This window comes from Polynucleobacter bastaniensis, from assembly GCF_018882205.1.
GTDB lineage: Bacteria > Pseudomonadota > Gammaproteobacteria > Burkholderiales > Burkholderiaceae > Polynucleobacter > Polynucleobacter bastaniensis.
In genome coordinates, this window is the sequence record NZ_JACVOU010000001.1 from 224,675 (window position 1) to 339,257 (window position 114,583).

A 114,583-nucleotide genomic window follows, 5' to 3' on the forward strand; every position below is an offset into this window, starting at 1 on the left:
AGTTCAGTATTAAGAAATGGATTTATAGGACTATTTAATGTAGCTCGAACAATCCTAAGGGATTGACGCATTGGTCGAATACTTGAAGCAATCGTGTTTTGCAAAAGGTATAGCATACCCACCCCTTAACCAAGAGTTTGAACCTTAATACTTATCCTGAGATATGACAACTTGATTACAAGTTGTTAAATGTCGTTTAAAACGACATCACCAACACCGACCATGGATTAGCGTCACTTAAATAGACGGTTAACCAACGCAAGAATAACAATCATCTGATTTGCCTTTAGAGACCCTACTCATGTGACCACTCATAGTCAATATCGATAATCTCTAAAACATAGCCATATTTGTCTAGGCAAAGCTGATTCCAAGCAATCACGAAGTCTTTGATATTGATATCACAATGGTAACGATTTAACAAATGAATCAAGCTATGGTCCTTTATTTCCACTTGTCCGTTAGTGGTCTTTACGGTCACTGCTTTGGCATGCTTAAAACTCATCCTGACCTCCGATAGATTTATATTGTCAATACCTAGAGGGAGAAGTGGGTGCCATCACATAGCGGCGCATTAGCTGATTGCTTGCAACCACAAAAATACACCGTCATATTTTCTGTAGCAACAAATTCCAAAGGCATCATTTCGGTTCTTTGATGCGAGCCATCACAAAACGGTTGGCTTTCACTTAAGCCACAGGTGCACCAATAATAAGTCTGGTCTTTGATAACTTCTACAGGATATGGCTCGTTCTTGGCAGTTTTTATTTCCATAGCAATCCCTCCGGCATTTAACTCACCTAGATTTAATTTAATCTCTATCGCCCCTATTAGCAATTGTTAACAATAAATTCATTTAAAAAGTGAGCAATTACTCATTACATTGAATTCTTTGGATGCAATGCAATAGATTTTCACCAGATAAAAAACTTAAAAATTTATTAGACAGCTCCTTCATTTTGGAGCAGACTAAATTTCTGCTGATGAGTTGTTTGGTCACCCCATGGTCCTGTTTCGATACAGCGTGACCTAAGCAATTTATTGGCAACCAAATTAAGTTTTTGAATTGGAGAGCGCAATGAATACAAGGCAACTAGAGATCGAAGAAGACAGTCTTCCAGAGAAGTTTTTTGAACTCCAAAGCAATGAATTGGTGCAAGAGCGATTAATCTGGCAACACTTAACCAAGCGAAAAATTAATGAAATGAACCATATTCCAGATGAAGACTATGCAGACTGGGGTGATGATTAAATCGTTTGATATGAAGCTATTGGTCTATCGTTATCGGTATGGGAGTGATCAAGCGGCTAACCACGCTCATATGCCCCCTTACTATGCAACTTTAGAATATATCGAGCATTTAATAGGTGCTAACGCTATTAAAGATCAAAGTATAGAAGTCGATGAGTCAGACTTAGATAGCCTAGGTCGAATCGCCATTGACGAAAAAGTTAATAGCCGACCGCATACAGATTAATGCGGCTAAAAATCCTACTTAAGCGGCAAAAAGTACCAGTCTAATTTGCCTGTATCGCTAGAGCAAAACAGCACAGTATTAAAAATAGCCATAAAGAATCGGTATTTGACATAAGCGCTCCTCTAAAAGATTGACTCATTTATTACTGTGCATAATCTGTGCCATTTTGAATCCTAAAACTCGCCACTGTTACAGGCCATTTTTATCCCGATAGTCTTTGACCATTTTGTTGGTGACATTAGAGGGATAGCAAAGAAGAGCGAGCCTGCCGGTTTTTGAATAGGCACTATTAAGGCCGCACTGACCACCGCTGGGCGATTTACTGTAGGGGCATGGGCAGGACTTTCCATAATCTTGGATCGACTGTTGGATCAAGGTCGTTTTGATTTCTCTATCTGAGATCCTGTCATCAGCCATAGACCATGTTGCGCCCAATATAAAGGTCATAAATATCAGAAATTTCATAGGATCCTCCTGAGTTTTTACTCTTCTGTGAATTAAGCTATATAAACATTTAAATTGGTCGTTTTAAACGACACGCCAAGCACTGACCCTAGGTAAGCGTCGCTTAAATGGACGCAGGACCAGCACAAAGATGTTTAATTGTTCCGTCCTTTTAAAGGACAGTTCTTGAAATATTTAATTCATTGGAAGTGATTATCTAGCCAACTTTTTAGTAAGCCCAAAGTCGATTACATCCGAACTGTTGATTTGAGCCTCATCTAAACCCTCACAAGACAACAATCCATTAACCCTAGCATCCGGATGAATATCTAAAGTTTTATAGCGAATATTTCCCTCAATGACTGCGGTGGGATAAACCGTCATTTTTTCGGTAACAGTGATTGATCCTTTTACTGTGCCAGCAACAATTAAATTGGTGTAGTTCAGATCACCTGTTAATACTCCAAGCTTATCGATATAAAGCGTAGCATGACTATCAACTGCTTCAGCAATATCTCCAATTAGGCGACCAGCTAAACAGACATTGCCATTGCCCTCAAGGTTGCCATGAACCTTAGAGCCCACACCGATCTCATTGGTAAAGGTAAGGTGATGATTGGTTGATTTATAAGATTCAAACATCTATGTCTCCTGCTTACGATCACAATCTAAATGCAACTATATGCCAGATTGAAGACTATTTAAAATATATGGGGGGGTTGTTTTGGTGCAGAAAATAGTAAAGTAAGCGAACACTTAGCTTGGTAAGGTCTTTGTTTCTAGATAGTCAGACTCTTCTAAATTTAAATACTTCCCAACTCTTTTGGCCGCGTGTATCTTAATTACCATTGTGTAGAAGGTAAAAAAGGTGTCTGACTCTTCTAACTCTTTGATATGCCACTTTCTGAGACAGACAACCTCTGCAAGTTCTTCATAGCTTAAGCCCCGCTCCTCACGGGCAGTTCTTAATACCCCTCCTATGATGCGTTGATCTATATTCAGTTTTTTCTTTCGCATTATTTATTACTAAGGCTGTAATTTACTTATGCTATGTTCTTTTTGTGAATCATTTATTACCTAGGAACAAATTTAGTGTTTTTTAAAGACTCCTCCCCCATTCAACCAACAGAAACAGAAAATAAGCTGTTACAAAACATCCCTATGGCTACATCACCAATCACTCAAAATCAAGCCTCCTTTAACAGCAATGACTTAGCCGTTGGAGAAGGCGTGGTGCTAAACGGCACCCTGGAAGTTCCGAATATGGCTTTGGTCTCAGGAGTCATTAATGGAGATTTAAAAGTTCGATCATTAATTGTCGGAAGCACAGGCAAAATTGAGGGCAAGATCGATTGCCAGATAGCGGATATTGCCGGTCATGTAAAGGATGATCTTCGCGTTCATGAATTACTCGTTGTTAGAGCAAGCTCGACCATTTCTGGCAATATCTTTTATAAAGATATTGATATTGAAAGAGGCGCCAAAATTACTGGTCAACTATCTATGTTGTAAGTTTTGTCGTTTTAAACGACACGCCAAGCGCAGAGCCTAGATCAGCGTCGCTTAAATCGACACTTGACCAACGTAGGGATGACAAATCCCCAATAGATAAAGCGTCTTTTTAAAGAACGCTTCTAGTCGAGGGGGAAGTTGGAAGACTTGGGGAAATGGTGCCAGATCGCGGCCTACACTAGAGATTCTATGAGCCACTTCCGGTGTTCGGAGAATTCTTGGTGGCCCGGGGCGGAATCGAACCACCGACACAAGGATTTTCAACCCGTTCAGCTAGACCGATTTCGCTTTTCAATCATCTGGTTCTCCCACCATGTGAAAACTTTGTTCACAAAATCAACATGCCCTTTCTATGGGATTGATTTGAAAGAAGTATTTGACCGACACAAGGAGTGCGGCAGTTAATGCGTCAGTCATGAGGCTTGACTGGCGCGGGGATGGAACATCCTTGGAGTGCTCGCCACCGCTACATGAAGTGTCTTTTTAATAGACCAGCAAAGAAAATACTTGATCCTAGAATCTCCAACCTAATGAGATGCCATAACTGTTGATATTGACCTTATCACTAGAGCCATCACCCCAGTCAACGCTTTTATAGTTTTGCTGAGAAACCTCAACCCTTGTAAACAGATTCTTAGTAATCAAGTATTCAGCGCCAATACCGTAGCTCGGTCCATTCATCCACTGGTAGTAGCCAGGCGAAGAATATTTTGACCATGACCATCCTAGCTTGGCATATGCCATGAGTTTTTCAGTTATCGCATAGCCCACTTTTCCACCCGCCTCTATTGGTCTATGAGCATCAGGGTCTGTGCCAGTAGTATCAGTTGTGCCTAAGTCGTAATTACCATAAACACCTACTAACCAACTATCTGAAATTGCTTTGTTAGCATCAGCAGTTATAGAGGGTATACCACTTCTAGAGGTAATAGAGCCACCAGGAGTGGACTTATCAGTAATTGAATTTAAAGCGTAGTCAATAGATAAGCCAAATCCTTCAAAATTTTGTGATTGCGCAAAGGCCGCAGGACTCAGTAATACCAATAATAAAATAACTATTTTTTTCAAAACCACTCCTTAAATTCTTTTTTAAATATTACTTGTAATCGAACTTCATTTGCTCAGAAATCAAAATATCTTTACTGGTAAGCTCACAAAGTCCCGCGTACTTTGCTAATGGAGTGGACTCACTCATTCCCTCTTCAATCAATCTTTGATTATCAAAAGCAAGTTCAAGGGTTGAAAAGTTTCCATAAGTTTTAATTGCTTTAGCCACAAGGCGTCGATTACATTCGCCAAGAAGTGTTTTAAATTGATTCTTCATGAGAAGTATCTGCTCATATGATTTTTGTTTATAACCCTCTATCTTTGACCTGCCTGTAGCTTTAGCAATATCTTCATCAATTTCAGCAAAACTAGAAGAGCATTTCTCCCCAGCTGAGATATGGTACGAGTCATATTTTAGCTTTGGTTTAGTTAAAAGCAAATAAAGGGCATCGGCACAATAATCTACTGGAACTACATCAATCCTTTGTTCTAAGGTGCAAGGGAATGCTTTTAGTGCCAACGCCATTCTAAAAACCCAAAAGATACTTCCCGATGGCTTACAACCTAACTTGGTGTGCCCAACAACAATTGACGGTCTCGCTATTATCAAAGGCAAGTTTGGCAACTCTTCCTTTAGGCGTTGCTCAACTTCATATTTGCTATGCGTGTACTCTAAAAAATGCTGTGTGTTTTTACCGCGGTTATAGCCCTCGGGAACGGGATTTGGTGAATCCAAGCCACAAGCCATTGCGGTACCAATGTGAAGAAATCTTTTTAACTTACACCGATGACTTAGGCCATGGGCCATATTTAAAACCCCATCTACATTCGTAGGCCAAATAGAGGGGTTGTTACCAAAAGATGCCACTGCGGCAGAGCTCACCACATTTTCAATGTAGCTCAGGCGTGGGTCATCAATCCAGCGATTCACAACATTTAAATCACCGCACAGAATCTGCTCTAGCCTAAGTTTTAATAACTGATCCGTTTTAATGCCATGATTTCTGAGTGTATCAACCAACCTCACCAAGCCCTCTTCAGGTTTTGATGAGCGAATTAAAAAAATTACGTCTTCAACTTCACCACAAGCAAGGAGCTTGGCTACCAAAGCTCCGCCAATAAATCCATTTGCTCCTGTAATCAGTATTTTGGGTTGGAAAATCATTAGTGCGACCATCTAGTAGAGTCGATTGATTATAATGAGTAACTCAAAAATTGTTTTAAACGACATGACCGACACAGGGATGACAAATCCCCAATAGATAAAGTGTCCTTTTAAAGGACGATTCAATATGGGGATATCCAGAGGAAATGGTGCCAGACCGCGGCTAACACTAGAGATTCTATGGACCAACTCTAATGTTTTGAGAATTCTTGGTGGCCCGGGGCGGAATCGACCAGCACCTGAGGATATCTAGACATAAAAACTGTCGTTTAAATAGATATTTTTAATATTAGGGGCTTGTGATTGCATTTTATACAACCTTGGATTCTAGAAAACAATTATCCTAAGACCATGAAAAAATATTTGTCCTCCTTAAGCATATCCTTGATCTGGTTTGGAATTCCTATGGTAGGCCATGCCCAACCTGATGGAGTCGCACAAAATGATGCTATTAAGGCTACGGTTAGTGTTACGGGAATAAACCAATTTAATACCAGCCTAAATACGGGTGGGAATTTTGGGTTGTCTAGTGCTGGCGCCTCGCTCAATTTGCTGAAACCCATTTCAGCGGCAACTTCAATTGGTGTCTCTGTTCGCTATGACAGCCAGTTTTGGAACTGGAGCAATATGAATAGCTACGGCTATAGTGGGAAGAGTCCATGGACGACGATTAGCACTCCAGCACTGGGCCTCAGCTATTCTCACAAACTCGACTCTGATTGGAGGCTAAACTTTATTCCCACAATAGAGTCTTCTGCGGAGACTGGCGCCAATCTAAATAACTCCCTTACTTATGGCGCTATTTTTAATGGCTCAAAAGAACTCTCGCCCACCTTAAATCTTGGCCTGGGTACTGGCGTCTATCGCCAGATTGATGCGAACCGACTATTTCCATTTATTGTGATTGATTGGAAGATCTCTGATCGCTGGAATCTAAATAATCCATTCCCAGGTGGTCCAGCGGGTGGCGCAGGTCTGGAGCTAACCTATAAGGTTACTAGTGACTTTAAAGTGTCGGGCGGTGCAGCCTATAGAAGCTATCGCTTTCGCCTAAATGACTCAGGCCCTTACGCTGGTGGCGTTGGTCAAAACAAGTTCATTCCCGTATTTGCCAAGTTTTCCTATGCGATTGATAGAACCACAGCCCTAGATCTTTACGCCCTTGCAAATATGGGAGGAAGTGTGACTGCCACTAACACCAATGGCAATACTGCCTTTAGCACCAATTACAGAACCGCTCCCGCAGTCGCTTTAAACCTCGTTAAGCGTTTTTGATTTCAGCGCCAAAGTTGTCGTTTTAAACGACATCGACTGACGCAGGGATGTTTAATTGATTCGTCCCTTTAAAGGACAGTTCATGATGGGGATATCCGAGACTAATGGCGCCTAATCCTGCGAGCCCACAAAAGAAAATAGCCCAACAAGTGGGCTATTGAGATTCTTGGTGGCCCGGGGCGGAATCGAACCACCGACACAAGGATTTTCAATCCTCTGCTCTACCGACTGAGCTACCAGGCCAAGAGTTGGGAATTATAAATGAAAGTGTGTTCCCGCCGGAAAATCGGGCTAATTCCACTTAAGTCTTGGATAAATACTAATATTACGCGGCCGGGAGCTCTTGCTTCAAGGCCTAGCTGGTAGTGACTGTCAACTTAGCTCTAGCGGCATGTATTTTTCTATAGCTGTCGATCAAGCGGTGATGCCTATCAAGGCCCTCCAGCTTCATGCTTGTAGGGGTCAAGCCATAGAAGCGGGTAGTTCCATCTACGGACCCCACTACAGCATCCATTCTCTCGTTACCAAACATTCTTCGTAAATTGACTATGTAATTATCAAGCTCTAAGTCATCATCTAGCGCTATCTCTAATACTGCATTTAAAGCCTGATAAAACAATTTACGCTCGACTGTATTGTCGTTGTACTGAAGGAAAGCGCCAACGAGCTCATGAGCCTCATCAATTTGCCTCAAAGCAAGATGAATAAGTAGCTTTAACTCCAACACTGTGAGCTGACCCGAGGGTGTATTTTCATCAAACTCGATACCGATTAGCGTGGCGATGTCACCGTGCTCATCTAGCTCATTATTTTCTAAACGCTCAAGTAGTGAGCTTAGACTTTCGTCATCTAAATTCGATATATTTAAAATATCGGGGCGAAATAGCAATGCTTTATTCGTGTTGTTCCAAACTAAATCCTCAATTGGGTAAACCTCGGAGTAGCCTGGCACTAAGATTCGACATGCTATTGCCCCTAGCTGGTCATACACCGCAAGGTAAGCTTCTTTGCCAATAGATTTAAGAATGCCGAACAAGGTTTCTGCCTCTTCTTCATTCGAGTTTTCACCTTTGCCGGAGAAGTCCCATTCAACAAACTCATAGTCTGATCTTTTACTAAAGAAACGCCAAGAGACGATGCCGCTTGAATCAATAAAATGCTCAACAAAATTATTTGGCTCAGCAACTGCTTCACTTATAAAAGTAGGCGGGGGTAAATCATTGAGGCCCTCTAGGCTACGCCCCTGAAGTAGCTCAGTCAAACTCCGCTCCAATGCCACCTCTAAACTGGGATGTGCGCCGAACGAAGCAAATACGCCACCTGTTCTTGGGTTCATCAAGGTAACGCACATGACTGGATATACGCCACCCAGTGAAGCGTCCTTTACCAATACTGGAAAGCCCTGCTCCTCAAGGCCCTGAATGCCTGCCAAGATACCGGGGTACTTTGCAAGCACCTCCTGCGGAACATCCGGCAAGGAAATCTCACGCTCAAGGATTTCACGTTTAACTGCTCGCTCAAATATCTCAGATAAGCACTGCACTTGGGCTTCAGCCAGCGTATTGCCAGCGCTCATACCATTACTGACATAGAGGTTTTCAATCAGGTTCGATGGAAAATACACAGTCTCACCATCTGACTGGCGTATAAAAGGCAAGGAACAAATCCCGCGCTCGCCATTACCAGAATTGGTATCAATTAAATGTGAGCCACGTAACTCGCCATCAGCGTTAAAAATTCCGAGGCAATACTCATCCAGTATTTCTTTGGGTAAGGCATCTTTAGGGCCCTGCTTAAACCAGCGCTCATTCGGGTAGTGAACAAAAGCACTATTAGCGATCTCTTCGCCCCAGAATGCACCTGCATAGAAATGGTTATTGCTCAGTCGCTCGATATACTCGCCTAAGGCTGAAGCAAGGGCGCTTTCTTTTGTAGAGCCTTTGCCATTGGTAAAGCACATTGGTGAGTGAGCATCGCGAATATGCAAAGACCATACATTCGGAATTAAATTGCGCCATGAGGCGATTTCAATCTTCATTCCCAGATTGGCCAACACGCCAGACATATTGGCAATAGTTTGTTCTAGCGGTAAATCCTTGCCGGCAATATAAGTGCTCAAGTTTGGATCTGGCTTTAAAGCCAATAAAGTTTGCGCATCTGCACCTAGGTTTTTAACTACTTCAATGACAAACTCTGGGCCTGCTTGCACTACCTTCTTCACGGTGCAGCGCTCGATGGAGCGCACAATGCCCTGACGATCGTTGGCAGAAATATCTTCTGGCAGTTCAACCTGAATTTTGAAAATCTGTTGGTAACGATTTTCTGGGTCGACAATATTATTTTGAGAAAGACGAATGTGCTCAGTTGAGATATTGCGCGTATCGCAATACAGCTTTACAAAATAAGCGGCACACAAGGCTGACGAAGCTAAGAAATAATCAAAAGGCCCCGGAGCTGAACCGTCACCTTTGTAACGGATGGGCTGATCAGCAATTACCGTAAAGTCATCGAACTTGGCTTCAAGGCGTAGCTTATCGAGAAAATTAACCTTTATTTCCATGGGAATAATTCCGAAATGATATGGGCGCTATTATCCGTCGCAACGCTGATGCCGTGTGCTGTATCAACAGCCTCTAGATCATTCGCGGCAATGATGGGTAAAGCGCCTTATTGTTCAGTTTTATTGCGCGAGGTGTCGATTCCCAAAGCTTTTAGCTTGCGATATAGGTGGGTACGCTCTAGGCCAGTGTATTCAGAAATTTTGGTCATGCTGCCACCCATGATGATCATTTGATGCTCGAAGTACGCTTTTTCGAATAAGTCCCTGGCTTCGCGAAGCGGCAAATCAAAATAGGTTTTTGCAATCCCGCTGATGTACTCACCACTCTGAACTTGAGAGGCCTGTTCGCTGACCACTGCTTTTGTACTTGGGCTTGATGAAAGCGCCACTGACACTTTTTCTTCGGCGGACTCAACATACTTAGGCGAGCTTTCTAAGGCCTTGCTAACCGTCTTAAGTAACTTTTGGAGTGCAATTGGCTTTTCTAAGAAATTGAGTGCGCCTATACGAGTGGCTTCAACAGCTGTATCAATCGTGGCATGTCCTGACATCATCACTACAGGCATAGTGAGCTGCCCAGTCTTAGACCACTCTTTCAATAAACTAATTCCATCGACATCTGGCATCCAAATATCAAGCAAGACAAGGTCTGGGCGCATTTGTTCACGAATTTTACGAGCCTGCATAGCGCTCTCAGCCGCATACACGGTGTGGCCCTCATCCGTCAGAATCTCATTGAGAAGCTCACGAATCCCCATCTCATCGTCGACTACCAGAATACTTGCCATTCTTATGCTGCCTCTTTTGCCAGATTCATAAACAATATTGATACTTTTGCACCGATTACCTCATCCGCCTGCATGCGGTTGCGGATTTCGATTTTGGCTCCGTGATCATCTACTATTTTCTTCACTACCGCCAATCCCAATCCAGTGCCCTTACTCTTCGTTGTTACATAGGGCTCAAAGGCTCTTGCCAATATCTTAGCTGGAAAACCTGAGCCGCTATCACTTATTGTTAAACGCACTGCATTTTGTGGCACACCATTCAATTCGCCATAAGGCACTAATTCTGTTTTTACTTCAACCGGCTCAGATTGATGAGCGCCCTCAAGAGTAGCATCTTGGGCATTTTGCAAAAGATTATGAATAATTTGTCTGAGTTGCGTTGGGTCGCCCATAATATTTGGGGTGCGTGGGTCCAGCTGGGTCTTTATGGGGCTTCCTTCATACAAACCCAGAATCTCTTGTGTCAAAGTGTTGATCGAAACAGGCTTCAGTTGCGGGCTTGGCGTCTTGGCAAAGTCCCTGAAATCATTCACCATTTGTTTCATGGCCTGTACCTGCCCAATGATGGTTTCCGTACTGCGATTCATCATCTCCTCCTGCTCAGGGCTCAACTTGCCGGCCAACTTATGCTGCAACCTCTCTGCTGAGAGCTGTATTGGGGTTAATGGATTCTTAATCTCATGGGCTAAACGTCTAGCCACCTCACTCCAAGCAATCGAGCGCTGTGCACTCACTACGTCAGTGATGTCATCAAACACCACCATACGCAGATCTGGGGTCAATTCAGTGCCACGAATAAACAAAGTAACGCCAAGTTCGTTTTCAAACTCGTTCGTACTATGAAGCTGAATCTGCTTTTGCCATACTGGCGCTGATGTATCTTTATCTTTTGCTGTTTGATCACCTTCTACGCCGACAGCCAGCTTCATGGTGGCAAACCCCTCTTTAATGGCTTGATCAAACTCGATAAGGCTGGGGCTATCACTCAATGGGCGCCCATCCATTTGTGTTAAATCTTGTCCAAAGATACGATCAGCTCCAGCATTACTAGAAACCATATTGAAATTCTTATCGAAGATGCAAACGCCGGCAGTTAAGTTACCCAATACTGTTTCCAAAAATGATTTAGACTCTTGTAGGGAAGTTCTGGTGTCGGCAAGCTGACGGGTCATCACATTAAATTGGCGCGTCAACATTCCTAGCTCGTCACCCGTATCTAACTCGGGCTTGGGTGATAAATCGCCCTGAGCCACAGCCTGCGTTCCTTTTAAAAGCATCAGTAGGGGCCGAGCCAGCTGACGACCCAGAATTAAGGCCAAAGTAACAGCAACAAATAAGGCAAAGAACAGGGTTAAGGTCAAGGTACCCACAAACATTTTTCGCAAACCGGTCCGGCCCAATGACTTCTCTTGATAGTCGCTATAGGCTGACTCAACCGCAACAATATTCTTAGCTAACGGCCCAGGAATGAATCGCACTAACTGCAAAAAATATTTATCTTCTATATCTTTGCCAGAGGCCTGTTTTTTACGAATAATCGGCACAATCGCTCTGACTCGATAACCGCGCTGGCCACCATCCACCTCAATTTGATCTATAAAAGTGGCACCCTTCTTTTTAAAAGCGTCTGCAATCACCTCGGAGCCGGGTGCAGGAAAATATTTATTAGGCCGTGACTCGCTTGTCAATATTAGACTACGCCCAATGTTAAATAGGCTTACCTCTTGAATACCAAATTGGTTGCGAGCCCTCATCACTATAGCTGCAACCTGCTCTGAGCTAGTGCCTGAGGGAACTGCGACGATTTGCTCGGCAATATAGTTTCCCTCGGCCAGAATTTCTTCTTGGGCAACCCGTAAGGTAACGCGCCCTAATTCAAGGCCGGCATCCAGTGCGGACTCTACTTGAACATCGAACCAGGTTTCAATACTGCGGGATACGAACTGAAGAGAAACTCCATACAAAATTAATCCCGGGACAACACCAACTAATGCAAAAATCATTGCCAACTTTGCGACTAAGCGGGTTCCAAAGCGACCCTTACGCCAACGAATCGCAATCACAATCACCAGGGTCAAAATGACCAATGTCAGACAGATTCCAACCACCACATTGGCTGCATAAAGCCAAATAAAGTAATTATCGAAAAACTCGGTATTGGACGTTGCAATTGATAAAAGTGCCAACAATAAAAGCGCAAAGGCGCCAATCAACACCATGGCCATGGGCAACGCACGCCTTTTCCAGTCATCTTTCTCAAACGCATTTGACCCAATGAAGTCTAAAGATATCTTCATCGTTTAATCAAGTTAGGGCCATTTGGTGAAAACGGAAAGCGCACCCAGTCGCTTGAGATATTCCAATCGCGATTGTTGAGCGCATTTACCTGAAATGGCTTGGGCAGCTTACTTAAGTCTAAGCTCATTCTTAACGCTGCAGTGTAAGACTTACTCGAATCAATTTGACTGCCATCAATTACACGCCAACCCCCAATACTTCCCACGGCTTGCAAAGCCTCAAATATCGTGTTCGCGGAAAAGGTAAAGCCTTCGGAAGCAATGCGGTATTGCTGAGTCATTGGCTGATAAGAGAGGCGTATTGATCGCTGAGCAAGCGCAGGCCTTTCATCAAACCAATACCAACGCGACCGCGTTAAATCAAACTCAGTTTGGAAATACAAAACAATGCCTTTTTGAACAGCATCTTCTAAGCCCGGGGTTAGCTCAATCTTAAATGTGGCACTCAGAAGCCAATCGTTATCCACCCGCTCCAGATCGGCGGTTTTAAGCTTAATTCCCTCTGCACTTGCCGCGACAGAAAATAGGCTCAGAGCCATCAAAACACAAAGGGTGAATTGTTTAATGCCTTGGCTCATGGCCCATTTTTCTTAAACAAAGCATAGTAAAAACCGTCATTTAGCTCAGCAGGCAAAATTTGCCCAGGTGCGCCTAATCGTAATGCATCAGCATGCTCTGCAGCAAACCACGTCGCCTGCTCCTCACCCTCCTCTGGGAAGACAGAGCAAGTTACATATAAAAGTGTGCCGCCGATCTTCAGGATCTTCCAGGCTTGCTCCAAAATAGCGCGCTGCCTCAGTTGCAAGGCCTTAATATCAGCCTCACGCCGCAAAAACGGAATATCCGGGTGCCTTGCAACAATGCCCGAGGCAGAGCAAGGCGCGTCCAAAAGAATTTTGTCAAATAACTTGCCATCCCACCATGCTGCCTTTGAGGCATCGCCACGCACCACGCGAACGGCATCAGACTGCAGGCGCAAGCGGTCTAAGTTACCGCCGATTTTTCCGAGGCGCTCACCGTCCAACTCCAAAGCAGTCATATCGCATTGTGCCAACTCTAGTAAGTGGGCAGTTTTTCCACCAGGTGCAGCACAGGCATCCAATATATGCTCACCCGGTTTAGGATCCAGCAATACAGCCGCAATTTGTGCGCCCGCATCTTGAACAGAGACCGCGCCACTATAAAAGCCCGGTAAGTCTGAAACTGGTACCGCCTCATGTAATAACAAAGCAGAATCTAATATGACTCCAGCAACACTATCAATTGGTTCGGCTGCGATACCAGCCTCATGCAATATCTCTTGATATCCCTTGCGCGTATGTTGTTGAGCATTTACCCGCAAAACCAAGGGGGCTCGTTGAGCCTGCTGAATCAGCATGGCTTGCCAGGCTTTTGAATAGTTTCTCTTCAAGCTAGCTCGCCACCAGGGCGGGAAAAACATGGGAATGGGGTCTGGTGGGTAAGGCTTATCATTCTCAGCCTGCACCGCGAGGCTCACCTTGCGAAGTACTGCATTCACCAGACCCTTGGCATACATCGTTGGCTCATATTCACTACAAGCTTTTACAGCTTGATCAACGATCGTATGCGCTGCATAACCCTTGCCATCAGACCCACTTTGCAAAAATAAAGCAATCGCAACACTTAATAAGTGCTCCACCTCTGGTGGAGGCGTCTTTGGAATAAATTGCTGAATGAACTCATGTGATCTCACCCACTTGCGTAAGGCATCAAATGTGAGACTTTGAACAATCGGCCGCTCATGGGCCTCGAGCTGATCCAACACTTCGGTAAGCGATCGACCCACCATCACTTCACCAATTGCTTGCGCAGAAATAGTGATTGCCTCTGATAGCGGAAGACTGCGTGGTGTTTTTTGATCGGTCAAATTACTCTTTCTTGAACTGCATTATTTTTTCCTGCGTACGATAGCCCTGCAAACAAGTACTCGCGCTATTTTTTTTTCCGCCAGGCTTTTGCATCTCTAAGATTTCAATCACGCCATCGCCGCACTGAACATACACACCATCTTCACTAAAGCCCGAGATCTGTCCTGGGGTGGCATCTTGGTATATTTCCGCCTTACTAGGCAAACAAGAATTCCAAAATTTCATTTGCTCACCATTCAAACTGCTGGTGGATCCAGGAAATGGATTGAATGCTCGAATACGTCGATCGATTTCTATAGCGCTTAAATGCCAGTCAATTTCAGCTTCACTCTTTAATATTTTTTCTGCATAAGTAACTCCTTCTATAGGCTGCGGAGTTCTTGAGATCGCAATGCCTTCGCTTAAGTCATTCAGAGTATTAACCATCAACTCGGCACCCAAGGCTGCTAAACGGTCATGTAGTGATGCGCTAGTTTCTTGAGGTGTGATTTTTAGATCGCCCACAAGAACGGTATCGCCAGTATCGAGGCCCGCATCCATTTGCATGATGCTCACACCCGTGAGGGCATCACCGCTCTCAATTGCGCGCTGTATTGGTGCTGCACCACGCCACCTTGGTAGCAGAGAGGCATGAATATTAAAGCAACCATGCCTCCCATTCTGAGAAGCAAGATCAAGAATGACTTGAGGAAGAATTAGTCCGTAAGCAACAACTACCATTGCATCAAAATCAATGTCGAATAAATATTGAAACGCCTCTTGAGCTGTCGTTCTTTTCTGCAAGTCTGCATGATTCTGCTTGAGCGTTTCGGGCTGTAACACCGGAATATTTTTCTCTTGTGCAAATACTTTTACAGGGCTCGCTTGAAGATGCATGCCGCGACCTGCACGACGATCTGGCTGCGTTAGCGCTAGCACAATTTGATGGCCAGATTTTTCTATTGCACGCATTGCTTGTGCAGCAAACTCCGGAGTGCCAGCAAAAACAATTTTCATTGGGCGCTTAGCGCTCGCCTACTAATTCTTTTGCGCGCTTTTTCATCTTGAGAGAAATACGATTGCGCTTCAACATCGAGAGGTACTCAACAAATACCTTGCCTTGCAAGTGATCCATCTCATGCTGCAAACAAACTGCTAACAAGCCGTCTGCCTCGACTTCAAATTCTTCGCCGTTGATATCTAGCGCCTTAACTCGGACGACTGCTGGGCGATCTACTTCATCATAATATTCAGGCACAGAGAGGCAGCCCTCGCGCCAAGATTTTTTTTCTGTGCTTGCCCAAACTAACTCTGGATTAATAAACACCATGAGTTGATCTTGGTTGTCAGAAATATCAATTACGACTATGCGCTCATGAACGTCTACCTGGGTTGCAGCTAAACCAACACCGGGAGCCTCGTACATTGTCTCGGCCATATCGGCCACAATTTTTTTGATGCGCGCATCTACCATCGCTACAGGTTTGGCAACCTTATGTAGGCGTGGATCTGGATAACAAAGGACGGTTAATAAAGCCATATCGGAATTATCCAACAGAGTAATCAGACTGTCCCGATAGTTCTCTGTAGCCCCATGCTGAAAATTGCCATATGCGCACACCTAAAAATCCAAACATCATCCAAATTCATCGAAATACCCCCGACTACCCAGCTCGTCTCTTGGATTTATCTGATCCGCCCAATTCACTCTATATATATGGGGATATACGCCTATTAGATTTACCCATGATTGCCATTGTGGGGTCACGCGCTGCTAGCCCGGAAGGAATCAAGAATGCTTACTATTTTGCGCAAGCCCTATCTGCCGAGGGCTTTCTCATTATTTCCGGACTGGCCAGAGGTGTTGATGGGGCGGCTCACCGAGGCGCACTTGGGCAAAATCAAGTGCATCGAACCATAGCGGTGTGCGGTAGTGGGCTAGATATTGTGTATCCACGAGAGCATTTAGTTCTGGCCCAAGCCATCGCCAACAGTGGGCTCTTGGTGTCTGAGCTAGCTCCAGGTCTGGGGCCAAAAGCTTGGCACTTCCCGCGCAGGAACCGCATCATTGCGGCCTTGTCTCTTGGAATACTCGTGATTGAGGCGGCCGAGCGCTCTGGTTCGCTCATTACAGCCAGGCTGGGTTGTGAGCTTGGTCGTGAGATTTTTGCGATTCCTGGGTCAATACACAGCCCACTTTCTAAGGGCTGCCATCAACTACTGCAGCAAGGCGCCAAGCTAGTTCAATCCCCACAAGATATCCTCGAGGATCTGCCAAAATGGTCAAAAACCTCATTTAAAGACATTTAAAATGCTATTTTAAGAAAAAATTGGGGCTTTAATAGGGTCTCGCCAAAGCCCCAAAAATGAGGTTTTTGGACTTTTGTCAATTTATCGGTTAATAATAAAAAAGGGCGTGGAAAAGGTCTAGCCAGGATCTGGTTTAAATTGGTCACCCTTTTTCATCCATAAAAACATCATTTCAAGCTCAAATTTAGGCAAAACGCGTGGCAACTAAAGCATCTACCAAAAAAACCAGCTCCAAGACTTCAAGCGTTGATCAACCTAAAACCCTGATCATTGCGGAGAAACCCTCCGTCGCGAATGACATCGCCAAGGCCTTGGGCGGCTTCACTAAATATGAGGACTATTTCGAGAGCGATGACTTTGTTGTCTCCTCTGCAGTTGGCCATCTACTGGAAATTGCCGCACCTGAAGAATTTGATGTCAAGCGTGGCAAATGGTCGTTTGCAAATCTTCCAGTTGTTCCGCCCTATTTTGACTTACGCCCAATTGCTAAAACTGAATCGCGACTAAAGGTATTACAAAAGCTCATTAAGCGCAAAGACATCAATCAACTCATTAATGCATGTGACGCAGGTCGCGAAGGCGAGTTGATCTTCCGCTTAATTGCACAGCATGCAAAAGCACCGCAGGCTATTAAACGACTCTGGCTGCAATCTATGACGCCAGCAGCTATTCGAGATGGCTTTGCTTCCCTACGCAGCGATACTGATATGCAACCCCTCGCAGACGCGGCACGCTGCCGCTCAGAAGCGGATTGGTTAGTTGGCATCAATGGCACTCGCGCCATGACAGCATTCAACAGCAAGAGTGGTGGATTCTTTCTAACGACAGTAGGTCGAGTACAGACGCCCACACTATCAATCGTAGTTGAGCGTGAAGAACTCATTCGTAAATTTATCTCCAAAGACTATTGGGAAGTGAAGGCAGAGTTTGTTGCTGCGGCTGGCGTATATGAAGGACGCTGGTTTGATCCTAAATTTAAGAAAGATACTGCGGCTCCAGATGCACGCGAGAATCGTCTCTGGAGTGAAGCTGCCGCACAAAGTATTGTGGCTGCGTGTCGCGATAAAAAAGCGAGCGTTAAAGAAGAAGCCAAGCCAGCAACTCAATTAGCGCCTCAACTGTTTGATTTAACGAGCCTGCAACGTGAAGCAAATGCGCGCTTTGGGTTCTCTGCTAAAAATACTTTGGGCTTGGCCCAAGCGCTTTATGAGCGCCATAAAGTGCTGACTTATCCACGTACTGATGCTAAGGCCTTGCCTGAAGATTATTTAGATACCGTGAAACAGACCATGGAAAACTTGGCTGAAAACTCACAAGAATATCGCTCTTTCGCTAAACAAATCTTACAAGGTGATCCCAAGGATCCAAAAGCTAAGGCAGGATATGGCTGGATCAAACCGAACAAACGCATTTTTGATAATTCAAAAATATCCGACCACTTTGCGATCATTCCTACCCTAGAGTCCCCAAAAACCCTCAGCGAACCAGAACAAAAACTATATGACTTGGTTGTCCGTCGCTTCTTAGCGGTCTTTTATCCAGCAGCCGAATTCCGCGTCACCACTCGTATCACTGAAGCGTCGGGACATCACTTTAAAACTGAAGGTCGCGTACTGGTCACGCCGGGTTGGCTAACGGTATATGGCAGATCCAATCAAGCGGATGATGAGCTAGTAGCTGTGCAAGAAGGCGAAACCGTCCAAAATGAATCTATTGCGGCGATCCCATTAAAAACCAAGCCACCAGCGCGCTATACCGAAGCAACTTTGTTATCGGCAATGGAGAGTGCTGGCAAATGGGTAGATGATGATGACATGCGCGAAGCCATGGCAGAAAAAGGCTTAGGTACACCTGCAACCCGTGCCGCCATTATTGAAGGTCTGCTGGCAGAGCGGTATATGGTGCGCGAAGCACGTGAGCTAATACCAACTGCTAAAGCATTCCAATTGATGACGCTCTTGCGCGGCTTAGATGTTGAAGAATTAACCAGGCCCGATCTCACAGGCAGCTGGGAAAATAAACTCTCCCTGATTGAGCGTGGTGAGATGAATCGCGATACCTTCATGCAAGAAATTGCGCAGATGACGCAACGCATCGTCAAGCGCGCTAAAGAGTATGACAGCGACACCATTCCCGGTGACTATGCAACCATGTCTACGCCGTGTCCTCACTGCAAAGGCGCTGTTAAAGAAAACTATCGCCGCTTTGCATGCGAGAAGTGTGGATTTACGATTAGCAAAACTCCGGGTGGCCGTGCATTTGAATATCCCGAGGTAGAAGAGCTGCTGCGTGAAAAAACCATTGGGCCATTGCAGGGATTCCGCAGCAAGATAGGTAGGCCATTTGCAGCAATTATAAAGTTAAGCGAAATTCCTGAAGATGATGCTGATTATCCAAATGCAGGCTTTAAGCTTGAATTTGATTTTGGCAATACTCAAGAAGATGAATCTGAGGCAATCGACTTTACTGGCCGACAGGCTTTAGGCGTATGTCCCAAGTGTTCTGGTGCTGTATACGAAGATGGCATGCGCTACTTGTGCGAAAGAAACACCGGCCCAGATAAGTCATGTGATTTCAAAACCGGTAAGGTTGTTTTACAACAGGAAATTTCTGCTGAGCAAGTTCAAAAATTGCTTACCGAGGGCAAAACCGATCTGCTAACGAACTTCAAATCTAACCGAACTGGCCGTGGCTTTAAGGCTTATCTTGCCTTGGGCGCTGATGGCAAAATTGGTTTTGAGTTTGAGGCAAAAGCACCTAAAGCAGGTTCTGATGCTAAAGCGCCAGCAAAGAAACGTGCAGGCGCCAGTGCTGCCACCAAGTCTGTAGCAAAACCTAAGCGAGCCAGCAAAGCGAAATCGTCTTCGAGCACTTGAGCTGTAACCAGCTTAGCCGCTAAGGCTGACCAAAGTGCGCCTCTCGACCCCAGGGCTGTTGCTAAAAATATTCCTGGGCGTTGAGTTAGCGCGCCAATGATTGGCAAACGATCGCCCGCAACACAGCGAATGCCCACAAAGCTTCCCGCCTTTTGAAGTTCCTCTGCATCGCTCTCTAGATAATTTAATAACCCTTTTGCTTGCTCGCGATTAAAGTCATCGCTTGAATTCCAATCTCGAAGATCCGATTTGTCCTCATCAAAACTAGAGCCCACTATCCACTCGTAACTTCCATCGGGCAATTTTTTTGCGGGCAAGCAGTAGCCGTCGCCAGATATCGCGACGAGAGGCAGTTTTGGTGCCCACGTACTATTTTGATCAACAGAAAAAATACTGAGTTGTCCACGTACTGGCCTCAAAGGGAGTCGCACATCGATGCTTTCAACCAAGCTTTTGGTTTCTAATGCTGCCGCTATCACGACTTTGCTAGCGGTCATGATGGGCTGATCTTGAGAGTTAATTAACTGCCAGCCCGCATCGACTTTCTCTAGTCGAGCTACAGGGGTATTCCAGTGACATGTCAACTTTGGGTGGGGCCTTAGGACCTCCTGCGTTGCCTCAGATAAATTGAGTGACGCGCCTCGTGGAAGCCAAATGCCGTCTTGATTAATACCGCAGATTTGTAATGCCTCATTTGCATAAAGTGCTTGAGCCATGTCCTCATCGTGATCCAGTGATTTCAGATAAGTAGCGATATCGTCACGACTGAAATCTCTGTCTCTCTTGTTTGGTTGAAAGATGCCATGCTGTTTCCAGACCTTTCCCCAGCGAGCCTCTGCCATCAAAAATGCAATGCGGGTTAAGCGTAATAAGCGAGGGGCGCCTCGTCCAACATGAGGATGAGCAATGGCGTATGCGTGACTTGAACATGCAGATGCAGGGCGGGGAGCAGAGTCAACAATGCAAACTGATTGGCCGCGCTCGAGTAACTCACTGGCAATGCACGCACCCGCAATGCCTGCCCCAATCACCACAATGTCATGGTGTTGGGGTGAGGTCATTCAATAATGATGTTGTTGAAAAAGCTTCTTAAATTTCTAGGGGCGCCTAGGCGTTTAAGCGCTTCTCGATTTTGCTACGGGCTTCGATCAGCTCTTTTGGCAAGCGCTCGCCTAAATGCGCAAATAACTCTGAATGAAGTTCGAGCTCATTTTTCCAGTCGCCTGTAGCAACGGCAATGGCTTTCTCAAACTTCTCTACTGAGTAATCGAGACCATCCCAATGCATATCAGCGTGTTCTGGGCAGATACCAAATGCGGTCTCTGTACCCTTAGCCGTACCTTCAGCACGGTCCAAAATCCAAGAAAGTACGCGCATATTTTCACCAAAGCCAGGCCAAATAAATTTGCCATTTTCATCCTTGCGGAACCAGTTCACGCAATAGATCTTTGGCAATACAGCGCCATCGGCTGCAAGCTTGCTACCGATATTCAACCAATGTTGGAAGTAGTCGCTCATGTTGTAACCAGCAAATGCAATCATTGCAAATGGATCGCGACGTACAACACCTACTTGGCCAGTAATCGCGGCAGTGGTTTCAGAGCCCATTGTTGCGGCCATGTAAACACCTTCCACCCAATCACGCGCTTCGCTCACCAATGGGACTGTGTTTGAGCGACGACCGCCAAACAAGAACGCATCAATTGCTACGCCTTCCGGATTATCCCAATTAGGATCAACCGCAGGGTTATTTGTAGCGGCTACAGTAAAGCGTGAGTTTGGGTGGGCAGCTTTACGACCAGCGGCGCCATCAGCAGGAGTCCAGTCTTTACCTTGCCAGTCAATTAAGTGTGCTGGAGGTGTCTCAGTCAAACCTTCCCACCACACATCACCATCATCAGTTAAACCGACGTTAGTGAAGATCACATCTTGGTTTAATGAATCTAAGCAGTTTGGATTGGTTTGACGGTTTGTTCCTGGAGCAACGCCAAAGTAACCAGACTCTGGGTTGATAGCAAATAAACGCGTCTTACCCGTTACGGCATCTTTGCGCGGCTTGATCCATGCAATGTCGTCACCGACTGTGGTGACTTTCCAGCCCTCAAATCCCTTTGGGGGAATCATCATGGAGAAGTTGGTTTTTCCGCAGGCTGATGGGAATGCCGCGGCAATGTGATACTTCTTGCCCTCGGGGGACGTTACACCCAAAATCAACATATGCTCAGCGAGCCAGCCTTGGTCGCGTCCCATGTTAGATGCAATGCGCAATGCGAAACATTTTTTACCCAACAAAGCGTTGCCACCATAACCAGATCCGAAAGACCAAATTTCGCGTGTCTCTGGATAGTGCACGATGTACTTGGTTTTGTTATTAGGCCAAGCAACGTCTTTTTCACCGGCGGCCAATGGCTTACCAACAGTGTGAATGCAAGGAACAAATTCGCCGGTAGCGCCAAGCTGATCAATGACCGCCTTGCCCATGCGGGTCATCAAGCGCATATTGATAGCAACATATGGGCTATCAGAAAGCTCAACACCGATGTGCGCAATTGGAGAACCAATTGGGCCCATAGAGAATGGCACTACATACATTGTTCTACCGCGCATGCAACCATCAAATAATGGTTCGAGGGTTGCGCGCATTTCGCTTGGCTCAACCCAGTTGTTAGTTGGGCCCGCATCCTCTTTATTTGCAGAGCAGATAAAGGTGCGGTCTTCTACGCGAGCTACATCATCAGGATCTGACAATGCTAAGAAAGCATTTTTGCGTTTAGCAGGGTTAAGGCGCTTGAACACGCCTGCGCTTACCAACAATTCACAAAATTCATCATATTCAGATTGGGAGCCGTCGCACCAGCGAATTTTGTCTGGCTTGGTTAAGGCGGCTACATCTGCAACCCATTGAATCAGCTTTTGGTTTTTTACGTACTCAGGCGTATTGCTATTGACGGTCATGTGAATCCTATGAAATGTAATATTTTTGATCACACTATTTTAACATTTCGGGCGTCTTTTTTATGGACTAAGCTGCCAAGAGCAAGTCTTTTATTTGCCAATACAAAATTGACTAAATATCTTGCCCAAAAGATCGTCTGGGAGTAGCTTCCCAGTAATTTGTCCGAGTTGATCTTGTGCCAAACGGAGCTCTTCTGCAAATAACTCCAGCGATACATTGCCATTAGCGGCAAATTGCTGAGATTGCTCTAGGTGGGTAGTAGCCCTATCTAAGCAATCTAAGTGCCGCCTGCGCGCCACAATCACGCCCTCCTGAGAGCCACCCCAGCCTACCAACTCTAAAATTTTCTGTTTTAGAACCTCGATGCCCTCGCCCGTCTTAGCTGAAATGAACAAAGCTTGCTTTCCATCTTGATTAAGAATGGTGTCACCCAATAGATCTGATTTATTGTTGACCTCCAGCACAGGGCACTTAGGCGGGAGCGCTTTCAGTATTTGCGCTTTTAGCTCCAAAATTTCGGCGCTATCGCTTGTTTCCGTAGAGTTTGGATCTATCAGAAAAATAACTAGGTCTGCGGCCCCAATGGCCTCCCATGATCTTTCGATCCCCTTGGCCTCAACTAGATCGCTGGTTTCACGCAAGCCTGCGGTATCAATGATGTGCATAGGAACATCGCCGATGGTAATGCTCTCCTTAACGCGGTCTCTTGTGGTTCCTGCGATAGGCGTAACAATTGCCACCTCCTCGCCAGCTAGGAGATTCAGAAGAGAGCTTTTCCCAACGTTAGGCGCGCCAGCCAAAACCAGCTGGATGCCGTCTCGCAAAATTTTGCCTTGTTTCGCCCCCTCCCTCAGCGCATGCAACTTTTTCATAACAGCGCTCACGCGTTCGCGGGCTTGAGCATTCTCTAAGAACTCAATCTCCTCCTCGGGGAAGTCTAGGGTTGACTCCACCAAAATGCGCAGCTGAGTGATCTCTTCAATCAGACTGTTGATGTCACTTGAGAAGGCGCCTTGCAAGGAGCGTGCTGCGCCACGTACCGCTGCCGCACTTTGAGCGTCGATTAAATCTGCAATCGCCTCCGCTTGGGCTAAATCAATTTTGTTGTTCAGGTAGGCTCGTAAAGAAAATTCGCCGGGCTCGGCAATTACCAAGCCTTGATCTTTTCCCAACTCAAGACATCGCTTCATTACTAACTCTAAAAGCTGCGGTCCACCATGGCATTGCAGCTCGAGGACATCTTCACCCGTAAAAGAGGCGGGTGCTGCAAAGTAAATAGCGAGGAGTTGGTCGATGGACTCGCCCTGCGCATCTCTAAGTGTCAGCAAGTTGACCTGCCGAGGCTTAAGCGCCTTATTAAACAAGGCCATGGCCATAGGCAAAAGCTGAGGTCCGCTAATGCGAATGACGCCGACACCTGCTTTGCCAGGTGCGGTGGCAAGTGCAATGATGGGCAGCTTTCTCGTCATCATTGCGGGCACTCCGTATATATTTTTCAGCAGCTAAAAATTTATTTAGCCAACCTCTTTCCAAACATTTGATTGATCTGCCATTGTTGAGCGATCGACAGTAGGTTGTTTACTACCCAATATAGAACCAAGCCCGCAGGGAAGAAGAAGAACATGATCGAAAACACGATGGGCATGTACAGCATTACCTTGGCCTGAATAGGATCTGGAGGGGTTGGGTTTAGTTTGGTTTGGACAAACATCGACAAAGCCATGACGATTGGCAAAATTCCGATGGGGAAAAGTTGTGTAATGCCTAAGAGGTCGCTAATTGAAGTGTCTGGGAGTGATAGGTCGTGCACCCATAAAATCCAAGGTGCGCCTCGCAACTCAACAGATGACAACAACACCCAGTACAACGCGATAAATACTGGAATCTGAATCACCACCGGCAAACAGCCGCCCAAGGGATTAATCTTTTCTTTACGATACATCTCCATCATGGCCTGATTCATTTTTTGTGGCTCACCCTTGAACTGCTCTTTCATGGCGACCAAACGGGGTTGTACCTCCTTCATGCGCGCCATCGATTTATAGCTCGCGGCCGACAGTGGGAAGAACACCAACTTAATCAAGATAGTCAATAAAATAATTGACCAGCCCCAGTTACCAACATAAGAATGGATATTGTCCAAAAGCCAAAAAATAGGTTTTGCCAAAATGGTTAAGTAGCCATAGTCTTTGAGCAACTCAAAACCTGGAGCAATTGTTTCTAATACGCGCTCTTCTTGTGGGCCGACAAATAATCTGGCCTTTTCCACAACAGTAGAGCCTGCAGAAACTACTCCTAGCGGAGTTTGCATACCAATTCGGTATAGATTGTTATCAATTTTGTTGGCGTAGATATCACGTACAGCCTTATCACTCGGAATCCATGCGCTAGCAAAATAGTGCTGAACCATGGCAATCCATGCGGGCTCGCCTGCAGCTACCTGAGAAGGAAGGGTGATTTTGTTTTTATCTATTGCCGTGAATTCAAGCTTATTAAACTTTTCTTTATCTGTATAGGCCGCCAGCCCAGTGAATGTACTTGCTGAAAATGCGCCGTCAAAAGGGCCAATTTTTTGCTCTTGGGAAGCATCACGAACAATCTCGGTATATAGAACGAGTGGGTTGGGGTTGTTGGCGGTTTGTGTAATACGGTGCCCAATATCTACAACATAACTTCCTGGGTTAAGGATGAAAGTTTTTTCAAGCTTAACGCCATTGCGCTCGCTAACCAAAATAATAAATGGGCGGCCTGATTCATCTTTTCCAGACTGAGCCAACTTGAAGTTGCTGGTGTGGTTTGGAAGGTCGCTGTTTAAAGAAATCAAACCAGAGCGCGCAAAGTATTTGTGTGTGGGCGTGTACTGAAATAACTCAACAGGTTTGTTTTCTGGCGTGAAAGACTTTAGTAATCTTGCATCCACGACATTTGCACCGCTTGAGCTAATTTTCAAGACGAGAACATCGTTCTGTAGTGTGAACTTTTCCGCGCCCGTCATTGCATCACCATTAATAATTGGCGTTGTTGCTATAACTGGTGCACTCGACAGTTGGGCTGGAACATCAGCTTTGCTAGTGGCTGCAGGATTATTGGCGGGGGTCGGAGCGCTCGTTAAGGGCCTACCAAACATCGATGGTTTTCCTTCATGAACTTGCCAGTTGTTGTACAACAACAGGCCTGACATGGAGAAGACCGCCCAAAGAATTGTTTTTTTAAAGTCCATTTGCATTCACTTAATGATGATGAGGTGTTGTTTTTACTGCGGGGTCGTGTCCGCCTTGTGACCATGGATTACAGCGCAAGATGCGCCATACCATCAGCCTGAAGCTTTTTAAAAATCCATAATTAGCAAAGCAGTCGCAGGCATATTGTGAGCACGAGGGGATGAATTTACAGTGCATGCCAACAAAAGGGCTGAAGGTTATTTGATAAAGCCTCACAAGCTTAATAGCCAACTTATTAAGTGGGCGCACGCTAAATCAGCCCCGCAATTTGGGCTCGCAGGCTTTCTTTTTCTTTGTTCCGGAGTCTGCCGCGCGTTTCTCGACCAATTGGTTTTTTTAGCTTCACCACAACATCGCTATTCAGGTTTGTTGTTTGAGCGCTTTTGACCAACTCACGAATCATGCGCTTTAGTTGGTTGCGATCTACAGCACGTTTAGCCAGTTTTTTAGCTACCGCAATACCTAAATCTGGCTTTTCGCCCTGATTTGGGGAAGCCGAATACAAACCCCAACACAAACTTGTCTTGGGGCGTGTTTTTAGTAACTCAGAAATCCTGGCGCTATTCAACTGCTAAATTAAACGGCGAGGCGTTTGCGACCTTTGGCGCGACGGGCATTTAATACCGCGCGTCCACTCTTGGTTTTCATGCGAATACGGAATCCGTGAGTGCGTTTACGACGTGTTACTGAGGGTTGGTATGTTCTTTTCATGATTCATCCTGCAAAACCCAGTATTTTCCTTGTTGCCCAGCAAAAGGTCAACCGCTATAGAGGAATATATAGGTATTTTTCTCTATTTATTTGGCAGCAATTCAACAAACCATTAATTTGTATGGGGTTTTTTATGTTATTCACAAGTTATCCACAGGTTTTCCACGTTTTTCTGGCTTGTGGATAACTTTATGGGGTCGCTACAATGAATCCTCTAAAAATATGAGCAACCTACAGAACCCTATTACTTTGAACTCACTCAACCCGCTGGGGTTTTGGGACGGTGCACTTGGTGCGCTTGCTCGCGAGCTTTCCCCCCAACAATTTAAAACTTGGATCCAGCCCCTGAGCCTGGTTTCTTTCGATGAGAGTGAGCAATCACTCGTCGTAGGAGCACCAAACAGATTTAAGCTCGACTGGATTAAGAAAACCTTTTCTGACCGCCTTCAAGAGTTGGCAGACCAGTATTTTGGCCACCCAATCAACCTTAGCTTTGTGCTTAGTGTTGAAGGGGTGGGCGCCCAAACGGTGCAACTCAATACAAACCAGGAGCCTCCAGCTCAGCAAGGGCCTGTGGTAATCGCAGATAACAACTCCACCGAGGAGCAAGCTTTTGAGATTGAAGATCACTCAAAACTGAACCCCAACCTTACCTTTGATACATTTGTTACTGGTAAGGCAAATCAATTGGCTCGGGCTGCGTCGATCCAGGTTGCCCATAACCCAGGAACCTCTTACAACCCCATGTTTTTGTATGGCGGGGTGGGTTTGGGTAAAACCCACCTGATTCATGCAATCGGGAATCACCTGCTAAAAGAAAAGCCTGGCGCCCGGATTCGATACATTCACGCCGAACAATACGTCTCTGATGTGGTTAGGGCTTATCAACAGAAGGCATTTGATCGCTTTAAGCGCTACTACCACTCCTTAGACTTGTTGTTGATCGATGACATTCAGTTTTTTAGTGGTAAATCCAGGACTCAAGAGGAGTTTTTTTATGCCTTTGAAGCCCTTTTAAGCAATAAAGCTCAAGTCATCATCACAAGTGACACCTACCCAAAGGAAATGGCCGGGATTGATGATCGCCTCATTTCTCGATTTGATTCCGGCTTGACGGTGGCCATTGAACCGCCAGAGCTAGAAATGCGGGTTGCTATCCTAATGAAAAAGGCTTTGGGCGAAGGCATCCCCATGAGTGAGGATGTTGCCTTCTTTGTTGCCAAACACCTTAGATCTAACGTACGAGAGCTGGAGGGGGCGCTGAGGAAGATATTGGCGTTTGTTCGTTTCCACGGCAAAGAGGTCACAATTGAAGTGGCTCGCGTGGCTTTAAAAGACCTTTTGTCAATACAAAATCGGCAAATTTCAGTCGACAATATTCAAAAAGCGGTGGCTGACTTTTATAGCATCAAAGTTGCCGACATGTATTCCAAGAAACGCCCTGCAAACATTGCTCGTCCAAGGCAAATTGCTATGTTTATGGCAAAAGAGTTAACCCAAAAAAGTCTCCCAGAAATTGGTGAGTTGTTTGGGGGGCGGGACCACACAACCGTTCTGCATGCGGTTCGGAAGATTGGTGAGGAGCGCTCTCATGATGGGCAACTTAACCACGAAATCCACGTTATTGAGCAAACCCTAAAATCTTAGGTTTTTGCCTGTGGATAAGGTTGTGGATAGCTCAATGAATAAGTTTGTGGATTGTGTGTGGATAAATTGTGGAAAGATGGCGCTTCATGCAAAAATAGGGTGTTGATGAAAAGTTATTAAAGATTTATGCACGGTTTATACAGGGGTTTTCCACAGGTTTTTTTCTTTTCAATGGATTGTTTTATATAGGACTTTTGACTTATCCACAGAAATCACAAACCCTATTACTACTACTAATAAGATATATACAAGGATTTAAAAGCAATGCAACTCGTGAACACTTCAAGGGATAGTTTATTAAAGCCACTTCAGGTTGTTAGTGGCATTGTTGAACGTCGACACACTTTGCCAATCTTGGCAAACTTGTTATTTAAAAAGCAAGGTGACAAGGTGTCGTTTATCTCGACTGATATAGAAATTCAAATTACAACCAATGCCAGTTTTGGTGTTGGTGCAGAAGACGTAACAACGACGGTAGCTGCAAGAAAGTTGCTTGATATTTTACGAGCACTCCCAGAGGGGCCGGTTGCATTAAACCTTAAAGACAACAAGATGGTTGTACAAAGCGGTAAAAGCCGCTTTTCTCTACAAACCCTATCCGCAACAGAATTTCCTGTTATGCAAAGTATTGGAGAGGTAACAGCGAGCTGGAGAATGACTCAAAAGAGCTTTCGCCAATTAGTTAGCCAAGTTCATTTTGCAATGGCGCAGCAGGATATTCGTTACTACCTTAACGGGATGTTGTTGGTTGTTGAGGGCAAACAGGTGATTGCTGTGGCTACTGACGGTCATCGTTTGGCGTATTCTCAGGTTGAGCTGGCCGAAGTTCCGGTAGGCTCTGGACAAAGACAAGAAATCATTATTCCTCGAAAAACAATTCTTGAGTGTCAACATTTACTTGAAGACTCAGACGAGATGCTGGAGATGAGTCTCACATCCAATCAAGTGAAATTCACCTTTGGTGATATCGAATTAATTTCAAAGCTAGTTGAGGGTAAATTCCCCGATTTTCAAAGGGTGATCCCTAAAGGTCACAAAAACTCATTAGTTGTTGGACGTGATGTTTTGCAATCCGCACTACAACGCGCTGCAATTTTGACAACCGACAAATTTAAAGGTGTACGTTTTTCTTTATCACCAAATCGAATCACGGTCCAATCAACCAATGCTGAGCAAGAAGAGGCGCAAGAGGAGATTGAAACCGAATACAGCGGTGATGAGGTTGAAATTGGCTTTAATGTAAGTTATTTATTAGATGTTTTATCAAACTTGAAGAATGAAAAAATTCAAATTAGTTTAGGTGATGCCAATAGTAGTGCGGTTATTACCCTGCCTGGTTCTGAAGACTTTAAGTATGTTGTGATGCCAATGCGTATTTAATTTAGAAAAAAATGACTGAAGAAAAAAAAGTAGTAGAGCAGTATGGTGCATCATCAATTCAAATCTTAGAAGGTCTTGAAGCTGTTCGTAAACGCCCAGGAATGTACATTGGAGACACCTCTGATGGCACAGGCTTACACCATTTGGTTTTTGAGGTTTTAGATAACTCGATTGATGAGGCGTTAGCTGGTTATTGTTCTGAAATTACCGTAGTCATACAAACTGACAACTCCATTTCTATAGTTGATAACGGCCGTGGCGTTCCAACAGGCATTAAATACGACGACAAACACGAACCAAAAAGAAGTGCTGCTGAAATTGTGATGACGGAGCTGCATGCTGGTGGTAAGTTTGATCAAAATAGTTACAAAGTTTCCGGCGGCTTGCACGGGGTGGGTGTTAGTTGCGTAAACGCACTCTCTAAATGGCTAAAACTGACCATTCGTCGCGATGGCAAAGCGCACTACATGGAGTTTGCCCGCGGCGTTATTCAGAATCGGAATATTCAAGAGGAGGATGGTGTTGCTACATCGCCAATTACCATTACTGGCGATACAACCCTGTCTGGAACCGAAGTTCACTTTCTAGCAGACGAAACCATATTCGGAAATGTCGAGTTTCATTACGAAATACTTGTTAAGCGTATTCGCGAACTCTCGTTTTTAAATAATGGTGTTCACATTAAATTAATTGATCAACGCTCTGGTCAAGAAGAAGATTTTGCTTTCTCCGGCGGAGTAAAAGGTTTTGTTGAATACATCAACCAAACAAAAAATGTTTTACATCCCAATATTTTTTACGCCGAAGGCATTCGCCCATCCGATTTAGGCGGCAACATCACGGCTGAAGTGTCAATGCAGTGGAATGATAGTTTTAGTGAGCAAGTTTTATGTTTTACCAACAACATTCCCCAGCGCGATGGTGGCACTCACTTAACAGGATTGCGTGCGGCAATGACGCGCGTGATTAATAAATACATTGACGAGCATGAGGTTGCAAAAAAAGCTAAGGTAGAAATTTCTGGCGATGATATGCGCGAAGGGCTTGCTTGTGTGTTGTCAGTCAAAGTTCCAGAGCCAAAATTTTCAAGTCAAACAAAAGATAAATTAGTTTCTAGTGAGGTTCGGGGGCCGGTAGAGGAAATTGTTGCCGAAGCCTTAAGTGCTTATTTACAAGAGCGCCCAGCCGACGCCAAAATTTTGTGCGGAAAAATAGTAGACGCTGCCCGCGCTCGTGAAGCAGCCCGCAAAGCCCGTGATATGACCCGTCGCAAAGGTGTATTAGATGGCCTGGGGCTTCCTGGAAAATTGGCAGATTGCCAAGAAAAAGACCCCACAAAATCTGAGTTGTTTATTGTCGAGGGAGATTCTGCGGGCGGCTCTGCAAAGCAGGGCCGAGATCGTCGCTTCCAGGCAATTCTTCCTCTTAAAGGAAAAATCCTGAATGTGGAGAAGGCGCGTTTCGACAAGATGCTGGCAAGCCAAGAGGTGGTTACTTTAATTACCGTGCTTGGGACTGGCATTGGCGCTGAAGAATATAGGGCCGACAAACTCCGCTATCACCGCATTATCATCATGACCGACGCTGACGTTGATGGAAGTCACATACGCACGCTTTTACTCACCTTCTTTTATAGACAGATGCCCGAATTAATTGAGCGGGGCCACATCTATATTGCTCAACCACCTTTATACAAAGTCAAGTTTGGCAAGAATGAGCAATATATAAAAGATGACGCCGAACTCAATCAACTGCTTTTGAAAATTGCTCTTGAGTCAGCATCACTACAAACCCCAACAGGTGAAATTATTGTAGGCGCCGCATTAGACGAGCTGGCCAAGCACTATCAAGTGATTCAGTCTATTGTTGACCGCCTATCACGAACTATTGATGAAGATGCTTTGCGCGCCATTGCCTCTGGCACCCAATTAAATTTAGACACAGAAAAGTCAGCCCAAGAGTCTGCGGAACGCTTGCGCATTGCGCTCACAGAATCTCTAAATCCCTTGGCGCTTCCACCTGAAATTATTGTTCAAAAAGAAGAGCGTACAGATCGCTACAAGCTACTGTTATCCCGTCGTATTCATGGCAACTTGAAATTGTCGGCTATCAACTCCGATTTTGTTCACGGCGATGACTATCAAAGCCTAGCGAATGCTGCAGCGGTTTTATCTGGCAAGGTGTTGCCAGGCTCGAAGGTGCGCCGCGGAGATCCAGATAAAAATCAAAAAGAGCAATCGATCCAAAATTTTAGGGCTGCCTTTGCGTGGTTACTTTCAGAGGCTGAACGCGTTCTCAGTCGTCAGCGTTATAAAGGCCTTGGTGAGATGAACCCCTCCCAACTGTGGGAAACCACAATGGACGCAGGATCACGCACCTTGCTCCAAGTGAAAATTGAAGATGCGATTACTGCCGACCAAGTCTTTACTACCCTAATGGGTGACGAGGTTGAGCCGCGTAGAGCCTTTATTGAAAGAAACGCCTTAATTGCGCGTAATTTGGATGTTTGATTTAAATGAGTAAAAAGAAATTGGCGGCTCCAAAAATTGATCGTTCGCGCATTGTTGTTAAGTCTTCACCCATACATGGAAAGGGTGTTTTTGTTGCGAAGCCAATTAAAAAGGGTGACGCGATCATTGAGTACAAGGGTGAGCGAATTAGTTGGAAGTTAGCAGAAAAGCGTCACCCACACGACCCAAAAGACCCAAACCATACCTTTTACTTTTCACTAGAAGATGGCCGTTGTATTGATGCGAAGTATGGTGGAAACGCTGCTCGCTGGATCAACCATTCTTGCAAGCCGACTTGTGAAACCCGGGAGGACAGCTTTGGTGGTGAGTCTCGTGTATTTATCTATGCCAAAAAAGACCTTAAGGTGGGTGAGGAGCTTTTTTACGACTACTCCCTTGGGGTTGATGGCCGTCTTACCAAGCAAATGAAAAAAGATTATGAGTGCCGCTGCGGCGCTAAGAAATGTCGAGGCACCATGCTGTCTCTCGATAAGAAGTAAATTCTTTTTTCAGTATGTTGTTTATTACCATTCAAGATTTAGAGGCAGCAATTAATTATTGGCGTAGCCAATCACCTGCTATTGGTGAGGAGCTTCGCTTGTGTCCAGAGGCCTCTGCTCTTGCAAAACCATATGCTCTTATGATTGTTCAGGGCGCCCAAAGGGTTCCTGTGGACGTTTTGGACGAGGTGGCAAGATTGGCAATTCAGAAATTTCTAAATACTACCCGGGCGAATTAATCATTACGCCCTCAATGTTTTTAGGGTTATCGCTATATTAGTCGGCCCCCTCTTAGGGTATCCTCAAACTCTTGCCTATAGATGGGTATAAGGATTTGAGCTTGCAAGAGACAATATTAAAAACAACTGGCCTTGGAAAGACATTCAAAGGTTTTTCTGCAGTAAGTGATGTCAATTTAGATGTTGCTCGGGGAACTATTCACGCCCTTATTGGGCCCAATGGCGCCGGCAAAACAACCTGTTTTAACCTGCTTACTAAGTTTTTAGAGCCCTCCAGCGGCCAGATTTTGTTTAACGGCTTCGACATAACCAAGGAACGACCAGCTCAAATAGCGCGTCGTGGGGTTGTCCGCTCATTCCAAATTTCAGCTGTTTTTCCACACCTTACTGTTTTGGAGAATATTCGTGTTGCACTGCAGCGAGGATTGGGTACCGAATTTCATTTTTGGAAGTCTGGAAACTCACTAAACGTGCTCAATGAGCGCGCTGAACAGCTTTTGTTAGAAGTGGGTTTGGCAGACTTTGCCCACGAGGAAACGCTAAATCTAGCCTATGGCCGCAAAAGAGCCTTAGAAATTGCCACCACCATGGCAATGGAGCCTGAATTAATGTTGTTGGATGAGCCAACACAGGGCATGGGACATGAAGATGTAGAGCGTGTTACCGAGCTAATTGATCGGGTTGCCAAGGGTCGCACCATTTTGATGGTTGAGCACAATATGAGGGTGGTTTCTTCTATAGCGGACCGCATCACGGTATTGCAACGAGGTTCAGTGTTGGCTGAGGGCTCCTACCAAGAGGTTTCCAATAATCCCCTGGTGGTTGAGGCTTACATGGGCAGTCATGGGGGTGATGGCACATGAGCACGATGGCGCTGGAGGTTAAAAACCTCGAGTCTTGGTATGGCGAGTCCCACATTCTTCATGGTGTGAATTTTGCTGTTCGTGATGGTGAAGTGGTTACCCTTCTAGGTCGCAATGGTGCTGGTCGCAGCACTATCTTAAAAACTATTTTGGGTCTAACTAGCAAAAGAACGGGCTCGGTAGAAATTTATGGCAACCAAACCATTGCAATGCCAACCTACAAAATTGCCCGCTTGGGTGTTGGTTATTGCCCGGAAGAGCGTGGCATCTTTGCCAGCTTAAGTGCTGAGGAGAATTTGTTGCTCTTGCCAGATATTGCTCCTGGCGGCATGGGTTTGGATGAGATTTATGAAATGTTCCCCAATCTCTATGAGCGACGCAACAGTCCCGGCACAAGACTATCGGGTGGCGAGCAGCAAATGCTCGCAATGGCGCGCATTCTGAGAACGGGTGCCAAGCTATTACTGTTAGATGAGATTACTGAAGGTTTAGCGCCGGTGATTGTTCAAAAGCTGGGCGAGGTAGTTACCAACCTGCGGAACAAGGGTTTTACGATTGTGTTGGTGGAGCAAAACTTTCGCTTTGCCGCCCCCTTAGCTGATCGGCATTACGTGGTTGAGCATGGCAATGTAGTTGAGGCTGTTAATCAAAATGAGCTTACGGAAAAAGCAAGCTTGTTAAATGAGTATCTTGGTGTTTAGTGGTTATTTATAGGAGACATAAATGAAGTTAAAGCAAATTACCGCATGCCTGGTGGCGGCAACCTTTTTTGGTTCAAACCCAGCATTTTCACAAACTGCTAAAGTCAGTGGTGACGTAGTCAAGATTGGTGTTTTGACCGACCTCTCTTCAACTTATTCTGATTTGGCTGGTCCGGGTGCGGTGATTGCTGCAAAAATGGCGATCGCTGATTTTTCAAAGGACGGTACCGTTATCGGCAAGAAGATTGAGCTGCTGAGTGCCGACCATCAAAACAAGGCAGATATCGCCGCAAACAAAGCGCGTGAGTGGTACGACAAAGATGGTGTGGATGTCATTGTTGAATTGGTGTCTACCAACGTCGCACTCGCCGTCATGGAAGTGGCGGAACAAAAGAATAAGATTACCCTGGTATCTGGCGCAGCATCTTTGCCAATTACCAATGAAAAATGTACCGCTAATAACGTGCATTGGACTTATGACACTTATGCACTTTCAAATGGTACTGCTAAGGCTGTTGTAAAGCAGGGTAAAAAGAACTGGTATTTCCTTACTGCTGACTACGCTTTCGGAGCAGCTTTGGAGAAAGACTCAACCAACGTTGTTAATGCTAATGGCGGCAAGGTGTTGGGAACCAGCAAGCATCCATTCCCGAACAGCGATTTTTCTTCGTACTTATTGAAGGCTCAAGCTAGTGGCGCTGATGTTGTTGCCTTGGCAAATGCGGGTCAAGACACAATTAACTCCGTTAAGCAGGCCTCCGAGTTTGGTATTAATAAAAAACAAACGGTTGTTCCTTTGCTGATGTTTATTTCTGATGTTCACTCTTTGGGCTTAAATGCCGCTCAAGGCATGTACTTAACCGAAGGTTTCTATTGGGATAAAGACGACAAGACGCGCGCCTTCGCTAAACGTTTTATTTTGCAACATAAGCGTATGCCGACTAGTGTTCAGGCTGGTGTTTACTCGTCAGTTCTTGCTTACTTAGCTGCAGTTCAAAAAGCAGGCACTGACGACACTCAAGCAGTAATGAAGACTTTGAGATCTACCAATATTGATGATGGATTGTTCAAAGGAAAAATCCGCGCCGATGGTAAGTTCGAGCATGATATGTATTTGCTAGAAGTGAAAAAGCCATCTGAATCTACCAGCCCATGGGATTACTACAACGTCAAAGCAGTTATCCCAGCCGCTGAAGCAACACAACCACTTTCATTGTCACGATGCAAGTTGGTTGCTAACAAGTAATTGGTTTTTTAACAAGCATGTTTGAACTTCTTGGAATTACCCCTCAAGGGCTGGTTGCTCAGCTCTTGGTGGGGCTTCTCAATGGCTCTTTTTACGCTATTCTGAGTTTGGGTTTGGCCATTATTTTTGGCCTACTCAACATTATTAATTTTTCTCATGGTGCCCAGTACACCATGGGCGCTTTCGTTGCGTGGATTGGCTTGACTCAAATTGGCCAATGGTTTGGCTTTCCTGAGCTCTCAATTAATTATTGGTTTGCACTAATTTTAGTGCCCTTGGTTATGGGGGGATTCGGCTTGATTCTTGAGCGCACAATGCTCAAGCGTCTTTACCATCTTGACCATCTTTATGGCCTGTTATTAACTTTTGGATTGGCTCTCATTATTGAGGGCATGTTCCGCCACTGGTATGGAATTTCTGGTGAGAGTTATCCAGCCCCCGAACTATTACAAGGGGCCATTCCCTTGGAGTCGATTGGCATTATTTTGCCGAAATACCGCTTGTGGGTGGTGGTTGCTTCTTTAGTGGTTTGTCTCTCGACCTGGTACGTTATTGAGAGAACGAAGTTGGGCTCTTATCTTCGTGCCGGAACTGAAAATCCAAAACTACTTCAGGCGTTCGGTATTAACGTACCTTTGATGATTTCTTTGGCTTATGCATACGGTGTTGGCCTAGCTGGCTTTGCTGGCGTTTTGGCTGCACCGATTTTTCAAGTCAACCCACTGATGGGTTCGAACTTAATTATTGTAGTTTTTGCGGTGGTGGTAATTGGCGGCATGGGCTCCATCATGGGCTCTATTTTGACTGGTCTTGCTTTGGGTTTAATTGAAGGCCTAACCAAAGTGTTTTATCCAGAAGCATCGGGCGTAGTAATTTTTGTGATCATGGCAATTGTGTTGCTCATTCGTCCTGCTGGACTTTTTGGCCGGGAGAAATAAGTGAGCTCAAAAATAAAACTGCTTTATGGCATTTTGGTTTTAATTGCGCTACTGCTTCCTTTTCAGGACTTTATCTATTTAGTTTTTGCTATGAAGGTGTTGTGCTTCGCGCTTTTTGCTTGCGCCTTTAACTTGTTGCTAGGCTTTACTGGACTTCTTTCTTTTGGGCACGCTGCCTTTTTCGGAACCTCTGCCTACATCACTGCCTATCTTTGCAAAGAGGCTGGCCTGTCTCCCGAGTTTGGAATAGTGTTGGGCATCTTGGGTTCTGGCATCTTGGGATTTTTGATTGGCTCTTTAGCAATTCGTCGGCAAGGCATTTATTTTGCGATGGTGACACTGGCCCTCTCCCAAATGGTTTACTTCTTGGCTGTTCAGCTTCCGTTCACGGGCGGCGAGGACGGCATTCAAGGTGTGCCACGCGGCCTGTTGTTTGGTTTGGTTGACTTAAAAAATGACGTCAACATGTATTACTTTGTACTGGTTGTTTTCTTGCTTGGATTTGCTCTGATTGTTCGAACCGTCCACTCACCATTTGGCCAGGTTTTAAAAGCGATTCGTGAAAACGAACCTCGCGCAGTTTCTTTGGGTTATGACGTTGATCGCTTCAAACTTATTTCCTTTGTAATATCAGCCGCGCTTGCAGGTCTTGCGGGTTCCTTGAAAACCTTAGTCTTTCAGTTGGCAACATTGACTGATGTGCATTGGCATATGTCGGGCGAAGTTGTTTTAATGACTTTGTTGGGTGGCATGGGAACCATCCTTGGCCCAGTAGTTGGCGCGGGCATTGTGGTTGGCTTACAAAACTATCTAGCCAATATTGGATCTTGGAGCACCATTGCAACCGGATTTATTTTTGTCATTTGTGTTTTGGCTTTCCGTCGAGGCGTTGTTGGTGAAATCACCCACTTTTTTAAGAACAAGAACTGAACCGGTTTTTTAATGAGTTTTTTAGTGCGGCGCTTCGGCGCCATACTCATTTAAGGCTGTCTGTTTTCCAGTTTAAGTACGGCGCTACTTTGAGTGAGGCGTATTTTTATCCCCTACTGTATAAATATTCAATTAAATCAATAGCTTACATAATAATTATTGTGTATGTTGTTATTTAGGTGTGGATTTGTTTCACGTGAAACCTACAAAATGCTATGATCATCGCCCTATCTGAGGCAAATCATGCGCTATTCAAAGAACTTCGATGTCATTGTCGTTGGCGGCGGTCACGCCGGCACTGAGGCCGCGCTTGCGGCTGCACGCATGGGATGCGATACCCTGCTCGTAACTCATAGCATTGAGAGTTTGGGTGCCATGAGCTGCAACCCCTCAATCGGCGGGATTGGCAAAGGCCACTTAGTCAAAGAGATTGATGCAATGGGCGGCGCTATGGCAGCAGCCACTGATGAGGCTGGTATTCAGTTTCGGATATTGAACTCAAGCAAGGGGCCTGCCGTTCGCGCAACCCGCGCACAAGGTGACCGGGTTTTATACAAGGCTGCGATTCGTCGCCGTCTCGAAAATCAAGAAAACTTGACCCTTTTCCAAGCTGCTGTAGATGACCTCCTGGTTCAGAGTGATGAAGTTCAGGGTGTAGTTACGCAATTGGGTCTAAGGTTTATGGCCAAGAAGGTGGTGCTAACTGCTGGCACATTCTTGGATGGGAAGATTCACGTTGGCTTAAATAATCATGCTGGTGGGCGAGCTGGCGATCCGGCCGCTGTTTCTTTGTCGGCTAGATTGAAAGAGTTGAAGCTTCCTCAGGGAAGATTAAAGACTGGCACCCCACCCCGGATTGATGGGCGAACCATTAATTTCTCGGTGATGTTAGAGCAGCCAGGAGACTTGGATCCGGTCCCTGTTTTTTCATATTTAGGCCGGCCTGAGCAGCATCCAAAGCAAGTGCCTTGCTGGATCTCCCATACAAATGAACAAACACACGACATTATTCGGGGTGGTTTAGACCGCTCCCCAATGTATAGCGGTGTTATTGAGGGGGTTGGCCCACGTTATTGCCCCTCTATTGAGGACAAGATCCATCGTTTTGCCTCCAGAAATAGCCACCAAATCTTTTTAGAGCCTGAAGGCCTAACAACAAATGAGTTTTACCCCAACGGCATCTCTACTAGCCTGCCCTTTGATGTTCAGTGGGATTTGGTGCGCAGCATTCGTGGTCTAGAGTCTGCGGTAATTGTGCGTCCTGGCTATGCTATTGAGTACGATTTTTTTGATCCACGCCATTTGCGCCATAGCTTAGAGACCAAGGCAATTACAGGCCTGTACTTTGCTGGCCAGGTTAATGGCACAACAGGCTATGAAGAGGCAGCTGCCCAAGGCATGCTTGCCGGCATCAACGCTGGTTTGGCGGCGCAAGGTAAAGAGCCATGGTTGCCTAAGCGCAGCGAGTCCTATATTGGCGTCTTAGTGGATGATCTTATTACCTTGGGCGTTCAAGAGCCCTATCGCATGTTTACAAGCCGAGCAGAATACCGCCTAAGCCTGCGTGAAGATAATGCGGATCTGCGCCTCACTACTATTGGTCGTGAACTAGGCTTAGTGGACGATTACCGCTGGAATACATTTTGCAGGAAACAAGAGGCTGTTTCACGTGAAACATCCCGCTTACAAGATATTTGGATTGGTCCAAAGCATGGTTCAGCAAAGGCCGTTTCTGAGCTTTTAGGTCAAGATTTATCCCATGAGTGTAGTTTGGCAGACCTTTTAAGGCGCCCCGGCATTACTTATGAGGCAGTTACCAGTCTGTCCGAGGGTCTTTGGTCGCCAGGAACACTGGATGACGATTTGGGCTTAGCGCAGCAAATTAGCGATCAGGTTGAAATTTCGATTAAATACCAAGGCTACATAGAGAGGCAAGCTTTGGAGGTTGCTCGGCAAGAACACAACGAGACTTTTCCATTGCCAGAAACTTTGGATTACACCCAAGTAGTCGGCCTATCTAAAGAGGTGCAGCAAAAGCTCAATCTGCATAAACCGGGCACCTTGGGTCAGGCTGGCAGGATATCTGGAGTTACGCCTGCGGCCCTCTCTCTGTTGTTGGTCCATCTTAAAAAAGGTCTAGGCCGCACCCAAGAAGAAGTTCATGAGTAATGATTTGGTCTTTTTGGGGATTGAGAGTTTGGGCCTTAATCTGAGCCCTGCCAATATCTCGGATTTAGAGCTTTTCTTGCAGGAAATGGGCCGCTGGAACCGGGTCCATAATTTAACTGCAATTGAAGGCGAGAAAGACTCAGTTAGATTGCATCTCATTGATTCTATGACAGTTTTACCAGTAATGCGCCGCTTTATAGGCTTACCAAACCCCAAAATTGCGGACCTTGGGTCGGGCGGCGGTTTGCCTGCAATCCCAATTGCTATTTTGCAGCCGGAGTGGCATTTGACTTTGATTGAGGCTATTCGTAAAAAGACAGCATTTTTGCAGCATGTGCGCGGTAAGTTGGGTTTAAAGAACATTCAGGTCTTGAGCGAGCGCGTTGAGGCAGTAGCGAAATCACAGCCAGGTCAGTTTGACGCGGTGATTTCTAGGGCATTTACTAATCTTGCCCATTTTTTAGAGCTGTCCTTGCCCCTGCTCACGCCCAATGGCCTCATATTTGCCATGAAGGCTAAGCGCGCTGATGAAGAGTTGCAGGACGTTTGTATGGACGACTGGCGACTGGTGGCCGATGAGACCCTAGAGATTCCGAATTTGGCGGTGGAACGCCGACTTTTAGTTTTAACCCCTGTGAGAAAATTACCCCTTTAAAGCGCGACATTTTTAAGAAAAATTATGGCCAAAATATTCTGTATTGCAAATCAAAAAGGCGGGGTTGGCAAAACCACTACCACTGTTAATTTGGCCGCTGGTTTAGCTGGACATCAGCAACGTGTTTTATTGGTGGATTTGGATCCACAAGGTAATGCGACGATGGGCTCAGGAATTGAAAAAGCAGATCTCAACAGCACTGTGTATCAAGTCTTGATTGGTCTTTCGACAGTAAAAGAATCCGCAGTCCCTTGCGAGAGCTCTGGATACGATGTTTTGCCAGCAAACCGCGATTTGGCAGGCGCAGAAATTGAGTTAGTAGATTTGGATTCGCGCGAACAAAGATTGAAAGATGCACTTGCTCTTGTTGCGAATGACTATGACTTTATTTTGATTGACTGTCCCCCTGCGCTATCTTTGTTAACACTAAATGGATTGTGTGCAGCGAATGGCGTGATCGTACCAATGCAATGTGAATACTTTGCATTGGAAGGCCTGTCGGATTTAGTGAATACGATTAAGCAAGTTCACGCAAACTTAAATCCTGATTTAGTGATCATCGGTTTATTGCGCGTGATGTTTGATCCGCGCATGACTTTGCAACAACAAGTTTCTGATCAACTACTTGAGCACTTTGGCGATAAAGTATTTAAGAGCATCATTCCTCGCAACGTCCGCCTGGCCGAAGCCCCGTCCTATGGTCTTCCTGGGGTGGCGTTTGATAAGACATCGCGTGGCTCAAAAGCCTACTTAGAGTTTGGTGCCGAGATGATTGAGCGCATTAAGCAAATGTAAAAACTAGGAACAATAAAAATATTATGGCTGCAATCAAGAAAAAAGGTTTGGGTCGTGGCTTAGAGGCACTCCTTGGCGATAAGGCACAAAAAGAAACCACAGCTGAGATTAATCGTTTGCCATTAAGCGCATTACAGGCTGGCAAATATCAGCCGCGTCAAAAAATGGAAGCGGGCGCATTGCAAGAGTTGGCAGAAAGTATTCGCGAGCAAGGTGTGATGCAGCCTTTGTTAGTGCGCTTGGTTGCCCCCGGCAAATACGAAATTATTGCTGGTGAACGTCGCTTTCGTGCGGCAACTTTAGCTGGTTTAAAAGAGGTGCCTGTATTAGTTTCTGGAGCAAATGACCAAGCTGCTGCTGCAATGGCTTTAGTTGAGAACATGCAGCGCGAAGATCTCAATCCGCTGGAAGAATCTCAGGGCCTTGCAAGGTTAATTGAGGAATTTGGTTTTACGCATGAGCAAGCAGCAAAAGCGGTGGGTAAGTCACGTAGCGCTGTAAGTAATTTATTGCGTTTAAACCAGTTGGCAAAACCAGTGCAGGCCATGCTCTTGGCGGGCGATATTGATATGGGCCATGCCCGCGCTTTACTGCCTTTGCCTGGGGCAAGCCAAGTTGCTTTGGCGCAAAGAATTGCTGCCCAGGGCCTATCCGTCCGTGAAGCCGAGAGAATGGCTACTGCCCTAGCGCTTGCTGGCGGTCAAATTGGGGACAAAAAAGCCAAAACTAAGGCAGAAGGTGGCGCACCAAGTCGCGATCCAGATATGCGTCGCTTAACTCAAGAAATCGCTGATTTGATTGGCTTAAATGCAGAATTTAAGTTTAAAGGCAAGGGTGGTGAGCTCAGAATCCGCTTTAGCCAATTTGATGAGCTAGATTCCCTGTTAAAAAAATTGGGTATTGGGGCAGATTAAAGCCCTTTTACTTCGCCTCGAGAAATGAATTTTGTGAAAAAAGAACGGCCAGCTCCAATGCATCAATGGGATGAAATCGATAGCGACTCCTATAAAGCTCTAAGCAAAGATGAAATGGATGCATTGCGTAAGGCAAAGCCAGACAATTTTGGGTTAATGAATTCGTGGTGGATTGTTTTAAGTCAGGCAGTACTAACCTTAGCGATTGCTACTGCCTGCTTTGTTTTTTCTGGCCAGGCCGATAAAAGCGTTTATACTTATTCGGCTTTGGTAGGCGGTTTGATTGGGTTTTTACCCTCAGCTTTATTTTTGGTGCGTTTAGAAGCAGCAAAAAAGAATGTAAAATCAAGCCCTGGTGGATATTTAGCAGCAGTGGTTTCTGGCGAATTTATAAAAATCGTAGCAACCGCTCTCCTCTTTATTGGCTTTGCCTTGAAGCAACCTGATTTGAAATGGATTCCATTGCTTGTCACTTATTTGGCTACGCTCAAATGTTATTTGCTAGCGTGGTTTTGGAAGTAACAGGTGGTAAATATACATAAGGACAAGTTTAGAGATGTCTAGCGAAGTCAACGCAGCAGGAGCGGCCCATCAAGTGGCGAGCGAACCGCTTACACCCACTGCTTATATTGCTGAGCACTTACAAAACCTCAATAATATTGGCGGGGCGCAAACCTCAGTTATTGATTTCAGCATCATTAATTTAGATACCATCTTTTGGACCTCGGTAATGGGGTTGATCACAGTTTTTCTGCTGATGCTTGCTGCACGTAGGGCATCTCCTGGCGTTCCTGGTCGCTTTCAATGTTTGATTGAAATGTTAGTTGAGATGGTCGATAACCAGACCAAAAGCATTGTTCATGGCGATAGAAGCTTTATTGCCCCGCTCGCCCTGTTTGTTTTTTGCTGGATTATTCTTCTAAATACCTTGGACTTGGTGCCGGTAGATTGGATCTTTGGGGTTAATCAATTTATTGGTGGTTTCGGAGTTCATATTCCTCATCACAAGATAGTCCCCACCACCGATCTGAACGCAACCTTCGGTCTATCTTTTTCAGTTCTGCTGTTGGTGTTCTTTTACAGTTTCAAAGTCAAAGGCCTTGGAGGCTTTTTGCACGAGCTGGTTTCAGCGCCCTTTGGTGCAAAGTGGTACTTGGCACCTTTTAATCTGATATTGAACATCATTGAATATATTGCTAAGGGCGTTTCCCTTGGCATGCGACTTTTTGGCAACATGTACGCAGGAGAGCTATTATTTTTGCTTATCGCCCTTTTGGGAAGCATGTGGACCTTTAACTTAGATTTGTACATGCTTGGCTTCGTCGGCAACGTGATTGCAGGCTCAGCTTGGGCAATCTTTCACATCTTGGTTATTTTGTTACAAGCATTTATTTTCATGATGTTGACCTTGGTTTACATTGGGCAAGCCCACAGCCACCATTAACTTTTTTATTTTTAACCTCACTTTCAATACTTAGGAGTAAACATGCAAGCATTCTTAGCCAACATCCAAGGACTAACCGCTATCGGTATCGGCCTCATCATCGGCCTCGGCGCATTAGGAGCCTGTTTGGGCATTGGCCTAATGGGCGGTAAGTTCATTGAGGGCGCTGCCCGTCAACCAGAATTGATCAATGAATTACAAACCAAAATGTTCCTTTTGGCTGGTTTGATCGACGCTGCGTTCTTGATCGGCGTTGGTGTTGCAATGTTGTTTGCTTTCGCAAACCCACTGCTCGCAGTTATTAAGTAATTGTTTTGGCGTGGATGACCATCAGGTCATCCTAATGTTCTCAACAATACTGAAAGGAATATCGTGAATCTGAACGCGACCCTATTCGCGCAAATGATCGTTTTCTTCGTCTTATGGTGGGTTGTTGCACGCTTTGTGTGGCCGCCACTAGTCAAGGCGCTAGATGAGCGTTCAAGCAAAATTGCTGATGGCTTGGCATCTGCCGAGCGCGGTAAAGAAGCGCTCGCTTTGGCAAGCAATGAAGCAGAGCAAGAATTAACCAAAGCACGCCAAGAAGGTGTGCAGCGTGTTGCAGAAGCAGAAAAACGTGCGCAAATGTCTGCTGAAGAAATTCGCGCAAATGCACAAGCTGAAGCAGCGCGCATTATTTCTCAAGCAAAGCAAGATGCAGATCAACAAGTAACTCGTGCTCGTGAAGTATTGCGCGCTGAGGTCGCGGCGTTGGCGGTTAAGGGGGCAGAGCAAATTTTGCGTCGTGAAGTTGATGCAAAGACCCACGGCACATTGCTTGAGCAACTAAAGGCAGAACTTTGATATGGCTGAGTTAGCCACAATTGCACGCCCTTATGCTGAAGCGCTTTTTCAAAGCACCAAGCCTGCTGCGCTTGCTACTTGTTTGGAGCAGCTAAATGAATTGGCGCAGATTGCTGCATTGCCAGAGCTTGCTGCTTTATCAAACAATCCAAAAGTTTCTGCTGATGATTTAAGCAAATTACTTTCTGGCATGGTAAAGACCAAGTTAGATGGTCAGGTTGCAAGCTTTTTAAATCTATTGAATCAAAACCACCGCTTAGCTGCTCTTCCCGAAATTGCCCATCAATTTGAGGCAATGAAGAATAAGAGCGAAAGTGCTGCAGAAGTAAACATTACTAGCGCATTTCCATTAGAGGGTTCTGCGCTAACCGATTTGCTGTCGAGTTTGAAGAAGCGCTTTGGTGGTAAAGAATTGCGCCCGACCATCCAGATAGATCCTGAATTGATTGGTGGAGTTCGCATTCAAGTTGGTGATGAAGTAATGGATAGTTCAGTCAAGGCGCAGTTAGCCCAAATGCAAATCAGTCTTGGCGCATAAAGTGATCCCGATTAAGAACATACGAAATAAGACCCAGGAGTAAGTAATGCAACTCAACCCTTCCGAGATCAGCGAGCTGATCAAAAGCCGAATTAGCGAAATGGGTGTTGACACCCAGTCTCGTAATGAAGGCACTGTTATTTCAGTGACCGATGGTATCTGCCGCGTACATGGTTTATCTGGTGTGATGCAGGGCGAAATGTTGGAGTTTCCTAACAACACTATCGGTCTTGCCTTGAACCTTGAGCGTGATTCAGTTGGCGCTGTAGTGTTGGGTGAATATACCCACATTAAAGAAGGCGATCCAGTTAAGTGTACAGGCCGTATCTTAGAAGTTCCAGTTGGCCCAGAGTTGCTTGGCCGCGTTGTAAACGCACTGGGTCAGCCGATTGATGGTAAAGGTCCAATCAATACTAAGTTAACTGACTTTATCGAAAAAGTTGCTCCAGGCGTGATTGCACGTCAATCTGTTAGCCAGCCAGTTCAAACTGGTTTGAAAGCGATTGATGCAATGGTTCCAATTGGCCGTGGTCAGCGTGAGTTGATCATTGGTGACCGTCAAACAGGTAAGACAGCAGTTGCAGTTGATGCGATCATTAACCAAAAAGGTAAAGGCGTTTATTGCGTTTACGTGGCGATCGGTCAAAAAGCTTCTACTATTGCTAACGTTGTTCGCAAGCTCACAGAACTAGGCGCAATGGAATACACCGTTGTTGTAGCGGCGAGCGCTTCGGAGTCTGCTGCAATGCAGTACCTCTCAGCATATGCTGGATGCACGATGGGTGAATATTTCCGCGATCGTGGCGAAGACGCATTGATCGTGTATGACGATTTAACAAAACAAGCGGTTGCATACCGTCAGATTTCTTTGCTCTTGCGTCGCCCACCAGGTCGTGAAGCCTACCCTGGCGATGTGTTCTATCTACACTCACGTTTACTTGAGCGCGCTGCCCGTGTAAATGCCGAGTACGTTGAGAAATTTACAAATGGTTCGGTAAAAGGTAAGACAGGCTCTTTGACTGCACTGCCAATTATTGAGACTCAAGCTGGTGACGTTTCTGCATTTGTTCCAACCAATGTGATTTCGATTACCGACGGCCAGATCTTCTTGGAAACCGACTTGTTTAACGCTGGCGTACGCCCTGCGATTAACGCTGGTATTTCTGTGTCACGCGTTGGTGGCGCAGCTCAGACCAAAGTGATCAAGAAATTATCTGGCGGTATTCGTACCGACTTAGCTCAGTATCGTGAATTAGCAGCTTTTGCGCAGTTTGCATCTGATCTTGATGATGCAACTCGTAAGCAACTCGAGCGCGGTAAGCGTGTTACTGAGTTGTGTAAACAAGCGCAGTACAAGCCTTTGCAGGTTTGGGAAATGGCTGCCTCACTTTATGCCATGAACAACGGCTACTTTGATGATCTTGAAGTAAAGCATGTATTAGCATTTGAAAAAGGTTTGCAAGATCATTTGAAATCAAAATACGCTGATTTAGTTGGCCGTATTGAAGAGAGCAAAGACTTGAGCAAAGATGATGAAGCTGCTTTGCGTTCTGCGATTGAGGATTACAAGCGTTCAGCCTCTTTCTAAGAGGACTCGCATAAATCATGGCAAGCACAAAAGAGATACGATCTAAGATCAAGAGCGTGCAAAATACGCGCAAGATCACTAAGGCAATGGAAATGGTCGCCGCATCCAAGATGCGTCGCGCCCAAGAGCGTATGCGTAATGCGCGCCCGTATGCTGAAAAAATTCGTGAGATTGTTGCTAATCTTTCAAAAGCAAATCCTGAGTTCCGCTCTTCTTACATGGTAATTCGTGACGTAAAGAAAATTGGAACAATTTTGGTTACAACAGATAAGGGCTTATGTGGCGGACTAAACACCAACGTATTGCGTCTGATTGCAAACCAAGTGCGCGATATGCAAGGCAGCAATATTGATATTGAATATACTGCTATCGGCTCAAAAGGGCTCCAGTTTCTAAATCGTTCAAAAGCAAAGATAATTTCTCAAACAACCCATATTGGCGATACACCACATATGGACATGTTAATTGGCGCAATAACTGCCCAGTTAGAGGCGTTTGAGCGCGGTGAAATTGATGCTGTTTATTTGGCATATAACCGCTTTGTAAATGCAATGAAACAAGAGCCTGTTTTAGAAAAACTCATACCACTGGAGTCAGTTGCATTGACTCCAGAAGAGAAAGCAGGAAATTCTTGGGATTACATCTACGAACCTGATGCGGAGTCCATCTTAAATGGCTTGCTTAAGCGTTATGTAGAGGCAATGATTTATCAAGCTGTTGCTGAAAACATGGCATCTGAGCAATCTGCCCGCATGGTCTCTATGAAGGCTGCGTCAGATAATGCAAAGAACGTGATTGGCGAATTGCAATTGGAATACAACAAGACACGACAGGCTGCTATTACTAAAGAGTTGTCAGAGATTGTTGGCGGAGCGGCTGCGGTTTAAGCGGTTAGCGTTTAGGAATACGAAAGAATTCAGGAATTAAAAGCGGAGAAATGCGATGAGTAACGGAAATATCGTGCAGTGTATCGGTCCAGTGGTGGACATTCAGTTCCCACGTGACAACATGCCAAACATTTATGAAGCCTTGACATTAGTTGAGAGCGGAGAAAAATCATTTGCTGAAAAAGGTTTGACCTTTGAAGTTCAGCAGCAAATTGGTGATGGTGTAGTTCGCGCAATTGCTATGGGCGCTAGTGATGGATTGCGTCGCGGTATGCAAGTAAAATCGACTGGTGCTCCAATTTCTGTACCTGTTGGTCCAGCCACGCTTGGCCGTATTATGGATGTTTTGGGTCGCCCAATTGACGATGCAGGCCCTATTGCTACCCAAGAGCGTCGCGCCATTCACCAGCCAGCACCAAAGTTTGAAGAACTCTCACCATCCGTTGACTTGTTAGAAACCGGTATTAAGGTTATTGACTTAGTTTGCCCGTTTGCTAAAGGCGGTAAGGTTGGCTTGTTCGGCGGCGCGGGGGTTGGTAAGACCGTGAACATGATGGAATTGATTAACAACATTGCTAAACAACACTCAGGTTTATCCGTGTTTGCTGGCGTTGGTGAGCGCACTCGTGAAGGTAATGACTTCTACCACGAGATGAAAGAATCTAACGTTGTAGATAAAGTGGCTATGGTTTTTGGTCAGATGAACGAGCCTCCAGGTAATCGTTTGCGCGTTGCGTTGACTGGTTTGACAATGGCCGAAGCATTCCGTGACGAAGGCCGTGATATTTTATTCTTCGTTGACAATATTTACCGTTACACCCTCGCCGGTACCGAAGTATCAGCGTTGTTAGGCCGTATGCCTTCCGCCGTGGGTTATCAGCCTACATTGGCTGAAGAAATGGGTAAGCTGCAAGAGCGCATTACTTCAACGAAGACTGGTTCTGTTACATCTATTCAGGCCGTTTACGTTCCTGCGGATGACTTGACCGATCCATCACCAGCTACAACCTTCTTACACCTAGACTCCACAGTAGTGTTGTCACGTGATATTGCTGCTTTGGGTATTTATCCAGCGGTTGATCCACTGGACTCAACTAGCCGTCAGCTTGACCCACAAGTAGTTGGTCAAGAGCACTATGATGTCGCTCGTGAAGTTCAGATGACTTTGCAGCGTTACAAAGAGTTGCGCGACATTATTGCTATTTTGGGTATGGACGAGTTGTCACCGGAAGACAAATTAGCTGTGTCACGTGCACGTAAAATTCAGCGTTTCTTATCCCAGCCTTTCCACGTTGCTGAAGTATTTACTGGTTCACCAGGCAAGTATGTTCCATTGAAAGAAACTATCCGTGGTTTCAAAATGATTTGCAGCGGAGAATTGGACCACTTGCCAGAGCAAGCGTTCTACATGGTGGGTTCAATTGATGAAGCCATCGAGAAAGCTAAGAAGCTTTAATCGAATTCATCTAGGGAAATTATGTCAACCATACGCGTCGATGTAGTAAGTGCTGAGAAATCTATTTTCAGCGGTGAAGCCAGGTTTGTAGCGCTTCCTGGAGAAAATGGTGAGCTCGGTATTTTGCGCGGCCATACTCCTTTGATTACACGCATTCGTCCAGGCTCAGTTCGTATTGAAAAAGCTGATGGTGATGAAGAGTTTGTATTCGTTGCAGGCGGCTATTTAGAAGTGCAGCCAGATCATGTCACCGTATTGGCCGATACCGCTATTCGCGGACATGACCTTGATGAAGCAAAAGCTAACGACGCAAAGAAACGCGCTGAAGAAGCTATGCAAAATCGTGGTTCAGAATTTGATTTGGCTTTAGCTCAATCAGAGTTTGCAATGGCAGCAGCACAGCTGGCTGCGATTGCTCGTTTCCGTCGTAAAAAGTAAGTATCGGATATTTCCTTGTTGTTAAATGACCGATTTTTAAAAGCCTGCTTGGGTGAAGCGGTTGATCAAACACCGCTTTGGCTCATGCGCCAAGCTGGTCGTTACCTACCAGAGTACAACGCTACCCGCGCAAGAGCTGGAAGCTTTCTTGGGTTAGCTAAAAATCCAGCCCATGCAACTGAAGTAACCCTCCAACCTTTGGATCGTTACCCATTAGACGCAGCGATTTTGTTCTCGGACATTTTGACCATTCCCGATGCTATGGGTTTAGGTCTGAAATTTACAGCAGGCGAAGGACCTAGTTTTGATCATCCTCTTCGCACGGAAGAAGCAGTTAAAAAATTACGCGTTGCCGACATGGATCAGCTTAAATATGTTTTTGATGCTGTATCAGAAATTCGCAAAGCTTTGGTTCAAGATGGTAAGCAGCGCGTACCGCTGATTGGTTTTTCTGGCAGCCCATGGACATTAGCCTGCTACATGATTGATGGTTCGGGCTCAGACGATTTTCGTCATGCCAAGACCATGATGTTTAGCCGCCCAGATTTGCTTGAGCATATTCTGGAGATTAATGTGCAGTCTGTGGCTGCTTATTTAATTGAGCAAGTTAAGGCAGGCGCACAAGCGCTAATGATTTTTGATACTTGGGGTGGATTACTTCCCGATGGTTGGTATCAGCGCATGTCTTTGGCTGCTATGCAAAAAGTGATTGCATTATTACCTCTTGAACATGAGGGGCGCAAGATCCCAATCATTATGTTCACAAAGGGCGGTGGTATTTGGTTAAATGACATGGCGCAAATTGGGGCAGATGTCATTGCGATCGACTGGACGATGCGCTTAAGCCGCGTTCGTCAGCAGCTTTTAGACATCAATAAACCGCTGGCTTTGCAAGGCAACTTAGATCCGCTAATTTTGTTTTCAGAACCAAAGCAAGTTGCAACTGCTGCTGAGAGCCTCTTGAATGACTTGGCGGGCGCTCCTGCGTTAAAGCCTGGTCTGCATTCCCTCGATGGCCATATTTTTAATCTAGGGCATGGCATTAACCAATTTACCCCACCTGAAAATGTGGCGGCTCTTTCCGAGGCTGTAATCAATCACTCAAAAGCCTTGCGTACATAGCACTAACTATAAGTAATTGCTAACTTAGGGCAGTATTTTGATAAAAGTTATGCACAGAAATGTGCAAAATAAAAAATACAGTGAGATTCGTGGGAATTATTAAACATTACCTTTATAAACGACTGTAAGCCATTGATTTATATTGAAAATTAATAAAATATTGATTTTCTGTCCAAGATAGCATTCCTATAAAATAACTATAGAAACGCAGAGTAGCAAATGATATCCACAGACTTATCCACAGGGTTAAATAACAAATTTTAGTAAATGATCCTCAGCCTATCGTAGTGCAGGTAGTAGTAGATAAGCCTTTAGTGCAGGGCTTTGATTACCTGTGGGATGTTGAAAAGATAGGCAAATTGCCTGAAATTGGCAATGTAGTTGAGATACCCTTTGCACGATCAAAAGAAATTGGGCTGGTAATAAAAGTAAGCAATCACTCCGATTATGAGATCGAAAAGCTCAAATACGTAGATCGCCTTGCACCACTTCCTGTATTGGACCCCGCCTTATTACGATTAATGAGTTTTGCAAGCCAGTATTACATCCATGCTTTAGGGGAAACCGCATTGCCGGTCATACCGCAGATGTGGAAAAAAGCAGATGAATGGGAAAAAATACCGAAAAAACTGGAATCTGCAGACAAAAAAAATAAAAAAAAGCTTGTAACAGTGGCAGAAGGTTTGATAACGGTAGAGCAATTGAATTCCGATCAAAAGGTCGCCCTATCTCAATTACTGGCAGATTCTCAAAAAGAAAATCAATTCAGGACAATTTTGTTGCAGGGCCAAACGGGGAGTGGCAAGACGGCCGTCTTTCTAAATTGGCTTGCAAGCACTCTTAACGAAGAGGGCGCCCAAGTACTTTTACTAGTGCCAGAAATTAACTTAACTCCGCAACTAGAAAGACGCGTAAGAGCCTACTTCCCAGATAAAAAAATGGCAGTGTTACATAGTGGTGTCAGCGAAAAGAAAAGAGGTATTGCTTGGTATGAGGCAATGACTGGCAAGGCGCAAATTATTATAGGAACCAGGCTAGCAGCCTTAACGCCCATGCCAAATTTACGTGCCATCGTGGTGGATGAAGAGCATGACCCATCTTATAAGCAACAAGATGGAACTAGATACTCAGCAAGAGATTTAGCAATCTGGCGAGCGCATGATCAAAAAATCCCTATCCTCTTGTCTTCTGCCACTCCATCATTAGAAACTTGGTTAGCAGCTCAATCCGGGCGCTATGAAAATATTCGACTTAATCAGCGCGCCCAGGGTGCAAGTTTACCTAGCGTGCATTTGATTAATACACGTGATCCAAAAAATCAATTTAGCCCAGGCAATGCAGGCGCGCCTAAGCAAAAAAGTCTGATTACAAAGACGCTTGCAAATGCTATTACAAAATCACTTGCAGAAAAAAAGCAAAGTTTGATTTTGATTAATCGGCGCGGTTATGCTCCGGTACTCAGTTGCTCAGCATGTAATTGGTTGTCAAAATGTAATCAATGCTCTACCTATACGGTAATTCATAAGGCCGGCGCTTTAACTAAAAGATCGGTATTGAATTGTCACCATTGTGGGTTAGTAAAGCCCATTCCACAGTTTTGTCCTGATTGTGGAAATGCAGATCTAAAGACGCTAGGTCATGGGACTCAAAAATTAGAAGATGCTATTGAAGAAATGTGGCCACAAGCGAGAGTGCTGCGGGTCGATACAGATTCAAGTAGAAGGAGTAAAGGGGCAGAGGCTCTCTTTACAAAAATACATGATGGCAATGTTGACATTGTCGTTGGCACTCAAATGATTGCTAAAGGACATGACTATCAAAATATTGGATTAGTCGCCGTATTAGAGGCAGATAGTCGACTCTATTCAGCAGACTTTAGGGCTGCCGAAAGATTATTTGCGCAGTTAGTTCAAGTGGCCGGGCGTGCAGGAAGATCGGGCATCAAAGGTGAGGCCGGGGGAGATATTTTTATCGAGACACAATACCCAGAGGCGCCTGTATTTCAGTATTTATTAAGACACGATGTCGATGGATTTTTAGCATTTACCGCTAAAGAGCGCGAAGAGGCAAAATTACCACCCTACTCATATCAAGCACTCATTCATGCAGAAGGGAAAAACCTAGATCAGGCGATTCAGTTTTTGAATGAACTCAAGGCGCGAATAAAAAATAAGGGCCTGATTACGAGAGAGCTTAAGATGTATGACCCAGTCCCTAAGCCAGTCATGCGGGTAGCGGGTGCAGAGCGCGCCCAATTATTAATTGAGTCAGGTAATCGCAAGTTACTACAAGAAACACTTGAAGTAATTGATCAAGAATTGCGCCAAGATTCCACAGGAAGAATCAGTAAAACATCACGTATTCGATGGTTGGTAGAGCGCGATCCGATTGCTATCTAAGCACCTGCGCTAGACTCGTATTGTGTGAGCGACATTAAGTCGTTTAAGTTAGAACTCAATATCTCAGAAGATGTTGGTCTAATTTTAAATAACCAAACTGCATACGGCTGGGTATTCACCACTTCAGGGCTGACATCCACCTCTTCATTAAGAGCAACAATTTCACCGCTGATGGGAGCATGAATATCGCTCGCCGCTTTAACGGACTCTATTGCAGCTATGGCTTCGCCCTGCTTCACTTGTTGGCCAATTTTTGGCGCTTGGAAAAACATCACATCACCTAAAGCTTCTTGCGCGTAATTGCTAATGCCTACCCAAACTAGCCCATCATCTTCAATGCTAGCCCACTCATGTGTTTCTGCAAATTTAAATGTGTCTTGCGTTTTCATTGTGTTTCCTTTGGAGTATGTGGGTGACGACGTGGAGTATGTCCCGGGTCAAGGAAATAAGTTGGCGTTTGGTACAGAGTGCCAAACTAATCCCAATGTCGGGGATTGATCAATCCCAAACTGTTAAAGCTAAATTAAGTCTTAGGTTTTTGCTGAGCCCGTACGATGAGTACGGTTGTATAAACAACTTGCGCAAATCCAGCGCTGCTTGCGATTGCTTGTCGGAATCCAAGTGCCACCTTCCAGACGCTTTTCGCGACTGCATGAGGAGCAGAACTTAAGGCTCTGTGAAGTTTCTTGGGTAGCAGCTGGAGTCGAAGTAGTCATGGGTAATCCGGGCAATTCAAATCTTGTACAGAAGTTCTATTTTACCCGTTTTGTCCCGCTGGGGCTGGGCTCAGGACAACTCGTACCGAATCGGCCGTTTTATTGCCATCAAAATCAAGCCAGGCCTTATTTTCAAAATCATAGAGCTTGCACTTCCGAGCCGTCTCGAAATACCATGCCCAAGAGAATTTTTGGATAAAAATACGCTCTGGAAGGATGGTTTCCAGGGTATTTTGGGCCTCTTGAAGGCGATATAGCGGCACGCTCATATCTACGTGATGGGCTGTGTGCTCCATGATATGGTGCATTAAAGAGCCCCAAATCCAATTAAAGGTCAAATGCACTGTGGTGGATACAAAAGGCTGGGCGCGCAACCACTCAGATTTCTTGTCATACCAAGAGACTGAGGTGTGGGTATGGTGAACATAGACCACAAAACCAATCATTCCATTCCAGAATAGGAAAGGAAGAGCAAAACCAGTGATGAGGCCAAGCCAAACAGATTGACCGGTGGCGAGGGCGCCGGCAATGAGACAGGCAATCCAGATAATGGCAAAGCCAGTAACCAGTAAATTGTCTTTCAAGAAAATTGGACGATCGCCAGGTTTATTTTTTGCATTCGGGAAGTACTCACGTCTCCACCAAATCTCAATGAGGTAGTAGAAAACAGGTCCCCAACCACTACGGTAAAGACGCTCTACGGCTTTACGCCAGGAAGGCAGAGCATCAAATTCTGCTTTTGATAATGGAGCCCAAACAAAGTCAAAGCCCTTGAGATTAGTCTGACCATGGTGAACAACGTTGTGCCCTACATCCCATAAGCTATATGGGGTTAGGGACGGTAAGAATGCAATGCGACCGAGTACTTTATTAAGTTCACGGTGCGGTGTGTAGCTTTGATGGCAAGCATCATGGCCTAAGATGAAGATGCGACCAGTAACAAAACCAGCAACTAAACCCAATACGATTTTGATCAGTACGCTCTCAATAAAAATGGTTCCAGCTATGCAGGCAAGCCATAAAACAGCATCTAATGCTAGCAAGGCAATTGCTTTTGCTGTTTCACCCTGAGCCATAGGGATCAACCAGCTACGAATAACTTTTCGGTGCGGCAACGGAAGATCTGGAGCCAAAGGATTAACCATGGATGGTTCGGATAGTGCAGAATTTAGATGATTTGACATGATAAGAATCAATAAGTTAGGTAGAAATGATAGCCTTTTTCACGAATTCACGCATGATGTAGGTCAAAATCCCCTCTGTTTTGGTGCGCCCGGCAGGAATCGAACCTGCGACCCTTGGCTTCGGAGGCCAATACTCTATCCACTGAGCTACGGGCGCCAATATGAAATTCACTAACTGCGCTATTGTAAGTGCCTATATCCTTAGGCTCTCGTTATAATCTTTGCAGAACCATCCTAAAAACCCGTCAAACTATAAAAAGTCCTATGAGCGAAGCGCACGGCAGCATCATTAAAACCCCTAAACAGCTGATCATTACGGTGTTTGCCACCTTTTTTGTGCCATTGATCATCATTTTGTTGCTATTGGTGTATGTGAATAACGGTAAACGTACTGATGCGGCTGCCTCTGCCGAGCAGTTGATTAAACCTGTTGCGCAACTGAATTACCAGGATGCTAGCGCTCCATCGGAGTCCAAAGAGGCCGCCCCAGCGACTAAATAAGGTTTAGCGCTCTAGATAAAGCTGGCTAAATGCCAGCTTTTTATTACTCTTCGTTTTGACCTTTTGCATCTAGCGCAACTTGGTACGCCTCTTTTTTGCTCAGCCCAAGCGCTTGAGCTAGCACGGCTGCAATTTCTTTGCTGCCTAAGTAAGGACTTAGGGCATTAGCCCATAGCAGGAGCGCCGAATGTTCAGGGGCCTCGTCCGCGTTGGCTTGGCGGCCGGCCACTAAGATAATAAATTCACCCCTGAGGCTCTCTGCTTTATCAAGCCACTCCGGAATATCCGCAGCAGTGAGTGTAACCAGCTGCTCAAATTTTTTGGTCAGCTCTCTTCCTACCATTAACTGTCGCTCTGCCCCTAGTTCTTTGCTAAGCGTTACCAGGGTCTCGCGTATTTGATGTGGTGATTCAAAAAAGATGCTCACTTTTGAATTGCTACGAATATCTTGTATGAGGGCGCCCCGCTCTTTTGCTTTATTTGGCCAGAAGCCAAGAAACTGAAACCGCCCTTCTGATGGCAGCATGACAGAGCCACTAGCAGAAATAGCAGCAGAAACCGCACTTGCACCAGGAATGGGAATAATGCGAAAGCCAGCTTTTTCTACTGCGTTCACTAGTTTTGCGCCGGGATCTGATACTCCAGGTGTGCCGGCATCTGAAATGTAAGCCCAGCGTTCATTTTGAGCGAGGCGCTCAATAATGGTTTGCGCACCAGTAATTTCATTGTGCTCATGCAAAGCGACACATTTCTTATGGATGCCAAAATGTTGCAGCAGGGGTGCGCTATGCCTCGTATCTTCACAGGCAATACCGTCTACTGAATTAAGCACATACAGTGCACGTAAGGTAATGTCACCCAAATTGCCAATTGGTGTGGCAACCATGTATAGAGCACCAGCTGGCAGATCCTGTTGTTTTAAAAAGTCAAAGGAGCTTAATTCCATGTAGGCAATCTTTTGAAAAATAGTATTAATTAGTAAGAGAATACGTTGCTTTTGAAATCATGGGTGGCGTAGGCAGCTTGCCTGAACTATGGCGCATAATAATGTGATGGATAAAGATACTCTCGAACGTTTGCGCGCTCGCGCATCCCAACATTTTTTAGACAGCATTGCTGTAAAGCAAGCCGCTGAAAAAATACTTCCTGAGCAAGTTGCTCTCGGCATAGTCGCCATGACAAACTGTCTGTGCGCTGGCGGAAAGGTAATGGCTTGCGGTAATGGTGGATCAGCTGCTGATGCGCAGCATTTCGCCGCTGAGCTAATTGGTCGCTTTGAGAGAGAGCGACAAGAGTTGGCTGCGATTGCGCTGACTACAGACACATCCATTTTAACTGCTGTGGGAAATGACTATAGCTATGACGAAATCTTTGCTAAGCAAGTGCGCGGTCTCGGAAAAAAAGATGACATCTTAATTGCTATCTCCACTTCAGGAAATTCAAAAAATGTAGTGAGAGCAATTGAGGCTGCAAAAAAGATGGGGATACAGATTATTGCCTTGACTGGTAACGGTGGCGGAAAGATTGCCAGCTTATTAGACGCTAATGACATTCATCTGTGCGCGCCCTCCACTCGCACTGCTCGTATTCAAGAAACGCATTTAGTTTTACTTCATGCCTTATGCGATGGCGTAGATCATTTATTGCTCGATTAATAAATTCATTCATTAAAAGGTATGCATATGCGAAATACTCTCATCATCAAATTACTTGCCGCATTGTTGATCTCCTCCTTCCTATCTGGCTGTGGCGTATTAGTGGTTGGCGGTGTTGTGGCAGGCGCAAGCGTATTAGCTGATCGCCGCTCTCCAGCTGTGCAGGCAATTGATAAAGGCATTGAGTTAGAGGCCGGCAATGCTTTAGCCAAGCGCTTTGGTGATAATGCACACATTAACGTGACATCATTCAATCAAAAGGTATTGTTAACTGGTGAGGTGAAGGATGCCGATATTAAGGGCCAGGCCGGCACCTTTGTAAAGGGAATGAAAAACGCCCGCTCTGTCTTTAATGAATTGGTCATTGGACCAAACAGCAGCTTTACTGCTCGTGCGAATGATTCCTACCTCGAATCTAAAATTAAAACCCAAATGATTTTCACAGACAAGTTGCCATCGAATTCAATGGCCATTGTTGCTGAAGGGAGCAGTGTTTATTTGATGGGCATTCTGACTCAAAACGAGGCAGCGATTGCCAAGAAAGTTACTAGCAATGTTGACGGTGTAAAAGATGTGTACGTCTACTTCGACATTATTTCTGATGCAGAAAAAACGCGCCTAGAAAAACAAGGTAAGGCAGATGAATCGCAGCCAAACTCAATGCCAAAGCAGTAAAGTTGTTTGATGGAAAGTGAGTAATGAATTTATCCAAACAACATCTGAAATCTTTTTTACTCGCCACCCTCTTCATGCTATGTTCGCTGAGTACGAAGGCATCCAGTGAAGATACAAAGGCGGCTTTACTTGCAAAGCAAAATGCTTGCCTGGGATGCCATGCGCTTGATAAAAAAATTGTGGGGCCCAGCTTTCAAGCCGTTGCAAAAAAATATGCAAATGACCCTAGCGCAACTACATTTTTAAAAAACAAAATTATTAAAGGTGGCTCAGGATCTTGGGGCGTTGTACCAATGCCAGCAAATGCAAAGTTGAGTGATGCCGATGTATCTTTATTGACTGGCTGGATTTTGCGCGGAGCGCCAAGTACAAATTAAGTTTGGCGAACGACTGGCTTTCCAAGAAACCAGGACCACACATCATTTGAGCGCTTAAAGTTTTGTTTAAGTGCATAGTCAAAGTCAGCCCACTGCTCGTTGGCGGCCTCTTCAACAATCGTGCCTGAATTTGCAGGCGGTAATTTTAAGTAAGCATCGGCATCACCATAGGCATACTCAACAAGCATGCCCGCCTTTTGCGCCAGATGCATCATTGCCCGGTTATTTGCCAGGCAATGTACGAATAAGATTTTGATACGAGTATTGCGTGAGTGCACTGAAGCGCGGGCCAATAAGGCGGTACCAATGCCCTGCCCCCGGCCATTGGGCAGTACCGATACGCCAAACTCTGCGGCTAATGGCTGGCCTTTTGTTTCGGGTAGATATGCCAAATGAGCCATACCAATCAGGTTTAGCTGGGAGTCAAAGCTGCCAAAAATTGCATCTCTATTGAAATTAAGGTTCTCTACATAGCGATGAATCACTTCATCAGGAGTTTGAGTCCCAAAGCGAAGACGACGATCCTCTTCATTCAGCTGCAAAAGATGCTTAAGAATGCGCTCCCTATGGTCAGCATGCAATTCACGAACAGGCACGACAGAGCCAGCCGCATAGGGCTTGCTGGGTAAGTGACTATTCCCTAATTTATTGTGCATAGCAACATACTAGCAGAAACCAGCGCTTATTACAGGGTTTTCCCTTATAAAAAGAAAACAGGCGTATAGGGGATAAAAATGGAGTTAAAAAATGAACATTTGCCTCAAATTTCCTACCCTATCCATGAAAACCCGTATTTCTTGAAAAAAAATTGAAAAAATTTTCCACCCTCCGCCCCTTGTTTTACATGGGTTTATTAAAAAAGTAGGAAAAAACATCGCTTTTTTATAGAAAAAGACTACGAAAGGTGTTGACGGACCCTCAAAAGGGGTATAAAGTCTCATCTCTCTGCTGCAACGTTTTATGAATTTTCAAAACGCACAGCCCTCTTTAAAAATTAGTCAACCGATAATTGTGGGTACTAAGTGAAAGCATCAAGTCCTTCGGGACAGATGTAAATAAATAGTACTCATAGACAGTAAAAAGATTTGGTTTTATTACCAAGTCAATTTCTTTTGAATGAGTGCGACGATCCGCAAGGATCACAGGAATTAAACTGAAGAGTTTGATCCTGGCTCAGATTGAACGCTGGCGGCATGCCTTACACATGCAAGTCGAACGGCAGCACGGGTACTTGTACCTGGTGGCGAGTGGCGAACGGGTGAGTAATACATCGGAACGTACCTTATCGTGGGGGATAACGCAGCGAAAGCTGTGCTAATACCGCATACGCCCTGAGGGGGAAAGCGGGGGATCGAAAGACCTCGCGCGATTAGAGCGGCCGATGCCTGATTAGCTTGTTGGTGGGGTAAAAGCCCACCAAGGCGACGATCAGTAGCTGGTCTGAGAGGACGATCAGCCACACTGGGACTGAGACACGGCCCAGACTCCTACGGGAGGCAGCAGTGGGGAATTTTGGACAATGGGGGCAACCCTGATCCAGCAATGCCGCGTGAGTGAAGAAGGCCTTCGGGTTGTAAAGCTCTTTTGTCAGGGAAGAAACACCGGCTCTAACACAGTCCGGGAATGACGGTACCTGAAGAATAAGCACCGGCTAACTACGTGCCAGCAGCCGCGGTAATACGTAGGGTGCAAGCGTTAATCGGAATTACTGGGCGTAAAGCGTGCGCAGGCGGTTATACAAGACAGGCGTGAAATCCCCGGGCTTAACCTGGGAATGGCGCCTGTGACTGTATAGCTAGAGTGTGTCAGAGGGGGGTAGAATTCCACGTGTAGCAGTGAAATGCGTAGATATGTGGAGGAATACCAATGGCGAAGGCAGCCCCCTGGGATAACACTGACGCTCATGCACGAAAGCGTGGGGAGCAAACAGGATTAGATACCCTGGTAGTCCACGCCCTAAACGATGCTGACTAGTTGTTCGGAATTTACATTCTGAGTAACGTAGCTAACGCGTGAAGTCAGCCGCCTGGGGAGTACGGTCGCAAGATTAAAACTCAAAGGAATTGACGGGGACCCGCACAAGCGGTGGATGATGTGGATTAATTCGATGCAACGCGAAAAACCTTACCTACCCTTGACATGTCACTAACGAAGTAGAGATACATTAGGTGCCCGTAAGGGAAAGTGAACACAGGTGCTGCATGGCTGTCGTCAGCTCGTGTCGTGAGATGTTGGGTTAAGTCCCGCAACGAGCGCAACCCTTGTCTTTAGTTGCTACGCAAGAGCACTCTAAAGAGACTGCCGGTGACAAACCGGAGGAAGGTGGGGATGACGTCAAGTCCTCATGGCCCTTATGGGTAGGGCTTCACACGTCATACAATGGTGCATACAGAGGGTTGCCAACCCGCGAGGGGGAGCTAATCTCAGAAAATGCATCGTAGTCCGGATCGTAGTCTGCAACTCGACTACGTGAAGCTGGAATCGCTAGTAATCGCGGATCAGAATGTCGCGGTGAATACGTTCCCGGGTCTTGTACACACCGCCCGTCATACCATGGGAGTGGGTTTTGCCAGAAGCCGTTAGCCTAACCGCAAGGAGGGCGACTGCCACGGCAGGGTTCATGACTGGGGTAAAGTCGTAACAAGGTAGCCGTATCGGAAGGTGCGGCTGGATCACCTCCTTTCTAGAGAAAGATGCTGAATCCTAGTGCCCACACTTATCGGTTGACAATAAAAGCCACGGGTCTGTAGCTCAGCTGGTTAGAGCACTGTGTTGATAACGCAGGGGTCGTAGGTTCAAGTCCTACCAGACCCACCACCAGCCAGAAACAAGACTTAGTGGGACGTTGGGGGATTAGCTCAGCTGGGAGAGCACCTGCTTTGCAAGCAGGGGGTCGTCGGTTCGATCCCGTCATCCTCCACCATCATCTAAATGTCAAAACTAAGCGAAGACTTAATCGTTTAGTTTTGCCATTTATGGCTGTTCTTTAAAAATTTGAGTAAGCAAAGTGTCAAATGTTTCTTTGAGAGGACATTTGACAATGTAATAAGGGTAAAGATTGAATCATCAATCAGTAATACAAACGAGTTTTACCAAGTTCTTTAACAAGTACTTACAGTTTGGATTACGGCAAACATGTCAGAAGTAGAAATAAACCTGTAACAGGTACTAGCAATGGTGCTCGTTATAGGATCAAGTGAATAAGTGCACATGATGGATGCCTTGGCGATTACAGGCGACGAAAGACGTTATAACCTGCGATAAGCCCCGGGGAGCTGGTAAATAAGCTTTGATCCGGGGATTTCTGAATGGGGAAACCCACCACTTTTGTGGTATCCATACCTGAATACATAGGGTATGAGAAGCGAACCTTGTGAACTGAAACATCTAAGTAGCAAGAGGAAAAGACATCAACCGAGATTCCCAGAGTAGTGGCGAGCGAAATGGGAACAGCCTTCTAGTGATATCTCAGTAATTAACAGAACGGAATGGAAAGTCCGACAATAAAGGGTGATAGTCCCGTATGTGAAAATTATTGGGTGGTACTAGGCTAGAGACAAGTAGGGCGGGACACGTGAAATCCTGTCTGAATATGGGGGGACCATCCTCCAAGGCTAAATACTCGTAATCGACCGATAGTGAACAAGTACCGTGAGGGAAAGGCGAAAAGAACCCCGGGAGGGGAGTGAAATAGATCCTGAAATTGTGTGCATACAAACAGTAGGAGCCTCGTAAGGGGTGACTGCGTACCTTTTGTATAATGGGTCAGCGACTTACATTCAGTAGCAAGCTTAACCGAATAGGGAAGGCGTAGCGAAAGCGAGTCCGAATAGGGCGCTAGTTGCTGGGTGTAGACCCGAAACCAGTTGATCTATCCATGGCCAGGTTGAAGGTGCGGTAACACGTACTGGAGGACCGAACCCACTAACGTTGAAAAGTTAGGGGATGAGCTGTGGATAGGGGTGAAAGGCTAAACAAAACTGGAAATAGCTGGTTCTCTCCGAAAACTATTTAGGTAGTGCCTCGTGTATCACTGTAGGGGGTAGAGCACTGTCATGGTAGTGGGGTCCATTGCGGATTACTGCGCCATAGCAAACTCCGAATACCTACAAGTGCAATCACGGGAGACAGACATCGGGTGCTAACGTCCGGTGTCAAGAGGGAAACAACCCAGACCGCCAGCTAAGGTCCCTAATATATGCTAAGTGGGAAACGAAGTGGGAAGGCTAAAACAGTCAGGAGGTTGGCTTAGAAGCAGCCATCCTTTAAAGAAAGCGTAATAGCTCACTGATCGAGTCGTCCTGCGCGGAAGATGTAACGGGGCTAAGCATATAACCGAAGCTGCGGATCACAGCAATGTGATGGTAGGAGAGCGTTCTGTAAGCCTGTGAAGGTGTCTTGTAAAGGATGCTGGAGGTATCAGAAGTGCGAATGCTGACATGAGTAGCGATAAAGGGGGTGAAAAGCCCCCTCGCCGTAAGCCCAAGGTTTCCTGTTCAACGTTCATCGGAACAGGGTGAGTCGGCCCCTAAGGCGAGGCAGAGATGCGTAGCTGATGGGAACAAGGTTAATATTCCTTGACCATTGTTAGATGCGATGGGGGGACGGATCGCGGAAAGTTGTCCGGGTGTTGGAAGTCCCGGTTCTTACGTTGGAGATGGCTATTAGGTAAATCCGGTAGCGTAATTCAAGGGCGTGAGACGAGCGAATTTATTCGCGAAGCAATTGGAAGTGGTTCCAAGAAAAGCCTCTAAGCTTCAGTCTAACAAGACCGTACCGCAAACCGACACAGGTGGGCGAGATGAGTATTCTAAGGCGCTTGAGAGAACTCAGGAGAAGGAACTCGGCAAATTTGTACCGTAACTTCGGGATAAGGTACGCCCTGGTAGTTTGACCCTGTACAAGGGGAGGACGAAAGGGTTGCAATAAAAAGGTGGCTGCGACTGTTTAATAAAAACACAGCACTCTGCAAACACGAAAGTGGACGTATAGGGTGTGACGCCTGCCCGGTGCTGGAAGATTAAATGATGGGGTGCAAGCTCTTGATTGAAGTCCCAGTAAACGGCGGCCGTAACTATAACGGTCCTAAGGTAGCGAAATTCCTTGTCGGGTAAGTTCCGACCTGCACGAATGGCGTAACGATGGCCACACTGTCTCCTCCTGAGACTCAGCGAAGTTGAAATGTTTGTGATGATGCAATCTACCCGTGGCTAGACGGAAAGACCCCATGAACCTTTACTGTAGCTTTGCATTGGACTTTGAACCGGTCTGTGTAGGATAGGTGGGAGGCGTTGAAAGCGGGATGCTAGTTCCGCTGGAGCCAACCTTGAAATACCACCCTGGTTTGTTTGAGGTTCTAACCTTGGCCCATTATCTGGGTCGGGAACAGTGCATGGTAGGCAGTTTGACTGGGGCGGTCTCCTCCCAAAGTGTAACGGAGGAGTACGAAGGTACGCTTGGTACGGTCGGACATCGTACCTAAAGTGCAATGGCAAAAGCGTGCTTAACTGCGAGACCGACAAGTCGAGCAGGTGCGAAAGCAGGTCATAGTGATCCGGTGGTTCTGTATGGAAGGGCCATCGCTCAACGGATAAAAGGTACTCTGGGGATAACAGGCTGATACCGCCCAAGAGTTCATATCGACGGCGGTGTTTGGCACCTCGATGTCGGCTCATCTCATCCTGGGGCTGTAGCCGGTCCCAAGGGTATGGCTGTTCGCCATTTAAAGAGGTACGTGAGCTGGGTTTAAAACGTCGTGAGACAGTTTGGTCCCTATCTGCCATGGGCGTTGGAGATTTGACGGGGGCTGCTCCTAGTACGAGAGGACCGGAGTGGACGTACCGCTGGTGTACCTGTTGTTTCGCCAGAAGCATCGCAGGGTAGCTATGTACGGAAGAGATAACCGCTGAAAGCATCTAAGCGGGAAACTTGCCTGAAGATGAGATCTCCCGTAGGTTTAACCTACATAAAGGGTCGTTGAAGACCACAACGTTGATAGGTCAGGTGTGGAAGCGCAGTAATGCGTTAAGCTAACTGATACTAATTGCCCGTTAGGCTTGATCCTATAACCAGCACTATTGTGTTGGATGTTTGCCAGATTTAATCTGCATCCTTATTACATGCTTACTCAAATAGAGCTGTTGATTTATCAACAGTTCGCCCTTCTACGCCCGGTGACCATAGCAAGTTGGAACCACTCCTTCCCATCCCGAACAGGACAGTGAAACGACTTTACGCCGATGATAGTGCGGATTACCCGTGTGAAAGTAGGTAACTGCCGGGCACCAATGCGACGCCCAGACCCTTTCAGGTCTGGGCGTTTTTACTTGTGCAAAGCGTTTTGAGGTTTGAGAGATTGACAATAACTCCATTTGGAGTCAAAATATTGGGTTCGCGGAGGGGTGTCCGAGCGGCTAAAGGAGGCAGACTGTAAATCTGTTGGCTATGCCTACGTAGGTTCGAATCCTACCCCCTCCACCAGAGATGTGCGGGATTAGTTTAATGGTAAAACAGCAGATTTCCAATCTTCGGTCAAGAGTTCGATTCTCTTATCCCGCTCCAGTTTTTTAGTATTTGTATTTGCCCATGTGGCTCAGTGGTAGAGCACTCCCTTGGTAAGGGAGAGGTCGGCAGTTCGATCCTGCCCATGGGCACCATGGTTTATGTAGTAAGTAAATTAAATTTCGTGTGTTGGTTTAAGAGTTAACTAAAGGCAGACAAAAAAATGGCAAAAGAAAAGTTTGAGCGGACTAAACCGCACGTAAACGTTGGCACTATTGGTCACGTTGACCACGGTAAAACTACCTTGACAGCTGCAATTGCAACCGTGCTCTCCAAGCAGTTCGGTGGCGAAGCAAAAGCATACGATCAGATCGATGCTGCTCCAGAAGAAAAAGCACGCGGTATTACGATCAATACTGCGCACGTGGAGTACGAGACAGCAAACCGTCACTACGCACACGTTGATTGCCCAGGACATGCTGACTACGTAAAGAACATGATTACGGGCGCAGCTCAAATGGACGGCGCTATTTTGGTTTGCTCTGCAGCTGACGGTCCAATGCCACAAACGCGTGAGCACATCCTCTTGGCCCGCCAAGTAGGTGTTCCTTACATCGTGGTGTTCTTGAACAAATGCGACATGGTTGATGATGCTGAATTGTTAGAGCTAGTTGAAATGGAAGTGCGTGAACTTCTGTCTAAGTATGACTTCCCAGGCGACGACACACCCATCATTCAAGGTTCTGCTAAGTTAGCGCTTGAAGGCGACGAAGGCCCCATGGGTAAAGAAGCCATCATGAAATTGGCTGATGCATTAGATACCTACATCCCAACTCCAGAGCGCGCTATTGATGGTGCGTTCTTGATGCCAGTAGAGGACGTGTTCTCTATCTCCGGTCGCGGTACTGTTGTTACAGGCCGTATCGAGCGCGGTATCGTTAAAGTTGGTGAAGAGATTGAAATTATCGGTATCAAGCCAACCCTCAAGACTACTTGTACTGGTGTTGAAATGTTCCGTAAATTGCTCGACCAAGGTCAAGCAGGCGATAACGTTGGTATCTTGTTACGCGGCACAAAACGTGAAGAAGTTGAGCGCGGCCAAGTATTGGCTAAGCCAGGTTCAATCACCCCACATACTCACTTTACAGCCGAGGTGTATATCTTGGGTAAAGATGAAGGTGGCCGCCATACACCATTCTTTAACAACTATCGTCCCCAGTTTTACTTCCGTACTACGGACGTAACGGGTTCAATCGAGTTGCCAAAAGACAAAGAAATGGTGATGCCTGGTGATAATGTCACGATTACCGTCAAACTCATCGCACCAATTGCGATGGAAGAAGGTTTACGTTTTGCGATCCGTGAAGGTGGCCGTACTGTTGGCGCCGGTGTGGTTGCGAAGATTTTGGCTTAAGTAGTAAAACTGCAATAAGTTTTTATAAAGGGGTGTAGCTCAATTGGCAGAGCGTTGGTCTCCAAAACCAAAGGTTGGGGGTTCGATGCCCTCCGCCCCTGCCACGATTTAAACTGAAAGTTATATGTCTCAACAAACAGCAAGTCACTCTGAAGAAAAGAGCAGCTGGGTCTCCGGACTCGCTGCTTTAATCGTCGTTGCAGCGTTAGTTCTTTACTACACGTTGGCGGATCAATCTTTATTGATTCGCTTAGCTGTTTTGTTTGGCGGCATAGCAGCTGCAGTTTTGATTGTGGCGATGTCAGCGGATGGGCGTCGTTTTATCGCCTACGCTAAAGATTCTTGGTATGAAGTAAAAAAGGTTGTTTGGCCGACTCGCAAAGAGACGACTCAAATGACTCTAGTCGTATTTGGCTTTGTCGTGATCATGTCCTTGTTTTTGTGGCTTGCAGACAAATTAATTGAATGGCTAGTTTTTTCAGTCTTTTTGGGCTGGAAGTGAGTAAAAAATGATTGATGCTGAGTTAGTTTCAAACCCACAAGCTACTGGCAATATGCGCTGGTACGTTATTCATGCTTATTCAGGTATGGAAAAAAGCGTTAAAAGAGGCTTAGAGGAGCGTATTGCTCGCTCTGGCATGCCAGAAAAATTTGGTCGTATCTTGGTTCCATCCGAAGAGGTTGTAGAAATCAAGTCAGGCGCAAAATCAGTATCTGAGCGTCGTTTTTTCCCAGGATATGTCCTGATTGAGATGGAGATGACTGACGAGAGCTGGCATTTGGTGAAAAATACCCCAAAAGTGACCGGTTTCGTTGGTGGTGTTCGTAACCGCCCAAGCCCTATTTCTACAGCAGAAGTAGCCAAAATTATGGATCAGATGCAAGCTGGGGTAGATAAGCCTAAGCCCAAGACTCTATTTGAGGTGGGTGAGATCGTGCGCGTTAAAGAAGGTCCATTTATTGATTTCAACGGCAATATCGAAGAAGTCAATTATGAGAAGTCAAGATTGCGCGTTTCTGTTACAATTTTCGGCCGAGGTACCCCAGTTGAGTTGGAGTTCGGTCAGGTAGAAAAGATGTAAAAAATACCCAATTTAAAAGGGGTGTTTTGTAACAAAAAAGTAGTGGTTTTAAGTGGTTAGTAATAACCGAGGAGCGGATCTAGAAAGCCAAAAACTAGTGAAGCGTTTACTCAACAGCGGTCTTTCCTAATGAGGTTAGGCGCGCTTTAAGGAGCAATCAATGGCAAAGAAGATCATTGGCTTTATCAAGTTGCAGATCCCTGCAGGTAAAGCAAATCCATCACCGCCCGTAGGTCCAGCATTGGGTCAACGTGGTCTCAATATTATGGAATTCTGTAAGGCGTTTAATGCTCAAACACAGAGCATGGAACCTGGCCTTCCAATTCCAGTCGTGATTACAGCCTTTGCTGATAAGAGCTTCACTTTCATCATGAAGACGCCTCCAGCGACCATCATGATTAAGAAGGCTGCGAAGATCGAAAAAGGTTCACCACGTCCCCATACCGATAAGGTAGGAAAAATTACACGTGCTCAAGCAGAAGAAATTGCTAAAGCAAAAATGCCAGATTTGACAGCTGCTGATATGGATGCTGCTGTAAGAACAATCGCTGGTAGCGCCCGTTCAATGGGTATCACAGTGGAAGGTCTCTAATCATGACTAAGTTATCTAAGCGTTTAAAAGCAATCGAATCTAAAGTAGATCGCAATAAGTTTTATGCATTAGAAGATGCATTGAATCTCGTTAAAGAATGTGCAACTGCCAAGTTCGATGAGTCTATCGACGTCGCAGTTCAGTTAGGTATCGATGCTAAGAAATCTGACCAAGTTGTGCGTGGCGCAGTTGTGCTCCCAGCCGGTACAGGCAAGCATGTTCGTGTAGCGGTATTTGCACAAGGCGAAAAAGCTGAACAAGCTAAAGCTGCTGGTGCCGAGATCGTTGGCATGGAAGACCTCGCTGAGCAAATTAAAGGCGGCAAAATTGATTTCGATATTTTGATCGCATCCCCAGACACAATGAAGATCGTTGGTACTTTAGGTCAAGTCTTGGGCCCGCGTGGTTTGATGCCAAATCCAAAAGTGGGAACTGTTACTCCTGACGTTGCTACTGCAGTTAAGAATGCAAAAGCAGGTCAAGTGCAATTCCGTGTGGACAAAGCCGGTATCGTGCACGCCAGCATTGGCCGTCGCTCATTCGAGCCTGCTGCATTGAAATCCAACTTGCTCGCATTGCTGGAGGCTTTGAACAAAGCTAAGCCACCTGCATCTAAGGGTATTTATTTAAAGAAGGTTGCCGTAAGCAGCACGATGGGTGCAGGCGTACGTGTAGACCAAGCATCGATACAAGCGGCACAGTAAAAAGAAATATAACCCGCTTGTAGCAAAAGGAACTTTGGGTCGACTCCTGCTCTTTGAGTGAGAGTCGAACATCAAAGACCGTTGGTGAATTAGTTGCTAGTAAAGAGTTAATTCTTAATCGTTACGAAAGTAATAGCCAGCGCAGATGGCGACCCTGAAAAGATTTCATAAGATTTTCTTGTGACAAATGATCAGACGCTGGTGTGTAACCCCAACTGGAAACAGTTGGTTTTTTAGGAGTTAAACCGTGCCTTTGAATGTACAAGACAAAAAAGCGATTGTTGCTGATCTCGGCGCTCAATTGGCTGGAGCTCAAACAGTCGTGCTCGCTGAATACCGTGGTATTCCGGTGGAGCAGTTGACAAAGCTACGTGCTAGCGCACGTGACCAAGGTGTATATCTTCGCGTTTTGAAGAACACATTGGCACGCCGTGCTGCACAAGGCACACAGTTTGAGCCTCTTGCTGATTCGATGGTTGGCCCCTTGATTTATGGCATCTCTGTTGATCCGATTGCTTCGGCAAAAGTATTACAGAACTTTGCTAAGACTCAAGACAAGCTAGTCATTACTGCTGGCTTATATAACGGTAAGTTATTGGACGTAGCGGGCGTTAAATCCCTTGCGTCCATTCCAAGCCGCGACGAGTTGTTATCTCAGTTGTTGGGCGTCATGTTGGCCCCAGTATCTGCAATGGCTCGCGTATTGGGCGCAGTAGCAGCGCAAAAGGCAGAAGGAGTACCCGCTCCCGTTGCAGCACCGGTAGCAGAAGTAGCAGCAGCCCCAGCAGAAGTAGTTGCTGAAGCCGCAGCTCCAGAAGCAAGTGCTGAGCCTGCAGCCGCAGCCCCAGAAGCTGGAACAGAAACACCGCAAACCCCTGCCGCTGAATAAGCGACAGATTAACTATTAAGTATTAGGAGCTAAAAATGGCGATTACTAAAGAAGAAATCATTGATGCAGTAGGTAGCATGTCCGTAATGGATTTGAACGACTTGGTTAAGGCGTTCGAAGAGAAGTTTGGCGTTTCAGCTGCAGCGATGGCTGTTGCTGGTCCTGCTGGTGCTGCTGGCGGCGCTGCTGCTGAAGAGCAAACAGAATTTACTGTGAACTTGCTCGAAGCTGGCGCAAATAAAGTTTCAGTAATTAAGGCTGTTCGTGAAATTACTGGTCTTGGCCTCAAAGAAGCTAAAGACTTAGTTGATGGTGCACCAAAGCCAATCAAAGAAGCTGTTGATAAGAAGACAGCTGAAGAAGCTAAGAAGAAGCTTGACGAAGCAGGCGCTAAGTCAGAAATCAAGTAATACAAACTTTTCTAACGCCTCCCAAAAGGAGTCGTTAGTTACGTTGGGTTTGATCTTTAGAGGTCAAACCTGATTTCATTTTTGATTGAAATCGGGTTTGCCTTCTGATACGACTGCAGAATGCAAGTTTGGTCGGACACTGAATCTTTCGATTTAGTGTTGTCCGCCAGTGATTGGTAGTGGCCAATCGCCAAATCTTTGTACAGTCGCTGAATTCGGAGATGAAATGAACTACAGCTTCACCGAACGCAAGCGAGTCCGTAAAAGCTTTGCTAAGCGAGTAAATAATCATCAGGTTCCATACCTGATCGCAACGCAGCTGGAATCTTACGCTAAATTTTTACAGGCTGAAAAGCCAGCCATGTCTCGTCTTACAGAGGGGCTTCAAGCTGCCTTTACATCAGCATTCCCAATTGTTTCCAACAATGGCTATGCACGTATGGAATACGTGTCATATCAATTGGCACAGCCACCATTTGACGTTAAAGAATGTCAACAACGTGGTTACACATATCACTCAGCCTTACGTGCAAAAGTTCGCTTGATTATTTATGATCGCGAAGCACCGACTAAGGTTAAAGAGGTTAAAGAGAGCGAAGTCTACATGGGTGAAATTCCACTCATGACCGATAACGGCTCTTTTGTTATTAACGGTACTGAGCGCGTGATTGTTTCTCAGTTACACCGTTCCCCAGGCGTGTTCTTTGAACACGATAAGGGCAAGACACATAGCTCAGGTAAGTTGCTGTTCTCAGCACGCATCATTCCTTACCGTGGTTCGTGGCTCGATTTTGAGTTTGATCCAAAAGATATTCTGTATTTCCGCGTTGACCGCCGTCGTAAGATGCCTGTCACCATTTTGCTAAAAGCAATTGGTTTAAACAACGAACAGATTCTTGCAAACTTCTTTAACTTTGATCATTTTGCATTGAGCGCAAACGGCGCATCAATGGAATTTGTACCAGAGCGTTTGCGTGGCCAAATGGCTAACTTTGATGTGCTCGACAAGAATGGCGTAGTAGTCATTCAAAAAGACAAGCGTATCAATGCAAAGCATATCCGTGAACTAGAAGCAGCTAAGACTAAGAACATCGTAGTACCAGATGATTACTTAGTTGGCCGCGTAGTTGCACGCAACATCATTGACCCAGACTCCGGTGAAATCTTGGCTTATGCTAACGATGAAATCACTGAAGAGTTGTTGGCTACATTGCGCGATGCAGGCATCAAGCAATTGGAAACCATTTACACCAATGATTTGGATTCTGGCGCATACATTTCACAGACATTGCGTACTGATGAAACTGCAGATCAAATGGCTGCTCGTATTGCCATCTATCGCATGATGCGTCCTGGTGAGCCTCCAACAGAAGATGCTGTTGAAGCCTTGTTCCAGCGCTTGTTCTACAACGAAGATAGCTACGATTTATCACGCGTTGGTCGTATGAAAGTAAACAGCCGTCTCGGTCGCTCTGAGATGGAAGGAAAAATGGTTTTATCGGATGAAGACATCCTCGACACCATTAAGTCCTTGGTTGACTTGCGTAACGGCAAAGGCGAAGTCGATGACATCGATCACTTAGGCAACCGTCGTGTACGTTGCGTAGGTGAGTTAGCAGAGAATCAATTCCGTGCAGGTTTGTCACGTGTTGAGCGTGCGGTTAAAGAACGTCTCGGCCAAGCCGAAACTGAAAACCTCATGCCGCATGATTTGATTAATAGCAAGCCAATCTCTTCAGCGATTCGTGAGTTCTTCGGCTCTTCACAGCTGTCCCAGTTTATGGACCAAACGAACCCATTGTCAGAGATCACGCACAAGCGTCGTATTTCTGCATTGGGACCTGGTGGTTTGACACGCGAGCGCGCAGGCTTCGAAGTGCGCGATGTGCATCCAACCCACTATGGACGTGTTTGCCCAATTGAGACTCCAGAAGGACCAAACATTGGTCTGATCAACTCACTCGCCTTGTTTGCGCGTTTGAATGAGCATGGATTCTTGGAAACGCCATATCGCAAGGTCGCTAATAGCAAGGTAAGCGATGAAGTGATGTATCTCTCTGCTATTGAAGAGGCGAAATACGTCATTGCTCAGGCTAATGCAACGATCGACAAAAATGGTAAGTTGGCTGACGAATTGGTTTCAGCTCGTCAAGCTGGTGAAACCATGATGGTTAGCCCAGAGCGCATCGATTTCATCGACGTTGCTCCAAGCCAGATCGTTTCTGCTGCTGCTTCATTGGTTCCTTTCTTGGAGCACGATGATGCGAACCGTGCCTTGATGGGTGCGAATATGCAACGTCAAGCGGTTCCTTGCTTGCGTCCAGATAAGCCATTGGTTGGTACAGGCTTAGAGCGTATTGTTGCGGTTGACTCAGGTACGGTTATTTTGGCGTCCCGCGGCGGTATCGTTGACTATGTTGACGCAAACCGCGTCGTGATTCGTGTAAACGATGATGAGACAGCGGCTGGTGAAGTTGGTGTAGATATTTATAACCTCATCAAGTACACCCGTTCAAACCAAAACACCAACATCAACCAACGTCCTATTGTTCAGGCCGGTGATCGAGTTGTCCGCGGCGACGTAGTTGCTGACGGCGCATCTACCGATTTGGGTGAATTGGCTTTGGGTCAAAACATGACTGTGGCATTTATGCCATGGAACGGTTACAACTTCGAAGATTCAATCTTGATCTCTGAAAAAGTGGTTGCTGACGACCGTTACACCTCTATTCATATTGAAGAGTTGTCGGTTGTTGCTCGTGACACCAAACTGGGCTCAGAAGAAATTACGCGCGATATTTCTAATTTGGCAGAGTCACAACTTTCCCGTTTGGACGAGAGCGGTATTGTTTACATCGGTGCTGAAGTTGAAGCTGGCGACGTATTGGTTGGTAAAGTTACTCCGAAGGGTGAGACTACTCTCACTCCAGAAGAGAAGTTACTGCGTGCGATCTTCGGCGAAAAAGCATCCGACGTTAAAGATACTTCTTTGCGCGTTCCATCTGGAATGATTGGTACTGTTATTGACGTTCAAGTCTTCACCCGTGAAGGTATTGAGCGCGATGCCCGTGCACAAGCCATTATTCAAGAAGAATTACAGCGCTATCGTTTGGACTTAAACGACCAGTTGCGTATCGTTGAGGGCGATGCCTTCATGCGTTTAGAAAAGCTGTTGATTGGCAAAGTTGCTAACGGCGGCCCTAAGAAATTAGCTAAAGGCACCAAGATCGACAAGGAATACCTTGCTGACTTAGACAAATACCATTGGTTCGATGTTCGTCCAGCGGATGATGAAGTTGCCTCACAAGTTGAAGCAATCAAATCTTCTATCGAAGCGAAGCGTAAGCAGTTTGATGAGGCCTTCGAAGAGAAGCGCACTAAGCTTACCCAAGGCGATGATTTGCAGCCTGGCGTAACAAAGATGGTTAAGGTGTACTTGGCCGTTAAGCGTCGCTTACAGCCTGGTGACAAGATGGCCGGTCGTCACGGTAACAAAGGTGTGGTTTCTAAAATCGCACCAGCGGAAGATATGCCATTCATGGCTGACGGACGCCCTGTTGACATCGTCTTGAACCCATTGGGTGTTCCTTCCCGTATGAACGTAGGTCAGATCTTGGAAACCCACTTAGGTTGGGCGGCTCAAGGTATTGGTAAGCGTATTGATGAAATGGTTCGTCAACAGGCTAAACAAGCTGAACTTCGTAAGTTCATGAAGCAGCTTTACAACGAAACCGGTCGTATCGAAGATATCGATAACTTCACTGATGAGCAGATCAATGTTTTGGCTGAGAATTTGCGCCAAGGCTTGCCATTCGCTACTCCAGTGTTTGACGGTGCTACTGAAGCAGAAATCGGACGCATGCTCGAGTTGGCATATCCAGAAGAAGTAGCTACTTCTTTGAAGATGACGCCTTCACGTCAGCAAATGATTTTGTGCGACGGCCGTACTGGCGATCAGTTTGAGCGTCCTGTCACTGTTGGCGTCATGCACGTCTTGAAACTCCACCATTTGGTCGATGACAAGATGCATGCACGTTCAACCGGACCTTACTCCTTAGTAACGCAACAGCCACTGGGCGGTAAAGCTCAGTTTGGTGGTCAGCGCTTTGGTGAGATGGAAGTTTGGGCCCTCGAAGCATACGGTGCTTCATATGTCTTGCAGGAAATGCTGACGGTGAAGTCCGATGACGTCGCAGGTCGTACCAAGGTTTACGAAAACATCGTCAAGGGCGAGCACACAATTGATGCTGGCATGCCCGAATCCTTCAACGTGTTGGTAAAAGAAATCCGCTCGTTGGGTATTGACATTGACATGGAGCGCAACTGATATGAAAGCATTGCTCGATTTATTTAAGCAAACGCAGGGTGATGAGCAGTTTGATGTCATCAAGATTGGTCTTGCATCCCCTGAGAAAATTCGCTCATGGTCTTTTGGTGAGGTGCGCAAACCAGAAACCATCAACTACCGGACTTTTAAGCCCGAGCGTGATGGCTTGTTCTGCGCCAAGATTTTTGGACCAACCAAAGACTACGAGTGCTTATGCGGTAAGTACAAGCGTTTAAAGTTCCGTGGCGTTATCTGCGAGAAGTGCGGCGTTGAAGTTACGCTCGCTAAGGTACGTCGTGAGCGCATGGGCCACATTGAGTTAGCTGCCCCTGTAGCGCACATCTGGTTCTTGAAGTCATTGCCATCCCGTTTGGGTATGGTTCTTGATATGACCCTCCGGGATATCGAACGCGTTCTTTACTTCGAAGCCTATGTCATTGTTGATCCTGGCATGACTCCTGAGGGCGCCATGAAGCGCGGTCAGATCATGTCTGAGGATGAGTACATTGCCAAGACTGAAGAGTACGGTGACGGTGCGTTTACTGCCATCATGGGCGCTGAAGGTATTCGTGATCTCTTGCGTTCGATTGATATCGATCGTGAAGTAGAGACCATTCGTGCCGATTTAAAAGCTACTGGTAGTGATGCCAAGATTAAGAAATACGCTAAGCGCTTAAAAGTGCTCGAGGCGTTCCAGACTTCAGGTATTAAGCCTGACTGGATGATCATGGAAGTGTTGCCAGTATTGCCACCTGAATTGCGCCCATTGGTGCCATTGGATGGCGGTCGCTTTGCTACCTCCGATTTGAACGATCTTTATCGTCGTGTGATTAACCGTAACAACCGTTTAAAGCGTTTGTTAGAGTTGCGCGCACCAGAGATCATCGTTCGTAACGAAAAACGTATGTTGCAAGAAGCGGTTGACTCATTGCTCGACAACGGTCGTCGCGGTAAGGCTATGACTGGCGCTAACAAGCGTCCTCTCAAGTCCTTGGCTGAGATGATTAAAGGTAAGAGCGGTCGTTTCCGTCAAAACCTGTTGGGTAAACGTGTTGACTACTCAGGTCGTTCAGTCATCGTGGTTGGCCCTACATTGAAATTGCATCAGTGCGGCTTGCCAAAATTGATGGCTTTGGAATTGTTCAAGCCATTTATTTTCAACAAGCTTGAGACTTTAGGAATCGCAACCACTATTAAGGCTGCGAAGAAGGAAGTTGAAAGTCAGACTCCAATCGTTTGGGATATTCTCGAAGAAGTGATTCGTGAACATCCAATCATGTTGAACCGTGCGCCTACACTACACCGTCTTGGTATTCAGGCCTTCGAGCCAATGCTGATTGAAGGCAAGGCGATCCAATTGCACCCATTAGTCTGCGCGGCATTTAACGCCGACTTTGACGGTGACCAAATGGCGGTTCACGTTCCTTTGTCGCTCGAAGCGCAAATGGAAGCACGTACCTTGATGTTGGCATCGAATAACGTATTGTTCCCTGCCAACGGCGAACCATCGATCGTTCCTTCGCAGGACGTGGTGTTGGGTCTGTACTACGCTACTCGTGACAAGATCAACGGTAAAGGCGAAGGTATGGTTTTCGCTAACATTACTGAAGTAATGCGTGCCTATGATGCTGGCCAGGTTGAATTAGCCTCCCGCGTTGCTGTGCGTATTACCGAGTTTGAGATCGTGGACAAAAAAGCAGAGGGCGATGCCCGTTTTGCTGAGAAGACTTCGATTTATCAAACTTCAGTTGGCCGTGCAATCTTGTCAGAAATCTTGCCTAAGGGTATGACTTTTGAGGAAATTAATAAGCCTCTGAAGAAAAAAGAAATCTCACGCTTGATCAACACTTCATTCCGTAAGTGCGGTCTTCGTGAAACAGTGATTTTTGCTGACCGTCTCTTACAGTCTGGTTTTCGCTTGGCGACTAACGCCGGTATCTCGGTTGCGATCGACGATATGCTGATTCCTAGCTCTAAAGAGCGCATCATCACTGAAGCTTCTACCAAGGTTAAAGAATATGACAAGCAGTTCATGTCAGGTCTTGTAACCAATCAAGAGCGTTATAACAACGTGGTTGATATTTGGGGTGCTGCTGGTGACCAAGTTGGTAAAGCGATGATGGATGAGTTGTCACACGTTGACGTACTCGACCGTAACGGCAAAACTGTGCGTCAAGAATCTTTTAACTCCATCTACATGATGGCGGATTCTGGTGCGCGTGGATCTGCAGCGCAGATTCGTCAGTTAGCTGGTATGCGTGGTTTGATGGCGAAGCCTGATGGTTCCATTATTGAAACCCCAATTACTGCGAACTTCCGTGAAGGTTTGAACGTGTTGCAGTACTTCATCTCAACCCACGGCGCTCGTAAAGGTTTGGCTGATACCGCGTTGAAGACAGCGAACTCAGGTTACTTGACGCGTCGTTTATGCGATGTAACTCAAGACCTCGTTGTCATTGAAGATGATTGCGGTGCAACTACCGGCGTCACAATGAAGGCGCTTGTTGAAGGCGGTGAAATCATTGAAGCATTGCGCGATCGTATTTTAGGTCGTGTATGTATTGATGACGTCGTTCATCCTGATACACAAGAAGTAATTGTTCCACACGACACCTTGCTCGATGAAGATCACGTTGATCAAATCGTTGCCTTAGGTATCGATGAAGTTAAAGTTCGCACAGTGTTGTCATGCTTAACTCGCTTTGGCTTGTGCGCAAAGTGCTACGGACGTGATTTAGGTCGCGGTGGCTTGGTGAACGTTGGTGAGGCGGTTGGTGTTATCGCTGCTCAGTCCATCGGTGAGCCAGGCACACAGTTGACTATGCGTACCTTCCACATTGGTGGCGCAGCGTCACGTGCCTTGGTTGCGAGCAATATTGAAGCCAAGTCTAACGGCGCCTTGAAGTTCTCAGGCACGATGCGTGTTGTTAAGAACGCTAAAGGTGAGCAGATCGTGATTTCACGTTCTGGCGAAGCGGTGATCATTGACGATAACGGTCGTGAGCGTGAGCGTCATAAAGTGCCTTACGGCGCAACTCTCTTGTTTAAAGAAGATGCTGCAGTCAAGGCCGGCGCAAGCTTAGCAACATGGGATCCATTAACACGTCCAATCATCTCTGAGTACGCTGGTATTGCTCGCTTTGACAACGTTGAGGAGGGCGTTACTGTAGCTAAGCAGGTTGACGAAGTAACCGGACTCTCCACTTTGGTGGTGATTGACGGTAAGCGTCGTAGTGCTGCTAGCAAAGGCGTTCGCCCAATGATCAACTTGGTTGATGCCAAAGGTGGCGAAGTGATGATTGCGGGTACAGATCACCCAGTAAACATCGGTTTGCAAGTCGGCGCTTTGATCACAGTTAAAGATGGTCAAAAAGTTGAAGTTGGTGAAGTGTTGGCGCGTATTCCAATCGAATCACAGAAGACTCGCGATATTACCGGTGGTTTGCCACGCGTTGCTGAATTGTTCGAAGCACGTTCACCAAAAGATGCTGCCGTATTGGCTAAAGTCACTGGAACCGTTTCCTTCGGTAAAGAAACCAAGGGTAAGCAGCGTTTAGTGATTACCGATATGGACGGCGAAGCTAATGAATTCTTGATTCCTAAAGAGAAACAAGTTCTCGTTCATGACGGTCAAGTTGTGAACAAGGGCGAGATGATTGTGGAAGGCCCTGCCGATCCACACGATATCTTGACACTCAGAGGTATTGAAGAGTTGGCGATTTACATCGTGGACGAAGTTCAAGACGTTTACCGTTTGCAAGGCGTGAAGATTAATGACAAGCACATTGAAGTGATCGTGCGTCAAATGTTGCGTCGCGTGCAAATTACTGATGGCGGAGATACTGCCTACATCACTGGTGAGCAAGTTGAGCGTTCTAAGTTGTATGACGCAAATGATGCTGTGATTGCACAAGGTAAGCGCCCAGCTCAGTTCGAGAATGTGTTGCTCGGTATTACTAAGGCATCCTTGTCGACAGACAGCTTCATTTCAGCGGCTTCTTTCCAAGAAACCACCCGTGTATTGACCGAAGCCGCGATTATGGGCAAGACCGATACACTCCGTGGCCTCAAGGAAAACGTCATTATTGGTCGCCTGATCCCTGCAGGTACTGGCTTGGCTTATCGCCGTGCACGCAAGGTCAGAGAGCAATTCGAGCGTGATCGCGCTCAAATGATTGCCGCCGAAGAGGAAGCAATGGCTGATATGCCTGTAGAAATAGAGGCTGAAGTGATTGCTCCTGCTGGGGAGGCTGATCCAAGCTAATTTGGTAATTCTGGCCAGAAATGGCCAGTTTTTTCCCCATTTGGTTGACGGAAAAGGCTGGCCAAGCTAGAATGCTGAGTTCTACTGATTCAGAAGACGGTCTTTTTGACCTAGAATTTATCTAAGTCATTGATTTTCTTGAAGAAAGCAACAAAGAAGTACTAACCGAGCTATTTTATGCCAACAATTAATCAATTATTACGTAAGCCAAGAACACGGCTGACCGTTAAAAGTAAGAGCCCTGCGCTGCAAAACAGCCCGCAGCGCCGTGGTGTATGTACACGTGTGTACACAACCACTCCTAAGAAGCCTAACTCTGCTCTACGTAAAGTAGCTAAAGTTCGCTTAACCAATGGTTTTGAAGTCATTTCATACATTGGCGGTGAAGGCCATAACCTCCAGGAACACTCAGTTGTGTTGATCCGCGGTGGTCGTGTAAAGGATTTGCCAGGTGTTCGTTACCACATCGTTCGTGGCTCACTTGACTTACAAGGTGTTAAAGACCGTAAGCAGTCACGTTCCAAGTATGGTGCTAAGCGCGCTAAGAAAGCTGCTTAATTTTTAATAATTAAGCAGTAGTTTTTTGTATTAAGTCATTGTTTGTCAGACTCAAAAGACAAGTAAGTGGTTGTTCCGTTTAGAAGTTGATGTATTTCAATCGCTAAATAGTAGGGCAACCGGAGCGGGTGATCCATGTGGGCCACCCCTAACTGAACTGAAGGAGTAGTTATGCCACGTCGTCGTGAAGTTCCCAAACGGGAAATCCTGCCTGATCCAAAATTCGGCAATGTAGAAGTAGCAAAATTCATGAACGTCCTGATGTTGGACGGCAAGAAATCGGTTGCAGAGCGTATCGTTTACGGTGCCTTTGATCACATCGAGAAAAAAGCAAACAAAGAACCACTCGAAATTTTCTCAACAGCTATGGGCAACGTTAAGCCAATGGTTGAGGTGAAGAGCCGTCGTGTAGGTGGCGCTAACTACCAGGTTCCTGTTGAAGTTCGCCCATCACGCCGTTCAGCTTTGGCAATGCGCTGGGTGCGCGAAGCCGCTAAAAAGCGCGGTGAAAAATCCATGGCTCAACGTTTGGCCAACGAATTATTAGAAGCTGCAGAAGGTCGCGGCGGAGCAATGAAGAAGCGTGAAGAAGTTCACCGTATGGCAGAAGCTAACAAAGCTTTCTCACATTTCCGCTTCTAATCGCACAGTAAATAAAAGGTACCAACAGTGGCACGTAAAACCCCTATCGACAGATACCGCAATATCGGTATCTCTGCGCATATTGACGCAGGCAAAACAACAACAACAGAACGCGTTTTGTTCTACACCGGTGTTAATCACAAAATTGGTGAAGTACATGATGGCGCTGCAACCATGGACTGGATGGAGCAAGAGCAAGAGCGTGGTATCACGATTACTTCTGCTGCTACTACAACCTTCTGGAAGGGCATGGCTGGTAATTTCCCAGAGCACCGTATCAATATTATTGATACCCCAGGACACGTAGACTTCACCATTGAAGTTGAGCGTTCAATGCGCGTTTTGGATGGCGCTTGCATGGTTTACTGTGCGGTAGGTGGTGTGCAGCCACAATCTGAAACTGTTTGGCGTCAAGCTAACAAGTACCACGTTCCGCGTTTGGCATTCGTAAACAAGATGGACCGTACTGGCGCGAATTTCTTCAAGGTCTACGACCAGATGAAATTACGCCTTAAAGCAAATCCTATCTTGATCCAGATTCCGATTGGCGCTGAAGAAAACTTCAAAGGCGTTGTGGACTTAGTCAAAATGAAGGCCATCTATTGGGATGAGGAATCACAAGGTACTAAATTTACCTACGAAGAAATTCCTGTTGAATTGCAAGCATCTGCTGAAGAGTGGCGCGAGAAGTTGCTTGAAGCCGCTGCTGAAAGCTCAGAAGAGTTGATGGAGAAATACCTTGGTGGTGACGCATTGACCGAGGAAGAAATTAAAACAGCATTGCGTCAACGCACAATTGCCAATGAAATCATTCCAATGATGTGTGGAACTGCTTTCAAAAACAAAGGTGTTCAGGCGATGTTGGACGCAGTAGTTGAATTGCTGCCTTCACCATTAGATGTTCCACCAGTTCCTTGTGAATTGGAAGACGGCACACCTACAACACGTAGAGCAGCTGATGATGAGAAATTCTCAGCATTGGCATTTAAGATCATGACTGACCCATTTGTTGGCCAGCTCATCTTCTTCCGTGTTTACTCAGGTGTAATGAAATCTGGTGACACGATCTACAACCCAATCAAGGGCAAGAAAGAGCGTGTTGGTCGTTTGTTGCAGATGCATGCAAACGAACGCGAAGAAATTAAAGAAGTATTTGCAGGCGATATCGCAGCTGCGGTTGGTCTAAAAGACGCAACTACTGGCGAAACATTGTGTGATCCAGATGGTATCGTGATTTTGGAGCGCATGGTATTCCCAGAGCCAGTAATTTCACAAGCGGTTGAGCCAAAGACTAAAGCTGATCAAGAGAAAATGGGCCTTGCTTTGAATCGCTTGGCACAAGAAGATCCTTCTTTCCGCGTGAAGACAGATGAAGAGTCTGGCCAAACAATTATTTCCGGTATGGGCGAGCTCCACTTGGAAATTTTGGTTGATCGTATGAAGCGCGAATTTAGCGTTGAAGCAACTGTTGGCAAGCCACAAGTTGCTTATCGCGAAACTATTCGTAAGGTTTGCGAAGAAATCGAAGGTAAATTCGTTAAGCAATCTGGCGGACGCGGTCAATATGGTCACGTGGTGCTGAAGTTAGAGCCACAGGCGCCAGGTAAAGGTTTTGAATTCGTTGACGCTATTAAGGGCGGTGTAGTCCCACGTGAATACATCCCTGCAGTAGAAAAAGGAATTATCGAAACTTTGAACTCCGGTATTTTGGCTGGCTATCCAGTCGTCGATATCAAAGCGACATTGTTCTTCGGTTCATACCATGACGTTGACTCCAACGAAAACGCATTTAAGATGGCGGGCTCGATGGCATTCAAAGACGGTATGCGTAAAGCATCACCAGTATTGCTTGAACCAATGATGGCTGTTGAAGTTGAAACACCAGAAGATTTCATGGGTAACGTAATGGGCGACCTCTCATCACGTCGCGGTATTTTGCAAGGTATGGATGACATTCCAGGGGGCGGCAAGATCGTGCGTGCTGAAGTGCCATTGGCAGAGATGTTTGGTTACTCAACTGGCTTGCGCTCGTTGACCCAGGGTCGCGCTACCTACACCATGGAATTTAAGCATTATTCCGAAGCACCTAAGAACGTTGCTGAAGCAGTGATGGCTGCTAAAGCGAAGTAATTTATCCACATTATTTTGAATATTGACTAGCTAAGAAGGCAGACAAAAAAATGGCAAAAGAAAAGTTTGAGCGGACTAAACCGCACGTAAACGTTGGCACTATTGGTCACGTTGACCACGGTAAAACTACCTTGACAGCTGCAATTGCAACCGTGCTCTCCAAGCAGTTCGGTGGCGAAGCAAAAGCATACGATCAGATCGATGCTGCTCCAGAAGAAAAAGCACGCGGTATTACGATCAATACTGCGCACGTGGAGTACGAGACAGCAAACCGTCACTACGCACACGTTGATTGCCCAGGACATGCTGACTACGTAAAGAACATGATTACGGGCGCAGCTCAAATGGACGGCGCTATTTTGGTTTGCTCTGCAGCTGACGGTCCAATGCCACAAACGCGTGAGCACATCCTCTTGGCCCGCCAAGTAGGTGTTCCTTACATCGTGGTGTTCTTGAACAAATGCGACATGGTTGATGATGCTGAATTGTTAGAGCTAGTTGAAATGGAAGTGCGTGAACTTCTGTCTAAGTATGACTTCCCAGGCGACGACACACCCATCATTCAAGGTTCTGCTAAGTTAGCGCTTGAAGGCGACGAAGGCCCCATGGGTAAAGAAGCCATCATGAAATTGGCTGATGCATTAGATACCTACATCCCAACTCCAGAGCGCGCTATTGATGGTGCGTTCTTGATGCCAGTAGAGGACGTGTTCTCTATCTCCGGTCGCGGTACTGTTGTTACAGGCCGTATCGAGCGCGGTATCGTTAAAGTTGGTGAAGAGATTGAAATTATCGGTATCAAGCCAACCCTCAAGACTACTTGTACTGGTGTTGAAATGTTCCGTAAATTGCTCGACCAAGGTCAAGCAGGCGATAACGTTGGTATCTTGTTACGCGGCACAAAACGTGAAGAAGTTGAGCGCGGCCAAGTATTGGCTAAGCCAGGTTCAATCACCCCACATACTCACTTTACAGCCGAGGTGTATATCTTGGGTAAAGATGAAGGTGGCCGCCATACACCATTCTTTAACAACTATCGTCCCCAGTTTTACTTCCGTACTACGGACGTAACGGGTTCAATCGAGTTGCCAAAAGACAAAGAAATGGTGATGCCTGGTGATAATGTCACGATTACCGTCAAACTCATCGCACCAATTGCGATGGAAGAAGGTTTACGTTTTGCGATCCGTGAAGGTGGCCGTACTGTTGGCGCCGGTGTGGTTGCGAAGATTTTGGCTTAATAGATTTAAAGCGGTAGAAGTAAATATTATTTAGCGGTTTGCTAACCGGTGACGTCCGTGCTGCGGATGTCACCGAGCTCTTTAGAAATATAACGTGGCAGCACCACAACGCTCTTTGGAATTAATATGCAAAACCAAAAAATTCGTATTCGTCTTAAAGCATTTGATTACCGTTTGATCGACCAGTCTGCGGCTGAAATCGTTGATACAGCGAAGCGCACTGGTGCCGTTGTTAAGGGTCCAGTACCTTTGCCAACCCGTATCGAGCGTTTTGATATTTTGCGCTCACCACACGTAAATAAGACTTCACGTGACCAGTTAGAGATTCGTACCCATCTGCGTTTGATGGATATCGTTGATCCTACAGAGAAAACTGTTGATGCCTTGATGAAATTAGACTTGCCAGCAGGTGTAGACGTCGAAATTAAGTTGCAGTAATTTAGTATTTCCAGTCTTTGCGCTTGCCAAGACTGGATTTTCGGAATAGAATCTAACGCTTCGCTCAATTATTTGGGCGGATATTTAGGGTTAATCAGCATTAAATCGTTGTAACTTATTGATTTAGAAGTACTTTTACTTGTAAATCACTTAAATTAATTTTGCCGACCAATCGAAGTCGGCGTGGAGCATGAATATGAGCTTAGGCTTAATCGGTCGCAAGATCGGCATGACCCGTCTATTTACGGACGAAGGGGAAGCAATTCCTGTCACCGTAATTGACGTGAGCGACAACAGAATCGCTCAAATCAAGACCCAGGCAACTGATGGCTATGATGCTATCCAGTTAGCACATGGCACACGTAGACCTACTCGCGTTACCAAAGCAATGGCTGGTCACTTCGCCAAAGCGGGTGTGATGGCTGGTAACGGTCTCAACGAATTCCAATTAGATGCTGCAAAAATCGCAGAAATGGCAGCGGGACAAGTAATTCCTGCTGACACTGCATTTGCTGCTGGCCAAAAAGTGGACGTACAAGGTGTAACGATTGGTAAAGGCTACGCCGGTACCATCAAGCGTCACCACTTCGCTTCAGGTCGCGCGTCACACGGTAACTCACGTTCACATAACGTGCCAGGTTCTATCGGTATGGCGCAAGATCCAGGTCGTGTTTTCCCAGGTAAGCGCATGACTGGCCACCTTGGTGACGAGACACGCACTGTACAAAATTTAGTCATCGCACGCATTGATGCAGAACGCAATCTCATCATGGTTAAAGGCGCTATTCCAGGTGCCCCAGGCGGTAAAGTGATTGTTACTCCAGCGGTGAAGACACCGTTGAAGAAGAAATAAGGAGAGCGAATATGGAACTTAAGCTTCTCCAAGATAACGGAACTTTAGGCGCAGGCATTCAAGCCTCACCAGAAGTATTCGAGCGCGAATATAACGAAGCATTGGTACACCAAGTTGTTGTGGCTTACCAAGCAAATGCACGTAGCGGTAACCGTGCACAAAAAGACCGTGAGCAAGTTAAGCACACAACCAAAAAACCTTGGCGTCAAAAGGGTACTGGTCGTGCACGTGCTGGTATGAGCTCTTCCCCGCTGTGGCGTGGAGGTGGTCGTATATTCCCGAATTCACCTGAAGAAAATTTCAGCCAAAAAGTAAACAAGAAAATGTACCGCGCTGGCATGAGATCTATTTTGTCTCAGTTAGCTCGCGAAGGTCGTTTGAATGTTGTTGACCAATTTACTCTTGATGCTCCAAAGACTAAGGTTTTAGCTGACAAAGTTAAAGCAATGGGCCTGGATTCAGTCTTGATCATCGTTGATCAGGTTAGCGAGAATTTGTACTTGGCATCACGCAACTTGCATAAGGTTGCTGTATGTGAGCCACAGCACGCTGATCCATTAGCCTTAGTTCAATACAAAAAAGTATTGGTAAGCAAAGCAGCGATCGCAAAAATTGAGGAGTTGCTGAAATGAGCCAAGTCCGTAAAAACGATCACAGCTTGATGAAGGTTCTGCTTGGGCCGGTTATCTCTGAAAAAGCAACCATGGTTGCAGAGAAAAACGAACAAGTGGTATTTCAAGTTACACGCGACGCCAATAAGAGCGATGTGAAACAAGCAGTTGAGTTGCTCTTTAAAGTGCAAGTTGACTCTGTTCAAATCGTAAATCAAAAAGGTAAGCCAAAGCGCTATGGCCGTTTTGAAGGTCGTCGTGACCATACTAAGAAGGCCTACGTTAGCTTGAAGCCAGGTCAAGAAATTAACTTTGAAGCGGAGGCGAATTAATCATGCCTTTGATGAAGACAAAACCGACCTCACCAGGTCGTCGCTCAATGGTCAAGGTGGTAAACACTGACCTGCATAAAGGTAAACCTTTTGCAGCGTTAGTAGAGCCACAGTTCCAAAAAGCAGGTCGTAACAATAATGGTCACATCACTACCCGTCATAAGGGTGGTGGTCATAAGCATCACTATCGTGTTGTTGATTTCAAACGCAACGACAAAGATGGTATTCCAGCAAAAGTAGAACGCTTGGAATACGATCCAAACCGCAGTGCAAATATTGCATTGATCGTGTTTGCTGATGGCGAGCGCCGCTATATTCTGGCTGCAAAAGGCATGACAGTTGGTCAGCCATTGATGAGTGGCTCTGAAGCCCCAATCAAGTCTGGTAACAATTTGCCAATTCGCAATATTCCAGTTGGTAGCACGATTCACTGTGTAGAAATGTTGCCAGGTAAAGGTGCTCAAATCGCACGTTCCGCTGGTGGCTCTGCAGTGTTATTGGCTCGTGAAGGTGTATACGCTCAGGTGCGCTTGCGCTCTGGTGAAGTACGTCGTATTTTGATCGAGTGCCGTGCCACTATTGGTGAAGTTGGTAATGAAGAGCACAGCTTGCGCGTTATCGGTAAAGCTGGTGCAAATCGCTGGCGCGGTATCCGCCCAACTGTTCGCGGTGTGGCAATGAACCCAGTAGATCACCCACACGGTGGTGGTGAAGGTAGAACTGGCGAAGGCCGTGTACCTGTCTCCCCATGGGGCACACCAACCAAAGGTTATCGTACACGTCGCAATAAGCGTACAACTTCGATGATCGTTCAACGTCGTCAAAAACGTTAAGCGATAAGGATAAATAGATATGACACGTTCAGCTAAAAAAGGCCCATTTTGCGAAGCCAGCTTAGTAAATAAAGTTGAAGTCGCACAAGCCAACAAAGACAAAAAGCCGATTAAAACTTGGTCGCGCCGTTCAACAATCCTCCCAGACTTTATTGGTCTGACGATTGCTGTACATAACGGTCGTCAACACGTTCCGGTATATGTATCAGAAAACATGGTGGGTCATAAATTAGGCGAATTTGCCTTGACCCGTACTTTCAAAGGTCACGCTGCTGACAAGAAAGTAACGAAGAAGTAAGGGGATGATGATGGAAGTTAAAGCTATTCACAAAGGCGCCCGCATTTCTGCGCAAAAAACACGTTTGGTTGCTGATCAGATTCGTGGTTTGCCAATTGCACGCGCATTGAACATTTTGAATTTCAGCCCCAAGAAAGCTGCCTTCATTGTGAAAAAAGTGGTTGAGTCTGCAATGGCCAATGCTGAACACAATAAGGGTGCTGATATTGATGAGCTCAAGGTTTCAACAATTATTGTTGATAAGGGTACTTCCTTGAAGCGCTTCACAGCACGTGCTAAGGGCCGTGGTAATCAAATCGAAAAACAAACATGTCACATCACCGTGACCTTGAGTAACTAAGGGAAGATATGGGACAAAAGATAAACCCAACCGGATTCCGACTCTCGGTAACGAAGAATTGGACATCGAAGTGGTATGCAAACAATACTGATTTTGCAAAGATGCTTAAAGAGGACGTAGATGTCCGCATCTATTTGAAAAAGAAGTTGAAGAATGCATCTGTTAGCAAGGTAATCATCGAGCGTCCTGCAAAGAATGCACGTATTACTATCTATAGCTCACGTCCAGGTGTAGTGATTGGTAAAAAAGGCGAAGATATTGAAGTGCTCCGTCGTGAACTCCAAAAGCGTATGGGTGTTCCAGTCCACGTGAATATCGAAGAAATTCGTAAGCCTGAAGTGGACGCTCAATTAATTGCTGATTCTATTACTCAGCAGTTAGAGAAGCGCATCATGTTCCGTCGTGCAATGAAGCGTGCAATGCAAAATGCAATGCGCCTTGGTGCTCAAGGAATCAAGATCATGTCTTCTGGTCGTTTGAACGGTGCAGAAATCGCACGTCGCGAATGGTACCGTGAAGGTCGTGTTCCACTTCATACATTGAAGGCTGATATTGATTACGCTACATCAGAAGCGGAAACAACCTACGGCATCATCGGTGTAAAAGTTTGGGTATACAAAGGCGATACATTAGGTCGCGGCGCTGATGCTCCAGCTGTAACAGCAGAGCCAGCGGCTGATGAAAAGAAGCCACGTCGTGCACCAGCCAAAACAAGCGCACGCAAACCAGCAGCTGACAGCAAGCCATTGGTTGCTGCTAAGCCAACTGTAAAGCGTGTACCGAAAGTCGTTGAAGCCACAAGTGCTGAAGCGCAGAAGTCAGGAGAGTAAGCATGCTACAACCAAAGCGTCGTAAGTATCGCAAGGAACAAAAGGGACGTAACACCGGCGTGGCAACACGCGGTAGTTCAGTAGCCTTTGGTGACTTTGGATTGAAAGCTATTGGTCGTGGTCGTTTGACTGCACGTCAGATTGAATCTGCACGTCGCGCAATGACCCGTCACATTAAGCGTGGTGGTCGTATCTGGATTCGTATTTTCCCAGATAAGCCAATTTCGCAAAAGCCAGCTGAAGTACGTATGGGTAACGGTAAAGGTAATCCAGAGTACTACGTAGCAGAAATTCAACCAGGCAAGATATTGTACGAGATGGATGGAGTGGATGAAACATTGGCACGCGAAGCTTTCAAGCTCGCTGCCGCTAAGTTGCCATTACAAACCACTTTCGTGATTCGCCACTTAGGTTGATCGGGATAGAGATTATGAAAAAGACAGAATTAGCATCCAAAGACCTGGTTGCCTTGAACGCAGAATTGACAGAGCTCTTGAAGACAAGCTTCAAACTCCGTATGCAAAAAGGTACTCAGCAACTCACCAATACCAGCCAATTGGGTAAGACTAAGCGTGAAATTGCTCGCGTAAAGACGTTTATTACTCAAAAAACTGCACAGAAATAAGGAAAAAGGGATATGACAGAATTATCTAAACCCTTGCGCCGCACCCTAGTGGGTCGTGTCGTTAGCGATAAAATGCAAAAAACTGTGACTGTGCTAGTTGAGCGCCAAGTTAAACATGCGCTATATGGCAAATATGTTGGACAGTCCAAAAAATATCACGCTCATGACGAAGCTGGTCAATACAAGATGGGTGATACCGTTGAAATTGCCGAATCTAGGCCAATTTCACGTACTAAATCTTGGGTGGTAACTCGGTTAGTGCAAGAGTCCAAAGGTATTTAAAGAAATACTAGGGATTTTGGCGAAATCTATTGCCAAATCCCTGTTTTACGTAGTATTATAGTTGGCTTCTCTGGTTTTATTGGGGAAGCAGTGTTTTTTCATTAATTCCGGGTTTTAGCTTTCGTTAAAGCCCATAGACGGAACCAAGACTGTTTGCCTTTGGCTAACAAGTTGGGGATTAAAAAATGATTCAGACCGAAAGTAGATTACAGGTCGCTGATAACACAGGCGCCAGTGAAGTTTTGTGCATCAAGGTATTGGGCGGCTCTAAGCGTCGTTACGCCAGTATCGGTGATGTCATTAAGGTGACTGTAAAGTCCGCCGCTCCACGTGGCCGTGTAAAAAAAGGTGACATTTACAACGCCGTAGTGGTGAGAACTGCTAAAGGTGTTCGCCGCCCAGATGGCTCATTGATTAAGTTCGATGGCAATGCTGCGGTATTGCTCAACGCTAAGTTAGAGCCAATTGGCACACGTATCTTTGGACCAGTCACACGCGAATTGCGTACTGAAAAGTTCATGAAGATCGTTTCTCTCGCCCCAGAAGTTATTTAAGAGGCTGATATGAAAAAGATTCGTAAAGGTGATTCAGTGGTTCTGTTGACTGGCCGCGATAAGGGCAAGCAAGGAACTGTTACAGCCGTTCTCGAGAACAAATTAGTGATCGAAGGCGTAAATATTTATAAAAAGAGCGTTAAGCCAAATCCAGCAGCCGGTGTTACTGGCGGCATGATTGACAAAACGATGCCTGTTCACATTTCTAATGTGGCTGTGGTTGACGGTAACGGCAAACCATCACGTGTTGGTATCAAACTCGTGGACGGTAAAAAGCAACGTTTCCTCAAAACCACTGGCGCAACTTTAAGCGCATAAGGGGCACGGAGAAATTATGAGCACACGTTTTCAAGAACACTATCAAGCAAAAGTTGTTGCTGATTTAATGACCAAGTTTGGCTATAAATCAATCATGGAAGTTCCACGTATCACTAAGGTAACCCTGAATATGGGCCTGGGCGATGCAGTGAACGACAAGAAAATTATCGAAAATGCAGTTGGTGATTTGACTAAAGTAGCAGGTCAAAAGCCAGTTGTGACAAAAGCTAAAAAAGCGATTGCTGGTTTTAAAATTCGTCAAGGTTACCCAATCGGTGCCATGGTGACATTGCGTGGTGCACGCATGTACGAATTCTTAGACCGTTTCGTGACTGTTGCTTTGCCACGCGTACGTGACTTCCGCGGAATTTCCGGTAAGGCATTTGACGGCCGTGGTAACTACAACATCGGCGTTAAAGAGCAAATCATTTTCCCTGAGATCGAATACGACAAAATTGATGCCCTCCGTGGTCTCAACATTAGTATTACGACGACCGCTAAGACTGACGAAGAAGCAAAAGCTTTGTTAGCAGCGTTCAAATTCCCTTTCCGCAATTAAGAGGCTAACGTGGCAAAACTATCCCTAATTGAGCGCGAGAATAAGCGCGCAAAAACTGTAGAGAAGTACGCTGTAAAGCGTGCAGAACTCAAAGCAATCATCGCTGATCAATCACGCAGTGATGAAGAGCGCTATGAGGCTCGCTTGAAGCTACAGGCACTTCCACGTAACGCAAGCCCGATTCGTCAAAGAAATCGTTGTTCATTAACCGGTCGTCCGCGCGGTGTATTCAGCAAGTTTGGTTTAGCGCGTAGCAAAATTCGTGAAATCGCCTTTCGTGGCGAAATCCCCGGTTTAACCAAGGCCAGCTGGTAAGCGGCGAAAGAATTAGGAGAACTCATGAGTATCAGCGATCCAATCGCCGACATGTTGACAAGGATCCGCAATGCGCAAGCAGTGCAGAAACCCGTAGTCTTGATGCCGTCGTCAAAAGTTAAAGTAGCTATTGCAAAAGTCTTGCAGGATGAAGGTTATATCGACAGTTTTGAAATCAAAGGTGAAGCAGCTAAGCCAGTGCTACACATTGAACTCAAATACTATGCAGGCCGTCCTGTTATTGAGCGTATTGACCGTGTATCTACACCAAGTCTACGTATCTACAAAGGCCGTCATGACATTCCTGAGGTAATGAATGGCTTGGGTATTGCAATTATTTCAACCCCACAAGGCGTAATGACAGACCGCAAAGCACGTGCAAACGGCGTTGGTGGCGAAGTTATTTGCTACGTCGCGTAAGGAGAGAAATATGTCCCGCGTTGGTAAATCACCTATTCCAGTTCCTAAGGGCGCTGAAATCAGCATCAACGGTGCAAACATTACTGTTAAGGGTCCATTAGGCACTTTGACACACAACTTGCATCCTTCTGTTGGTTTGAAACAAGAAGACGGCGTATTGACAGTTTTTTTAAATAACAACACACCAGAAGCTGGTGCACAGTCAGGTACAGCCCGCGCTTTGGTAAACAACATGGTTGTTGGCGTAACTGCTGGCTTTGAGCGCAAGCTCAGCTTGGTAGGCGTTGGTTACCGTGCTGCTGCCCAAGGCGATTCATTGAAATTGCAGTTAGGTTTCTCACACGACATTATTTACAACCTGCCAAAGGGTGTAAAGGCTGAGACCCCAACTCAAACTGAAATCATTATCAAAGGTTCCAACAAGCAGCAAGTTGGCCAGGTTGCTGCTGAAGTTCGCGCATACCGTTCACCAGAGCCATACAAAGGCAAAGGCGTTCGCTACGTGGATGAAGTTGTACACCTGAAAGAAACTAAGAAGAAGTAAGCGAGATTAGAAAATGAATAAAGACGAATCCAGACAAAGACGCGCTAGGCAGACTCGTATTCGCATTGCCGAAGCATTGGCAAATCGCTTAACAGTTATCCGAAGCAACACACATATTTCTGCTCAGGTTTATAGCCCATGCGGAACCAAAGTTGTAGCAGCTGCTTCAACAATGGAAAAAGATTTACGCCAAGCAATCAAAAATGGCGGCAACGCTGAAGCGGCTAAACAAATCGGCAAGTTAGTTGCTGAGCGTGCTGTTAAGGCAGGCATTGTTGATGTTGCTTTTGATCGTTCCGGTCATCGTTACCACGGCCGTATTAAGGCCTTAGCTGAAGCTGCGCGTGAAGCCGGCCTGAAGTTCTAAAAAGGTTTAGGAAAAAGACATGGCAAAAATGCAAACCAAGATGCAAAACGAAGAGCGTGATGATGGTCTTCGCGAGAAGATGATTGCTGTAAATCGCGTAACTAAAGTGGTTAAGGGTGGTCGTATTCTCGGCTTTGCTGCACTCACTGTAGTTGGCGATGGCGATGGTCGTATCGGCATGGGCAAAGGCAAATCAAAAGAAGTTCCAGTTGCTGTTCAAAAGGCAATGGACGAAGCGCGTCGCAAGATGATCAAAGTTTCCTTACGTAAAGGTACTTTGCAACATACTGTGATAGGTAAGCATGGCGCATCACGCGTGATGATTTCCCCAGCTAAAGACGGTACTGGCGTTATCGCTGGTGGTCCAATGCGCGCAATTTTTGATGTAATGGGCGTAACTAACGTTGTTGCCAAGTCACTTGGCTCAACCAACCCTTACAACATGGTTCGTGCAACGATTGATGGCTTGAGCAAGATGAGCACTCCTTCTGAAATTGCTGCTAAGCGCGGTAAATCAGTTGAAGAGATTCTCGGCTAAGACCAAAAGATTAGGAATCTATAAATGACAACAACTAACTCCAAAGTCAAACTGCAATTAGTACGCAGCTTGATCGGCACACGCGAAAGCCACCGTGCAACCGTTCGCGGCCTAGGCCTGCGTCGCATCAATTCTGTTTCAGAATTGGAAGACACACCAGCTGTTCGCGGAATGATTAATAAAGTTTCTTATCTAGTTAAAGTCGTTGGCTAATAACTAGCAAGTAAATAGGCGAAGAATATGCAACTCAATACACTCAAACCCGCACCGGGCTCCAATAAAAATCGTCGTCGCGTAGGTCGCGGTATCGGTTCTGGCCTTGGAAAAACAGCTGGTCGTGGTCACAAAGGTCAAAAGTCACGCTCAGGCGGATTCCATAAGGTTGGATTCGAAGGCGGACAGATGCCGATGTATCGTCGTTTGCCAAAACGTGGTTTTGTGTCTTTGACACGTCGTCATGTTGGTCAAATTACTTTGAACGACTTAGCAAAAATCAATCTACCGGAAGTGGACTTGTTGGTTTTGAGAGCCCACGGTTTTGCTGGTGAGCAGATTAATTCGGTAAAAGTTATTAAGACTGGTGAACTGACTATTGCTGTAACCCTCAAGGGTATTACAGCTACAGCAGGTGCAAAAGCAGCTATTGAAGCAGCTGGCGGCAAATTGGTTGACTTGGTTTAATTAGTTTTTAGTAAATAATGGCACTCGCACCCACCAACGCAGCAAGTATTGCTCAGTCAGGAAACAAGTTTGGCGAATTACGTCAACGCTTGGTATTCCTGGTTTTAGCATTGCTCGTGTTCCGTTTGGGTGCGCACATTCCAGTGCCAGGTATTGATCCAGACCAATTAGCTCAATTGTTCGCAGGGCAAAAAGACGGTATTTTGGGTATGTTCAACCTGTTCTCAGGTGGTGCGCTATCCCGCTTCACAGTTTTTGCTTTGGGAATCATGCCCTATATCTCTGCCTCAATCATCATGCAGTTGATGACAATTGTTGTTCCTTCCTTGGAGTCTTTGAAAAAAGAAGGCCAAGCAGGACAGCGTAAGATTACACAGTACACCCGTTATGGCACTGTGTTCTTGGCAACATTCCAGGCTTTAGGCATTTCAGTTGCGTTGCAAGCTCAACCAGGTTTGGTTATTAACCCTGGTCTGATCTTCGAACTCAACACAGTAGTGACTTTAGTTACTGGGACGATGTTCCTCATGTGGCTTGGCGAGCAGATTACTGAGCGTGGTCTTGGTAACGGTATTTCCATCATCATTTTCGGCGGCATTGTTTCTGGCCTGCCAACTGCAATCGGTAGCTTGCTCGAATTAGTTCGCACCGGTTCAATGAATATCCTGTCCGCATTGCTGATCGTGGTTATCTGTATTGCAGTGACTTATTTTGTGGTGTTTGTAGAGCGTGGTCAGCGCCGTATTTTGGTGAACTACGCTAAGCGTCAAGTTGGCAACAAGGTCTATGGAGGTCAATCTTCATACTTCCCATTGAAGTTAAATATGGCCGGCGTTATTCCTCCAATTTTTGCTTCGTCTATTATTTTGTTCCCTGCAACGATTGCTGGCTGGTTTACATCAGGCGAGCCAACTAATATGTTCAGCAAAGTCATCAAAGATTTGGCAGCAACTTTGGCCCCAGGCCAACCGGTTTACACAATCTTATATGCTGCGGCGATTATTTTCTTCTGCTTTTTTTACACAGCTTTGGTTTTTAACAGCCGTGACACTGCGGATAATCTGAAGAAGAGCGGCGCCTTTGTTCCTGGTATTCGTCCTGGTGATCAGACCGGTCGCTACATTGACAAGATCTTGGTTCGTTTGACATTGGCTGGTGCAATTTATATGGTTTTGGTTTGCTTGTTACCAGAATTCTTAGTGTTGAAGTACAACGTACCATTTTATTTTGGCGGTACTTCATTGTTGATTATTGTCGTTGTTGCAATGGATTTCATGGCTCAAGTTCAGTCATTCGTAATGCAACAACAGTATGGTTCTTTAATGAAAAAAGCTAACTTTAAGATGGGCGCTTAACTGAATGTCTAAAGACGATGTAATTCAGATGGCGGGAGAAATTACTGAGAATTTGCCGAACGCAATGTTTCGCGTGAAGCTAGAGAACGGACATGTGGTTCTAGGGCACATTTCTGGAAAGATGAGGATGCATTACATCCGCATCCTGCCGGGAGATAAGGTGACGGTGGAGATGACTCCTTACGACCTGACACGCGCCAGAATCATTTTCCGAGCGAAGTAAAGATTAAGTAGTACCTATTTTTTTAGAGGTGAGTTATGAAAGTTTTAGCATCCGTTAAGTGTATTTGCAGAAATTGCAAGATCATTAAGCGCAAACGCGTTGTTCGCGTGATCTGTTCTTCAGACGCACGTCATAAGCAGCGTCAAGGCTGATCTGGTTAATTAAGAGGAAATCTCATGGCACGTATCGCTGGGGTAAACATCCCAAATCATCAACATACTGTTATCGGTTTAACAGCAATTTTTGGCATTGGTACAACTCGTGCTCGCAAAATTTGTGAAACCACAGGTGTTGCTATCGACAAAAAAGTTAAAGATCTTACTGACGGTGACTTGGAAAAGTTGCGTGATGAAGTAGGTAAATTTATTACTGAAGGTGACCTTCGTCGTGAAGTAACGATGAACATCAAGCGTTTGATGGACTTAGGCTGCTACCGCGGCGTACGTCATCGTAAGGGCTTGCCTGTACGTGGTCAACGGACTAAGACTAACGCGCGTACCCGTAAGGGCCCACGTAAGTCTGGCGTGCAACTCAAGAAATAATCAAGAAAGTTTATTGACATGGCAAAACAACAATCCGCTTCTGCAGCTTCACAGCGTGCACGCAAGAAAGTTAAAAAGAACGTTGCTGATGGCATTGCACACGTTCACGCTTCTTTTAACAACACCATTATTACGATCACTGATCGCCAAGGTAATGCGCTTTCATGGGCAACATCTGGTGGCCAGGGCTTCAAGGGCTCACGTAAATCAACACCTTTTGCTGCTCAGGTAGCCGCAGAAGTAGCAGGTAAAGCTGCTGTTGAGTGCGGTATCAAGAACTTAGAAGTTCAGATTAAGGGTCCAGGCCCAGGTCGTGAATCAGCAGTTCGTGCATTGAACTCTTTGGGCATCAAGATCACTGAGATTCAAGATGTCACTCCGGTTCCACATAATGGCTGCCGTCCTCCTAAACGTCGTCGTATTTAAGCTAGGAAGTTAGCAGTACAAGTTTTAGCAGTTTTTTATTAAAGCCCACTGTTCATCTGAATTAAAGGGTGAACTCACCGTCAGTCGTAAGGCTGCGGCATAGAAAGGAAAGCATTGTGGCACGTTACTTAGGGCCTAAGGCCAAATTAGCACGTCGGGAAGGTACCGACTTATTTTTAAAGAGCGCACGTCGCGCCCTGTCAGACAAGTGCAAGTTAGATACGAAGCCTGGTCAACATGGCCGTACATCTGGCTCAAGAACATCTGACTACGGTAATCAATTGCGTGAAAAGCAAAAGGTTAAGCGTATGTACGGAATTTTAGAGCGTCAGTTCCGTCGTTATTTCGCTGAAGCTGAACGTCGTAAGGGCAATACTGGTTCAACATTGCTTCAGTTGCTGGAATCACGTCTTGATAACGTTGTTTATCGTATGGGCTTTGGTTCTACTCGTGCTGAAGCGCGTCAATTGGTTTCCCACTGTGCAATTTTGCTCAATGGTAGCCCAGTAAATATTCCATCTATTCAGGTTAAACCTGGTGATGTAGTTGCGATTCGTGAAAAAGCGAAGAAGCAAACACGTATTACAGAATCACTCAATTTAGTTCAGCAGATAGCGGCAGTTGGCTGGGTATCAGTCGATGCAGCGAAGCTGGAGGGAACATTTAAGCAGGTGCCTGACCGTGAAGACATTAGCGGCGAAATTAATGAAAGTTTGATCGTCGAATTGTATTCACGCTAATTAGGCACTCTCAAGGAAAAATATGCAAACAAATTTGCTCAAGCCAAAAATTATTTCTGTTGAAGCCCTTACTGCCAACCAAGCTAAGGTTGTTATGGAGCCGTTCGAGCGTGGTTATGGCCACACACTCGGTAATGCATTACGTCGTGTTTTGTTGTCCTCAATGGTTGGTTATGCACCAACTGAAGTAGCAATTGCTGGTGTTGTTCATGAATACTCCACATTAGATGGCGTTCAAGAGGATGTAGTTAACCTTTTGTTGAACCTCAAAGGTATCGTATTTAAGTTGCAGTCACGTGATGAAGTTACCATCAATTTGCGTAAAGAAGGCCCAGGCGTTGTTACTGCAAAAGATATCGACTTGCCACATGATGTAGAAATCATTAATCCTGATCACGTTATCGCTCACTTGTCAGCTGGTGGCAAGTTGGATATGCAGATCAAGGTTGAAAAAGGCCGTGGTTATGTACCAGGTAATATGCGTCAATACCATGACGAAACTACCAAGATCATTGGTCGTATCGTGTTGGATGCCTCATTTAGCCCAGTAAGCCGTGTTAGCTATGCTGTTGAATCTGCCCGTGTTGAGCAACGTACCGACCTCGATCGTCTCGTAATGACTATCGAAACAAACGGTGTGTTATCTCCTGAGGAGGCAATTCGTCAAGCAGCTACCATTTTGGTTGATCAGTTAGTTGTATTCGCGGCCCTCGAAAGCAGCGAAGTTTCTGGTGATCTCGCGCCAAGCCGCTCTTCAATGGTTGATCCAATGTTGATGCGTCCGGTTGATGATCTCGAACTCACAGTGCGCTCTGCAAACTGCTTGAAGGCTGAGAACATTTACTACATCGGCGACTTGATTCAACGTACAGAGAATGAATTGTTGAAGACGCCTAATTTAGGTCGTAAGTCTTTGAACGAAATCAAAGATGTATTGGCGGCTCGTGGCTTAAGTCTTGGCATGAAACTCGAAAGCTGGCCTCCAGCTAACCTCGAGAAATAATTAGAAAGGAAGCATCATGCGTCACGGAAACGGCTTACGCAAACTAAATAGAACATCATCACATCGCCTGGCGATGCTGCGCAACATGTCCAATTCTCTTTTGGAGCACGAAGTGATTAAAACCACTTTGCCAAAAGCAAAAGAATTGCGCATGGTTGTTGAGCCTTTGATTACCTTGGGTAAAAAAGATAACTTAGCAAACCGTCGCTTAGCATTCAATCGCACACGCGATCGCGATATCGTGACCAAACTCTTCACAGAGCTCGGCCCACGTTATGCAACTCGTCCAGGTGGCTACCTTCGTATTTTGAAGTTTGGCTTCCGTCATGGTGACAATGCGCCAATGGCCTTGGTCGAACTGCTTGATCGCCCAGAGCTAGATGAAACAGCAGTAGTGCAGGAGGCTTAAGTCTCTGAGCAAAATTAAAAGCCAGGCTCCGGTCTGGCTTTTTTCATTTATGCAATTATAAATACGTCATGACCCCTGATAAATCTACTGAGTTACTGATAGTTGTCACTACATTTGCATCACTAGAGGATGCAAAGAAAATGGCTCATGAGTTGATTAATGGTCGGCTCGCTGCCTGCGTACAAATTCAAGAGGGTGTGCATTCCATCTATCGGTGGGATGGGAAGATTTGCGAGGGAGAGGAAGTTCTACTGTCAGCAAAAACAACTGCAGATAAATGGACGGATATTTCTAGTTTCATAAAAAGTCATCACCCTTATGATTTGCCCGAGGTGATTGCGTATGCCCCTAAAAATTATGAGGTGCATTATGGCAAATGGGTAGAGGCCGAGGTAAAGTAGCTCTATGAGATTCCTTGGTAAATTTATTTCTCTAGTTGCAGCATTGCTTGTAGTTATTAGTAATGTATTTGCAGCGCCGGAATTCCTCCCGCCTGAGCAAGCATTTCAGGCTGAAGCAACATGGGTGGTAAATACGAATGACATTGAGCTGGAAATTTTTCCGGCCAAGGGTTATTACATCTATCAAGAATCCCTGCATCTCAAGATGGGTTCCGAGCCCAATAAATTAGGGCTTGTAAGGGCATCGCTCCCTACTGGGATTGAAAAGTATGACGAAACTTTTCAAAAGAAAATGCAAGTTTACAAACAGGCAATTATTATTACCTTAGATAAAAAAGCTGAAATAGGAAAGCCTCTCTACCTGGAGTTGGAATTACAAGGATGCGCTGAAGCTGGGATTTGTTATCCGCCAATGACCCTGAAATTTTTACTTTCAGGCCCCGGAGTAAAAGCTAGGCCGATACCTGAAGTATTAGATGGGGTTGAGGCAAGCAAGGATTCAAAAACAGCATTGAGCTTGATGGACGTTTGGCGTGAGCGTGATGATGTGAATGTCATTAGTCGTTTTTTAGAGAGCACGCCCACTGCATATTTATTCTTGGCATTCTTCATTTTAGGCCTGGCATTAGCTTTTACGCCTTGCGTTCTTCCAATGTTGCCAATCTTGTCGAGCATCGTGTTTGGAGCGCAGGGCAAGCAATCCATTACTAAGGGTCGTGCAAGTCTATTAGCGACCGCCTATGTACTTGGAATGGCTTGTGTCTATGCATCAGCGGGGGTCTTGATGGCTGCCTTAGGCGGCAGCGTTCAGAGAGCCTTGCAAAGCCCTATAGCGCTGATTGGGTTTGCATTACTGCTATTGGCTTTATCAGGGAGTCTATTTGGCCTATACGAGCTCAGAATGCCCCAATCATGGCAGCAAAAAATAGATCAATTAGCAGGTCGTCATAAGGGGGGCAGCTTTGCGGGTGCCTTTGCTTTGGGCGGAATCTCCACATTAGTCGCAAGCCCTTGCATTACAGCTCCGTTGGCTGGAGTCCTCGCATTTATTGCTCAAACAGGTTCAATGACTCTGGGGGCAGGACTTCTTTTTGTCATGGCTTTAGGTATGGGATTACCACTCCTGTTTATTGCCATTGAGGCTCGCATCTTGATTCCATCGACCGGTATTTGGATGATTTGGTTGCAAAGAACATTAGGTGTTTTATTGGTTGCAACCGCAGCCTGGATTACTTCCCCCTTATTGCAAAGTAGCAGTGGTGATGCGGGCAAGACGATTGCCAATGGTCAGCGCCAACACCAGATTGGAAAAGCTAGTTTTGCGGTGATTGATTCTAGTGCGCAGTTAGATCAATTTTTAATCCAAGCAAAAGAACAAAAGAAACTAGTACTTTTGGATTTTTATGCAGACTGGTGCATCTCTTGTAAGGAGATGGAAGTCAACACGTTTGCTAATCCTGAAGTAAATCAAGAGTTACAGAAATTTATTTTGATACAAGCGGATGTAACAAAGAATAGTCCTGAGCATCAGGCTTTATTAAAACGCTTTGGATTATTTGGCCCACCTGGAATTTTGATCTTTAATTTCAATTCAGAAGAGTTAAAGGATCAACGGGTAATTGGTTATATGCCGCCACAACGTTTTATCGAGCGCTTGAAAAAAGCCTTGGCAAATTGAGCTGCTTGAAAGTTAGATGGGTTGTATCCATCTAAGTTCTTGAACTACTAATTACTTAGATGCCTTTAAAAGGCGCGCAGCTTCAATTGCAAAATAGGTCAAGATACCATTGGCACCGGCACGCTTAAAGGCGAGCAAGGACTCCATCATCACCGCATCATGATCAAGCCAGCCATTTTGTGCGGCAGCTTTGAGCATAGCGTACTCACCACTCACTTGATAGGCGTAAGTCGGGTAGTTGAATTCATCACGCACTCTGCGAACGATGTCTAGGTAAGGCATGCCAGGTTTGACCATCACCATATCAGCACCTTCGCTAATATCGAGCGCAACCTCCCGCAAAGCCTCGTTAGTATTGGCACAATCCATTTGATAGGTTTTTTTATCGGCCTTTCCTAAGTTTTTTGCTGAGCCTACTGCATCACGAAATGGGCCATAAAAGGCTGAGGCATATTTAGCTGAATAAGCCATGATGCGGGTATGAATCAGATTCTTTTGCTCTAAGACTTCACGAATTTTTCCGATACGGCCATCCATCATGTCTGATGGCGCAACAATATCAACACCAGCTTGAGCTTGAGCAACAGCTTGTTGCACTAAGATTGCTGTAGTCTCATCATTCAGAATTCGACCCTGATCATCCAAGACGCCATCTTGACCGTGGCTTGTATAAGGATCAAGTGCTACATCAGTCATGATGCCTAAATTAGGAAAGCGTTTCTTAAGCTCGTGCACCGCGTTTGGAACTAAGCCATTCGGATTAAACGCTTCTTTGCCGTCAGGTGTTTTGAGAGATGCATCAATCACCGGAAAGATTGCCAACACAGGAATGCCTAGAGAGACACATTCCTCAGCAACGCTAAAAAGTAAATCGAGTGATACGCGATTAACCCCAGGCATAGAAGCAACGGCTTGAGATTGATTTGTACCCTCGAGTAAAAATACTGGATAAATTAGGTCGCTTGCGCTGAGTTGATTTTCTTGCATGAGGCGACGGGACCAATCATCGCGTCGCATGCGACGTGGGCGATGAGCCGGAAAGCTCAATGTAGAGTTAGCATGTGATTTCATCTTCTTGAGTCTCCGCTGCAAATAACCATTGAATAACAATATTGTCGGCCTCTTCAAGACCAATACGCTTGGTGCTTGAGAATAATTGTGCCGTAAGATTCTTGGAGTCACCATTGCCATCAGGTAGCGCCGGATCGTATTGTTGTAATTGTTTGCGTACCGCTTCTAGGACATGCTTACACTCGCTTTTATTGAGTTTGTCGCACTTACTTAGCAAAATATGAATGGGTTTGCCGGTTGGGACGAACCACTTAATCATTTGCTCGTCTAGTTCGGTAATACCGCGCCTAGAGTCCACAATCAGCACCATACCAACCAGTTGCTCCCGCTCTTGCAGGTAATCGCTGAGAAGGGCATTCCAGTGGTATTTGGTCTCATGATTGACGGCGGCATAGCCATAGCCAGGCAAATCCACCAAATAGGCTAAGAGATCATCTTTTGCAAAAAGGCCAAAATAGTTAATGTGTTGGGTGCGCCCAGGCGTTTTACTGGCAAAAGCAAGGCGTTTTTGGTTGCAAAGCACATTAATTGCGCTAGATTTACCCGCATTGGAGCGCCCAGCAAAGGCTACCTCTCGGAGTGGAGTGGCAGGTAGGCAATGGGTATCATTGACTGTGGTCGCAAAGCGGGCTTGAAAGAGTTTAGACATGTCCAGAAGCTATTGTAAAATCACGCAAAATCAATAAATATCTCATAATGCTGGGTGAAAGTTGTAAAAAGAAGGGCCCAAACATTTTTAAGAATTTTTGCCAAGGTAAACATAATGCGTCAAACCCCTCAAATCTCCAAATTAACTAGCTTACGTGCTGGCTTTGCAGTTCTGTCTATTTTCGCTCTTAGCGGGCTTGCGCCCCAAGCTCTTGCCGCTGATCCAGCACCTATGGCCCCAGCTGCAGAGGCCAAGGCTGCTGCTCCAGCTAAGCCAAAATTGGATGTCGCTGCTGGTGAAGCACTCTATAACGCTGGAGATGCAACTCGCGGAGTTGTAGCCTGTATTACATGCCATGGTCCCAAGGGTCAGAGTGCTGTAGCTACTTGGCCCAAGTTATCTGCTCAACATGCCGCATACACAGCAAAACAGTTGAAGAACTTTAAAGAAGGCGCTAGGGTCAATGCCATCATGATGGGCATGTCTATGCCTTTAAATGAGCAGGATATGATCAATATCGGCACTTTCCTGTCTCAGCAGGCTCCATCTCAGGGCGTTGCCCAAAACAAAGATGCTCTTACATTAGGTAAGAGTATTTATGGTGGCGGTATTGCATCGAAGGGTGTTCCAGCCTGCGCTGGCTGCCATAGCCCTAATGGTGCAGGCATCCCTGCGCAATATCCACGTCAAGGTGGGCAGTGGGCTGAATATTCCTACAACCAGTTAGTTAATTTCCGTGAAGGTACTCGTAAAAATAGTACTCAGATGACATCAATTGCTACGAAACTTTCTGATCAAGAGATGAAAGCTGTTTCTGATTACATGGCAGGTTTGCATTAATTCTTGCTGAAGTACAAACAAAAACCCCGCTGATATAGCGGGGTTTTTTATTACTTAGAATTTACCAAGAGAAATGAATTAAATTTAATCTGGCAAGGTGGCTTCACCAGCAAAGAGATCGGCAATGTTTTCTCGTTTACGAATGACAAATACATTCTTACCGTCAACCATGATCTCTGCAGGTTTTGGTCTGGTGTTGTAATTAGATGCCATCACAAAGCCATAGGCGCCGGCAGATAGAATGGCTAACAGATCGCCTTCTTCAACCGCAAGCTGACGATCTTTTCCAAGCCAATCACCAGATTCACATACGGGCCCGACGACGTCATAAGTCGAACTTGCAACTTGCTTAGTTTGTACTGGAACGATCCCGTGATAAGCCTCATAGAGCGCTGGTCGCATCAACTCTGTCATTGCTGCATCCACAATACAAAAGTTTTTCTCAGCTCCAGGCTTGAGGTATTCCACTTGGGTCAAGAGCACGCCAGCATTACCTACTAAGGATCTACCAGGCTCTAAGACTATATCGAGATGCCCAAAGCCACGTTCAGCAACACGATTTAGTAGGGTGTTAGTGAACTCAGTAATATCAGGCGGATTGTCGTCGCCATAAGAAATACCAAGACCTCCTCCTAAATCAAGGTGGTGGATTTCAATACCTTCTTTTTTCAATTGAGTCACTAGCTCGAGCACTTTATCGAGCGCATCAAGATAGGGCGCCGTGCTGGTGATTTGTGAGCCAATATGGCAATCAATACCAACCACATCAATTTGTGACAGTAATGCAGCTTCACGATATGTTTTTAAAACCTCGTGATAGGCGATACCAAATTTATTGCCCTTTAATCCAGTAGAAATATAAGGATGCGTTTTCGCATCGACATCGGGATTCACGCGCAAAGAAACTGGGGCGCGGCAATTGAGCTTAGTGGCAACCCGATTAATTTGATGGAGCTCAGCAATCGATTCTACGTTGATGCACTTAACGCCAGCTTTTAAGGCCTGCGCAATTTCATGAGCAGATTTACCAACACCTGCAAACACTAAGCTTTTTGGATCTGCGCCAATAGCAAGAGCGCGCGCTAATTCACCGCCACTGACTAAGTCAAAGCCAGAGCCTAATTTTTTAAAGCAATCAATTACCGCTAAGTTGCTATTTGCCTTCATCGCATAGTGAACGCGAGCTCGTCTTTTACCAGAGGAATCTACGCAAGCTTTGTCGTAGGCCTGATAAGCTTCAGTTAATGCTTTTTTGCTGTACACATAAAGTGGAGTACCAAATTCTTTTGCCAAATCTGACAAAGGGATCTCCTCTGCATACCAAGCACCATTTCGCTCTGTAAATCCAGCTAAGTCGGGGAGTGGAATCGCTTTACTTGTCATTGCTTGGCCGGTGATGGATTAGTTGTAACAGGGCTTTGGGGTGGATAGAGCTTGCCTTTAGGTTCTGGCTCAGCAGGAGGGCTAGGTGCTGGCGGCATATTTGGCAAATATAAGGGCCCTCTAACCCCACATCCAACAAGGGATATTAGAAGGCTAATGCCAAGAGTTCTTTTAAGAATCGCTATCATGAATGTCTCTAAAACGAATGATTGAATATAGCATGCAGGACTCTAATATGAAGCCAAGCAATTTAACTGTAGAAACCATTGACGATAAGCAATTTCATCAGTTGGGTAGTAATTTATTGGAGTCGATAGAAGTAGCCCTAGAGGCTGCAGACGATACGCTAGACCTCGATCTGGATGTAGAGCGCCAGGGTGGAAACGTGATCAATATTCGGTTCAGAGATCGCAGCGTAATAGTAGTCAACACCCAGCCCCCTTTGCATGAGATTTGGGTAGCGGCTAAATCTGGCGGTTATCACTACCGTTGGGCGGGTACTTTAGCCTCCCCACTATGGCTGGATACTAAAACTGGACGCGAAATACTAGGCGACTTATCCGAATTTGCCAGTGCTCAAGCTGGCCAGGCGATCACTATTGGCCTGCTGCAGAAATAAGCAAATCAGGAATTAAGCTGCCCCGGTCGCTGTTAGGGTTTCGATAACCTGAGCATCGGGAACGCTTTTGATTTGGGCTTTACCAATCTTTTCTAAAACAACGTAGCGGATTTGTCCGCCCTCAGCCTTTTTATCTACTTGCATTAATTCCATATAACGCTGTGCGCCAAACTTGGGTGGTGCAATTGGCAGATTCATGGATTGAATGATTTGAGTGAGGCGCTTGGCCTCATCTTGAGTGATGAAGTTCAGGCGTCTTGAGAGGTCTGCTCCCATGACCATACCGCAACCAACCGCTTCACCATGCAACCACTCACCATAGCCCATGCCCGCTTCGATTGCATGACCAAAAGTATGCCCGAAATTCAATGTGGCACGAATACCACCCTCTCTTTCATCGGCTGATACTACGGCTGATTTAATTTCGCAAGAGCGCAGCACTGCATGTGCCATTGCTTCCGTATCGCAGGCTAGCAATCCCTTTGCATTTGCTTCAATCCAGCTCAAGAACTCAGCATCTGCTATCGCACCATGCTTAACTACTTCAGCTAGGCCTGCGGACAGTTCGCGTGCAGGCAAGGTCTTTAAGGTATTCAGATCAGCAATCACTGCTACTGGCTGATGAAACGCCCCGATCATATTTTTTCCGAGCGGATGGTTAATACCCGTCTTGCCACCAACAGAGGAGTCCACCTGGGCTAGCAAAGTTGTTGGGACTTGAATAAAGCGAATGCCGCGCATAAAGCTGGCAGCGGCAAAGCCAGTCATATCTCCAATTACACCGCCACCTAAAGCCACCAACATAGTTTGACGATCAGCGCCAAACTTGAGGAGGTCATCAAAAATCAACTGAAGATTTTTCCAGTCTTTATAAGATTCTCCGTCAGGTAAGACAATCGTTCTGACAGGCTTGCCTAGTTTCTCTAAAGTCTTAGTCAGACGTTCCGCATACAAGGGGGCAACAGTCGTATTGCTAACAATATAAATCGATGTTGATTTTTCACAGGCGCTAAATAATTCTGCTTGATCGATTAAATCCGTACCAATATGAATGGGGTAGCTACGATTGCCTAGATCAACTTCTAATGTTTTCATGGATAAATTTATGCGGAGAGTTCGAGTTGCATGATTAAAGTATTGACTAGCTGATTGACGCTGGGTTTTCCAGTCTCAATAACATAGTCAGCGATTTCGCGATAAAGGGGATCGCGAATTGCGTACAGGTTTTCTAGAATCTTTTTTGCATCACCATTTTTAAGTAACGGCCTACTTTCACTGCCTTTAGTGCGATGCCACAGCTCCATGGGATTGGCGTGGAGATAAATTACCGCACCTCTTGTACCAAGTAGCTGACGATTCTCAGGCAGCAGTACAGCGCCGCCACCAGTTGCCAAAATGACATCATGTTCGGCCGTAATATCATTGATGGCTTGAGCCTCGCGCTTGCGAAACCCCTCTTCACCCTCCATTTCGAAGATGACGGGAATCTTGACTCCACAACGATCTTCAATCACATGGTCAGCATCTAAAAAGCGGCGCCCTAATTTCTTGGCTAGCAATTTACCGACGGTCGACTTCCCAGCGCCCATGAGGCCAATTAGAAAGATGTTGTTGGATGAAGAGTTCACCCTGTGATTTTATTAGTGTTTGTCCAGCACGGTGGGGGTTAAGAAGACCAATAGTTCAGTTTTATCTGCCAATTTTGATTTGTGGCGAAATAAATGCCCTATTAAAGGAATATCGCCTAGGAGTGGAACCTTGATTTCGTCATCACGTTCAGTGGTTTGAAAGATGCCTCCAATAATGGCCGTTCCCCCATTTTCAACGGTGACCTCAGAGCTGAGATTTTTGGTATCAATCGCATAACCCTGTTCAGTTTTCATGCCAATGGTGTCTTTATTGATCCCCACCAACATGGAGATCTTTCCATCGGGATGAATCTTGGGTAAGACCTCGAGGCGTAAATTGGCTTTGCGAAACTGTAATTCGCTCCCGCTTTGAGAGCTGACTTGATAGGGTAGTTCAGTTCCCTGCTCAATCGTGGCCTTAACCTGATCGCCAGTCATGATGCGGGGGTTCGAGAGAATCTTGCCTTGTCCATCGGATTCAAGGGCCGAGAGCTCGATTTGCAATAGACGAGCCGCATTCTTAGAAACTAAGGTGGCAGCTAGTGTGGCTGGATTAAAGCCAGCTAGGCCGGTTCCTGCAAGATCAAGGTTTGCGCTTGCATTTTGGTCTGGGTGATTGCCAATGCCATTGGCTTGATATCCCAACTTGACACCCAATTCTCGGGCAAAGCGCTGGTCAGCTTCGACAATGCGAGCCTCTATGAGGATCTGGCGTGGGCTATTAATATGATCGCCTCCAAAAGGTAGCGCGGCATCCTCCCGACGATATTTCTGAAAACTTTGAATTTCTGCGTGAGGACCAATCCAGTAAATATCGCTATTTCGTACCAAGCGTAACCCTCTGCTAGCCAGTATGGAATGGAGGGCATTTTGCCAAGGGGTGTCCTTGAGATCGACCGAGATTTTGCCCTCAATAGATTCGCTGAGGAGAAAATTGGTATTTCCCATTTTGGCTAAAACTTGCAAAAGTTTAGTTACTTCAATTTGGCTAAATTGAAGGCTAATGCGACTCTCTTTAAGCGTGCTAAGAGGGTCCGCTTCAGGGAGGTGTCCTTGGGCCGAATTGAGTAAAAAAATCAGTATCAAGGGGAGCAAGGTGGCGTGGGATTTCTGTAAGTTCTTCAATAGAGTCACTCTGAGTTGGTGGATTTAAAGGTGATGGATTTACCTTTGGAATGAGTCAAGATGGCCAGCTCTTTTTCAGCTTGAGTCAGGCGCCATTCCCCTAAAGCCAGATCCCCCTTACTCACCATCTTCGTAGACTTACCGGTATGAAAAAAAGCCTGCTCCGCAGACCCCATCCGAGTAATACCCAAATACCTCCAGCGACGAAGCTCTGCTTCATGCGGGATTGCAGCAACCCTACTTTGAGTAGCTTGTATTGGTGCTTTTATCTCATATGAGTGAATACTTACTTCTATTTCATCTATTATTTCATATAGATCTTCTCTCTCAGAACGCCATTCGTTTTGAGAGGACTCTAGCTCTTCTTTTAGGGCCAACACTTGGTTTTGAAGTGTATTTATTTCATGTTCAGCCCCCTGCTTATTGGATTCAAAATAAAAAAAGAAGCCGCCAGCGCTGATCAACAGCATTCCTGCGCTTATCCAAATCGGGCTTAAATTGAGCCCCCTCAGCTCAAACGATTTAGTCGAAAAAGAGGGCTTTGGGGTCTTGGCTTGGGGTGGTGCATCCATCCTTGGTGGAGAGCTAGTTTTACGAATTCCGTGGGGATCTGGAATGGCAGGGTCATCTCCCAGCTCACTCAGTATGTCGTCAAAAGACTGGGGAGAAATGTGGCGTGGAGGCATGCCATATTGTTCGTCTCGGGGAGGAGAAAGACCATCAGGGAAAGCGGAATTGAGCGTCAGAAAAGCACTAGGTGGGCATTGAAAGGGGAGGTTTGGTTCTGGAGGGCAAATTACGTAAGCCCCCTATAATTTGAATATGGCACTACCCCCAAAAGACAAGCCGCCTTTAAACCGGAGGTTTAACCGACAGCCTGATAGACGTCCCGGTCAGCAAAGAGCGGAGCGTTTCTCGCCCAATAAATCGGGAAATAATCCCCTAATTAAGGCGATGCTGGTTATCGGCGTATTCTTTGCAGTGATATTTACATTGATGCTAGGCTATGCTTTTTTAATAGCAAAGCCGAATTTGCCGAAGATCTCGGCATTGGTTGATTACAACCCCAAAACACCATTGCGCATTTATACGGCAGACAAAGTTCTGATTGGTGAGTTTGGGGAAGAGCGCCGTAAGGTAATTCCTTTAAACGAAATCCCAATGAGTATGCGAAATGCTGTTTTAGCTATCGAAGATGATCGCTTCTACTCTCATGGTGGAGTGGATTATGTAGGCATCCTGAGGGCAACCCTCACCAATTTACGCGGCAATCTTTCCCAGGGTGCCTCAACCATCACAATGCAGGTGGCGCGAAACTTCTTCCTCAGCAATGAGAAAACTTTCAGTCGCAAGATTTACGAGGTTCTCCTAGCCTGGGAAATTGAGTCTAAATTGAGCAAAGACAAGATTCTGGAGATTTATATGAATCAGATCTTTTTGGGACAAAGAGCGTATGGATTTTCCAGTGCAGCCCAAATCTACTTTGGTAAAGAGCTAAAAGACATTTCGATTGCTGAGTCTGCAATGTTGGCCGGCTTACCAAAAGCACCATCAGCCTATAACCCTGTGAGCAATTTTCGCCGAGCCAAAATTCGACAGGAATATATTTTGCAGCGCATGCGTGATTTGTCATACATCACTCCCGAGCAATATCAAATTGCCATGGCTGAAGAGTTGCATATCCGTGGACTTGGCAACGAGTTTAGTACTCGCGCAGATTTTCCTGCTGAGATGGTTCGTCAGCTCCTGATTACACAATATGGTGAGGCAATCTATTCGCAGGGAATAGATGTATACACCACGATCTTGAAAGCAGATCAAGACGCCGCATATAAAGCAGTACGCCGTGGTATTTTTGAGTACGACTTACGTCACGCATATCGTGGCCCTGAGGGATTCATTGATTTGCCAGAAGATACAGTAAAGCGTCAACGTGCAATTGACGAAGCTTTATTGGCTTATCCGCAATTGGATGATTTACAGTCCGGCGTCGTGCTCGATATCAAGCCAAAAGAAATGCAAGTCATGATTGCTACTGGAGATACGATCACCATCAAAGGTGAGAGCATGAAGCTTGCCGCCGCTGCATTAACTGACAGTACTCAACCAAAAAAACGTTTGCGTCCTGGGGCGATCGTTAGGTTACTTTCGGACGGAGGGGTTTGGAAGTTGGCACAGTTACCTCAAGTTGAAGCTGCCTTTGTTTCAATGAATGCCGAGACGGGTGCGATCCTCTCTTTAGTGGGCGGCTTTGATTTCCGTCGAAATAAATTTAATCACGTCACTCAGGCCCAACGCCAACCGGGCTCTTCCTTCAAGCCATTTATTTATGCCGCTGCGATTGAGAAAGGTTTTTCTCCAAGCACGATGGTTAATGATGCCCCGCTATCTATTGGTGGCTTGGAAACAGGTAGCCAAGCTTGGGAGCCAAAGAACTACGACGGGAAGTATGAAGGTTTAATGCGTTTACGCACCGCTTTAGCAAAATCCAAAAACTTGGTTTCAGTGCGATTAATTCGTACTATCGGACCATCCTATGCTCAAGACTATATTCAACGCTTTGGGTTTGAAGCAGAGAAGCACCCACCCTATTTGACAATGGCTTTAGGTGCAGGCTCTGTTACACCATTGCAAATGGCATCTGCTTACAGTGTTTTTGCTAATGGGGGCTATCGTGTAGATCCCTATTTAATTAATAAGATGACGGACTCAAAAGGTGCGGTGCTGTTCGAGGCCAGGCCTACTCATGCGCGCGAAGATGCGCCCCGCGTGCTAGATGCAAGAACTTCTTTTGTAATGGACAGTATGTTGCAAGAAGTTACAAAAACCGGCACTGCAGCTAGCGCGAGAGCGAAATTGGGTCGGAATGATATCGCTGGTAAAACAGGTACTACGAACGATTCGCACGATGCTTGGTTTGCGGGATATAACCCGAAGGTTGTGGCAATTGCTTGGATTGGCTTTGATAAGCCCGCAAGTTTAGGTGATCGTGAAACTGGTGGAGGTCTTGCTTTACCAATGTGGATTTCTTATATGAGTACCGCCTTGAGGGATGAGCCACAACAAGCACGCGAAGTGCCTGCAGGCGTTACCCAGGTGGATGGCGATTGGTTTATCCCCGAGTTTTCTAATAATGGCGGTGTGCGCGAACTGCAGTAGTTCGTTTTTGTAATGGCAAGGCAAGCGCGCACCATTATTCCCGGTCAAGCAATGCATGTGATGGTCCGCGGCAATAATCGAGAAACACTTTTTTTTAGTGATGCAGATCGCCGCATCTATTTAGATTGGTTACGAGAGGCTGCCAAGCAATTTGGTAGTGCGGTACATGCATTTGCCTTGATGCCAAATCATGTGCATCTCTTAGTCACTCCCCAGAATGCTGATTCGCTCGCAAAAACAATGCAATCTCTAGGCAGGCGTTTTGCCCAGTATTTCAATCAACAGCAGCAACGGTCAGGAACGATTTGGGAGGGACGCTACCGCTCGTCCTTAATAGATCCAGATTATTTTTTACGCTGCCAACGCTTTATTGAACTCAATCCTGTACGGTCTGGTTTTGAGTCAAGTCTGCAGAGTTCTACTTGGACCAGTTTTGCTTCTCATATTGGCGGTAATGCAGAGCCTTGGTTGGTTGACCATCAGCACTTTTGGAGCTTGGGTAATACTCCTTTTGAGAGGCAAATGAAATGGGCAGCATTTGTGAAAGAGGGTGCACCTCACTGGGAAGATCAGCAAATTACCGAGGCTCTAGTCAGATCTAAGCCTTGGATAAGTGATAGCTACGCAAAAAAGCTGTTTAAAGACAATCCTGAGCAGGTATTAATACGGCGCCGTGGGCGACCTAAAAAATTAATTTTAACTAATTCAATGGCTTAGATTTTATTAAAGGGGTTTTATCCCTAGCCTTACCGTCATTAAACTCTGACTATGTCCCTTTTATAAGGATGTATCTTCAATTCTCCTTAATTTAAATGGGACAGAGTTATTTTATTTCTATTGCATCGACATGGGTATTCCCCTATATTAGATTCTCCAAAAGTAATCAGGCTCTCTAGGGCAAGCAGAAATACTATGACTACACATATGAATACAGACCTTCGTCCAATCGCACAGGGTCTCTACGATCCACAAAATGAGCATGATGCTTGCGGCGTCGGATTCGTCGCCCACATCAAGGGCAAGAAGTCACATGAGATTGTTGCTCAAGGATTGCAAATTCTTGAGAACTTGGATCACCGCGGCGCTGTTGGTGCTGACCCGTTGATGGGCGATGGCGCAGGAATTTTGATCCAAGTGCCCGATACCTTGTATCGCGAAGAAATGTCAAAGCAGGGTATCGAGTTGCCGCCATTTGGTGAATACGGCGTTGGTATGATTTTTCTGCCAAAAGAACAGGCATCGCGTTTAGCTTGTGAACAAGAATTAGAGCGCACCGTTCGCCTTGAGGGCCAAGTAGTTTTGGGTTGGAGGAATGTCCCAGTTGATGTGAAGTTGCCGATGTCTCCAACAGTTCGAATGACAGAGCCATTTATCCGTCAAATTTTTATCGGCCGCGGCCGAGACATCATGACAACCGATGCACTTGAGCGTAAGTTATATGTGATTCGTAAAACTGCAAGCCATGCAATTCAAGATTTACATCTAAAGCACGGTAAAGAATACTTTGTGGCATCGATGTCTGCACGAACCATTGTTTATAAGGGTTTGCTGTTGGCTAACCAGGTGGGTGCGTACTACAAAGACTTGCAAGATTCACGTACGGTTTCTGCATTGGCTTTAGTACATCAGCGTTTCTCCACTAATACTTTTCCAGCTTGGGAGTTGGCTCACCCATACCGCATGATTGCCCACAACGGTGAAATCAATACTGTTAAAGGGAACGTCAACTGGGTCAATGCACGAGAGGGGGCAATCAGCTCCCCAGTACTCGGTGATGATCTTAAAAAATTATGGCCACTCATTTATCCAGGACAATCTGACACAGCTTGTTTTGATAACTGTTTAGAGTTATTGGTCATGTCAGGTTATCCACTAGCTCAAGCCATGATGATGATGATTCCAGAAGCATGGGAACAGCACACATTGATGGATGAAAACCGCCGCGCATTCTATGAGTATCACGCCGCCATGATGGAGCCATGGGATGGTCCAGCAGCAATGGCATTTACCGATGGCCGCCAGATTGGTGCCACCTTAGATCGCAATGGTTTACGTCCAGCGCGTTATTACGTAACGGATGATGACTTAGTCATCATGGGCTCTGAGGCTGGTGTTCTGCCAATTCCAGAGAGCAAGATCGTTCAAAAGTGGCGCTTGCAACCGGGCAAGATGTTCATGATTGATATGGAACAGGGCCGCATCATTGATGATGTGGAATTGAAGGATGCCGTTTCTAAAGCTAAGCCATATAAGAGTTGGATCGATGCCGTGCGTGTAAAGCTCGATGAAGTCGATGCCAGCAAGGCAGATTTAGTAGATGAAAAAAATACTATACGACCTGCTGCAAAATTATTAGATCGTCAACAAGCTTTTGGTTATACCCAAGAGGACATCAAGTACCTCATGGCACCGATGGCCATGAATGGTGAAGAGGCAATCGGATCGATGGGTAACGACAGCCCACTAGCCGTGCTCTCTAATAAGAACAAGCCACTCTATAACTATTTCAAGCAATTGTTTGCACAGGTCACCAATCCACCGATTGACTCTATTCGTGAAAACATGGTGATGTCTTTGGTGTCCTTTATTGGACCTAAGCCGAATTTATTAGATACCAACAATATCAACCCACCAATGCGTTTGGAAGTGAATCAGCCGATTTTAGATTTTAACGATATGACCAAGATTCGTCATATCGGCCACTATACCAACGGTAAGTTCCGTTCATATGAGTTGGATATTTGTTATCCAGCATCTTGGGGCAAGGATGGCATTGAGGCTCGCTTAGCATCCCTATGTGCTGAAGCTGCCGATGCCGTGCGCTCTGGTTACAACATTTTGATCGTGAGCGATCGCCAAGTTGATGAGCAGCATGTGGCGATTCCAGCATTGTTGGCAACTTCAGCGATTCATCAACATTTGGTTGAAAAAGGTTTGCGTACTAGCGTTGGTCTCGTAGTTGAAACCGGTAGCGCACGTGAGACACATCACTTCGCACTCTTGGCTGGTTATGGAGCTGAAGCAGTTCATCCGTACTTGGCAATGGAAACTTTGGCTGAGATGGCTAAAGGTTTATCTGGCGATTTGTCAGGAGAAAAAGCAGTCAAGAATTTTGTGAAAGCGGTTGGTAAGGGCTTGCAAAAAGTGATGTCCAAAATGGGTATCTCAACTTACATGTCCTACACCGGCTCCCAGATTTTTGAAGCGATTGGTTTAAATAAGTATGTGATTGATCATTATTTCAAGGGCACTCCATCCAACGTGGGCGGTATCGGTGTATTTGAAGTAGCTGAAGAAGCTTTGCGTATGCATCAGTCTGCATTCGGTAATGATCCTGTTTTGACCAATATGCTCGAAGCTGGTGGTGAGTATGCTTTCCGTATCCGCGGTGAAGACCATATGTGGACTCCGGATACGATTGCGAAGTTACAGCACTCTACCCGTGCTGGCATCGATAAGGGCTATCAAACGTATAAAGAGTATGCCAATCTCATTAATGACCAAACCAAGCGTCAGATGACCTTGCGCGGTTTGTTTGAGTTCAAGATTGATCCAGTGAAAGCAATTCCATTGGATGAAGTCGAGTCCGCAAAAGAAATCGTCAAACGTTTTGCAACGGGCGCGATGTCCTTAGGCTCTATCTCTACTGAAGCGCATGCTACTTTAGCGATTGCCATGAACCGGATTGGTGGTAAGTCCAATACTGGTGAGGGTGGCGAAGATCCAAACCGTTATGTGAATGAACTTAAAGGTATTCCAATTAAAAAAGGTGAAACCTTGGCGAGCATCTTGGGGGATGACGTTGTTGAAGCAAACATTCCTTTGCTTGATGGCGATTCACTACGCTCTAGAATTAAGCAGGTTGCTTCCGGTCGTTTCGGTGTCACCACTGAATATCTGCGCTCTGCTGATCAGATTCAGATCAAGATGGCCCAAGGCGCTAAGCCTGGTGAGGGCGGTCAATTGCCGGGCGGTAAGGTTTCCGATTACATCGGTAAGCTGCGCTTCTCCGTGCCAGGCGTTGGCTTGATTTCTCCTCCTCCACACCACGATATTTACTCTATTGAAGATATCGCCCAGTTGATTCACGATCTGAAGAATGTGAACCCAGCTGCTGACGTGTCTGTGAAGTTGGTTTCGGAAGTCGGTGTCGGCACAATTGCTGCCGGTGTTGCTAAAGCGAAAGCCGATCACGTCGTGATCGCTGGACATGATGGCGGTACCGGTGCATCACCACTATCTTCTATTAAGCACGCCGGTTCCCCATGGGAATTAGGTTTGGCTGAAACTCAACAAACATTGGTACTCAATGGTTTGCGCAGCCGTATTCGTGTGCAAGCTGATGGCCAAATGAAAACGGGTCGTGATGTCGTGATCGGTGCTTTATTGGGCGCAGATGAGTTTGGTTTTGCAACGGCACCATTGGTTGTTGAAGGTTGCATCATGATGCGTAAGTGTCATTTGAATACCTGCCCAGTTGGTGTTGCTACACAAGATCCTGAATTGCGTAAAAAGTTCTCTGGTAAGCCAGAGCACGTTGTGAACTTCTTCTTCTTTATTGCTGAGGAAGTGCGCGAGATCATGGCTCAACTCGGCATTCGTAAGTTTGATGATTTGATTGGTCGCGTTGATCTCTTGGATACACGTAAGGGCATTGAGAACTGGAAAGTCCATGGCTTAGATTTCAGTAAGATTTTTGCTGAGCCTAATGTGCCTAAAGATGCTCCCCGCTACCAGATCCTGACTCAAGAGCATGGCTTAGGTAGTGCCTTGGATAATATTCTGATTGAGAAGAGTGAGCCAGCATTACAAAGTGGCGAGAAAGTCTCTTTCATTGTTCCAGTGAAGAACGTAAACCGTACTGTTGGTGCAATGCTTTCCGGAGAAATTGCTCAGCGTTATGGTCATGCTGGTTTGCCAGATGACACTATTCATATTCAATTGAATGGAACTGCTGGTCAAAGTTTCGCTGCCTTCTTGGCACGCGGCATCACCTTGGATTTAGTTGGTGACGGCAATGAC

Annotated in this window: 117 protein-coding genes, 8 tRNA genes, 3 rRNA genes and 2 pseudogenes (2 of these 130 cut by a window edge); 93 read left to right on the plus strand and 37 right to left on the minus strand. The window is 45.8% G+C overall.

The genetic code is table 11. From position 1 onward, the window contains the following. From phaZ to ICN22_RS01225, 3 genes are all read right to left on the minus strand, one after another. Positions 1–116 carry the start of a polyhydroxyalkanoate depolymerase gene (phaZ, locus tag ICN22_RS01215; RefSeq protein WP_216168506.1) on the minus strand. The gene continues 1,156 nt to the left of window position 1, outside the view, so 116 of the gene's 1,272 nt are visible here — the first part of the coding sequence; it begins with the start codon at positions 114–116; the stop codon falls past the left edge of the window. A 179-nt stretch (positions 117–295) separates the two neighbouring features. Next, positions 296–505: a hypothetical protein gene (locus ICN22_RS01220; protein WP_216168507.1), complete on the minus strand. Its 210-nt coding sequence runs from the start codon at positions 503–505 to the stop codon at positions 296–298. Between the two features lie 32 nt (positions 506–537). Then, on the minus strand, positions 538–774 hold the full coding sequence (locus ICN22_RS01225; RefSeq protein ID WP_216168508.1) for a CDGSH iron-sulfur domain-containing protein: 237 nt from the start codon (positions 772–774) through the stop codon (positions 538–540). Positions 775–1,078: 304 nt separating this feature from the next. Between ICN22_RS01225 and ICN22_RS01230 the strand changes: the two genes are divergently transcribed. After that, positions 1,079–1,252, plus strand: a complete 174-nt coding sequence (locus ICN22_RS01230; RefSeq protein WP_216168509.1) for a hypothetical protein — start codon at positions 1,079–1,081, stop codon at positions 1,250–1,252. Then, entirely contained in the window at positions 1,221–1,478 is a 258-nt protein-coding gene (locus ICN22_RS01235; RefSeq protein WP_216168510.1) for a hypothetical protein, read from the plus strand. The genes ICN22_RS01230 and ICN22_RS01235 overlap by 32 nt, the downstream gene beginning before the upstream one ends. Before the next feature lie 189 nt (positions 1,479–1,667). Here the strand turns inward: ICN22_RS01235 and ICN22_RS01240 are convergent, their stop codons facing one another. From ICN22_RS01240 to ICN22_RS01250, 3 genes are all read right to left on the minus strand, one after another. After that, positions 1,668–1,943 (minus strand): hypothetical protein, encoded by a 276-nt coding sequence (locus ICN22_RS01240; protein WP_216168511.1) that lies wholly within the window; start codon positions 1,941–1,943, stop codon positions 1,668–1,670. Between the two features lie 192 nt (positions 1,944–2,135). Next, positions 2,136–2,564, minus strand: a complete 429-nt coding sequence (locus tag ICN22_RS01245; RefSeq protein ID WP_216168512.1) for a bactofilin family protein — start codon at positions 2,562–2,564, stop codon at positions 2,136–2,138. 114 nt (positions 2,565–2,678) lie between these two features. Then, positions 2,679–2,939 carry a helix-turn-helix domain-containing protein gene (locus ICN22_RS01250; RefSeq protein WP_216168513.1) on the minus strand — a complete coding sequence of 87 codons (261 nt, stop codon included), beginning with the start codon at positions 2,937–2,939 and terminating at the stop codon, positions 2,679–2,681. Positions 2,940–3,083: 144 nt separating this feature from the next. On the opposite strand from ICN22_RS01250, the gene ICN22_RS01255 reads away from it, so the two are divergent. Then, complete coding sequence (locus ICN22_RS01255) at positions 3,084–3,434, plus strand: bactofilin family protein (protein ID WP_216168514.1); 351 nt, start codon at positions 3,084–3,086, stop codon at positions 3,432–3,434. A gap of 513 nt (positions 3,435–3,947) precedes the next feature. On the opposite strand, the gene ICN22_RS01260 is transcribed toward ICN22_RS01255, so the two are convergent. Beyond that, entirely contained in the window at positions 3,948–4,502 is a 555-nt protein-coding gene (locus ICN22_RS01260) for an outer membrane protein (RefSeq protein WP_216168515.1), read from the minus strand. Between the two features lie 28 nt (positions 4,503–4,530). Continuing rightward, entirely contained in the window at positions 4,531–5,646 is a 1,116-nt protein-coding gene (locus tag ICN22_RS01265; RefSeq protein WP_216168516.1) for an SDR family oxidoreductase, read from the minus strand. 351 nt (positions 5,647–5,997) lie between these two features. On the opposite strand from ICN22_RS01265, the gene ICN22_RS01270 reads away from it, so the two are divergent. Next, positions 5,998–6,921, plus strand: coding sequence for a DUF6268 family outer membrane beta-barrel protein (locus ICN22_RS01270; RefSeq protein WP_216168517.1), 924 nt, complete (start codon positions 5,998–6,000; stop codon positions 6,919–6,921). Between the two features lie 167 nt (positions 6,922–7,088). On the opposite strand, the gene ICN22_RS01275 is transcribed toward ICN22_RS01270, so the two are convergent. From ICN22_RS01275 to def, 8 genes are all read right to left on the minus strand, one after another. Beyond that, positions 7,089–7,164, minus strand: a tRNA-Phe gene (locus tag ICN22_RS01275). 112 nt (positions 7,165–7,276) lie between these two features. Next, positions 7,277–9,481, minus strand: coding sequence for an OsmC domain/YcaO domain-containing protein (locus ICN22_RS01280; RefSeq protein WP_216168518.1), 2,205 nt, complete (start codon positions 9,479–9,481; stop codon positions 7,277–7,279). A 107-nt stretch (positions 9,482–9,588) separates the two neighbouring features. Next, positions 9,589–10,269, minus strand: coding sequence for a response regulator (locus tag ICN22_RS01285; protein WP_216168519.1), 681 nt, complete (start codon positions 10,267–10,269; stop codon positions 9,589–9,591). 2 nt (positions 10,270–10,271) lie between these two features. Further along, positions 10,272–12,566, minus strand: coding sequence for a sensor histidine kinase (locus tag ICN22_RS01290; RefSeq protein ID WP_216168520.1), 2,295 nt, complete (start codon positions 12,564–12,566; stop codon positions 10,272–10,274). Then, positions 12,563–13,144 carry a DUF4390 domain-containing protein gene (locus tag ICN22_RS01295; RefSeq protein WP_255533778.1) on the minus strand — a complete coding sequence of 194 codons (582 nt, stop codon included), beginning with the start codon at positions 13,142–13,144 and terminating at the stop codon, positions 12,563–12,565. The genes ICN22_RS01290 and ICN22_RS01295 overlap by 4 nt, the downstream gene beginning before the upstream one ends. Further along, a complete protein-coding gene (gene rsmB, locus ICN22_RS01300; protein WP_216168521.1) occupies positions 13,141–14,454 on the minus strand; it encodes a 16S rRNA (cytosine(967)-C(5))-methyltransferase RsmB in 1,314 nt (437 codons plus the stop codon). Before rsmB ends, ICN22_RS01295 begins: the two co-directional genes overlap by 4 nt. Position 14,455: 1 nt before the next feature. Beyond that, positions 14,456–15,451 (minus strand): methionyl-tRNA formyltransferase, encoded by a 996-nt coding sequence (gene fmt, locus ICN22_RS01305; protein ID WP_216168522.1) that lies wholly within the window; start codon positions 15,449–15,451, stop codon positions 14,456–14,458. 7 nt (positions 15,452–15,458) lie between these two features. Next, a complete protein-coding gene (gene def / locus ICN22_RS01310) occupies positions 15,459–15,974 on the minus strand; it encodes a peptide deformylase (protein WP_216168523.1) in 516 nt (171 codons plus the stop codon). A gap of 71 nt (positions 15,975–16,045) precedes the next feature. Between def and dprA the strand changes: the two genes are divergently transcribed. Both dprA and ICN22_RS01320 read left to right on the plus strand, forming a co-directional pair. Beyond that, positions 16,046–16,744 carry a DNA-processing protein DprA gene (gene dprA, locus ICN22_RS01315; RefSeq protein WP_216168524.1) on the plus strand — a complete coding sequence of 233 codons (699 nt, stop codon included), beginning with the start codon at positions 16,046–16,048 and terminating at the stop codon, positions 16,742–16,744. Between the two features lie 197 nt (positions 16,745–16,941). Further along, entirely contained in the window at positions 16,942–19,620 is a 2,679-nt protein-coding gene (locus ICN22_RS01320; protein ID WP_439650966.1) for a DNA topoisomerase III, read from the plus strand. A 59-nt stretch (positions 19,621–19,679) separates the two neighbouring features. On the opposite strand, the pseudogene mnmC1 reads toward ICN22_RS01320, so the two are convergent. The 7 genes and pseudogenes from mnmC1 to rpmH all read right to left on the minus strand — a co-directional run. Continuing rightward, positions 19,680–20,681: pseudogene (gene mnmC1, locus ICN22_RS11095) on the minus strand (FAD-dependent 5-carboxymethylaminomethyl-2-thiouridine(34) oxidoreductase MnmC1); the annotation flags it as partial. Positions 20,682–20,727: 46 nt separating this feature from the next. Further along, positions 20,728–22,575, minus strand: a complete 1,848-nt coding sequence (locus tag ICN22_RS01325; RefSeq protein ID WP_216168525.1) for a phosphoenolpyruvate carboxykinase (GTP) — start codon at positions 22,573–22,575, stop codon at positions 20,728–20,730. Between the two features lie 90 nt (positions 22,576–22,665). Beyond that, complete coding sequence (gene mnmE / locus ICN22_RS01330; protein WP_216168811.1) at positions 22,666–24,045, minus strand: tRNA uridine-5-carboxymethylaminomethyl(34) synthesis GTPase MnmE; 1,380 nt, start codon at positions 24,043–24,045, stop codon at positions 22,666–22,668. 41 nt (positions 24,046–24,086) lie between these two features. Further along, positions 24,087–25,796 (minus strand): membrane protein insertase YidC, encoded by a 1,710-nt coding sequence (gene yidC, locus ICN22_RS01335; protein WP_216168526.1) that lies wholly within the window; start codon positions 25,794–25,796, stop codon positions 24,087–24,089. Positions 25,797–25,806: 10 nt separating this feature from the next. After that, positions 25,807–26,046 carry a membrane protein insertion efficiency factor YidD gene (gene yidD / locus ICN22_RS01340; RefSeq protein ID WP_216168527.1) on the minus strand — a complete coding sequence of 80 codons (240 nt, stop codon included), beginning with the start codon at positions 26,044–26,046 and terminating at the stop codon, positions 25,807–25,809. A 1-nt stretch (position 26,047) separates the two neighbouring features. Next, complete coding sequence (gene rnpA, locus ICN22_RS01345) at positions 26,048–26,302, minus strand: ribonuclease P protein component (RefSeq protein WP_255533779.1); 255 nt, start codon at positions 26,300–26,302, stop codon at positions 26,048–26,050. 71 nt (positions 26,303–26,373) lie between these two features. Then, positions 26,374–26,508 carry a 50S ribosomal protein L34 gene (gene rpmH, locus ICN22_RS01350; protein WP_011903922.1) on the minus strand — a complete coding sequence of 45 codons (135 nt, stop codon included), beginning with the start codon at positions 26,506–26,508 and terminating at the stop codon, positions 26,374–26,376. Between the two features lie 222 nt (positions 26,509–26,730). Here rpmH and dnaA point away from each other — a divergent pair, with 222 nt between their 5' ends. The 25 genes from dnaA (at position 26,731) to priA (ending at position 52,710) form a co-directional block, all read left to right on the plus strand. Then, positions 26,731–28,155, plus strand: a complete 1,425-nt coding sequence (gene dnaA, locus ICN22_RS01355) for a chromosomal replication initiator protein DnaA (RefSeq protein WP_216168529.1) — start codon at positions 26,731–26,733, stop codon at positions 28,153–28,155. Between the two features lie 264 nt (positions 28,156–28,419). Next, positions 28,420–29,535, plus strand: a complete 1,116-nt coding sequence (gene dnaN / locus ICN22_RS01360; RefSeq protein WP_216168530.1) for a DNA polymerase III subunit beta — start codon at positions 28,420–28,422, stop codon at positions 29,533–29,535. 11 nt (positions 29,536–29,546) lie between these two features. Then, positions 29,547–32,045, plus strand: coding sequence for a DNA topoisomerase (ATP-hydrolyzing) subunit B (gene gyrB / locus ICN22_RS01365; protein ID WP_216168531.1), 2,499 nt, complete (start codon positions 29,547–29,549; stop codon positions 32,043–32,045). Positions 32,046–32,050: 5 nt separating this feature from the next. Next, complete coding sequence (locus ICN22_RS01370; protein WP_216168532.1) at positions 32,051–32,545, plus strand: SET domain-containing protein; 495 nt, start codon at positions 32,051–32,053, stop codon at positions 32,543–32,545. Between the two features lie 14 nt (positions 32,546–32,559). After that, positions 32,560–32,784 (plus strand): DUF3717 domain-containing protein, encoded by a 225-nt coding sequence (locus ICN22_RS01375; RefSeq protein WP_216168533.1) that lies wholly within the window; start codon positions 32,560–32,562, stop codon positions 32,782–32,784. Positions 32,785–32,879: 95 nt separating this feature from the next. Beyond that, on the plus strand, positions 32,880–33,647 hold the full coding sequence (locus ICN22_RS01380) for an ABC transporter ATP-binding protein (protein WP_216168534.1): 768 nt from the start codon (positions 32,880–32,882) through the stop codon (positions 33,645–33,647). Beyond that, on the plus strand, positions 33,644–34,348 hold the full coding sequence (locus ICN22_RS01385) for an ABC transporter ATP-binding protein (protein ID WP_216168535.1): 705 nt from the start codon (positions 33,644–33,646) through the stop codon (positions 34,346–34,348). The genes ICN22_RS01380 and ICN22_RS01385 overlap by 4 nt, the downstream gene beginning before the upstream one ends. A gap of 22 nt (positions 34,349–34,370) precedes the next feature. After that, complete coding sequence (locus ICN22_RS01390) at positions 34,371–35,594, plus strand: ABC transporter substrate-binding protein (RefSeq protein WP_216168536.1); 1,224 nt, start codon at positions 34,371–34,373, stop codon at positions 35,592–35,594. 17 nt (positions 35,595–35,611) lie between these two features. Next, positions 35,612–36,532, plus strand: a complete 921-nt coding sequence (locus ICN22_RS01395; RefSeq protein ID WP_216168537.1) for a branched-chain amino acid ABC transporter permease — start codon at positions 35,612–35,614, stop codon at positions 36,530–36,532. Further along, entirely contained in the window at positions 36,533–37,462 is a 930-nt protein-coding gene (locus tag ICN22_RS01400) for a branched-chain amino acid ABC transporter permease (protein WP_216168538.1), read from the plus strand. A 243-nt stretch (positions 37,463–37,705) separates the two neighbouring features. Next, a complete protein-coding gene (gene mnmG, locus ICN22_RS01405) occupies positions 37,706–39,631 on the plus strand; it encodes a tRNA uridine-5-carboxymethylaminomethyl(34) synthesis enzyme MnmG (protein WP_216168539.1) in 1,926 nt (641 codons plus the stop codon). Next, entirely contained in the window at positions 39,624–40,286 is a 663-nt protein-coding gene (gene rsmG, locus ICN22_RS01410) for a 16S rRNA (guanine(527)-N(7))-methyltransferase RsmG (protein WP_216168540.1), read from the plus strand. The genes mnmG and rsmG overlap by 8 nt, the downstream gene beginning before the upstream one ends. A gap of 24 nt (positions 40,287–40,310) precedes the next feature. Further along, positions 40,311–41,081 carry a ParA family protein gene (locus ICN22_RS01415; protein WP_216168541.1) on the plus strand — a complete coding sequence of 257 codons (771 nt, stop codon included), beginning with the start codon at positions 40,311–40,313 and terminating at the stop codon, positions 41,079–41,081. Between the two features lie 20 nt (positions 41,082–41,101). Next, positions 41,102–41,995, plus strand: a complete 894-nt coding sequence (locus ICN22_RS01420) for a ParB/RepB/Spo0J family partition protein (RefSeq protein ID WP_216168812.1) — start codon at positions 41,102–41,104, stop codon at positions 41,993–41,995. 24 nt (positions 41,996–42,019) lie between these two features. After that, complete coding sequence (locus ICN22_RS01425) at positions 42,020–42,517, plus strand: ATP synthase subunit I (protein WP_216168542.1); 498 nt, start codon at positions 42,020–42,022, stop codon at positions 42,515–42,517. Between the two features lie 34 nt (positions 42,518–42,551). Then, positions 42,552–43,439: a F0F1 ATP synthase subunit A gene (gene atpB / locus ICN22_RS01430; protein WP_216168543.1), complete on the plus strand. Its 888-nt coding sequence runs from the start codon at positions 42,552–42,554 to the stop codon at positions 43,437–43,439. Between the two features lie 42 nt (positions 43,440–43,481). Next, positions 43,482–43,748, plus strand: coding sequence for a F0F1 ATP synthase subunit C (gene atpE / locus ICN22_RS01435; protein ID WP_028818346.1), 267 nt, complete (start codon positions 43,482–43,484; stop codon positions 43,746–43,748). 63 nt (positions 43,749–43,811) lie between these two features. After that, positions 43,812–44,282: a F0F1 ATP synthase subunit B gene (locus ICN22_RS01440; RefSeq protein ID WP_216168544.1), complete on the plus strand. Its 471-nt coding sequence runs from the start codon at positions 43,812–43,814 to the stop codon at positions 44,280–44,282. 1 nt (position 44,283) lies between these two features. Beyond that, entirely contained in the window at positions 44,284–44,820 is a 537-nt protein-coding gene (locus tag ICN22_RS01445; RefSeq protein ID WP_216168545.1) for a F0F1 ATP synthase subunit delta, read from the plus strand. A gap of 46 nt (positions 44,821–44,866) precedes the next feature. Then, on the plus strand, positions 44,867–46,408 hold the full coding sequence (gene atpA / locus ICN22_RS01450) for a F0F1 ATP synthase subunit alpha (RefSeq protein ID WP_216168546.1): 1,542 nt from the start codon (positions 44,867–44,869) through the stop codon (positions 46,406–46,408). Positions 46,409–46,425: 17 nt separating this feature from the next. Then, positions 46,426–47,295: a F0F1 ATP synthase subunit gamma gene (gene atpG, locus ICN22_RS01455; RefSeq protein ID WP_216168547.1), complete on the plus strand. Its 870-nt coding sequence runs from the start codon at positions 46,426–46,428 to the stop codon at positions 47,293–47,295. Between the two features lie 55 nt (positions 47,296–47,350). After that, positions 47,351–48,751, plus strand: coding sequence for a F0F1 ATP synthase subunit beta (gene atpD / locus ICN22_RS01460; RefSeq protein WP_216168548.1), 1,401 nt, complete (start codon positions 47,351–47,353; stop codon positions 48,749–48,751). Positions 48,752–48,772: 21 nt separating this feature from the next. Continuing rightward, complete coding sequence (locus ICN22_RS01465) at positions 48,773–49,189, plus strand: F0F1 ATP synthase subunit epsilon (protein WP_216168549.1); 417 nt, start codon at positions 48,773–48,775, stop codon at positions 49,187–49,189. A gap of 9 nt (positions 49,190–49,198) precedes the next feature. Then, positions 49,199–50,311, plus strand: a complete 1,113-nt coding sequence (gene hemE / locus ICN22_RS01470; protein WP_216168813.1) for a uroporphyrinogen decarboxylase — start codon at positions 49,199–49,201, stop codon at positions 50,309–50,311. A 287-nt stretch (positions 50,312–50,598) separates the two neighbouring features. Beyond that, positions 50,599–52,710 (plus strand): replication restart helicase PriA, encoded by a 2,112-nt coding sequence (priA, locus tag ICN22_RS01475; RefSeq protein WP_369411553.1) that lies wholly within the window; start codon positions 50,599–50,601, stop codon positions 52,708–52,710. On the opposite strand, the gene gcvH is transcribed toward priA, so the two are convergent. From gcvH to ICN22_RS01495, 4 genes are all read right to left on the minus strand, one after another. Beyond that, complete coding sequence (gene gcvH / locus ICN22_RS01480; RefSeq protein WP_216168550.1) at positions 52,707–53,099, minus strand: glycine cleavage system protein GcvH; 393 nt, start codon at positions 53,097–53,099, stop codon at positions 52,707–52,709. The genes priA and gcvH overlap by 4 nt on opposite strands. Before the next feature lie 141 nt (positions 53,100–53,240). Then, a complete protein-coding gene (locus tag ICN22_RS01485) occupies positions 53,241–53,426 on the minus strand; it encodes a hypothetical protein (RefSeq protein WP_041396810.1) in 186 nt (61 codons plus the stop codon). Positions 53,427–53,467: 41 nt separating this feature from the next. Then, the gene (locus tag ICN22_RS01490; protein WP_255533812.1) at positions 53,468–54,502 is read right to left on the minus strand and encodes a fatty acid desaturase; all 1,035 of its coding nucleotides are present in this window, start codon (positions 54,500–54,502) and stop codon (positions 53,468–53,470) included. Between the two features lie 189 nt (positions 54,503–54,691). Next, a tRNA-Arg gene (locus tag ICN22_RS01495) sits at positions 54,692–54,767 on the minus strand. Positions 54,768–54,874: 107 nt separating this feature from the next. Here ICN22_RS01495 and ICN22_RS01500 point away from each other — a divergent pair. Continuing rightward, a complete protein-coding gene (locus tag ICN22_RS01500; RefSeq protein ID WP_255533782.1) occupies positions 54,875–55,111 on the plus strand; it encodes a hypothetical protein in 237 nt (78 codons plus the stop codon). Between the two features lie 43 nt (positions 55,112–55,154). On the opposite strand, the gene rsmI is transcribed toward ICN22_RS01500, so the two are convergent. Beyond that, on the minus strand, positions 55,155–56,057 hold the full coding sequence (rsmI, locus tag ICN22_RS01505) for a 16S rRNA (cytidine(1402)-2'-O)-methyltransferase (RefSeq protein WP_216168551.1): 903 nt from the start codon (positions 56,055–56,057) through the stop codon (positions 55,155–55,157). A gap of 88 nt (positions 56,058–56,145) precedes the next feature. Here rsmI and ICN22_RS01510 point away from each other — a divergent pair, with 88 nt between their 5' ends. From ICN22_RS01510 to ICN22_RS01520, 3 genes are read left to right on the plus strand one after another with little or no spacing between them, the layout of a single operon-like run. Next, entirely contained in the window at positions 56,146–56,766 is a 621-nt protein-coding gene (locus ICN22_RS01510) for a phosphoheptose isomerase (protein ID WP_304610400.1), read from the plus strand. 27 nt (positions 56,767–56,793) lie between these two features. Next, positions 56,794–57,441, plus strand: coding sequence for a BON domain-containing protein (locus ICN22_RS01515; RefSeq protein ID WP_216168552.1), 648 nt, complete (start codon positions 56,794–56,796; stop codon positions 57,439–57,441). Between the two features lie 23 nt (positions 57,442–57,464). After that, positions 57,465–57,818 carry a c-type cytochrome gene (locus ICN22_RS01520; protein ID WP_255533784.1) on the plus strand — a complete coding sequence of 118 codons (354 nt, stop codon included), beginning with the start codon at positions 57,465–57,467 and terminating at the stop codon, positions 57,816–57,818. Here ICN22_RS01520 and ICN22_RS01525 read toward each other — a convergent pair. Further along, on the minus strand, positions 57,815–58,474 hold the full coding sequence (locus tag ICN22_RS01525; RefSeq protein WP_216168553.1) for a GNAT family N-acetyltransferase: 660 nt from the start codon (positions 58,472–58,474) through the stop codon (positions 57,815–57,817). The genes ICN22_RS01520 and ICN22_RS01525 overlap by 4 nt on opposite strands. Positions 58,475–58,968: 494 nt before the next feature. Here ICN22_RS01525 and ICN22_RS01530 point away from each other — a divergent pair. The 53 genes and pseudogenes from ICN22_RS01530 to dsbD all read left to right on the plus strand — a co-directional run bounded on the left by ICN22_RS01530 (position 58,969) and on the right by dsbD (position 99,087). Beyond that, positions 58,969–60,501, plus strand: a 16S ribosomal RNA gene (locus ICN22_RS01530). Between the two features lie 57 nt (positions 60,502–60,558). After that, positions 60,559–60,635: transfer RNA gene (locus ICN22_RS01535), tRNA-Ile, on the plus strand. A gap of 30 nt (positions 60,636–60,665) precedes the next feature. Continuing rightward, a tRNA-Ala gene (locus ICN22_RS01540) sits at positions 60,666–60,741 on the plus strand. A gap of 267 nt (positions 60,742–61,008) precedes the next feature. Beyond that, positions 61,009–63,882, plus strand: a 23S ribosomal RNA gene (locus ICN22_RS01545). 105 nt (positions 63,883–63,987) lie between these two features. Further along, a 5S ribosomal RNA gene (gene rrf, locus ICN22_RS01550) occupies positions 63,988–64,101 on the plus strand. The 16S, 23S and 5S rRNA genes sit together here with 5 tRNA genes alongside, the layout of an rRNA operon. A gap of 112 nt (positions 64,102–64,213) precedes the next feature. Further along, a tRNA-Tyr gene (locus tag ICN22_RS01555) sits at positions 64,214–64,298 on the plus strand. Positions 64,299–64,305: 7 nt separating this feature from the next. Further along, positions 64,306–64,379 (plus strand) — tRNA-Gly (locus tag ICN22_RS01560). Between the two features lie 20 nt (positions 64,380–64,399). After that, positions 64,400–64,474: transfer RNA gene (locus ICN22_RS01565), tRNA-Thr, on the plus strand. Between the two features lie 68 nt (positions 64,475–64,542). After that, the gene (gene tuf / locus ICN22_RS01570) at positions 64,543–65,733 is read left to right on the plus strand and encodes an elongation factor Tu (RefSeq protein ID WP_215305625.1); all 1,191 of its coding nucleotides are present in this window, start codon (positions 64,543–64,545) and stop codon (positions 65,731–65,733) included. 28 nt (positions 65,734–65,761) lie between these two features. Then, a tRNA-Trp gene (locus ICN22_RS01575) sits at positions 65,762–65,837 on the plus strand. 20 nt (positions 65,838–65,857) lie between these two features. Beyond that, positions 65,858–66,235 carry a preprotein translocase subunit SecE gene (gene secE, locus ICN22_RS01580; RefSeq protein WP_216168554.1) on the plus strand — a complete coding sequence of 126 codons (378 nt, stop codon included), beginning with the start codon at positions 65,858–65,860 and terminating at the stop codon, positions 66,233–66,235. Between the two features lie 7 nt (positions 66,236–66,242). Then, complete coding sequence (gene nusG / locus ICN22_RS01585; protein ID WP_215305627.1) at positions 66,243–66,815, plus strand: transcription termination/antitermination protein NusG; 573 nt, start codon at positions 66,243–66,245, stop codon at positions 66,813–66,815. A 160-nt stretch (positions 66,816–66,975) separates the two neighbouring features. After that, positions 66,976–67,407 carry a 50S ribosomal protein L11 gene (gene rplK, locus ICN22_RS01590; protein ID WP_011901890.1) on the plus strand — a complete coding sequence of 144 codons (432 nt, stop codon included), beginning with the start codon at positions 66,976–66,978 and terminating at the stop codon, positions 67,405–67,407. 2 nt (positions 67,408–67,409) lie between these two features. Further along, on the plus strand, positions 67,410–68,111 hold the full coding sequence (gene rplA / locus ICN22_RS01595) for a 50S ribosomal protein L1 (protein WP_216168555.1): 702 nt from the start codon (positions 67,410–67,412) through the stop codon (positions 68,109–68,111). A 247-nt stretch (positions 68,112–68,358) separates the two neighbouring features. Further along, a pseudogene (rplJ, locus tag ICN22_RS01600) lies at positions 68,359–68,877 on the plus strand (50S ribosomal protein L10); the annotation flags it as partial. A gap of 158 nt (positions 68,878–69,035) precedes the next feature. After that, entirely contained in the window at positions 69,036–69,410 is a 375-nt protein-coding gene (gene rplL / locus ICN22_RS01605) for a 50S ribosomal protein L7/L12 (RefSeq protein ID WP_173941805.1), read from the plus strand. Between the two features lie 226 nt (positions 69,411–69,636). Further along, positions 69,637–73,737, plus strand: a complete 4,101-nt coding sequence (rpoB, locus tag ICN22_RS01610) for a DNA-directed RNA polymerase subunit beta (protein ID WP_216168557.1) — start codon at positions 69,637–69,639, stop codon at positions 73,735–73,737. Between the two features lies 1 nt (position 73,738). After that, entirely contained in the window at positions 73,739–78,001 is a 4,263-nt protein-coding gene (gene rpoC / locus ICN22_RS01615) for a DNA-directed RNA polymerase subunit beta' (RefSeq protein ID WP_216168558.1), read from the plus strand. Between the two features lie 177 nt (positions 78,002–78,178). Beyond that, the gene (gene rpsL / locus ICN22_RS01620) at positions 78,179–78,559 is read left to right on the plus strand and encodes a 30S ribosomal protein S12 (RefSeq protein WP_041484791.1); all 381 of its coding nucleotides are present in this window, start codon (positions 78,179–78,181) and stop codon (positions 78,557–78,559) included. Positions 78,560–78,730: 171 nt separating this feature from the next. Beyond that, a complete protein-coding gene (gene rpsG / locus ICN22_RS01625; RefSeq protein WP_011901897.1) occupies positions 78,731–79,201 on the plus strand; it encodes a 30S ribosomal protein S7 in 471 nt (156 codons plus the stop codon). A 27-nt stretch (positions 79,202–79,228) separates the two neighbouring features. Beyond that, the gene (gene fusA / locus ICN22_RS01630) at positions 79,229–81,331 is read left to right on the plus strand and encodes an elongation factor G (RefSeq protein WP_216168559.1); all 2,103 of its coding nucleotides are present in this window, start codon (positions 79,229–79,231) and stop codon (positions 81,329–81,331) included. A 50-nt stretch (positions 81,332–81,381) separates the two neighbouring features. Next, positions 81,382–82,572 (plus strand): elongation factor Tu, encoded by a 1,191-nt coding sequence (gene tuf, locus ICN22_RS01635; protein WP_215305625.1) that lies wholly within the window; start codon positions 81,382–81,384, stop codon positions 82,570–82,572. A 126-nt stretch (positions 82,573–82,698) separates the two neighbouring features. Next, positions 82,699–83,010, plus strand: coding sequence for a 30S ribosomal protein S10 (gene rpsJ, locus ICN22_RS01640; RefSeq protein WP_011901899.1), 312 nt, complete (start codon positions 82,699–82,701; stop codon positions 83,008–83,010). A gap of 196 nt (positions 83,011–83,206) precedes the next feature. Beyond that, positions 83,207–83,863: a 50S ribosomal protein L3 gene (gene rplC / locus ICN22_RS01645; protein ID WP_216168818.1), complete on the plus strand. Its 657-nt coding sequence runs from the start codon at positions 83,207–83,209 to the stop codon at positions 83,861–83,863. Positions 83,864–83,874: 11 nt separating this feature from the next. Continuing rightward, positions 83,875–84,495, plus strand: coding sequence for a 50S ribosomal protein L4 (gene rplD / locus ICN22_RS01650; protein WP_046329377.1), 621 nt, complete (start codon positions 83,875–83,877; stop codon positions 84,493–84,495). After that, a complete protein-coding gene (gene rplW, locus ICN22_RS01655) occupies positions 84,492–84,806 on the plus strand; it encodes a 50S ribosomal protein L23 (protein ID WP_076024545.1) in 315 nt (104 codons plus the stop codon). Before rplD ends, rplW begins: the two co-directional genes overlap by 4 nt. 2 nt (positions 84,807–84,808) lie before the next feature. Next, positions 84,809–85,639 carry a 50S ribosomal protein L2 gene (gene rplB, locus ICN22_RS01660; protein WP_216168560.1) on the plus strand — a complete coding sequence of 277 codons (831 nt, stop codon included), beginning with the start codon at positions 84,809–84,811 and terminating at the stop codon, positions 85,637–85,639. 19 nt (positions 85,640–85,658) lie between these two features. After that, on the plus strand, positions 85,659–85,937 hold the full coding sequence (rpsS, locus tag ICN22_RS01665) for a 30S ribosomal protein S19 (protein WP_046329379.1): 279 nt from the start codon (positions 85,659–85,661) through the stop codon (positions 85,935–85,937). A gap of 7 nt (positions 85,938–85,944) precedes the next feature. Continuing rightward, positions 85,945–86,277 (plus strand): 50S ribosomal protein L22, encoded by a 333-nt coding sequence (gene rplV / locus ICN22_RS01670; protein ID WP_205621309.1) that lies wholly within the window; start codon positions 85,945–85,947, stop codon positions 86,275–86,277. A gap of 8 nt (positions 86,278–86,285) precedes the next feature. Further along, on the plus strand, positions 86,286–87,107 hold the full coding sequence (rpsC, locus tag ICN22_RS01675; protein WP_216168561.1) for a 30S ribosomal protein S3: 822 nt from the start codon (positions 86,286–86,288) through the stop codon (positions 87,105–87,107). Between the two features lie 2 nt (positions 87,108–87,109). Continuing rightward, positions 87,110–87,523, plus strand: coding sequence for a 50S ribosomal protein L16 (gene rplP, locus ICN22_RS01680; protein WP_088526677.1), 414 nt, complete (start codon positions 87,110–87,112; stop codon positions 87,521–87,523). 14 nt (positions 87,524–87,537) lie between these two features. Continuing rightward, positions 87,538–87,732 carry a 50S ribosomal protein L29 gene (gene rpmC / locus ICN22_RS01685; RefSeq protein ID WP_015420239.1) on the plus strand — a complete coding sequence of 65 codons (195 nt, stop codon included), beginning with the start codon at positions 87,538–87,540 and terminating at the stop codon, positions 87,730–87,732. A 12-nt stretch (positions 87,733–87,744) separates the two neighbouring features. Continuing rightward, entirely contained in the window at positions 87,745–88,014 is a 270-nt protein-coding gene (rpsQ, locus tag ICN22_RS01690; protein ID WP_046329381.1) for a 30S ribosomal protein S17, read from the plus strand. Between the two features lie 185 nt (positions 88,015–88,199). Beyond that, positions 88,200–88,568, plus strand: coding sequence for a 50S ribosomal protein L14 (rplN, locus tag ICN22_RS01695; RefSeq protein ID WP_015420241.1), 369 nt, complete (start codon positions 88,200–88,202; stop codon positions 88,566–88,568). Between the two features lie 9 nt (positions 88,569–88,577). Next, the gene (gene rplX, locus ICN22_RS01700) at positions 88,578–88,886 is read left to right on the plus strand and encodes a 50S ribosomal protein L24 (RefSeq protein WP_011901911.1); all 309 of its coding nucleotides are present in this window, start codon (positions 88,578–88,580) and stop codon (positions 88,884–88,886) included. Between the two features lie 16 nt (positions 88,887–88,902). After that, positions 88,903–89,445 carry a 50S ribosomal protein L5 gene (rplE, locus tag ICN22_RS01705; protein ID WP_215328355.1) on the plus strand — a complete coding sequence of 181 codons (543 nt, stop codon included), beginning with the start codon at positions 88,903–88,905 and terminating at the stop codon, positions 89,443–89,445. 9 nt (positions 89,446–89,454) lie between these two features. Beyond that, positions 89,455–89,760 (plus strand): 30S ribosomal protein S14, encoded by a 306-nt coding sequence (gene rpsN, locus ICN22_RS01710; protein ID WP_015420244.1) that lies wholly within the window; start codon positions 89,455–89,457, stop codon positions 89,758–89,760. 24 nt (positions 89,761–89,784) lie between these two features. Continuing rightward, positions 89,785–90,180 (plus strand): 30S ribosomal protein S8, encoded by a 396-nt coding sequence (gene rpsH, locus ICN22_RS01715; RefSeq protein ID WP_015420245.1) that lies wholly within the window; start codon positions 89,785–89,787, stop codon positions 90,178–90,180. Positions 90,181–90,190: 10 nt separating this feature from the next. Continuing rightward, positions 90,191–90,724, plus strand: coding sequence for a 50S ribosomal protein L6 (rplF, locus tag ICN22_RS01720; RefSeq protein ID WP_216168562.1), 534 nt, complete (start codon positions 90,191–90,193; stop codon positions 90,722–90,724). A gap of 13 nt (positions 90,725–90,737) precedes the next feature. Beyond that, a complete protein-coding gene (rplR, locus tag ICN22_RS01725; protein WP_046329386.1) occupies positions 90,738–91,091 on the plus strand; it encodes a 50S ribosomal protein L18 in 354 nt (117 codons plus the stop codon). 19 nt (positions 91,092–91,110) lie between these two features. Next, positions 91,111–91,629, plus strand: a complete 519-nt coding sequence (gene rpsE, locus ICN22_RS01730; RefSeq protein WP_015420248.1) for a 30S ribosomal protein S5 — start codon at positions 91,111–91,113, stop codon at positions 91,627–91,629. A gap of 24 nt (positions 91,630–91,653) precedes the next feature. Beyond that, positions 91,654–91,842 (plus strand): 50S ribosomal protein L30, encoded by a 189-nt coding sequence (gene rpmD / locus ICN22_RS01735; protein WP_046329387.1) that lies wholly within the window; start codon positions 91,654–91,656, stop codon positions 91,840–91,842. Between the two features lie 27 nt (positions 91,843–91,869). Continuing rightward, complete coding sequence (gene rplO, locus ICN22_RS01740) at positions 91,870–92,310, plus strand: 50S ribosomal protein L15 (RefSeq protein ID WP_215328358.1); 441 nt, start codon at positions 91,870–91,872, stop codon at positions 92,308–92,310. 17 nt (positions 92,311–92,327) lie between these two features. After that, positions 92,328–93,665, plus strand: a complete 1,338-nt coding sequence (gene secY / locus ICN22_RS01745) for a preprotein translocase subunit SecY (RefSeq protein WP_216168563.1) — start codon at positions 92,328–92,330, stop codon at positions 93,663–93,665. A gap of 4 nt (positions 93,666–93,669) precedes the next feature. After that, the gene (gene infA / locus ICN22_RS01750; RefSeq protein WP_216168564.1) at positions 93,670–93,888 is read left to right on the plus strand and encodes a translation initiation factor IF-1; all 219 of its coding nucleotides are present in this window, start codon (positions 93,670–93,672) and stop codon (positions 93,886–93,888) included. A gap of 35 nt (positions 93,889–93,923) precedes the next feature. Next, positions 93,924–94,040 (plus strand): 50S ribosomal protein L36, encoded by a 117-nt coding sequence (gene rpmJ / locus ICN22_RS01755; protein WP_012357167.1) that lies wholly within the window; start codon positions 93,924–93,926, stop codon positions 94,038–94,040. A 24-nt stretch (positions 94,041–94,064) separates the two neighbouring features. Next, positions 94,065–94,430 (plus strand): 30S ribosomal protein S13, encoded by a 366-nt coding sequence (gene rpsM, locus ICN22_RS01760; protein WP_215305638.1) that lies wholly within the window; start codon positions 94,065–94,067, stop codon positions 94,428–94,430. An 18-nt stretch (positions 94,431–94,448) separates the two neighbouring features. Then, complete coding sequence (gene rpsK / locus ICN22_RS01765; protein ID WP_011901923.1) at positions 94,449–94,856, plus strand: 30S ribosomal protein S11; 408 nt, start codon at positions 94,449–94,451, stop codon at positions 94,854–94,856. A 116-nt stretch (positions 94,857–94,972) separates the two neighbouring features. Continuing rightward, positions 94,973–95,596 (plus strand): 30S ribosomal protein S4, encoded by a 624-nt coding sequence (gene rpsD / locus ICN22_RS01770; protein ID WP_216168565.1) that lies wholly within the window; start codon positions 94,973–94,975, stop codon positions 95,594–95,596. Between the two features lie 22 nt (positions 95,597–95,618). After that, positions 95,619–96,599, plus strand: a complete 981-nt coding sequence (locus ICN22_RS01775) for a DNA-directed RNA polymerase subunit alpha (RefSeq protein WP_046329391.1) — start codon at positions 95,619–95,621, stop codon at positions 96,597–96,599. A 16-nt stretch (positions 96,600–96,615) separates the two neighbouring features. Continuing rightward, entirely contained in the window at positions 96,616–97,008 is a 393-nt protein-coding gene (rplQ, locus tag ICN22_RS01780) for a 50S ribosomal protein L17 (RefSeq protein WP_216168566.1), read from the plus strand. Positions 97,009–97,076: 68 nt separating this feature from the next. After that, a complete protein-coding gene (gene cutA, locus ICN22_RS01785) occupies positions 97,077–97,409 on the plus strand; it encodes a divalent-cation tolerance protein CutA (protein WP_216168567.1) in 333 nt (110 codons plus the stop codon). A gap of 4 nt (positions 97,410–97,413) precedes the next feature. Further along, positions 97,414–99,087: a protein-disulfide reductase DsbD gene (dsbD, locus tag ICN22_RS01790; RefSeq protein WP_216168568.1), complete on the plus strand. Its 1,674-nt coding sequence runs from the start codon at positions 97,414–97,416 to the stop codon at positions 99,085–99,087. A gap of 51 nt (positions 99,088–99,138) precedes the next feature. Here dsbD and hemB read toward each other — a convergent pair whose 3' ends face one another. Together hemB and yihA are read right to left on the minus strand one after the other, a co-directional pair. Continuing rightward, positions 99,139–100,158, minus strand: a complete 1,020-nt coding sequence (gene hemB, locus ICN22_RS01795) for a porphobilinogen synthase (RefSeq protein ID WP_439650967.1) — start codon at positions 100,156–100,158, stop codon at positions 99,139–99,141. Then, a complete protein-coding gene (gene yihA, locus ICN22_RS01800) occupies positions 100,142–100,807 on the minus strand; it encodes a ribosome biogenesis GTP-binding protein YihA/YsxC (protein WP_216168569.1) in 666 nt (221 codons plus the stop codon). The genes hemB and yihA overlap by 17 nt, the downstream gene beginning before the upstream one ends. A gap of 114 nt (positions 100,808–100,921) precedes the next feature. Between yihA and ICN22_RS01805 the strand changes: the two genes are divergently transcribed. Next, on the plus strand, positions 100,922–101,647 hold the full coding sequence (locus ICN22_RS01805) for a c-type cytochrome (protein WP_216168570.1): 726 nt from the start codon (positions 100,922–100,924) through the stop codon (positions 101,645–101,647). Between the two features lie 84 nt (positions 101,648–101,731). Here ICN22_RS01805 and lysA read toward each other — a convergent pair whose 3' ends face one another. Both lysA and lptM read right to left on the minus strand, forming a co-directional pair. Then, complete coding sequence (gene lysA, locus ICN22_RS01810; protein WP_216168571.1) at positions 101,732–103,030, minus strand: diaminopimelate decarboxylase; 1,299 nt, start codon at positions 103,028–103,030, stop codon at positions 101,732–101,734. Continuing rightward, the gene (gene lptM, locus ICN22_RS11175; RefSeq protein ID WP_216168572.1) at positions 103,027–103,218 is read right to left on the minus strand and encodes an LPS translocon maturation chaperone LptM; all 192 of its coding nucleotides are present in this window, start codon (positions 103,216–103,218) and stop codon (positions 103,027–103,029) included. The genes lysA and lptM overlap by 4 nt, the downstream gene beginning before the upstream one ends. Before the next feature lie 47 nt (positions 103,219–103,265). On the opposite strand from lptM, the gene cyaY reads away from it, so the two are divergent. Further along, entirely contained in the window at positions 103,266–103,649 is a 384-nt protein-coding gene (cyaY, locus tag ICN22_RS01820; protein ID WP_216168820.1) for an iron donor protein CyaY, read from the plus strand. Positions 103,650–103,661: 12 nt separating this feature from the next. On the opposite strand, the gene aroB is transcribed toward cyaY, so the two are convergent. The 4 genes from aroB to ICN22_RS01840 form a co-directional block, all read right to left on the minus strand. Then, positions 103,662–104,744 (minus strand): 3-dehydroquinate synthase, encoded by a 1,083-nt coding sequence (aroB, locus tag ICN22_RS01825; protein ID WP_216168573.1) that lies wholly within the window; start codon positions 104,742–104,744, stop codon positions 103,662–103,664. An 8-nt stretch (positions 104,745–104,752) separates the two neighbouring features. Further along, positions 104,753–105,277: a shikimate kinase gene (locus tag ICN22_RS01830; protein WP_216168574.1), complete on the minus strand. Its 525-nt coding sequence runs from the start codon at positions 105,275–105,277 to the stop codon at positions 104,753–104,755. Positions 105,278–105,289: 12 nt separating this feature from the next. Further along, a complete protein-coding gene (locus ICN22_RS01835) occupies positions 105,290–106,225 on the minus strand; it encodes a secretin GspD/PilQ domain-containing protein (RefSeq protein ID WP_216168575.1) in 936 nt (311 codons plus the stop codon). A 182-nt stretch (positions 106,226–106,407) separates the two neighbouring features. Next, positions 106,408–107,088, minus strand: coding sequence for a hypothetical protein (locus ICN22_RS01840; RefSeq protein ID WP_216168576.1), 681 nt, complete (start codon positions 107,086–107,088; stop codon positions 106,408–106,410). Between the two features lie 136 nt (positions 107,089–107,224). Here ICN22_RS01840 and ICN22_RS01845 point away from each other — a divergent pair, with 136 nt between their 5' ends. The 3 genes from ICN22_RS01845 to ICN22_RS01855 form a co-directional block, all read left to right on the plus strand. Further along, positions 107,225–109,561, plus strand: a complete 2,337-nt coding sequence (locus ICN22_RS01845) for a penicillin-binding protein 1A (protein WP_216168577.1) — start codon at positions 107,225–107,227, stop codon at positions 109,559–109,561. A 12-nt stretch (positions 109,562–109,573) separates the two neighbouring features. After that, positions 109,574–110,278, plus strand: coding sequence for a transposase (locus ICN22_RS01850; protein ID WP_216168578.1), 705 nt, complete (start codon positions 109,574–109,576; stop codon positions 110,276–110,278). Between the two features lie 207 nt (positions 110,279–110,485). After that, a protein-coding gene (locus ICN22_RS01855; RefSeq protein ID WP_255533787.1) for a glutamate synthase-related protein crosses the window boundary here: on the plus strand, positions 110,486–114,583 show its 5' portion. It continues 636 nt past the right edge of the window; 4,098 of the gene's 4,734 nt are visible here — the first part of the coding sequence; the start codon lies at positions 110,486–110,488; its stop codon lies beyond the right edge, outside the window.

What these genes read in the sequence shown, in the direction of transcription:
- ICN22_RS01220 (WP_216168507.1), bottom strand. Translation starts at nt 505, where the DNA reads ATGAGTTTTAAGCATGCCAAAGCAGTGACCGTAAAGACCACTAACGGA.
- ICN22_RS01225 (WP_216168508.1), bottom strand. Translation starts at nt 774, where the DNA reads ATGGAAATAAAAACTGCCAAGAACGAGCCATATCCTGTAGAAGTTATC.
- ICN22_RS01230 (WP_216168509.1), top strand. Translation starts at nt 1,079, where the DNA reads ATGAATACAAGGCAACTAGAGATCGAAGAAGACAGTCTTCCAGAGAAG.
- ICN22_RS01235 (WP_216168510.1), top strand. Translation starts at nt 1,221, where the DNA reads ATGAAGACTATGCAGACTGGGGTGATGATTAAATCGTTTGATATGAAG.
- ICN22_RS01240 (WP_216168511.1), bottom strand. Translation starts at nt 1,943, where the DNA reads ATGAAATTTCTGATATTTATGACCTTTATATTGGGCGCAACATGGTCT.
- ICN22_RS01245 (WP_216168512.1), bottom strand. Translation starts at nt 2,564, where the DNA reads ATGTTTGAATCTTATAAATCAACCAATCATCACCTTACCTTTACCAAT.
- ICN22_RS01250 (WP_216168513.1), bottom strand. Translation starts at nt 2,939, where the DNA reads ATGCGAAAGAAAAAACTGAATATAGATCAACGCATCATAGGAGGGGTA.
- ICN22_RS01255 (WP_216168514.1), top strand. Translation starts at nt 3,084, where the DNA reads ATGGCTACATCACCAATCACTCAAAATCAAGCCTCCTTTAACAGCAAT.
- ICN22_RS01265 (WP_216168516.1), bottom strand. Translation starts at nt 5,646, where the DNA reads ATGATTTTCCAACCCAAAATACTGATTACAGGAGCAAATGGATTTATT.
- ICN22_RS01270 (WP_216168517.1), top strand. Translation starts at nt 5,998, where the DNA reads ATGAAAAAATATTTGTCCTCCTTAAGCATATCCTTGATCTGGTTTGGA.
- ICN22_RS01280 (WP_216168518.1), bottom strand. Translation starts at nt 9,481, where the DNA reads ATGGAAATAAAGGTTAATTTTCTCGATAAGCTACGCCTTGAAGCCAAG.
- ICN22_RS01285 (WP_216168519.1), bottom strand. Translation starts at nt 10,269, where the DNA reads ATGGCAAGTATTCTGGTAGTCGACGATGAGATGGGGATTCGTGAGCTT.
- ICN22_RS01290 (WP_216168520.1), bottom strand. Translation starts at nt 12,566, where the DNA reads ATGAAGATATCTTTAGACTTCATTGGGTCAAATGCGTTTGAGAAAGAT.
- ICN22_RS01295 (WP_255533778.1), bottom strand. Translation starts at nt 13,144, where the DNA reads ATGAGCCAAGGCATTAAACAATTCACCCTTTGTGTTTTGATGGCTCTG.
- fmt (WP_216168522.1), bottom strand. Translation starts at nt 15,451, where the DNA reads ATGAAAATTGTTTTTGCTGGCACTCCGGAGTTTGCTGCACAAGCAATG.
- def (WP_216168523.1), bottom strand. Translation starts at nt 15,974, where the DNA reads ATGGCTTTATTAACCGTCCTTTGTTATCCAGATCCACGCCTACATAAG.
- dprA (WP_216168524.1), top strand. Translation starts at nt 16,046, where the DNA reads ATGCGCACACCTAAAAATCCAAACATCATCCAAATTCATCGAAATACC.
- ICN22_RS01325 (WP_216168525.1), bottom strand. Translation starts at nt 22,575, where the DNA reads ATGACCGTCAATAGCAATACGCCTGAGTACGTAAAAAACCAAAAGCTG.
- mnmE (WP_216168811.1), bottom strand. Translation starts at nt 24,045, where the DNA reads ATGACGAGAAAGCTGCCCATCATTGCACTTGCCACCGCACCTGGCAAA.
- yidC (WP_216168526.1), bottom strand. Translation starts at nt 25,796, where the DNA reads ATGGACTTTAAAAAAACAATTCTTTGGGCGGTCTTCTCCATGTCAGGC.
- rpmH (WP_011903922.1), bottom strand. Translation starts at nt 26,508, where the DNA reads ATGAAAAGAACATACCAACCCTCAGTAACACGTCGTAAACGCACTCAC.
- dnaA (WP_216168529.1), top strand. Translation starts at nt 26,731, where the DNA reads ATGAGCAACCTACAGAACCCTATTACTTTGAACTCACTCAACCCGCTG.
- dnaN (WP_216168530.1), top strand. Translation starts at nt 28,420, where the DNA reads ATGCAACTCGTGAACACTTCAAGGGATAGTTTATTAAAGCCACTTCAG.
- gyrB (WP_216168531.1), top strand. Translation starts at nt 29,547, where the DNA reads ATGACTGAAGAAAAAAAAGTAGTAGAGCAGTATGGTGCATCATCAATT.
- ICN22_RS01370 (WP_216168532.1), top strand. Translation starts at nt 32,051, where the DNA reads ATGAGTAAAAAGAAATTGGCGGCTCCAAAAATTGATCGTTCGCGCATT.
- ICN22_RS01375 (WP_216168533.1), top strand. Translation starts at nt 32,560, where the DNA reads ATGTTGTTTATTACCATTCAAGATTTAGAGGCAGCAATTAATTATTGG.
- ICN22_RS01385 (WP_216168535.1), top strand. Translation starts at nt 33,644, where the DNA reads ATGAGCACGATGGCGCTGGAGGTTAAAAACCTCGAGTCTTGGTATGGC.
- ICN22_RS01390 (WP_216168536.1), top strand. Translation starts at nt 34,371, where the DNA reads ATGAAGTTAAAGCAAATTACCGCATGCCTGGTGGCGGCAACCTTTTTT.
- ICN22_RS01395 (WP_216168537.1), top strand. Translation starts at nt 35,612, where the DNA reads ATGTTTGAACTTCTTGGAATTACCCCTCAAGGGCTGGTTGCTCAGCTC.
- mnmG (WP_216168539.1), top strand. Translation starts at nt 37,706, where the DNA reads ATGCGCTATTCAAAGAACTTCGATGTCATTGTCGTTGGCGGCGGTCAC.
- rsmG (WP_216168540.1), top strand. Translation starts at nt 39,624, where the DNA reads ATGAGTAATGATTTGGTCTTTTTGGGGATTGAGAGTTTGGGCCTTAAT.
- ICN22_RS01415 (WP_216168541.1), top strand. Translation starts at nt 40,311, where the DNA reads ATGGCCAAAATATTCTGTATTGCAAATCAAAAAGGCGGGGTTGGCAAA.
- ICN22_RS01425 (WP_216168542.1), top strand. Translation starts at nt 42,020, where the DNA reads ATGAATTTTGTGAAAAAAGAACGGCCAGCTCCAATGCATCAATGGGAT.
- atpB (WP_216168543.1), top strand. Translation starts at nt 42,552, where the DNA reads ATGTCTAGCGAAGTCAACGCAGCAGGAGCGGCCCATCAAGTGGCGAGC.
- atpE (WP_028818346.1), top strand. Translation starts at nt 43,482, where the DNA reads ATGCAAGCATTCTTAGCCAACATCCAAGGACTAACCGCTATCGGTATC.
- ICN22_RS01445 (WP_216168545.1), top strand. Translation starts at nt 44,284, where the DNA reads ATGGCTGAGTTAGCCACAATTGCACGCCCTTATGCTGAAGCGCTTTTT.
- atpA (WP_216168546.1), top strand. Translation starts at nt 44,867, where the DNA reads ATGCAACTCAACCCTTCCGAGATCAGCGAGCTGATCAAAAGCCGAATT.
- atpG (WP_216168547.1), top strand. Translation starts at nt 46,426, where the DNA reads ATGGCAAGCACAAAAGAGATACGATCTAAGATCAAGAGCGTGCAAAAT.
- atpD (WP_216168548.1), top strand. Translation starts at nt 47,351, where the DNA reads ATGAGTAACGGAAATATCGTGCAGTGTATCGGTCCAGTGGTGGACATT.
- ICN22_RS01465 (WP_216168549.1), top strand. Translation starts at nt 48,773, where the DNA reads ATGTCAACCATACGCGTCGATGTAGTAAGTGCTGAGAAATCTATTTTC.
- gcvH (WP_216168550.1), bottom strand. Translation starts at nt 53,099, where the DNA reads ATGAAAACGCAAGACACATTTAAATTTGCAGAAACACATGAGTGGGCT.
- ICN22_RS01485 (WP_041396810.1), bottom strand. Translation starts at nt 53,426, where the DNA reads ATGACTACTTCGACTCCAGCTGCTACCCAAGAAACTTCACAGAGCCTT.
- ICN22_RS01490 (WP_255533812.1), bottom strand. Translation starts at nt 54,502, where the DNA reads ATGGCTCAGGGTGAAACAGCAAAAGCAATTGCCTTGCTAGCATTAGAT.
- ICN22_RS01500 (WP_255533782.1), top strand. Translation starts at nt 54,875, where the DNA reads ATGAGCGAAGCGCACGGCAGCATCATTAAAACCCCTAAACAGCTGATC.
- rsmI (WP_216168551.1), bottom strand. Translation starts at nt 56,057, where the DNA reads ATGGAATTAAGCTCCTTTGACTTTTTAAAACAACAGGATCTGCCAGCT.
- ICN22_RS01510 (WP_304610400.1), top strand. Translation starts at nt 56,146, where the DNA reads ATGGCGCATAATAATGTGATGGATAAAGATACTCTCGAACGTTTGCGC.
- ICN22_RS01515 (WP_216168552.1), top strand. Translation starts at nt 56,794, where the DNA reads ATGCGAAATACTCTCATCATCAAATTACTTGCCGCATTGTTGATCTCC.
- ICN22_RS01520 (WP_255533784.1), top strand. Translation starts at nt 57,465, where the DNA reads ATGAATTTATCCAAACAACATCTGAAATCTTTTTTACTCGCCACCCTC.
- ICN22_RS01525 (WP_216168553.1), bottom strand. Translation starts at nt 58,474, where the DNA reads ATGCACAATAAATTAGGGAATAGTCACTTACCCAGCAAGCCCTATGCG.
- tuf (WP_215305625.1), top strand. Translation starts at nt 64,543, where the DNA reads ATGGCAAAAGAAAAGTTTGAGCGGACTAAACCGCACGTAAACGTTGGC.
- secE (WP_216168554.1), top strand. Translation starts at nt 65,858, where the DNA reads ATGTCTCAACAAACAGCAAGTCACTCTGAAGAAAAGAGCAGCTGGGTC.
- nusG (WP_215305627.1), top strand. Translation starts at nt 66,243, where the DNA reads ATGATTGATGCTGAGTTAGTTTCAAACCCACAAGCTACTGGCAATATG.
- rplK (WP_011901890.1), top strand. Translation starts at nt 66,976, where the DNA reads ATGGCAAAGAAGATCATTGGCTTTATCAAGTTGCAGATCCCTGCAGGT.
- rplA (WP_216168555.1), top strand. Translation starts at nt 67,410, where the DNA reads ATGACTAAGTTATCTAAGCGTTTAAAAGCAATCGAATCTAAAGTAGAT.
- rplL (WP_173941805.1), top strand. Translation starts at nt 69,036, where the DNA reads ATGGCGATTACTAAAGAAGAAATCATTGATGCAGTAGGTAGCATGTCC.
- rpoB (WP_216168557.1), top strand. Translation starts at nt 69,637, where the DNA reads ATGAACTACAGCTTCACCGAACGCAAGCGAGTCCGTAAAAGCTTTGCT.
- rpoC (WP_216168558.1), top strand. Translation starts at nt 73,739, where the DNA reads ATGAAAGCATTGCTCGATTTATTTAAGCAAACGCAGGGTGATGAGCAG.
- rpsL (WP_041484791.1), top strand. Translation starts at nt 78,179, where the DNA reads ATGCCAACAATTAATCAATTATTACGTAAGCCAAGAACACGGCTGACC.
- rpsG (WP_011901897.1), top strand. Translation starts at nt 78,731, where the DNA reads ATGCCACGTCGTCGTGAAGTTCCCAAACGGGAAATCCTGCCTGATCCA.
- tuf (WP_215305625.1), top strand. Translation starts at nt 81,382, where the DNA reads ATGGCAAAAGAAAAGTTTGAGCGGACTAAACCGCACGTAAACGTTGGC.
- rpsJ (WP_011901899.1), top strand. Translation starts at nt 82,699, where the DNA reads ATGCAAAACCAAAAAATTCGTATTCGTCTTAAAGCATTTGATTACCGT.
- rplC (WP_216168818.1), top strand. Translation starts at nt 83,207, where the DNA reads ATGAGCTTAGGCTTAATCGGTCGCAAGATCGGCATGACCCGTCTATTT.
- rplD (WP_046329377.1), top strand. Translation starts at nt 83,875, where the DNA reads ATGGAACTTAAGCTTCTCCAAGATAACGGAACTTTAGGCGCAGGCATT.
- rplW (WP_076024545.1), top strand. Translation starts at nt 84,492, where the DNA reads ATGAGCCAAGTCCGTAAAAACGATCACAGCTTGATGAAGGTTCTGCTT.
- rplB (WP_216168560.1), top strand. Translation starts at nt 84,809, where the DNA reads ATGCCTTTGATGAAGACAAAACCGACCTCACCAGGTCGTCGCTCAATG.
- rpsS (WP_046329379.1), top strand. Translation starts at nt 85,659, where the DNA reads ATGACACGTTCAGCTAAAAAAGGCCCATTTTGCGAAGCCAGCTTAGTA.
- rplV (WP_205621309.1), top strand. Translation starts at nt 85,945, where the DNA reads ATGATGGAAGTTAAAGCTATTCACAAAGGCGCCCGCATTTCTGCGCAA.
- rpsC (WP_216168561.1), top strand. Translation starts at nt 86,286, where the DNA reads ATGGGACAAAAGATAAACCCAACCGGATTCCGACTCTCGGTAACGAAG.
- rplP (WP_088526677.1), top strand. Translation starts at nt 87,110, where the DNA reads ATGCTACAACCAAAGCGTCGTAAGTATCGCAAGGAACAAAAGGGACGT.
- rpmC (WP_015420239.1), top strand. Translation starts at nt 87,538, where the DNA reads ATGAAAAAGACAGAATTAGCATCCAAAGACCTGGTTGCCTTGAACGCA.
- rpsQ (WP_046329381.1), top strand. Translation starts at nt 87,745, where the DNA reads ATGACAGAATTATCTAAACCCTTGCGCCGCACCCTAGTGGGTCGTGTC.
- rplN (WP_015420241.1), top strand. Translation starts at nt 88,200, where the DNA reads ATGATTCAGACCGAAAGTAGATTACAGGTCGCTGATAACACAGGCGCC.
- rplX (WP_011901911.1), top strand. Translation starts at nt 88,578, where the DNA reads ATGAAAAAGATTCGTAAAGGTGATTCAGTGGTTCTGTTGACTGGCCGC.
- rplE (WP_215328355.1), top strand. Translation starts at nt 88,903, where the DNA reads ATGAGCACACGTTTTCAAGAACACTATCAAGCAAAAGTTGTTGCTGAT.
- rpsH (WP_015420245.1), top strand. Translation starts at nt 89,785, where the DNA reads ATGAGTATCAGCGATCCAATCGCCGACATGTTGACAAGGATCCGCAAT.
- rplF (WP_216168562.1), top strand. Translation starts at nt 90,191, where the DNA reads ATGTCCCGCGTTGGTAAATCACCTATTCCAGTTCCTAAGGGCGCTGAA.
- rplR (WP_046329386.1), top strand. Translation starts at nt 90,738, where the DNA reads ATGAATAAAGACGAATCCAGACAAAGACGCGCTAGGCAGACTCGTATT.
- rpsE (WP_015420248.1), top strand. Translation starts at nt 91,111, where the DNA reads ATGGCAAAAATGCAAACCAAGATGCAAAACGAAGAGCGTGATGATGGT.
- rpmD (WP_046329387.1), top strand. Translation starts at nt 91,654, where the DNA reads ATGACAACAACTAACTCCAAAGTCAAACTGCAATTAGTACGCAGCTTG.
- rplO (WP_215328358.1), top strand. Translation starts at nt 91,870, where the DNA reads ATGCAACTCAATACACTCAAACCCGCACCGGGCTCCAATAAAAATCGT.
- secY (WP_216168563.1), top strand. Translation starts at nt 92,328, where the DNA reads ATGGCACTCGCACCCACCAACGCAGCAAGTATTGCTCAGTCAGGAAAC.
- infA (WP_216168564.1), top strand. Translation starts at nt 93,670, where the DNA reads ATGTCTAAAGACGATGTAATTCAGATGGCGGGAGAAATTACTGAGAAT.
- rpmJ (WP_012357167.1), top strand. Translation starts at nt 93,924, where the DNA reads ATGAAAGTTTTAGCATCCGTTAAGTGTATTTGCAGAAATTGCAAGATC.
- rpsM (WP_215305638.1), top strand. Translation starts at nt 94,065, where the DNA reads ATGGCACGTATCGCTGGGGTAAACATCCCAAATCATCAACATACTGTT.
- rpsK (WP_011901923.1), top strand. Translation starts at nt 94,449, where the DNA reads ATGGCAAAACAACAATCCGCTTCTGCAGCTTCACAGCGTGCACGCAAG.
- ICN22_RS01775 (WP_046329391.1), top strand. Translation starts at nt 95,619, where the DNA reads ATGCAAACAAATTTGCTCAAGCCAAAAATTATTTCTGTTGAAGCCCTT.
- rplQ (WP_216168566.1), top strand. Translation starts at nt 96,616, where the DNA reads ATGCGTCACGGAAACGGCTTACGCAAACTAAATAGAACATCATCACAT.
- cutA (WP_216168567.1), top strand. Translation starts at nt 97,077, where the DNA reads ATGACCCCTGATAAATCTACTGAGTTACTGATAGTTGTCACTACATTT.
- dsbD (WP_216168568.1), top strand. Translation starts at nt 97,414, where the DNA reads ATGAGATTCCTTGGTAAATTTATTTCTCTAGTTGCAGCATTGCTTGTA.
- hemB (WP_439650967.1), bottom strand. Translation starts at nt 100,158, where the DNA reads ATGAAATCACATGCTAACTCTACATTGAGCTTTCCGGCTCATCGCCCA.
- yihA (WP_216168569.1), bottom strand. Translation starts at nt 100,807, where the DNA reads ATGTCTAAACTCTTTCAAGCCCGCTTTGCGACCACAGTCAATGATACC.
- ICN22_RS01805 (WP_216168570.1), top strand. Translation starts at nt 100,922, where the DNA reads ATGCGTCAAACCCCTCAAATCTCCAAATTAACTAGCTTACGTGCTGGC.
- lysA (WP_216168571.1), bottom strand. Translation starts at nt 103,030, where the DNA reads ATGACAAGTAAAGCGATTCCACTCCCCGACTTAGCTGGATTTACAGAG.
- lptM (WP_216168572.1), bottom strand. Translation starts at nt 103,218, where the DNA reads ATGATAGCGATTCTTAAAAGAACTCTTGGCATTAGCCTTCTAATATCC.
- cyaY (WP_216168820.1), top strand. Translation starts at nt 103,266, where the DNA reads ATGAAGCCAAGCAATTTAACTGTAGAAACCATTGACGATAAGCAATTT.
- aroB (WP_216168573.1), bottom strand. Translation starts at nt 104,744, where the DNA reads ATGAAAACATTAGAAGTTGATCTAGGCAATCGTAGCTACCCCATTCAT.
- ICN22_RS01835 (WP_216168575.1), bottom strand. Translation starts at nt 106,225, where the DNA reads ATGGGAAATACCAATTTTCTCCTCAGCGAATCTATTGAGGGCAAAATC.
- ICN22_RS01840 (WP_216168576.1), bottom strand. Translation starts at nt 107,088, where the DNA reads ATGCCTCCACGCCACATTTCTCCCCAGTCTTTTGACGACATACTGAGT.
- ICN22_RS01845 (WP_216168577.1), top strand. Translation starts at nt 107,225, where the DNA reads ATGGCACTACCCCCAAAAGACAAGCCGCCTTTAAACCGGAGGTTTAAC.
- ICN22_RS01850 (WP_216168578.1), top strand. Translation starts at nt 109,574, where the DNA reads ATGGCAAGGCAAGCGCGCACCATTATTCCCGGTCAAGCAATGCATGTG.